Source organism: Leptonema illini DSM 21528, assembly GCF_000243335.1.
GTDB classification, from domain to species: Bacteria; Spirochaetota; Leptospiria; order Leptospirales; family Leptonemataceae; genus Leptonema; species Leptonema illini.
In genome coordinates, this window is the sequence record NZ_JH597773.1 from 2,013,578 (window position 1) to 2,128,920 (window position 115,343).

Sequence of the window (115,343 nt, forward strand, 5' to 3'; positions counted from 1 at the left end):
CTCTTATAAATGACTGTAGCGCCATTGATTTTCGTTTCAACGTTACTTTTTCCCATTGGATTTTTCCTTTTTCATTTTTTGCAAATACACATCGAGCCGGTCCAGCCGTCTTTGCCAGAGTTTACGGATCTCAAGCAGCCAGTCTTCGACTTCATGCATACCGGCCTCGTCCAGATAGTAGATGCGCTTCTGCGCCTCTTTCTTCATCTGAAGCACCTTCGCCTCTTTCAGCACCTTCAGATGCTGCGAGATAGCCGGAGCGCTCATGTCAAAGTTCTCGCCGATCTGCGTCGCAGTAAGCTCTCCGTTCCGGGCGACGAGCCTGACGATCTCGCGTCGCGTATCGTCGGCCAGTGCGGCAAAGGCGTTCATGATGTTAATTTAATCATCCACTTAATTAAGTCAATCATTAAATAATCAGGATAGACCAATTTCTGTCGGTAGTAAAGTCGGTTCTCATTTCCTTCCTGGTTCTCCACAATACCTGTTCCCGAGCACGCGGATGGCCTTTGAATATCAAACCGGAATCTGCGCTTGACACACGTAATCTGCCGCGTTATTCTATACGTATGCAAACCAAACTGACGCTCTCTATCGAGAAAGAAGTCATCCAGAAGGCTAAGCGCTATGCGCAAAAGCGTCAGGAAAGCATATCGTCTCTTGTTGAGGCCTACTTCCGGGCATTGACTTCTGAAGACGCAGAAAAGTCCGACGAAATTCCCCCCATCACGAGGGAGCTGGCCGGCACACTGGAGGGGGTTCAGATTGATACATGGAAAAACGAACGCATGGATAGGTTGACGAGGAAGCATCTACGATGAACGAAAAGACGCCCGCCATCTTTTTAGATACGGACGTTATCCTTGATCTGCTCTTGAAAAGAGAGCCTCACTTTATATCGGCAAGGACTCTATTTGCCAGAATTGAAACAGGCCAGATTCAAGGCTTCACTTCAGCACTCGTTCTCTGGAATATCTACTACCTTGTGGAGAAGTATGCTTCTCGAAAAATTGCGCGAGCGAGAGTGGCGAAGCTGCGCATTTTGCTGTCGATTCTCCCCGTTGATGATCGGATCATTGAACAGGCCCTTCAATCGGACATCAAAGATTTCGAGGATGCGGTTCAACTTTTCGCGGCCCGATCACAGGGCATCCAGACTTTAATCACACGCAATAAGAAAGACTACCCTAAAGCTGAGATTCAAGTCATGACACCCCGCGAATTTCTGGAAACGCTCTACTCCGCCGGGTAGCCTGAATAGGTCATCTTCCCGGTTAGATAGATCGGACTTTTCTTCTCGACCAGTATGCGCTGATTGAGCTTGCTCTGCAGCTGTTGCAGATCGCCATCGCTGAACGAGCTGCCTGCACCATCAACGACGATTGCATAGTGAAGCGATTCGTCGTTTTCATCGTTATCGATATCATCCCACAGAACGACAACGCTTCCCGATCCAGCCTCGCGGCTTCGATCGGCGATAAAAACGGCCTCGTTTATGCCCTGCGTCACAGCGCCGAAAAGCGTGCGGTTATAGAGGCGCTTCTCGGTAATGACGACGGCCTGCAGCGGATCGATATGCGGCGGAAGATAGATCTCAGTCGGCGCTTCGGAGCTGCGGCCTTTCCAGATCAGAACAAAGAAACGGCGACCGGCAAAGTGCTGCGGCTCCGCCGCTCCGGGTCTGATCGAGGCCCAGGAAAACACCGTATTCCAGGTGTCATAGCCGACGGCGTTATAATGCGAACTGATGATACGTCCCTGGGAACGACGCACGTAGGCCCGCTGAATCACGTGCTGGTTAACGTTAAAGCGAGTTCCGTAGTTCCCGACGACCGAGAAATCCTCACCGTTCCAGGCATCCTTTTCGGTCATCAGCTTCGACGGATTGCCGTTCATGTATTCGTGATGGTTATCGTAGTAATAATCCCAGTGCCACTGCGTGCCCGAAACAAGCGGATTATAGAAGTCGGCGAATCGGGATTTGCTGCTCTGTGCGCCATCCGAGATTTCCATGGCCTGATAGACGGCGTTGATCATGCGCGGAGTATCCTTTGCGCCCGTTCCATTCAACCACATGCCGAACTCGCTCAGGAATACGGGCGTCTGCAGGAAGCGTCCCTCCCGACGGATCTCATCCAGATACTTGAAGTAGGTAGCGTTATCAATGCCCGTCAGATCCGTTCCCATACGAGCGGCATCATAGAAATGCGTGTTAAAGACGAAGCCCGGCCCGGGCGGCGCAAGCAGATGCCCTCCTCCCGTAGCCGGAGCGACGAACCCGATATTCGTATTCCAGAACACAAGCGGCTCGGCAAAGACCCACTTTGATTGCCATCCGGTTTGATTCAGAACCGTACGGATTCTCTGATAGAGCGGCCAGAGCTTCTGATTATCCCACTGCGCCGGAGTCAGGCCCTCCATGCCGCCGTCGACGGGCTCGTTGACGGGATCAAGGCCCAGTATATACGAAAACTCTTCATCGGTTAACTGTTGTCTGATGTAAGCCGTCGCCTGCTCGATCTGCCAGACGAACTCATCCTGCATGCGACGCGTTCCCGCCGACGTCGACAGCGGGGCGTTATTCCAGAAATTGCGAAAGGCCCGTCGCACGGCCTCGTTCGTCAGATTGTTCTGACTCCAGGAGGCGCAGACGAAGCCGCAATATTCTTTCGGATAACTCCCGCCCTGCGTAATCCATGCCGGAGCTCCGTTCCCCGTATGCCACGAGTTCTTATTGAAGAGGTGACGAGAAAACAGATCCTGATGGTAGTCAAGCAGCACATACATACGCCGCTGTGTCGCCTTACGTATCTGAGCGATGACGGCATCAAGATAGGCATAGTCGATCGTATTCACGGCCGGATGCACGCCCTCCCAGGCGATCGTGAACCGGATGATGTTCGCACCGGTGGTGACACCAAGCCGGTCAAAGGCCAGTCCGGCATCGGTATCGTTCGCAAAGGGCTTGAAGCCGTGCTCGGCCAGCTTCACGTTCCCCGAGATATTGAAGCCGCGAAACGACACCTCGCGACCGAGTCCGTCGACGAAGATGCGGTCCGTTACGCCGCCGTAGCTCTTATCGCCGACGACGATCTGACGCTCGGCCTCCGTGTTCGCATAGTCGAGGCTATGCGGACCGGGTACAGCGAGCAGCTGACTATCCAGCGATGCGGTCCGAAATTCCTCGCTATTACCGGTAAGCGGCACGATTGAGGGTAGTGAAATGGAGCCATCCTGCTCGGTGCAGGATAACAGAAGGCACAGCAGTGCCGCAGCAAACGGCAGCCCGCTTGCTCTCTTAAGTTTTCGCATGAGTGTCTCCTCAGAGCCGACCGCAAGCCCGTTTGAACGAGGCTGATTCCGGCCGTGCCCTGTGATTTATTTGTTTGAGACACCTGAAGCATGAGGATCGACATTTGTCGACTATTTTTCCCGAAGTCCCACACCCCTTTGTTGACACACACTGCATTGTGTGGTTCTCTGTGTATATGGCCACAAATCTCTCCATTGACGAAAAGCTACTCGATGAAGCAAAGGAGCTCGGTCGGTTCAAAACGAAGCGTGAGACCGTGAATATGGCGCTTCAGGAATTTATTCAGCGCAGGAGGCAGTTGGAAGTCCTGTCTCTTTACGACTCAATCGACTACAACGCCGATTACAATTACAAGGCAGAGCGAAAGAAAAGGTAATGCAGGTACTGGTCGACACAAGCGTCTGGTCTGAATTCCTCAGACGAAAGGCGATGCATTCAAGCGAAATCCGCAACACGCTGAAGGCCCTGATCGAGCACAAGCGCCTGCTTTTGATCGGGCCGGTTCGACAGGAGTTACTTTCAGGAGTCAGAACAGCGGATCAGTTCCTTGAACTCCGCCATAAGCTGAGGGCATTTCCCGATCTTCCTATCTCAACAGAAGACTATGAGACGGCAGCAGAATACTTCAATCGATGCCGATCAGACGGCATCCAGGGCTCTTTTACCGATTTCTTGATCTGTGCCGTCGCTAATAACCATCGGGCCTTGATATACACAACTGACGGAGACTTCCAGCACTTCAGCAGGGTTCTGCCTGTATCGCTTTTCAGGCCTGAAGAATAGTACGTGATGCGCTTCTTTTTTCCCGTCCGGGCCTTTCCGTTTTGCCCGTCCATGATTTTTATTATTCTCAATCCCTCTAAGTCATCCATTCAAAGGACGTTATGCGCATAAAAAGAAAGGCATCGACCTTCCTCATTATTACGACATTGCTCACCGTTATCGGCATCGTCATCGGCGGATGTGCTTCGTTCGGAACCCTGCCCTCCGAATCGGACGTCGACGGTTTCAAGCAATCGTCGCATTACGATGCGGAGCGACAGATCTTCGTCAATCGGCGACCCGGCATCATCGAAGAGATGCGCGCCCGCACGACGACCTTCTCGCTGCTCATGCAGTTTCTTTTTGGAGGCAGCTCCGAACGCTCTCCATCGACGAAGCTGCCCGAGGTGAAGCCCGATCTTGCGGAATTCCAGAGGCCCGCCGACGATATCAAGCTCATCTGGTTCGGCCATTCCAGCGTGCTTCTGAATCTTGAAGGTCGGATGGTTCTCGTCGATCCGGTGTTATCCACGTCGACGGGTCCGATGGGCTTCATGATGACGCGCTTTCAGGATCCTGTCGTCAAACTCTCGGAGCTTCCGCCCATCGACGTTATCCTCATCTCGCATGATCATTACGATCATCTCGATACCGACTCGATCCGATTCTTTAAAGAGAGCAAGACTCGCTTTATCGTTCCGCTTGGCGTCGGTTCGCATCTTGTCGGATGGGGGATTTCGCCCGACCGCATTACCGAGCTGGACTGGTGGCAGAACGTCGAGCATGACGGACTTCGTATCACGCTCACACCGGCGCAGCATTTCTCGGGTCGGGACTTCTCGAATCAGAACAAAACCCTGTGGGGATCTTTTGTCGTTCAAAGCGCGAAGCATAAGATATTCTTCAGCGGCGATACGGGCTACGATACGCATTTCAAAGAGATCGGCGACAGGCTCGGTCCGTTTGATCTCGCCTTCATCGAAAGCGGACAGTATAACGAAAAATGGCGGGAGGTGCATATGCTGCCCGACGAATCGCTTCAAGCCTTTAAAGATCTGAAGGCGAAGCGTTACTTTCCGATTCACTGGGGGATGTTTAACCTCTCGCTGCATGCCTGGCATGAACCTGTCGAACGCATCACCGCCGGAGCGCGACGAGACGGCATCCCTCTCGTCACTCCTCGCATCGGCGAGGCCGTGCAGTTGAACGACCGTTATGTTGCCGAGTCCTGGTGGAGGCCGCTACTTCTTGCGGCGAAATCGACAGAGGCGCCGACCGGCTCCGAAGCGACGATAGAATAATCGCGAGAGCCATCACCAAAACCCGGCGCCTGAACGAAGCGGAGATCGATTCTCCGCTTGCACTTTCTTACATTTCCGCACAGATCCGTCATACTTTTCTCGTTTTCGCCGGAGCCTGTTTTTGATTTCTTAGCTTATCGTGCGTACAATCATCTTCTTTTCCATTTTCGTAACCATCTTCGCTCTGATGAACGCCTACGTTCATTTTCGCTTTGTGCAGCGGCTTGCCATACCCGACATCTACCGACACATTGGAACAGGCCTTGTCGTATTCCTGTTCGTCTGTCAGCTGATGTATGCGGCCTCCTTTCGCTTTGACGTGTTTCCGGGAACGGTCTTCCTCGTGCTTGGCACGGCCATCGGTTTTTCTTTCATGCTCTTTGTCGTCGCCCTCGGATACGATTTCTTACGCACGGCAACCGATCTCATCCTGCGACCGAACGGCGGACGACTGCGCCTCGCCCTTGATGGCGTCGCCCTGCTCGTGATGAGCGTGTATCTTGTGTCGGGCCTCGTGGGCGGGATGCGCGATCCGGCCTGGGTGCACGTGCGCGTGCCGGTTTCTGTTCCGGAGCATAAGGCCTTTCATATCGTTCAGCTCAGCGACGTGCACGTCGGTCATGTGATCAAGAAGCCCTTTGTCGAACGTCTTGTGGCTCGAATCAACGAAAGCGTGCCCGATATCGTCGTGATCACCGGAGACCTGGTCGATCGCGATCCCGATAGCATCGCCGACGATCTCGCCCCACTTGCCGGCCTGAAAACGCGCTACGGCGTCTATTTTGCCGCCGGCAATCACGAATACTTTCATCGTCCACTGCGTTCTCTTGAGATCCTGCGCGGACTTGGCGTCAAAGTACTCGATGACGAGTCCACCGTCCTTCGCGACGAGTCTGGCAGGGCCATCCTCAACATCGTAGGGCTTCGCGATCCCGTCGGTCGCAGCATGCAAATCCTGCTGCCCGATCCCGATAAGGCATTCGCCTCTGTTAACAGGGATCTGCCGACGATCGTTCTTGCCCATCAGCCCGTCTGGATCAACGAAATCGAACGCTTCCAGCCCGACCTCGTTCTCTCGGGCCACACACACGGCGGCCAGATCTTCCCGTTCTCGTATCTTGTGTACTTGAATCAGCCCTATTTGAACGGCCTGCACTCTTATCAGGACGGTCGCTATATCTATATCAGCAGAGGAACGGGCTTCTGGGGCCCACCGATCCGCGTTCTTGCGCAGAGCGAGATCACGGAGCTTGTTTTGAGTGAGGAATAAGAGCCAGATGTGGTTAACCTCAGAGGGCACGGAGGACGCGGAGGGAAGAAAAGGGACCTGAGGAGTTAGTCCTTGGATTGGCAGCGGATCTTCGTGGATTTTAATAGAAAGGCGAAAACCGTTAAACCACGGAGGCACGGAGGAGGAAGAGAGGTGGAAGGAGAAGATTTTTTGGTCCACGAAAAACGCGAAAAGCGCGAAAGAAAATCAGGACAGGGACAGGAAAGCAACGCAATTTAGCGGTCTACTGATTGCCAGTCATAAAGGACATCGGAATTCCCGTTTTTCAGGTTTGCGCCCTCCGTGGTCATCCCTCCTCTCCGGATCTATTCCGCGCCTTTCATGCTCACCCTTTCTTCCCCGACTTTCTCCGTGCCTCCGTGGTCACCCATCTTCCCCGGATTTCCTCCGCTCTCTCAGCGTCCTCCGCGGTTACCTTCTCCCCCGGATTTCCTCCGCGCTCTCAGCGCCCTCCGCGGTTAACCACTCCCCCTCTCACACAATCGGATCAGGGCAGGTCTTACGATGCCCGCATTTCTCGCAGTGTGCTCCCATCCAGACACGATCAAACTGATTCATGATCGCCTGAACGAACTGCCGATCGGTTGTGATAAAGCCCGATTCAAAGTTACGCCGGTTCGGGCTTTTCATGCCCAGGCCGGCGCCGGTGAGGTTCGCCGATCCTGAGTAGGCGAAAGTTCCGTCGATAATCACATGCTTGAAATGGATGCGCGGACAGAGCACGCGCTCCATCTGCTCCCAGAGTCGTGGATATTTATCAAAGCTTGCGCGAAAGCGCGGGCCCGGCTCTTTTGCATGGGCAAGGCGGATGGCCACACCCTTTGCGACGATGGCATCAAGGATGGCCAGGAACGATCGGCTGCCGCGCGCCGTTTTCACGTGCAGATCCTTGATGTCGGCGGTGCCGATCCAGACGAACTTGCTGGCCTTCGCTACGGGCCCGATAACGCGCTCATAGAGCTCGGCATCGGTGATGAATTCGGTCGAGCCGGTCATCCGATAGACGTCAGGATAGGTGCGAGATTCCAGCTCACACGTTATCCTCTTTGATCAGAATAAAATTGGCCACCCACTGAAACACGAAGAATCCGACAAGAAACGCAGCCGTCATTATATTGAAGATCTCCCCCTTTATAAAAACAAGAGAGATACCGGCGACCCCGATAGCGGCAAGCACCGCCGTATACACCGGAAGCACGTACTTTGACTTCGCCGGAGAAAGCATCGAGCCGCACGGAACCATCATAAGGAAACCGAAGACGGCCAGCGTCAGGTAACGCTGATCTGAGAGGGCGAAGAAAAGGGCGATGCCTGCCAGAAAAAGAAGAAGCGAGAGTCCGACGAAATTGGCGCTCCAGCGTTCCTTCTTATCAAGAAGCAGGCGACCGTATTTGTTCAGGCGAAGAAAGAGGTTGCCGATGGGATTGATCACCCACGTAGAGAAGGCCAGGAGCGTCAGACCGACGATTACGGGAATGAGGTACGGCTGCCATGCTTCGTTACGCTGTGCGATCGCTCGCAGACCGCGAACCCCCAGGAAGAAGCCGATCAATACGGCCCACTGCCCTTTTGCCGAGAGCTTTCCCATAAAGAAGCTGTATTTCAGATAGAGCCGATAGAACAGGCTTCGAGCCTTCAGCGCCTCAAGAAGCCCGGACTGGGCAAGCGAGAAATCCGGATCTTTCTGCAAGGCCTCTTTAAAATGTTCGAGCGCCTTTCTGTGATCCCCTTTTTCAAGAAGCCCCCAGCCATAGTTCGTATGCGTGAAGGCGTTTTCGGGATCTTCGCGAAGCGCCCCTTCGATCGTGGCAAACGATTCCTGTTTGCGGTTCAGCTTCAAAAGGGCGCTGCTTCGCGTATTCAACGCCAGCAGATTCTCGGCGTCGATGGCCAGCGCCTCTTCGGCCAGTTGCAGCGCCTGTTCGAACTGTTTTCGCGCAAGCTTCACCTGCCCGAGCAGAGCGAAGAAATCTGCGTCATAGGGATCGAGCTCTATGGCCTGTTTCAGATCTCGCTCGGCGTCGTCAAAGCGATCGAGCTGTATCTCTGCACGAGCCCTGATGTAAAACAGAAGGGCGTTATCGGGCTCGTATCCGATCGCGTTATTCACGACAAGCAGAGCGGCCTGATGTTTATCCTGCTGGATATTGATCTCGGCCAGCATGGCCAGGTAATCGGCGTTTGTATGATCGCCGGCAAGCAAGTCCCGCAGCAACTGCTCGGCCTGTACGTACTTCTTCTGCTGAACGAGGATCTGTATCTTTGAGATATGATTCTGTGTTTCCATTCCGTGCTCCGCCGTGTTTTATTGCCGTCCGATTATTTTTTGATCTTCAGATACGCGAGGATGTCGTCGTACAGACCGCCGTCGTTGGCGAACAGGGCGAAATTCTTCGCCGTCATAAACCAGTCCTGCGTGCTCGGCTTATGCTTTTTCAGCGCCTGCTGAAGATCCTTTGTTCCGATGGGCTTCGGGATGCCGTCGACAAAGGCCGATTCAAGCTTTGCCTCAATGGCGATGTCGATGACGGCGTCGATATCGGCGCCTGAATACTTCTCCATCTTCGCGGCCAGAGAGCGAAAGTCGATCGTATCGACGGGTCGGTTCTTCAGCTTCAGACGCAATATGGATTCGCGCGTCTCTTCGTCGGGCGGTGGAATGAAGATGATGCGATCAAAGCGTCCGGGACGACGAAACGCCGGATCCAGATTCCACGGCGTATTCGTCGCTCCGAGCACAAGCACGCCTTCGTTCGTGCTGTCGACTCCGTCAAGCTCCTGTAAGAACTGATTGATGAGGTGCCGGCCAGCCGATTGCTTCATATCGCTCCGGCTCGCTCCAAGGGCGTCGATCTCGTCGATAAAAAGAACGCAGGGAGTATTGCGTCTGGCAAGCTCGAAGATCTCATGCAGATTCTTCTCGCTGTTGCCGATCCACATATCGAGGATGTCGTTAAGCGTAACGCTAATAAAGCGGGCGTTAACCTCGCCGGCCGTCGCCCTTGCGATATGCGTCTTGCCGCATCCGGGCGGTCCGTATAAAAGAATGCCGCCGCCGGCCTTCTTGCCGTAGGCCTTATACAGCTCCGGATGCAGAAGCGGTCGGATGATCTTCATCTCGATCTCTTTTTTCACCGACTGCATGCCGCCGACATCGGCGAAGCGTATGTCGGGGCGTTCGAGAAAACGCTCGCTATCATCGCCGCTCGATGTGGCGTCGCTCATGCTTCCGCTTGAACGAAAACGCAGCTCGGAATCCAGCTCTTCGTCGGCAAAGGACGGATCAATGGCAAGGATGTGCCGGTAAACCTCGACGGCTCGGCCGATTGCGTTCTCTTTAAGAAGGCCGCGCGCATAGAGCGTCAGCGTATCAAGCGTCGCCTCCCCCGAAGATTCGGCAAGGGCCTCTTCAAGAATAAGATTACAGGCCGAGTAGTTCCCCCTGCTGAAAAAGATCTTCGCCAGTCCCGGTTTAGCCTTCGGATGTCGCCCCTGATCGAGAATGACATACTGCCGTTCGGCCTCGTCCAGCCTGCCAAGCATCAGCAGGGTGTCGGCCAGGAGCAATCTGAGAGGCAGATTATCGGGAGAATGCTTGAGAGCCTCTTCAAGGGAGTTGATTGTTTCTTCGTTCATAGATCGATACCCGCCGCAATCCGAAAAGCACATGCATGCAGTTTCTGGACGGACTGTAGATTTTTCATCCTATAAGGGGTTGTCTCGCCCGGCATCTGGCCGGTCAAACAAAAAAGCCCTCCGGATTCCGGACGCCTGCTCGTACGCTGACGCACGGGCTCCAGACAGGAAAAAAAGACGAGACGCTTGTCGAGCCCAGGATTAGATTGTATACAATCTAATTTAACAGGAGTCACTATGTCACTGCATGAATTAACAGCGACCCGCAACGACGGAAAAGAAGAAGGCCTGGATTCTTATAAAGGCAAGGTGCTGCTCGTGGTGAACACGGCGTCGCAGTGCGGATTCACACCGCAATACAAAGGATTGCAGGAGCTTTATACGAAGCACAGAGAAAAAGGCTTTGAGGTTCTCGGCTTTCCCTGCGACCAGTTCGGCCATCAGGAGCCGGGATCTGACGAAGAGATTCACAGCTTCTGCGAGCGCAATTTCGGCGTTACGTTCCCGCTTTTCAAGAAGATCGAGGTAAACGGCGACAACACACATCCGGTATTTGAATACTTAAAGAAAAACGCTCCGGGCCTTCTCGGGCAGCGCATCAAATGGAACTTCACGAAGTTCCTGGTCGATGGTCAAGGCAAGGTGATCAAACGATATGCGCCGACGACGACGCCTGAAAAGATCGAGTCCGACATTAAAGAACTTCTTGAAGCGAAGTAAGGGCAACGTAAGACAGATGGCCGATTCGCTCGCCCTCGAGAATCAGATCTGCTTTCCCGTATATGCAAGCTCGCGGCTGATGACGGCGCTTTACCAGCCGCTGCTAACCGAGATCGGGCTGACGTATCCGCGTTACCTCGTCATGCTTGTTCTGTGGGAGCAGGACGGCATCGCGTTGAAAGAGATCGGACGTCGGCTGCTTCTTGATTCGGGTACGCTTACGCCGCTTCTGCGGGCACTCGAAAAACAGGGGCTGCTGAAACGTCGTAAAGACCCTGATGATGAGCGTAGCCTGATCGTGCTTCTTACGGCAAAAGGCAGGGCCCTTCGCGAAAAGGCTGCCTGTATTCCCGAGCAGCTTCTGAAAAAAACCGGTGCATCTCCATCGGATGTTGTTCGCTTGAAGAAAGAGCTGGATCGCCTGCTTTTCACTCTGCAAGAAGCGGTTTCTGTTTGACGCCTGAAGCCGTTAGCGGCCTCTTAATAAGGTGCAGCCGGAATCCATCTTTCCCTTTCTTGCAGAGGCGCCGGCCGACTTCCGTCGCAGCTTCACGGCGTCTTTGATCCCGAAGCGTATTGCAAAAGGCGAATCGCTGGCCATGCAGGCCGATCTATGTTCTTACCTGCCTTTTGTGGCGCAGGGATCGGTGCGCGTCTTTCGCGTCGGCGAATCGGGCCGCGAGATCAACCTCTATCGCATTGAAGAAGGCGAAAGCTGCGTCATCACCGCCTTCTGCATTCTGAATCAGGAGGCCTTCCCTGCCTTTGCGACAGCCGAGCTTGATACCGATCTCTTTCTGCTGCCGGCCTCTTCTTTTCACGGCTGGATGAACCGCCACGAGTTCTTTCGATCCTACGTCTTCTCGCTCTTTTCGCGCAGATTCGCCTCCATCCTCACGTCTATCGAAGAGATCGCCTTCGGTCGCATGGACGAGCGCCTGGCGACGTTACTCCTGCGCTTCGACGAAGACGAGATCCAGCGCACGCATCAGGAGCTGGCTCATGAGTTAAGCACGGCCCGCGAAGTGGTCAGCCGTCTCTTGAAAGACTTTGAACGCGACGGCCTGCTTACGCTTTCACGGGGGCGCATCCGCATCGTCGACCGCGCCGGGCTGAAAAAAAGATGCGATTTTTTACCCGATCGGTGATCTGATCACAGACAGATTCTAAAGTCCGTGTTACTATAATCTTATGAACCCGCCACCGGCCTGAAAGGCGTGGAGCGAGAATCAAAGGGAGGAATGCTATGTCACAGAATGTAGGTGGAGTGGATCGTATCGTTCGTATCGTCGCCGGATTGGCCATCATCGCCGCCGGTATCTATTTCCAGAACTGGTGGGGTGTCGTCGGCGTCGTTCCGCTTCTTACGGGCTCGCTGGGATGGTGCCCGGCCTATCTGCCGTTCAAGATCAGCACGAAGTGAGATTCCACACTCGCCTGCTCGATGCCTTTCGCGGCGCGGGCGGGCGAAATGTTTTCTTGCTCGGGCTCGTCAGCTTTTTCACAGACGTTTCGAGCGAGATGATCTATCCGCTATTGCCCGTCTTCCTGGCCGCCCTTGCACCGGCGCAGACGGCGCTTTTTATCGGCCTGATGGACGGCCTGGCGGAAAGCACGTCCGCCCTGCTTAAAATCATCGCCGGAAGCCTGAGCGACCGTATGCAGAATCGCAGGCTGCCCGCCATCATCGGTTACGCCATTTCAACGTTTTCAAGGCCGGCGATGGCCCTTGCAGGCGGCCCTCTTGCCGTCGTCACTCTCAGGTTTGCCGACCGTATCGGTAAGGGAATCCGCACACCGGGACGCGACGCCCTGATTCGCGAATCGGCACCGCCCGAATACCGCGGCCTTGCCTTCAGCTTTCACCGAGCGATGGACCATGCCGGAGCCGTTCTCGGCCCGATCCTTGCCCTGCTTATTCTGATGCTTCTTACGGTTCTCTCGCCTCACGGCAATTCGGCTAACGATCAAGAAGCCGGATCTCTCAACAGCGCATTGCTTTTCTCAACAGGCGAAGGGGCGGTGCCCGTAGAGCACCTGCGCACGGTATTTCTGATCGCACTTCTTCCGGGATTGTTTGCCCTGCTTGCTCTTTTTTTTGTTCGAGAACCACGACATGAAAAAGCGTCACGACATGATCGGAACGGTTCGCTGCCGCGATCGTTCTATGGCTTTGCCTTCTCCGTTTTCATTTTTACGTTAAGCAACAGCTCCGACCTGTTTCTCGTTTACCTGGCAGCCACGCGCTTTCAGGCGTCCTCCGCCGCACTGCTTCTGCTCTGGGTCGGGCTTCATATTACAAAGATCGTCTTTTCGCTGCCCGGAGGATCGTTATCCGACCGGCTCGGCCGCCGTCCCGTTATCATCGCCGGATGGCTTGTGTATGCGGCCGTATATGCGGGCTTCGCCTTCGCAACGGAGTTCCGATTTTACCTGCTATTTCTGTTTCTGTACGGCGCCTATTACGGACTCACCGAAGGCGCCGAGAAGGCCGCCGTCGCCGACTATGTCAGCGCAGCTCGCAGCGGAAGGGCCTTTGGAATCTATCATGCTGCCGTCGGGTTCGCTGCTCTGCCGGCCAGCCTGCTCTTCGGCTGGATCTGGACGGCCTTCAACGCAGAGACAGCCTTCTTAACAGGGGCCCTGATCGCCGTCGGAGCCGCCGTTCTTCTTGTGTTTGTGCCTCGCCCGGAAGTCGCGCACAGTCACGAAGGACCTTAAAGCCCGAAAGCGATGCGAATTCGTGTCGTCACCTTCGCTACAGGGATAACCCTTGCTATCAATAAGCGATTCCGGGGTTTTATTCAGACTTTGCGAGGCTATTAACGGCTTTTAGCCTTCTTTTTCGCGCTTGCCGTTTTTTTAGCGGCCCCGCCCACCGACTTCTTCTGACCGGCCTTCAACGAAGCCATGCGAGCCTCTCGCTGTCGGTCAAGCGTCGCCTCAAGTTCGCGCGTCTTCCAGATCTTCGAACGAATGAGGCGAGCTCCACGGCGGAAGTTAAAATACGACCATCCCCACTGGAAGAGGACCATGACGCGATTGCGAAAGCTGATCAGGTAGGCGATATGAACGACGATCCACATCAGCCAGGCGAGAAAGCCCGTTAACCGCATACTGCCCGATTGCACAACGGCATCGGTGCGACCGATCGTCGCCATGATACCTTTATCAAAATAAACGAAGGGTTTGCGCTCTTTGCCTTTTACCTCGGCGATGATGTTCTTCGCTACATGCTTGCCCTGTTGGATGGCGACCGGAGCGAGCCCCGGAAGCGCCTTCCCGTCAGCCGTGTGACTGAAAGAGGCTTGATCGCCGACGACAAAGACGTCGGGCGATCCGGGGATGCTCATGTCGGCCTCGACGATGACGCGACTCTGGCGGTCGAGCTCGACGCCAAGCGTGCGGTTCATGCCGTTGCCGAGAACGCCGGCCGCCCACAGAATCGTGCGCGCCCTGATATTCTCGCCGCCGGCGATGACGCCATCGGAGCGCACCTCAGTCACAGATGTATTCGTCCAGATCGTTACGCCCAGTCGTTCGAGCTCGCGTGCCGCATGCTCCGAAAGATCGGCGTCAAAGGCAGGCAAAATGCGCGGACCGGCCTCAATAAGTATGATACGCGTTCGCTTCGGATTGATATTGCGAAAGTTAGATTCAAGCGTATAACGACTGATCTCGCCCAGCGCCCCGGCAAGCTCCACGCCCGTCGGACCGCCGCCAACGACGATAAACGTAAGATACTCTTTCTGCCGGTCGACGTTCTCTTCGCGCTCGGCGAGTTCATAAGAGAGAAATACGCGACGCCGGATCTCCGTCGCCTCTTCGATGGACTTCAGGCCGGGAGCGTTATCCTCCCAGTCGTCGCGACCGAAGTAGCTGTGCGTCGCTCCACAGGCGAGAATCAGATAATCATACGAGATCTCGCGATAATCACAGACGACTTTTTTATTCTGACGATCGATGCTGAGAACGGGAGCGAGTATAACCTCGATATTCTCAAACTCAGAAACGATGGAACGGATGGGAACGGCAATATCGGCGGGGCTGATCGCCGCCATCGCCACCTGATAGAGAAGCGGCTGAAACAGATGGTGATTCCGGCGATCGATGACGGTAACGCGAATGCCAGGTCGGTCTCCCAGCTCTTTCGCCGCATTCAGGCCGGCGAATCCGCCGCCTACTATCACAACGTGGACAATATTATTTTCAGTGCTCATACGCCTACCTGTGCCGCTTTCTGTTAACCGTTCTGGCCCGATTTGATATAGTTTCTTTTTCTAAGATAAATCAGAAGAACCAACAATGCAAAGACAAAAATGGTGAAGGCGAAGCCGACGATCCGGCCCCAGATCGAATCACCCCACATAACGCGCTGATAGGCGACCTGGTCGGTATAGAAACCGACGATATTCATGCCCTCGCCCTCTTTCTGTTCGATAAACTTAACCTTCCAGCCCGACATGGCCGCCCTTCCCGTCGCCTTGAAGACGAAGGGCTCCGTATCGGGCACGAGGAAGATCGGAATCTCGCGGTCATAGAAGCCGGCGATCTCAAGGCGATGCTCGGAGTTCAATCGCACACGCACGTCGCCCATAAAGGCGAAGTTCTCGCGCTTGCGCGGAAGGATGCCCTCGGGCCGGTAGGTTCCTTCGATTTTATGCAGATAAGCCTCAAGCCTCGTAGCATCGCCGCCAAACCAGGAGAGTAGCGTAGTATTCCATTCGCCGTTTGCCTGTAGCCTGTCATTCTCGGGCGGAGAGCATTCGGTGAAAAGATCGAGTAGAATACGCTCTGACAGCCGATGAAGCAGGGCCATATCATCGGCGTTAGCCAGAAGCGCCATGCCCCTTCCATCGGGGGAGAAAAGCACGAATGAAGCGAAGCCCGGGAACCGCGAAGATTGTTCATAGACTACGAGAGCCTCACCCTTTGCGCTGCAAAGTCGACGGGCATGAAACGGACCGCTCACACCACCGAGCGACGGATCATACGTGAAATACGATCCGAAGGGAAGGTCTTCGCGGCCTTCTTCTGAGGTCGTGGCCGCTCGTCCTGCAAGCTCTTTCAAAAGCGTGGCCACATCGCGGGCATTGCTGACCATGCCATAGATACCGGGATACACAATATGCGGATGACGTATCTTAACGGGTCTTTCTTCTGACGTATAACCATCGCTTGCCTTTTCAAGAAGCTTTTCATAACTCTCGGGCGCTCCCGAAACGATCAGGCTGTGTTTCATGCCCTGATTGCGCATCGTCTGCGATAGCATCTCTTCGATCGTCTGCCCGCGAACGCTGGCCAGATAATCGAGAAGCAGCTGCATGCCCTCTGACGAAAAGGCGATGCGCGAATACGGGGTTTCGTCGGCGGCAAGGGACTTCGACAGTACGGCCGGATCAATCGCCGACGACGCGATACCCGAGCGCGAAGGCGGAAGCCCCGAGACCGAATGATAGAGATTTAAGAGAAATGCGCGATCGACGTTCAATCCTTCGAAGATCTCTTTTCCTCGCAGCGGACCTCTGCGCGTATCGACCGGCATCTGCATCAGATTGCCGGGCCGATGAATGGATTCCTGAAATCGAGCATAGATCAAGAGAGCCTGGTCGTGAGACGTAAAGCCTTCGCGTATCGAGAGCGTCTCTTTGCGCATCTCTTCTTCAAGCAGAAGAGGAAGCAGAGCCGTGCTCAGCTCTCCCGTAAAAAAAAGCGTATCATCCGTGACATCGGCCTCGCCGGTCGTTCCAAACGAGAGTGCAAGCTCGCGACCCGGCCTGAAAACGACGATCTGCAATCCCGGAACGTGCCGCGACGTCATGAGCGAGGGAGCGAGCGATTTGAGCGTCTCAGAAAGGTCTCTTGCCTCGGCAGACTGCAAAGAGAGCCCGGCCAGCATGGCGAAAAGCAGAACTCGTTTCTTCATTATTCAAACTCCCTCAATGTATCTTTCAATAAGAGTCGCGTCCGTTTGATTTCTATGGAAATCAAACGCGGGTGCTCATATGCCGGGGCTAATCCGTCGATCGTCAGTCCACAAAATCGGGCGCCTTCTCTTCGGCAAAGCGGATTAAATCAGGCAGTAGCGAAAGGTCGACGCCCTTCCAGTATATATTCCATACTGATCTGCGCTGAAAACCGTCGGCGATCTTTTCATACCAGCGATGGATGGAATTCGTGCGTCTCGATCTCCAGAAAAGCGCTCCGGTCTCGGCAAGCACGCGCTGCCATAGATCCTGCGCCACGCCCGATCCGCGCGCATCGACGCCGACGGCGAACTTAGATAGATAGAGGCCGTACTGTGTAGCCTCGAGAAGAACCGCTCCGGTGAACTGCTCTTCTATATAGAAGTCAGAGACGCGATCAAACAGATTCACATCGGCAAGCGCGCGCCCGAAGCTCTGTTCGATCAGCATATGAAGCCTTTCTTTTTGGTCGGATGTGAGCTTTCGGTAATGGACGATCACCGTCGGACGCCTGAAAAGCGTTCCTGCTCCTTTCACCGTAAAGATCTCTTTCAACAGATTGGCCGGAGTACAGACGGAAAGATGCAGATCACGCTGACGTTCAAGCATCTGAAAGGCCAGAGCGGTTAACATCCTATCTTCGGCATCGACAGGCTCATCGGGAGCACATACGGCAAGAGCTGAGCCCTCGTTTGCGATCATGCCGCGACGACGCAAGAAGTGAATGCGCCGCACGCCCTGCGCCACAAGGTCGTGAAGAGCATTGATGAGCGAAGTCTCTTCACTGATCACAGGCACATCCGATCCGCTCTGCGCAAGCTCATGCTGAAAGGCCTGTGAGAATTGCACAGCCGTTCCTGTAAGTAAAAGCGCCGGACGCAGTCCGAGTCTTGAGAGCGATTTCAGCTGAAAGAGCAGAAGCTCGAATTCAAGGCGACAGCTTACCGCATCTGGCACGATCAACGCGAAGAAGGCTCCCCCCTCGGATCGAAAGCGGCGAAGGTAATGCTCCACCTCCTGGCTGCGGCCGATGCTTTCGAGAAAGAGCTTTGCTGTGTCAGAGAAGAACATTAACGACTCAAATAATCCGGATCAAAAAGCGACGGGTCGGGGCGAAACTTCGGATCATAGATGCGCGTTTCAAACCGAGCGACAGAGGCGCGCCGCAAATCCATCATCTCATACAGCGCGGGAAAATCAGACACAAACTGGCGGTTCGTCTTCCATTCAAGAAGCGGCCTGCCCTGCCCGAACTCCAGCACGCGAAGCAAGATGCCCCGTTCCTTCACCTCCACACGTGCCGGTCGGCCTGCGGAGTCAATCCCGATGCTCAATTGCGGCTCTTCGGTCTCAAGAAGCGTGCAATCGATCATCGTCCAATCCGGCCGAAGCGAATCCACTCGCCAGGAATGAGGCTTCAGGTTTGCAGCAAACCAGGGATAAAAGAAATCGACGGGCGAGAATCCCATCGCCGATAGAGGATCAAAGCGCTGCGACGCCTCGGGCCGTGTAAGCTGGCGGCGCGGAACGTCGAATATCCATACCTGCATGCCCCGGCCCGTCCAGAGCAGACGCAACTCCTCGGCCCGGCGAGCGGAGCGAATCGTCATATAGGCCTGCGGCGAACGCACAATGAGCTCGAAATCCTGCACGACGGTCGGCTCGTCGCGGCGCAGAAGCGTCAGAGTTCCGCGATAGAGGCCGTCGGGACGTGTGAGAGAACGGTCGAGGCCTTCCAGAACCTGCTGCAACGTGCGCCCGTCTGGAAAGGGCTTCGAAATCCGCTGCTCTTGCTCGCCGTCGACGGGGATGCCATCGGGCCATGCCTGCGCCGAAACCCTGGACACAATAAAAAATACTGAAAAAAAGAGCAGCAAAAAAGACATAATCCGACGACTTGCGGACGCGAAAAAGATTGCACGCCTCGCTTGCATGGGATGAGAATACTTCGGTCGTTGCATGCTGTCTTGTATTTCGTCGAAAAGCATGCAGCTCTGAACCACAGGAGGAACCACAGATATGAAAAAGACCTCATTGAGAGTTATTCTCTCCAGAGCCTTTGTTGCCCTCGCGGCCATGATGCTCTCTGCGCCGATTTTCGCCGACAAGATCCGCCTCAACGTAGGATACTGGCCCGGCGAGATGGAACCCGAACTTGAAGACCGCTTCTTGCTTGATGATCTCATCGGCCAGGGCGATCTCAACCTCGGCTGGACCGGCAAACAAACAAACACGATATGGCCTCTTGGGTTTCAGTACCATAAGGCGATGGGCAGCGGCACGCTAATTCTCAGCGCAAACTATACGCGCTACATGCCCGAATACAAATACAACTCGCTTCCGCTCAATTTCAACAGCGTTAAGCTTGTTGAGCTGAAAAACTACGTAAGCACGGACTGGGACGGTGAGGCCGGCTACCAGATCGAGGTCGGCAAATCGGGCCTTTTCCTGACTCCTAAACTCGGCTTCCGCTGGCATAACACAAGCTATGAATACAGCGCCGTTCAGATCGGCGGCACCGTCGGCACGACGATCGGCGATAACAATTTCGAAGCAAGCGCTCGCGGAACGTACGCAGGTTTAGGCGTGCAGTTCTATTTACAGAAGAATATGTCGATCATCGGCGAGTTTGCGACCACGTCGATCTTCCCGAACTTCGGCGGCTCGATGACCTACCAGACGACCTTTGTTTCACTGGGCGGCTCGAACCAGATCGACATCACCGATCAGGAAGCGAGCTATGAAATACAGATCAACCGCTGGATGCTGGGATTCCAGTATGACCATACGGCCGATCTGCACTTTCAGGTGGGACTGCGTCAGGAAGAGCAGATCCACTCCTACCCGGGATTCTTCGGCATGAACTTCTCGATCATTAACAACAACGCCGGCTTTAACGGCGTCGATGCCACAGAGATCATCACCGACATGATCTTCTGGGAATCCGAAAAGACGCAGAAGAAAGGCCTGTTCTTCTTCGCCGTCAGCTACGACATCAACATCTGATCGGTTAAAGATGACGGTCGATACCGGAGGGCCCTGCGGGGCCCTTTTTATTTCTGCTCTCCGTCTGAACGGGTGGATGGACCTTCTCCATCATCAGCGGCGTTAACTGACTGCGCCTTCTCGCGTTCGGCGCGCTCCTTTGCGATCAGATCGGCGAACTCCGCCGGCATGAGATACTTCTTTCGGTTATTGCATTCTTTGCAGCAGGGTACGATGTTCTCTTTGGTCGAAGAGCCGCCTCTCGATAGCGGGATCAGATGATCCATCGTCAGCTCATTGGGCTTGAACTTGCGCCGGCAGTAATAGCAGATGCCGTCGGATCGTTTGCGATTCCACCAGCCCGAATCACGCAGCTTCTTCGCCTTCTCTTTCTCACGCTGCACATGCTTTGCATCGGGCGCAAAAAAGGGATCAAATCCTGGCTCGGCATTCATCAAACGTCAGAATCCCGCCGGAATTCGCAGAAACAAGCGCGAATCAGGAGTGGTGGCGGGCCGTCCTTCCCCGTATTCAAGCAACTCTCAGCGGAATCTCATCTGCCAGCATCGGGCACAATGTGACATAACGTTCGTCCTGTAGTCTTGGCTTTGTTGTATTGAAACGGTCAGTAGAGTGCGAACTTCCATGCTCAGTCGTTTTAACATTGAGTCTTCAGGTTTTTATCGGAACAGAAACGGGCTTGCCGAGCTGATTGAGCTTGTTCAACAACCGGCTTCTCAAGAGAACTTCGGCTTGCTGGTTTGGGAAATTACGAGCGGCCATCCTTTCTCCGAATACTGTTTTGTAACGAAAGAAAGTCATTTCTACGAGTGATCGCTTATGATAGTCGCTTTCCTTCTTCCATGCTGCTCGGGTCTTCTCTCTCACAGCCCTGATAGTATCATCCCTCTGCCAGGATATCTTGAACCTTTCCGCATTTGAATACTTTTCATCGAGCGTCACTGCATGTTCGCGGGGTGGAACGATCACATTGATTCCGTTGATGCGGGCGGTATTGTAAACAGCATGAGTATCATAGGCTCCGTCGCCCCTGAACGACTTTATTTTCACGCCTGACGAAATCAAATCTCGCATCGCCTTTACCGCTTCTTTGCTGTCGCCGCTATCCTCATTATTGCTTGTTAACTCGGCATAAACTATCTCGCCGGAATTAACGTCGATTCCGATATGCAGTTTTCGCCACGTACGACGTTTTGAGGGACCATGCTTTCTGGTCATCCATTCACCGTCGCCATAGACTTTCAGCCCCGTCGAATCCATAACCAGATCCACGCCTTTTTTCATAGCCTTTGAGGCATTGATCGGCTTCATCTTGATCCCCGCCTGTCTTCTGCAAACCTGTGAATAATCGGGCACTTGCAGATCCAGCTTTAGCATCGTGAATAGCGACCTTACAAAACCGGTGGTCTGGCGAAGAGGGAATTTGAACAGGCCCCGGAGAGTCAGCATGAACTCAATTGCCTGGTCCGAATAAACAGGCTGATGGCCGCGTCCTCTATGACGGTATTCCGCTGCCCAGGTCGTGCTGATATCATCTGAGATCCATACGGTCAGGCTTCCCCGGTTCACGAGGGCCTGGTTATATTCCCGCCAGTTCTTTACACGATAACGTGTTTTCTCTTTTGCTTCGGTCTGTGTTTCAGCTTTTTTCCGGGCCATGCGTTCAGTTTATACGACTCATTGCAGGGTACAAGCATTTTCAGTACAACAAAGCCGTAGTCTTTGGCTTTGTTGCGCAAAAAAGGCTTGTACTGTGCGGCCCTAGCGACATAACGATATTATGAGCGCATTGCGGATAAAGGGAAAGCAAGATCCAAAGGTTCCCTATCGAGTTCTGAACTGGAGAGATTACAACAGAGGGCTCGTTAAGCGAGGGGATCTCTGTCTCTGGATAGAGGATGGAATTGAGGATCGCTGGTATTCCGTGGAAACACCGAATCGCCGGGGAAGAAGAGATAAATACTCTGATGCTGCTATTGAATGCGTTCTCGTTTTGAAGAGTCTCTTCGGGCTGCCTCTACGGCAAACAACGGGGCTGCTGGCATCGCTTTTCAAGCTCTCCGGATTGGATCTGGAAGTACCGGATTACAGTCGAATCTCACGCAGACAGGGTCGGCTCTCCCCTTCTATCAAATTGCCGAAGGGAATCCGATCAAAACCAATTCATCTTGTACTCGACGGAACGGGGCTCAAGGTTTTCGGCGAAGGCGAATGGAAAGTTCGCGAGCACGGTGCGGGGAAACGAAGGACATGGCGCAAGCTTCATCTTGCCATTGATGCAGGTAGCGGACAGATACTGACTGCGTTACTAACCCAGCGTGATACTCACGATGCGGAGCCCGCACCCGATATCATTCGATCACTCGTAAAGCAAGGCTATGACATAAAGGATTTTCGCGGGGATGGAGCGTACGATGCTCATAGAGTGTTTCTGACATGCTTGCAGCATGGAATCAAAGCCATTATTCCAAGCAGGGAAGGAGCCATTCTATCAAGCGAAAAATACGAGAATGCCATGGATAATACCTGGCCACGCGATGAAATCGTGAAAAGAATTCGGGAAATCGGAAAAGGAGGTTGGAAGACAGAGAGCGGATATTTCAAACGATCACTTGTAGAAATGGCAATCTATCGCTACAAGCGAACGTTCGGTGACCGCCTGAGCGCTCGTAACCTTGAGAATCAGCGAGTAGAGGTCACATTGCGGGCCTCTATGCTTAATAAAATGATCAAGACGGCTAAACCGAAGTCAGAGAAGCGGATCAGGTAATAAACGTTCTGGAATTGAAATCCGGGAGGCTATTGGCTCGGATAATCTTTGCGCAACAAAGTCGTAGTCTTTTCGCGTTAGTCAATGTCTCCTGCGCATCTCCCTTACAACCCTGACCATTCGGTCCCGCTCGAACCAGGCCTGGTGCTCAACCAGACTACAAAGCGTCACCCGCCACGCGCATTGCCGAGAGCGAGTGCGAACAGAATTTATTTTCGATTGACGAAAGCCTGCTGTGGCGCCTTACAGTCTGTCCACGCCATGCGATACCTTCTACTATTTCTCTTTCTGCCCTCCGCCTTGCTTGCAGCCCCGACGGCCGTGCAGGGCAAGCTGGATCTGCATGCATGGGATCTGAATGACCCGGTTCAGCTTTTCGGCCAGTGGGATTTTTACGCGAACGAATTCCTCTCTCCCGATTCCCTGAAAGAGGCGCCGCCGGCCGCACATTATATCGACGTGCCGTCGTTCTGGAACGGCTACGACTATGACGGGCGTATCCTCGACGGTCATGGATACGCCACCTACAGGCTTCAGGTGAGCGGGGATTTCGCAGGAAAGCCGATGGGTCTTCATATCGCCGATATGCAAAGCGCCTATGAGCTCTATGTCGACGGACAGCTGATCGCTTCAGCGGGAAAGCCGGGCACGTCGGCTGAGACGGCCATTGCTCGATGGGCGCCGCAGGTCGCCTACTTTCAGCCGGCGACGAATACGATCGACCTTGTTCTGCATATCTCAAACTACGAACACAGACAGGGCGGAACCTGGGCCTATTTTACTTTCGGCAGCGCGAAGGCCATCGCCTACGAACGAGACCTGTCCGTTGCCTTCGATCTCTTTCTTGCCGGAAGCCTGCTTATCATGGCTTTCTATCACCTGGGCCTGTTTGCTCTGCGCAACGAGGATCGCTCGGCCCTCTACTTCGGTCTTTTCTGTCTTATCACGACTCTTCGCATTCTGGTCAGCGGAGAACGCGTTCTAACGACTTTTCTGCCTGAGATGTCGTTTGCCATCCAGCTGAGAATTGAGTATCTGTCGATGGCCCTCGGACTTCCGCTTTTCACCGCATACATTAGAAATCTATATCCCGATACGGCGAAGTGGCAGTATTTCATCGTAACGGACGTGATCGCCGGCGTCGCCGCGGCGATCATACTCTTTCTGCCGACAGACATTTTCAACCACACGTCCGTTCCGCTGCAGCTGACGATCATGGCAGTTTCCATCATCATATTCACAGTGATGATTCAGACGATTCGCAAGGGCAGAGACGGCGCCATACCGGCCGTTGCCGGCATGGTCTTCCTGCTGTTCTGCCTGATCAACGATATTGCTTATGTGCACGGCTACATTCAGAGCATCAACCTTTATCCTTTCGGGCTCTTTGTATTCATCTTTTCACAATCCTTCAATCTCTCTTTGATCTTCTCGCGGGCCTTTCGTTCCGTGGAGCGTCTGTCGACCGATCTCGCGTTAACAAACGACTCTTACAGCCGTTTTGTGCCGCGCGAATTCCTGAGGCATCTCAATAAACAGGACATCCGCGAGATCGAACTCGGCGATCAGGTCGAAGGCGATATGACGGTGCTTTTCAGCGACATCCGTTCGTTTACAAGCAGATCCGAAAAGATGACGCCGCAGGAATGCTTTCAGTTCTTGAACGATTATCTCGGTCGCGTTAGCCCCGTCGTGCGATCCTACGGCGGATTCATCGATAAGTTTATAGGCGACGCCATCATGCCCATCTTTCCCGATTCGCCGAATAACGCCGTGCGCGCCGCCATCGAGATGCAGAAAGAGGTCGCACGTATGAACGAACGCGGCACGGAGCCGCTTCAGATCGGCATCGGCATTCACACAGGCAGGCTTGCGCTCGGAACAATCGGCGAGCGAGATCGCATGGAAGGCACCGTCATCTCCGATGCTGTCAATCTCGCCTCACGGCTGCAGGATCTCACGAAAAAACTGCAGAGCCCTATCATTCTTTCAGAGACGACGTATAACCAGATCTCGCATCGCGAAGGCATGCGCTATCTGGGAAGTGTGCGCGTCAAAGGCAAGTCAGAGCTGACGCGCATCTATGCCGTCGACCTGGATCTGCCGGTCACGGCTGCCGATCAAAACGCACGTCTTTAACGCCGACGACGGCGCCACAGATGCGTACGACTCTGCCATCCTCGACGATGAGCGGCACGACGGAGCGCAGTGGTAGCGGAATCGCCTCCCGCAGAAAGATCTCTTTCAGCTTTGTGCCCGTCGTCGTTCGCATGCCCGGCTCAAAAAAAGCGACCGTCTGCCGTTCGCCTTTCGCGTAACGGAATATTCGCCGACCGTGAATTATAAACTCCCGCTCATCCTCCGTGTATGCCGGACGTTTCAACATTGCAGCGTCGGATCGAAAGATCCAGATCGCATCGCCTGCCGAACAGAGAATCCAGTCTTTCGTCTGCACATTCAGCCGGCCGCTCAGGGATTGCTTCATGATCTCGCCCAATACGCCCGAGTCGGCGCTGCCCTGCACGGGCTTCAGCGCAAGCCGCAGCAATGCGCGATCAAGTAGGTGCTTCACCTCTCCCGCCGAAGCCCCCTCAAACAGGGCAAAGGGCAACACAAGATGCTCTATAGTCGGGGCGGCGGCTAACGTAGTGCGACCGAAACGCTCACCGGCATGCAACCGACGCCAGAGAGCGCCCGGCTCCCATCCCTCGTCTTTCAGCGCGGGCACGACGGTGTGGCGTAGACGATTGCGTCGATACTCATCTGACCGATTCGTCGGATCTTCCCGATACGCGATTCCGTGCTCTTTCGCATAACTCTCCAGATCGGCCCGCGTCGTTTTAAGCAGAGGGCGAAAAAGGGAGATAGTCTCTTTGCGCGAAAGCGGCAGCTCGATAAACGACGGCATTAGAAAAGCCCTGTCCGTCGCCCCGCGCATCATCTTCAGCAAAACGGATTCGGCGTAATCATCGGCATGATGCGCCGTCACTCCGACATACGGCAGGCCGATCTGTCGACCGATGCGCGACATGCGACGGTAACGCGCAAGGCGACCGGCCTCTTCAAGATTGAATCCGCCGCGATGCGCAAGCACTCGCAGACGAATGCGATCGCTGTATAACGGCAGGCCAAGCGTCGCGGCCAGACGCTCCACAAAGCGGGCGTCGCGGGCCGACGAGAGGCGCAGTCCATGATCGAGATGAAACAGAACGGGCGACTCGTCCAGCTCGCCGGCATGAAAAAGCTCGCTGTAAAGATGCGCAAGCACGACGGAATCCAGCCCGCCTGAACATCCGACGATATACACAAGCGTGCGATCGGGTAAAAGATCGGTCGCTGTCAGCCCCGGAAGCATGAACGTTCAAGCTCTGTAAGTCTTCAGGCGAAGCAAGCCTTTCTCAATCATGCGCTCCCCTCTGCATTTTCGACGGGCAATTTCTTCTGGCATTTTCCTATTGAAATCTATTGCCCTTTGATTTCCCTGGATCTGTGGGACTCATCGAGCGCATCCGAAATCTCATACAGGGCGATCTGACCTCTCTCTTTACAGATCCGTCGGCCGGACTGTGGAAGGCCTTTCTCTATTTAAGCTTTCTTGCTTTTGTCGTCTTGCTCTTTACCGCGCAGCTGCTGCCGGATTGGTCTTTTCCCTTTCGCAGATTCGCCCCCGAAAGCCCCGCCCCGACCGTGCCGGGCCCCGTCCATAACATCTGATCATGAATCCGCAAGATAAGCGTCCCGTTTTTTATCGATTGCTGCCCGCCGTTCAGGGCTACGAATGGGGAAACTCCGACGGCCTCATACATCGACTGATCGAGAAGCGCACCGGCGAGAAGGTCGAGCCGCGTCCGATTGCCGAGATGTGGAAGGGAGCGCATCCCTCCGCCCCGTCGCGTATCGTCGGCCATCACTTCAGCATCAAGCCCGGGCAGCTGTACGCCGAAGAGATGGCGCTGAACGACGCGATAAAACAGGACCCCGGCCACTTCCTCGGTCGATTGCATGAAAAGGGTTATACGACCCTGCCCTTTCTCTTTAAAGTGCTCGATGCGGCCAAACCGCTCTCGATTCAGGCGCACCCCGATAAACAGAGGGCCGAGCAGCTGCATCGCGATGATCCCGCGCATTATCCTGACGACAATCACAAGCCCGAGCTTGCCATATCGCTCGGCCATTTCGAGGCAATGGCCGGCTTTCGCCCGATCGCAGAACTGCACCATGAGGCCGACCGGCTGCCGCCGCTTGCCGCCGTATGCGGACTTACGCGCAACACGCCCGATGCATCTGAAGATATCAGCCGCCTGCCCGCCAGCGAGCAGCTGCGAAGCATCTACGGCCGTATCATGCAGGCCGATGCGGCGACGATACGCCGGCATGCCACCGATCTGCTTCATATGCTGGGACAGCTTCGCGCATCGGAACGCGATAACTGGTTCGTACGTCTTGTCGAATTCTACGGCCCTGAAGATCCGGGCATCTTCGCCATCTATCTGCTTAACTATTTGAAGCTTGAAGCGGGCGAGGCGATCTATCTCGGTCCAAACGAGCCGCATGCCTATTTAAAAGGTCAGATCCTCGAATGCATGGCCTCGTCGGATAACGTCGTCCGCGGCGGCCTCACGCCGAAATTCAAGGATCTGCCTACGCTTCTTTCGATGCTCACCTACGACGACAGTCCGGGTCGCATTCTGCTTCCCGCTCCGGAAGGTCCGCTGCCCTACCCCGCCACGTATCCCGTGCCTGTGAAGGATTTTCGCGTCAGCCTGCTTCACCGCCCCGAACAGCCCGTCGCTTATGTTCCCCTCCGTCCGTTATCCATCGTTCTGCTTCTTGAAGGCAGGGCCGTTCTGCGTGCGCGCCAGGGAGATCAGGAACGCACGGAACAGATCGCCGAAGCGGAGGCGCTCTTTATTCCCGGCGACCTCGAAAGCCGCGGCGTTCAGCTCTTTTTAGAGCCCGAAGCCGATTCGCGCATCTACGAAGCAAGTACGGCACTCTAAGCTCCGGTTGCACCTCACGCCTCACACCGCAGGTGCTGCTTTGTTGAATGGTTGAGCACCAGGCCTGGTTCGAGCCGGTGCGGGTGGAGCGGAACTCGTGATATGGCACTCCTGGCATCGATTGGTGCAGCCGGTTGGGGTTAGACGGGAGGAATGACGGCAATGCGGGTGTTCCAGGAGCCCGCCCATCCCAGCGTTCCGCTCAAACATCGGCATGAAAACGTATAACGACAGTGCCGGCCAGGAAATCATGAAGGGCCTGCCCCTTCTTATTAAACAGAATCGGCAGACAGTCTGCCACAAGCCAGGATGTGTGCATAAGAATCGTCCACGATACGGCCACCTCCAGATCTCCATCCAGCCCCCAGGTCAGCGCCACAATCAGGGCAAGCAGAACCGGTACGATCCCGCGAATGAAGGATTGTTTCCACGTGACGGGCTCGTCCTCTTCAGTTGAGACGACCTTCACATGCAAGAAGAATTTGCCGATCGTCTGGCCATAGACGGCGATCAGGACAATGGCATAGAGTGCAGGCGAAAAAGTGAGCAGCATCTGAATTCTCATGGGCTCCATTTCTATCAAGGAGCTCAGCCAGAGGCCTGCTATCCAGTTAAGGCCGAACACGACAAGCATATCAACGACGGCGGCAGCAAATCGCCTCAGTGCTGTTTGATACCTTTGAGGCTCTGCAGACGCCCGTTCGTTCCCCTTCAGTACTTTCAGGGCCTCGTATCTTTCTATTACAAGCAGGTACCGCTCGGATTGACTGTCTCTGTCTATCGTGCGAAGTATTTGAGTCAGCTCTGATAACGATAGGGTCTCGAGATAGGTTCGATACTTTTCTTCAGACATTTTCCGCTTCCGGAAGTATGCAGGCATCGAGTATACAATTGCGTCAAGCGATACGCAATGGCGCACAGATTTAATGCGAACATAACAAGATTATGTCGCGCCCGGATACATTGGCCTCAACGCCTTCCCCTGTCGTGCCCGGATACATTGGCCTCAACGCTTTCCCCTGTCGCGCCCGTTCACATCGCCTCACCGCTTTCGCCTGTCGCACCCGGCCATCGGCCTCAACGCTTTCTCCTCCCACGCCCTGTCCCCTTCAACGCCTTCTCCCGTCGCACCCGTCCGCCTCACCGGTATTCCAGGGTTCTCCGTCCAACCTGCCGCCCCCTCTTTTTCCCGCTTGACAGGAAATACGACATAATACGATTATTTGCGCACAGGCAGAATGCCTGTCGACTTTCTGGCGGGAAAATGCTTCCCGAATTCAGGCGGTCGGTCTTACTATTATATAAAGAGGGATGCCGATGAGCAGCTCCATTTCGGGAATATACAAATCCGGTTCACGGGCACGGGCTATCGAACCGGCACGGTCCAAATCGATTGAGGCCAGCCGCCCTGCTCTGTCAAGAGAAGAGCTGGAGGCCGTTTTACAGTGCCTGATCGAAGATCAGATCGGATCAGGCTCCGTCACAGAGCGCCTTGAGAAGGCGCTTGCCGAGGCCGTCGGTCATAAAAAGGCCCTTGCGGTGAACTCGCCTGCGGCCGCCTATCATCTCGCTTTTCTCGCACTGGAAGCCGGTCCGACAACGACGGTCTGGATGAACGCCCTGACCTCTGTGGCCGCCCTTGATGCGGCTCGCTATACGGGCGCCTCCGTGCGATTGCTCGATGCGGGTCGGGATAGCTTTCATCCGGCGCCAGAGGCCATTCAGGCGATGCTGGAAGAGCTTAACCAGGGCGATGTCTTTATTCTCGATCATGTCTATGGAAGCCCCTGCGAGTTCGGCCTTGATGATCTGCGCGCAAAGGGAGTGCGTATCATCGAAGATATTACCGGAGTGCTGGGCTCGACGATGGCGACGGGCGAATCCTTCGGTCAGGCAGGCGATATCATGCTCTGCGGCCTTGCCGAAGACGATATGATCACGACCGGCAACGGAGCCTTCCTCTGTGCCGCGCAGAATGCGATTTTCAAGAAGATGGCCGCCCTGCGTTACGGCGAGAGCCGCGATCCGCATGGCATCGCCTACGATTATCGCCTTGAGGATTTTCAGGCGGCGATGGGCCTTCACCAGCTTTCGAGGCTCGGACAGATGGTCAGTCGTCGCAAGAAGATCGGCGTGAAATACCTCGAAACGCTGCGTCTCACGAAGCATCAGTCCTGCTTCAAGAATCCGGGCCCTGATTCCTATCATCGGATGCCTGTGGTCGTAGCCCGGCCTCAGGAAGAGGTGATGCGCTACTTCAAGGCGCTTCAAATCGGCGTGCAGCGCATCCCCACTCCGCTGCATCATTTTCTGTCCATGCCGCCCATGGAGTTCCCGAATGCCGAGCGCCTGTTCCGTCGGGCGATCTGTATTCCGGTGTATCCGGCGCTGACGGCAAACAACGTGGAGCGCATCGCCGGATCGGTGAGAAATCTGATCTGAAATTCTGGTTGACGTTTCGATCAATTGTCCTCATCTACGAGGAAAGACGAACCGGTGTTGAATCCGGCCGTCAAACAGAGGCTCAGATGCTTTCTGTGAACAAGAAGATACGGAGGAGTTTCATGATGAAACTGACAATGAAAAAGATCACCGTTATTGGTGCGATGCTGTTCGCCTCTTCGCTCTTTGCGCAGACTCCTGTGGGAGTATGGAAGACCATCGACGACGAAACGGGCCAGGCTAAATCCTATGTGAAGATCTACGAGATGAATGGAGTTCTTTACGGTCAGATTGAAAAGCTGCTCAGCCCTGAAGATCAGGGAAAGAAATGCGATAAGTGTCCCGGTCAGGCAAAAGACAAGCCGCTTGAAGGCCTTACCATCATCTGGGGCATGAAGAAAGACGGAGACGAATGGACCGGCGGCTCCATCATGGATCCGAAAAACGGAAAGATCTATTCTTGCAAGATCAAAGTCGAAGGCAGCAAGCTGATTGTACGCGGCTTCCTCGGCGTTTCTCTGCTCGGTCGGTCGCAGACCTGGCATAAACTATAACACGTCCGGGCGAAAGGCTTCTGCCTTTCGCCTTGAACTTTCAAGGCAGGTTATTCTTCGAATGAGGCGATTGAGTTTTCTCGCAATCCGGCATGGCAGAACAATTACCAGAGTAATATCGCCTGTACTGTTAGCGTTCCTGTTCACTGCAATTATTCCTTCCTTCTCGCCTCTAACCGCTCGCGAAGAGCCGCGAAACGAACGGCCCGATAAGACCGAGAACGATTCTGACGATAAAAACGCTCCTCGACTGAGTCGTCGCGACCTTCAGGCCGACGTAGCGTTATGCGATGGACGTACGCTGAAAGGCCGCATCCAGCTTGAGATGCCCGACTCCATGCTCTTCACACATACCGTCGACGGATTGGAGTTTGTAAAAAAAGTTCGCCTTGCCGATATCAAGAGCATTGAGTACGAGCGCTGGACTCCGGCTGAACAGGGAAAGGGAAAGGACGGTCGCGTCTTTCGCTTCGACGTCAGCCGTTTTCGCGTCGAGCTCGCCGACTCTACTCTGATCGTTCAGAAGCCGATTCCCTCTTATATGAATAAGGTGAAGTTCTCGAATCGCAACGGCGATGTTCTGCTGTATTCGTTCTGGATGGACCTTCTTAAAGCCGATAACTCCTGGTATACGGGCATCCAGGGCCCTCCTTCTGGAGAGCGGGCCTTCTGCCATAAAGATGTGATTAAGAAGATCATCTTCGTGAAATAATCCTTCCTTCGTGCAGATTCTTTATTATATTGCCGGGAACTATGGCCTATCGCTCCACCTTCGACGCCGTTCAGGATCTTGAGAAAAACGGACATCTCGTCCGCATTCAGGATGAGGTCGATCCCGATCTTGAGATGGCGGCCATCCATCGACGCGTATTCGAGCGCGGTGGACCGGCGCTGCTGTTCGAAAACGTTAAAGGCTCTTCTTTTCCCGCTGCGTCCAATCTATTTGGCACGCTCGATCGCGCACGCTTCCTTTTTCGTCGAAGCCTTGAAGACGTGAAGTCGCTCATCGCCGTACGCGCTCATCCGCCGACGCTTTTCAAGCAGCCCTCTCTTTTATTCAGGCTGCCCTTTGCAGCGATGAAAGCCCTTCCTCAACGAAGCATTTTTGGTAACTCTTTTGCGCCCGTAATGGCGAATCAAACGACGATCGATCGTCTTCCGGCGCCGCGCTCCTGGCCTCTGGACGGGGGGCCGTTCATCACGCTGCCTCAGGTTTATACAGAGGATCCCGATCGTCCCGGCGTTCTCTCGTCGAACATGGGTATGTATCGGGTACAGCTTTCGGGCAACCAATACGAAGCGAACAACCAGATCGGACTTCACTATCAGATTCATCGCGGCATCGGCGTTCATCATCAGAAGGCGATCGCCGCGGGAAAGCCGCTTCGTGTGAGCATCTTCGTCGGCGGACCGCCGGCGCATTCCGTGGCCGCCGTCATGCCTCTTCCCGAAGGGTTACCCGAAACGGCCTTCGCCGGCGCTCTTGCCGGCCGGCGATTTCGTCATACGTCGTATCAGGGTTACCGTATCGCCTCGGATGCCGATTTCTGCATCGTCGGTACGGTTGAAGACTTCACGCTGCCTGAAGGCCCGTTCGGAGACCATCTTGGCTATTACAGCCTGCAGCATGAGTTTCCCGCTCTCAGGGTAGAGGCCGTCTTTCACAGAAAAAACGCCATCTGGCCTTTTACCGTCGTCAGCCGCCCTCCGGCCGAAGACACGATTTTCGGCGCCTTGATTCACGAGTTAACAGGGCCGATGGTGCCGGTCAGTCTGCCCGGTCTGCGTGCGATGCATGCGGTCGACGCTGCAGGCGTGCATCCGCTTTTGCTTGCCCTGGGCAGCGAGCGTTATACGCCCTTTGATAAAGACGAGAAGCCGCGAGAGATACTCACGATTGCCAATGCCGTGCTCGGTTTCGGGCAGGCCTCGCTTGCAAAATACCTGATGATCGCCGCCGGCGATGCGCCCGATCCTCATCATGCCGAGCAGTTCTTTGATTACTGCCTTGAACGACTCGATTTCAGCCGCGATCTGCATTTCCAGACGGGCACAACGATCGATACGCTCGACTATTCGGGTACGGGGCTGAACGAAGGATCAAAGCTCGTGCTGGCCTGTTATGGCAGGCCTCTGCGTACGCTTGCTACGGAGCTGCCGACGCAGCTGCGCGAGAATGTGGCAGGCACCGGATGGCGATGGGCCTTTGTGCGTCCCGGCGTCGTTGCCCTGGCCACCGAACCGTCGCTTCGCGCGCGCGAAGAGGATGATCCGACGTTGATACCGCTTACTGGCAGGCTTGAGGCTCTTGAAAGAGAGCACCCTGCCGCCTTTGCCGGCGTGGCGATGATCGTGCTCTGCGATGATCCGACGTTTACGGCCGCTTCGTTTAACAATTTCGTCTGGGTAACGTTTACGCGGTCGAATCCGGCGCAGGATGTGCACGGACTTCATGCCTTCTCAAAGGCCCGTCACTGGGGCTGCCGCGGACCTCTGCTGATCGATGCGCGCATAAAAAGACACATGGCTCCGCCTCTTGAAGAGGATGCAAGGACCATCGAACGTGCGGAGCGACACTTCAGGAAAGGCGCAGCTCTCGAACGCTGGGGCTGAGAAGGCGGAGTGTTTCTTTTAACGGAGAACGATGCATCAGCCCTCCTGCATCGTCTCCAGTCGTTTGCGGAACTTCTCTTCGCGCACCTTGTTGTTCAGGCGTGCATAGACCTCCATGAGCTCCTTTGTGACGCGACGATCATCAGGATGACGAAGGTGATAGATCTCGCCGTATTCGGCGGCTCGGGCAAGCAGGTTGCGCTTCTTCATAAGCAAGAAGAGCCGGTATAGCATCTCGTCGTCTTCGGGCCTGAAGCGCAGATACTTCTCCATGTGGATGATGGCTCGACCGTACTGCCCGGTTTTCAGATAGAGCGAGGCCAGCTGCTTGTGCAGCTGTAGATTCTCGGGATACTCCGACAGGCCTTTTAACAGCAGCTGAATACCTTCATGCGGCTCAATCGAACCGCTACGCACGGCTTCAATATTCTCTTTCAGCTGACGCGAAACGGCGCGACGACGACGGTGCTCATCGGAATCGGGCTGATATCGAATCGATAGAAGAGAGAGGTCATCCATCAACTCATACTGCTCAGAGAGAATCTGAGCCATCTGAGAAGGGTTGCCCTGCGTCCTGGCAGCGATGCTCAAGAAGAGGCTTTCATCTTCGTTGATGATGCGCACTCCGTCTTTCTCGCCCATGACAAGGTCGTCTTTGCCATCCGATCCGAATATCAGCGTATCTCCTATCTGCAGCGAGATCGTCTGTATAGAAATGAATCCGCTCATGCCCGTCATTCCCAGCTTGCGAAGCGGTTCGGCCTGCTCTATAAACGAGGCCTGTCCGTCGCGCACAAGCACAGGAAGAGGATGTTCGGCGTTGATGAAATAGACGAATCCCGTCTCTTCATCGACGAGACTCATGATGAGCGAGACCAGCATCGATCCGTCAAAGCTCTCGAAGACGCGATGCAATTCCACAAAGGCCAGCTTTAACCACTTCTCAGGCAGAAGCTCGCGGTCCAGCTCGGAGTACTTTGTCCGTTCGACAAGGGATTCGATGACGGCTCCAAGAACAAGGGCCCCGCCTGCTCCCTGAATGGATTTTCCCATGGCATCGGCGTTGACGGCGAAGATGTAAGGGCGACCGCGCAGAACGATTCGGTGCGCCGTACACAGGTCGCCGCCGATCTCTTCTTTCCAGCGCCGAAACGTAAACTGCTTCTTCTGCTTCACGACAAAGTCGACGATGCATGGGCTATCTTCGGGCACATGGTTCGCAGAAAGCGGACGCAGAAGAAGCGAGGTAAGAAAATAGTCGCCGTCCTGAACCTCTTTCAGGCTGCGAACCTCGACAAGCGTGTTCTGTAGCTCCTCTGTGCGCTCGATCACGCGCTGTTCAAGCTGATCGGCATACTCACGCAATTCCTCTCTTGCCGTTCGGATGCTGTCGACCATGCTATTAAAGTTTCGCGTCAGGAATCCGATCTCATCTTCGATTTTAACGGGCACCTGAACGTTCAGATCGCCCCGGTTGACGGTCTCCACGCCGCCAAGAAGCGAACGCAGCGGTTGCAGCAGAGCTCCAAGAAAAAAGATCGGATACCCCAGCATGATAAGAACGGTCACCCCTAATTGTAGATTGTTCATCACGAAAGATCCTTCGTTCAAGAAGGTTCGATAAGCCTCATAACGAAAATCCACCTGATAAAGCTGCTGGCCCGAGGAAAGGAAGTACGTGATGTATTTTCCGTCGAGAGGATCCTCATGTGCGGCGGCCTGTCGATCAAGACCGTAGCCTCGATCACCGGGCGATAAAGGCTCCGGGAAAAGAGCAAGCAATGAGCTGCGATCTTTGAAGAAATCATCAGGCCCCGTCAGGGCTGCCTCCAGGCGAGCAGCAAGAAACGGATCGGATTTCAGAGTCTCGGCCGCCTTCTGAAACTCAGCGCGCAGATCAGCGCCAGGCAAGCGTTCGATGATTCCACGAACACGACGAATACGATTTCGTCCTTTTTTCAGATCTTTAAGGATCTGCTGACGATGAGCGGATTCATCCATTCCGGCCTCTGAATGCCTCTGCTTCTCGCTCTGCAGCCAGTTCAGAGTGCCCGACAGTGCCGGAAGCAGCGCTTCGGCGGTCGTTGCCTTTATCGCGGCCACGGAATCGCCGTTCAGGTACCTCTGTAAAACTCTCTGTGCTGCTTGCTGCACGGACGACTGTCTGCACAGCCCCGGAAGCGCTTCGGCCTCGCCTTCATAAACGACGGAGGAAGTGCCGTCGGCATTCACCCTCGCTATGCAGCTGAGGTCTTCTGATCTATACGTCTGATCAACGATGGCGCGATACCCCTTTTGAACTTGAAGAGAGTCGTACATGCCTTCGCGATCCCGCAGAAGATGAAAGTTCACGGCTTGTAGAATCAAGAGCACGGTTACAAGCGATATGGCATAGAGCTTCATCAGAAGCGTCGTACGCTCCGTCATGTGATTCACATATATTACGAGAAAGACAAAGGCCCCGGCCACGCCCGAGATATTCCAGATCGTTTGAAAGACCTCTCTATCGAGAAGGTTCAACCGGTTCAGCAGATTGAAGATGCCCGGTACAAAGACGATGAAGAGGAAGGCTAAGAGCATCACAACAAGCGGAAATCGCTTCTTCGCACGCACGATACGAATGACGCCTGTTATGACAAAGAACAGAACATAAAGCAGGATGACAGCGCCGACAATACGCCCGAGAACGGGCAGATCGACATCATAGTAATGTCCATCAAACTCATAGACCTTGGGGGCCGATAGCGATTGATATACAAAGGCCAGCGTTACGATACTCGATATTACAAACGTGCTCCAGAAGTAGATCTTGCGAAAGCGCGGCCAGATGGGCTCGGGATAATTCAAAAGGAAAAGCGAGACATGCGAAGTTCCGTAAAGAGAAACGGCGACACTGATCCATCGATGATAGGCGAATATGGGCCTCGGTATCAGATAGGCCAGGAAGTAAGCAAGCGCCATCGACGAGATGATTGTGAACAGAAAGATCAGATCACGAGTAGCCGCCGTGCGATCGCGCAGCGTCAGCAGGTACCCGGCGAAGAACAGAGTAAAGATTACATAGTTCAAACCGGATACGGTGAAGAAATTATGAAAGAAGAGATGATCCATAAGCCCGCCAGTGCCCGTATTTTTATCCTTTCATAGCATGGCGACCCGGAGACCTCCCTGCTTCGACAAGGAGAGCCGCTAAGAAACATGCTGTGAGGCACATGTCTTCATTTCTATACCGGTCGCTCTTTGCGGCAACTGCTTTTTTTTGAGAAGTCGTTTTAAAACCGGCAATACAGCCTCTGCCTTAATAGCGTTCGTATCTAAAGAACGGGTCTTGAGATACGAACGCTTACGGACTGGGCGGTCTTCTTTGAAAAGCCTGTTGCGGTCTCAAATGCGAAAACGACTGACGATCTGTCCGAGTCTCGACGAAAGTGTATCGAGTTGCGTGGCAAGTCCCGAAAGGCTCTGCGCGTTCTTAGCGCCGTCCTGCGTTGCCGTCGAAATGCCCGTGATGTTCTGTACAACGTCACTCGAGGCCTGCGCCGACTGGTTCACGTTACCGGCGATTTCCTTTGCCGTAATCGATTGCTCTTCAACGGACGATGCAATGGAGGTACTGAATTCGTTGATCTTTGAGATCACTGACGTAATCATCGAGATAGACTCAACGGCCATCTCGGTGGAATTCTGAATCGCCTCAATGCGGGTTTTAATCTCGTCAGAGGCCTCGGCCGCCTGCCGGGCAAGTTCTTTAACCTCAGAAGCGACGACAGCAAAGCCCTTCCCTGCATCCCCCGCTCCGGCCGCTTCAATGGCGGCGTTCAGGGCAAGCAGATTGGTCTGGCTGGCGATGCCCTGAATGGCCTCGACGACCTTGCCGATCTCCTGAGCATCGACACCCAGCTGCTTGATCTTTTGGTTCGTCTCGTTCGCCGTCTTATCCGCCTCACGCGCGATCTTAGAAGCATCCGAAGCGTTACGAGCGACTTCACCGACAGATGTCGACAGTTCTTCGACCGAAGACGATATGACCTGAAAATTCTGATTCATCTGTGTGGCTGCAGCCGAGATATTGCGCGACTGCACCGACATCTCTTCCATGCCCGCCGAGAGGTTCTGGCTGGCGCCTGTAAGCGACCCGGCCGAGGCCTTTACGTCGTTTGTATTCGAGGACATCTCTTTTACGATATCATGGATGTTGCCAATGAACTGGTTGATCCACTTTGCCATATCGCCTACCTCGTCGGTGCTGTTCACCTCAAGACGTTTGGTCAGATCACCCTCGCCTTCTGCAAGGTCTCGTACACGGTCGACGGCATTCTGAAGGGGCGTCGAGATATAGCGACGCATCAACGTAAGGATCGTCAGAGCGGCCACCACTGACAGAGCGATAATGACGGTAAAGACGACAATCGTTATTCTGAAACGCGTTACTTCCTCGTCATACAGCTGCTGTGCTACCTCAGACTGAATATCAACGAGGCGATTTATGTGATCTCGCATCTGTCGGTAGTTGTCGCGCCATTGCACCGATAATCGGCTGGCCTCTTCCTCCTGACCTCGTAGAATGGCGTCTCTAAAACGCCCACGTATCTCTGCCCCGGCCTTTTCGGTCGACCGATAATCTGCGTAACGGCGGGCCTCTTCTTCTGTGAGAACGGTTTTCTCAAAAGCGGCCAGCTGCTCTTCCATCTCCTTCTTGAGACGATCGGTGTCGTCAATGCGCCTGCGGATCTCGGCCTTATCGCCTTCCTGCAGGGCAATCATTTCCGTGAGCATATTTACACGAATCTGCATCAGATCTCGCGAAACGATATTCATCTGTTTTAACGGTATGATCCGGTTCTCATAGATGTCCTGGAGAGCATTTATAGAAGCATTCAGTTGATAGAAGCCGTAACCTGCGACAAGCAGCAGAAAGGCCATAGAAATCAGGTTGCTGACGAGGATCTTGGCGTTGATCTTCAGGTTCTTAAACGATGTCATATGATGTAGATACTCCCGAGTAAAAGACGTGCAATAGGTGAAAAAAACCTGACCTTTAGGTATTATCGGTCCCGGCGTCTTGATTTTTTACCTGAAAGCGTCTAATAGAGAATGCAAAAAGAGAACGACGGCAGAGGCGGCCTTGCAACTCTTTTTTCAACCCGGTTCTTCCGATACTGTACAGGACGTTATGGCAAACTTTTTTAAACGCGGCAAAAAGATCATCATCTCGATTGAAAAAGACGAGCTTCGCGAATCGGGCAGTTCTCTGCGTACAGTGCTCGGCGAATCGCTGCCTCTTGAAGCGGGAAATGAAATTCTGTTGAATATCGGAGCCTGTGACGAGCTCAGCATTGAATCGGCGGCCGTTCTTGCAACCTTTGCGAAAGAATGCCGCAAGGTCGGTTGCGCCCTGAAGATTACGGCCTCCTCAGCCATCAAAGATCAGTTCAGCATCATCGGCCTGGACCGCCATTTTCAGATCCCTGGCGTCGCCTCTTAATCGTCTTATTTCTAATGTAAAGGTTGCAAGCATGGATGAACAGAGCTCAAAATTCCTGAAAAGCTTCATCGTAGAATCGACCGACCTGCTCGATAAAGCCGAGGAGGCCATCCTCAGCCTGGAGCAGGGCTTTGACCAGGAAAAGGTCGATCAACTCTTTCGCGCCATTCATACGATTAAGGGGAATTCCGGGCTCTTTGATCTGAATCGCATCAAAGAACTCTCGCATATCTTTGAAAACGTGCTGAGCGCCGTACGTTCTCGCGAGATAGAGCCCGACGTCGATATGGTCGACATCTTTCTGCTCAGCGTCGACCGACTGCGTCAGATGATCGATCGCATTGAGGATTCAGAGAAGACGGTCGTTGAGGATCTCGTCAGTCGCCTGTCGTCGCTTCGCGGATCGGCGAAATCAGAGGAACGGAAGACACCAGCGGATGTTCAGCCCGATGTTCGCAGCGTCTTTGAGAATTTCTGTAAGAAGCTGCGGACAAAGATTCCGCCGGCAGCCATGCAAACAGAGGATTATCTTGCCTGCGCCGTGATGGACCTTGCCGCTCAGAATACCGGGAAGCTATCTGAGATCTCGGCTCGTCTTCAAACGTTTCGAAAAGGCAAGACGATCATTCTGCACGGTATCAGTCCCTCTCTCGTTTCGGAATTTAACGATAAAGCCGGCAAAACACTGCCCTACTTCATCGTATTCCAGAGCAAAGAAGAGCCGAACCAGGCGCTCACAGCCGCCGGTCTGCAAACCATCGCTCTCGACCTTATCCATGCTCCTGTTAAAACAGGCGAGGCAGAAGTGAACCCCCTGGAGCCCGACAAGCCCGCCGCCGTCGAGACGCCGGCACTAAAAGCGAAGGCCATACAGCCGGCTCAGGTCGAAAAGCGCGAAGAGGATGCGACCGGCGTCGAAAAAGAGTCACATCTGAAAGTGCCTCTTCCATTGATCGAGAATCTGATCAATCTGGCAAGCGAAACGGTCATCGCCCGCAACGAACTGATGCAGAAGGTCGAAACATCAAGCGACCCTACGCTGGCCGTCAGCGCTAAAAAAATAAGTTACCTCGTCTCGCGCATTCAAGAAGGCATCATGCGCACGCGGCTTCAGGAACTCGAAACGCTCTTTCAACGAGTGCCGCGCCTGGTGCGCGACGTCTGCTCACAGACGGGCAAACAGGTACAGCTCGTTACCGACGGCGGCAATGTCGAACTCGATAAAACGCTCATCGATTCGATACGCGATCCGCTCACTCATATCGTACGCAATGCCATCGATCACGGAATCGAAGCTCCCGACGAGCGCATCCGCCTGGGCAAACCGCGTGAGGGCAAGCTGCGCGTCGACGCCTTCTTTCGCGGCGGCAACGTCATCATCACCGTGCAGGACGACGGGCGCGGGCTTAACTACGATCGTATTCGCGAAAAAGCGCAACAGCGCGGCCTGCTTTCCGCCGAGGCGGCGAAGGCGGCCACCGATGCCGAGCTCGCCGATCTGATCTTTCTGCCAGGATTCAGCACAAGCGAAACCGTCACGACGACGTCGGGTCGAGGCGTCGGCATGGACGTCGTTCGCACCAGTTTAAAGAAGGCCGGCGGTTCCGCTGAGATCAATTCAGTGACCGGCGTAGGAACGACGATTCAGTTAACGATTCCGCAAACGCTTTCTATCGTCACATGTATCCTGATTAAAAGCGGCGGTACGCGACTTGCCATTCCGCAGGCGAACGTCAAAGAACTGTTGCAGCTCGATCCGACGAAGCTCGATCAGATTCAGGACAGTCTTGCTTACGAGATTCGCGGACACCTGCTGCCTCTCATCCATCTACAATCGCTTCTGCGAACCGTGAAAGGCGAAGACGTTCGCGAAACGCGCGATTCGCTGACGACGGGCTTTATCATCGTCGTCGAAACCGAACAGCATAGATTCGGACTTCTTGTCGACGAGATCCTCAACCCCGAAGAGATCGTCGTAAAATCGCTCGGTCAGGAATTTGCCGAGGTGAAGATCTTCTCGGGAGCGGCCATCATGGGCGACGGAGAGGCGGTGCTCATTCTTGATACGGCCGGTATCGCCCGACATCGAAATATGCAGGGCAACCTCAGCGAGGACGAAGAAGAAGAGCAGCGAGGCTCGACCGTGCTTGAGGGGATGGAAGAATCGGGTTATCTCGTCTTCGAATCGTCGTCTTACTATTTCGGAGTTCCCGTATCATCGGTTCCAAGAATCGAACAGATCGAGTATAACCGAATCGAGACGCTGCTTGACTTCGAGATTCTCAATCATCAGAATCATATCGTTCCTCTGCTGCGGCTCGAGAAGGTCTTCGCTCTTGACAAGAAAGTGGAAATGTTTAACCAGAAAGAAACCTACGTTATTCTTTTCACGATCAACGGCTTCCGAATCGGCCTTATTGCCGACGAGGTACACAATGTCGTGACTGATTTTGAAGGAGTTGACAGGAATACCTTCACATCTGAGTCTGTTACCGCCTACGCCCTGACCGGAGGCAAGACCACCATGTTGCTCGACATCGAAGATCTGGCAGAGCGCTTCAAGAACGGACGTTACAGAGCTCTTAAAGAACATCTGAGCGAAAGCCTTGAAGGGAAGACCACGTCGGGAGTGCGCAAATGAATCGCGAATTCCTGACATGGTATGTAGGCGAGCAGATCTACGGGCTTGAGCTTCATCGCTGCAAAGAGGTGGAGAAAAATCTGCGTCTGACCCCCGTTCCGAACGCCAAGACCTATATTGCCGGTATCGTCAACCTGCGAGGCGACGTCGTCACCGTCATCGATCTGCGTCAGCTTCTGCGCAAACAAACGATAGAAAGGCCCGAACGCTTGCAGATTATACGCCTGAAATCTACGGGAACTCAGGTAGCCGTTATTGCCGAAAAGATCGACGACATCCTGAGCATAGCCGACGAAAGCCTGGAACCGGCCGGCGCTCACATGGAAGAACAGGAAGGCTACTATATTCAGTATGTGGCCATTACAAAGAAGGGCCCGATTCTCATTCTGAACAGCGAACGATTGCTGGCCGGACGTAATTGATTTCTGACCTTTCTATGAATCAAACGAAAAAGATCACCGTTCTTATCGTCGATGATTCGTCGACATACAGGCAGTTTTTGCGAGACGCCCTGTCCACCGACGAACGCGTCGAGGTCGTATCTATCGCCTCGAATGGTCGCCTTGCTCTGCCGCGAGTGCGTCACTACCGGCCCGATTTCGTTATACTCGATCATGAAATGCCCGAGATGACGGGCATTGAAGCGCTGCGCGAAATCCGTCACCTTCATCCTGCCGGTAAGGTCATCATGTTCAGCTCCCATACGACGGAGGGAGCGCGTATAACGATTGAAGCCCTGAAAGAAGGCGCCGTCGACTTCGTAACCAAGCCCGATACGGGCGGCAGAGAAACGCCGGTCGAGTATATTCGGCGAAAGCTGCTATCACGTATTATCGAACTTGCGGAGGCCGTTGAGACGGTTGCACCTGCGCGGCCGGCAGCGGTCAAGCCGCATGAGCTGGCCCGAACCGATGCACTGCCGGCCTCGTTTGATGTTGCCGCCATCGGCATCTCCACAGGCGGGCCCGTCGCACTGCGCAAGCTCTTTCAGAACTTCGTACGCCCTCCGCGTGGAGCCCTGCTTATCGTACAGCATATGCCTCCGGTCTTTACGCGACAGCTCGCAGAAAGCCTGCAAGCCGAATCGAACATCCCCACGGTCGAGGCCGTCGATGGTATGAAAATCGAACCTGGAACGGCCTATATCGCGCCCGGCGGCTTTCACCTTGCCCTGGAACGAAAGGCCGACGGCGTCTACGCACGAATCCTGGATACGGAACCGGAAAACAGCTGCAAGCCCTCGGTGGACGTCCTTTTCAGGCATGTGGCCGAAGTCTATCGGGGTCGGGCCGTCGGCATCATCATGACGGGCATGGGCCACGACGGCCACAAAGGCATGATCGAAATGAAGAAAGTCGGATGTTACCTTATTGCGCAATCGCGGGAAACCTGTCTTGTCTATGGCATGCCTTCTCGTCCGACCGAAGAAAAGCTCGTTCAGGAAAGTCTGTCCATCGAAGATATCGCCGCGCGCATCCGCTTTCTGCTCGGTGATTAAAACCGTATCGCACATAGAGAATACCAATGGATCATAAACAGCTTGTAAGCATCATACAGAACATGACGGGAGTATATCTCACCGACGATAAGATATACCTGCTCGACAGCCGCCTTCGCGATTTGATGAAGGAACACTCGTTACAGAACTACGACGAGGTCGCCGCCCGTCTGATCGGCGGGACCGACGAGAACTTCACGCATCGTCTCATCGATCAGATCACGACGCATGAAACGAAATTCTTTCGAGACGAAAGTATCTTCAACGCCCTCGTCGACCAGATGATTCCAGAATGGATGGATCGTCGGGGGATTTCGGCTTCGTCTCCGCGAAGCGAAACGCTGAGTATCTGGTCGGCCGCCTGCTCGACCGGCCAGGAGCCCTACTCTATTGCGATGATCATTCGCGATCGTTTTCCGTTGATTTATCCGAATCTGCGGATCACCGCAACCGACATAAGCCGGGATTCCGTTGAACGGGCGAAGGCCGGCTATTATACGAATTTCGAAATCCAGAGAGGCATGCCGCCTCATATGCTGACGAAATATTTCACGCAGGAAAAGGACGGCTACAGGATCACCAATGAGCTGAAAACGGGCATCGACTTTAAAACGCATAATCTTGTTTCTGATCCCTTTCCAGGACGATTCGATTTCATCTTCTGTCGCAACGTGCTCATCTATTTCGATGAAGCGACGCGAAAGACGATTCTCGTAAAGTTGAGGGATTCTCTCAAAGACGACGGCGCCCTCGTTCTCGGTTCATCCGAAAACCTGATCGGCTCCCTGCCCAACTATATCGTCCGCGAGGCCGGATTGGCCCGCTACTACGAATTCTCGACGCAGGTTACTTTTTTTAAGTAGAGGGCGTCCAATAAGGAAATATAGGCGACTGTATTCTGATTGCTCGGAGCAGATCGGCTTTTTTATTATCCAGTTCACAGGTACGGAGGAAATTGCATGGCAGCTCATATTCTGGCAGTCGATGATTCGGCGACAATGCGCGACATGGTGCGCGATACCCTGGAAACAGGCGGCTACGAGGTTACGCTGGCCGAACATGGTCAGGAAGGCGTCGATAAGTTCGCAGCGGGTAAATTCGATCTCATCATCGCCGATATCAACATGCCCGTTATGGACGGCATCACGATGATTCGCGAGATTCGCAAGTTAAACAGCGACGTTCCCATCATCACGTTGACGACCGAAGCCGAAGAGAGCATGAAGCAGAAAGGCCGCGAAGCCGGCGCCGATGGCTGGATCGTAAAGCCGTTCCGTCCCGCTCAGTTTCTCGACATCATCAAGCAGATCCTGGAAGATATGTAATTCATGTCGGCATCGAGCAAAAAGATCCTTCTGATTCACCCCGACATTCAGTGGCTGAAGCAGACCCGCGATTTTCTGCGAACAGAAGGTTTTATGACCTTCGCCACGCGCAGCCTCGGTATCGCTCTCGAGCTTCAGGCCCACCACCGGCCCGAGGTCATTCTTTTTGCTCTGAACCTCGGTCGTACAAACGGACAGGAGGTCATCAGCGCCCTGCATCATCAGGATGCTCATGCCGTTCTTGTCGTCCTTGTCGATGAAAAAGAAAAATCACGCCTTTCAGAACTTGCGCCCGGATCCTTCTTCGACGGCATCGTAACCCCCTGTGAGGGAAAGATTCTGCTCTCGCATCTGCGCGAGGCTCAGGTCTTCTATAAAGAGAAGAACTCCCTCTTTCAATACATGCAGGAATATCAGGATCGGGTGCAGGATCAGCTCGAATGGCTGATCTGGAAAGAGCAGAACAAACACGCCTATAAGGTTAAATACTCGAGGGCTCTGATCTCAAACATCCGCAATACGATCTTGCAGGGCATGGGCCTCGGCTCGCTCATCACGCGCATGGAATTGCTCGAGATGAAGATGAAAAAAGAAGACGGCTTTTACATCGTTCCACGCAAGGATTTCGACGGCATTCTCACCTCGGTGCATAACGTGCATCGCTGGCTTGAGAACATGGAAAAGATCAACAAGGCTCTTGATCTGAACTACTCCGTCGAAACGATCGAGCCCTCCGCCTTTCCCGATATCGTCGTTAAGGCCGTTCATGCCGTCGAAAAATTCAGGGCTATCAAGAACCACAAAATTGAGATGGGTGATTTAACGATCGAGCGCGCGATCAGCGGCAATGCCGACGCCCTGGGCCTGTGTATACGCGAGCTTTTGATCAACGCCTTCAAGTTTTCGCCCGAGGGCTCGACGATCGACATCGTACGATTCGAATCGCCGCGCGTCGTGCTTGTCGGTCTATTGAACGACATCCTCTCTATGGGTGGGGGCGTGACGGGCATTCCTGAAGGCTATGAGAATCAGATCTACGAGCCGTTTTACAAGCTCAACAACGTCTATGACGAACGCTTCTTTGACGAAGATTTCAGCATGGGAACGGGCCTGACGATCGTGCAGGGCGCCATGCAGCAGATGGGCGGTCGGGTTTTCTTGCATGAGATATCGGACCATTCCGGAGAAGAAGGGCGGCGACGGCGCATCATGGCCGAGCTTGTGATCAAGAAAAGCGCTCCCGAAGAATAGCGATGCAGGAAATCTTCACCTTTGAAAGCGCCGATCTCTTTCACAACCTCTGCGGTATCCAGGACCGACGCGTCACCGAACTTGAAGAGATGCTTGATGTGGAGTTGATTCCACGAGGACAGTCTTTTCTTGTACGTAGCCCTGCACGATTGCGCATCGATCGAGCGGTGCGGTTCTTCGAGCGACTGGTGGAATTTCACGACCGGCGCTCTCTCGACAGCTTCGATACGCGCTATCTGCACCGGCTATACCAGAGCTCCGACGCCGATCAAACGCTGATGTTCGAAGCTCAGGATCAGAGCGCAGACCCTTCCGATGAAGCGCAGGCAGATCGAACCGGCGACGAATCCGACGCCATGCAGCAGCTGATGAGCCGGGCGAAGGTATTCACGACCTACAGAGGCAAGCCGCTTCACGCGAAGACGATCAATCAGGCGAACTATATCGATTCCCTGATGCGCAATCCGGTCACGATCGGGTTAGGCCCTGCGGGAACGGGCAAGACGTTCCTCTCGGTCGTCGTCGCCTGTCAGCTTCTGACGTCGGGCGAGATCGAGAAGATCATCCTCACCCGCCCCGCCGTCGAAGCGGGCGAATCGCTGGGCTTTCTACCGGGCGATATGATTCAAAAGGTCGATCCGTATCTGCGGCCGATCTATGACGCTCTCTATGAATGTCTCGGTATGGAAAAGGTAACATCGTTTATCCAGGCCGGCCGCATCGAGATCGCCCCGCTTGCCTTCATGCGCGGTCGCACTCTGAACGACGCCTTCATTGTGCTCGACGAGGCTCAGAACTGTACGCTGCCACAGTTGAAGATGTTCCTGACTCGCATCGGACGCAACGCCCGCATGGCCGTCGGAGGCGACGTAACGCAGATCGACCTGAAGCCCGGAATCTCGGGCCTGGTCAGACTCGTGCATATTTTAAAGCATACGCAGGGGGTTCAGATCATACGCTTCGGGAACGAAGATATAATCAGGAACCCCATCGTCGAACGCATCCTGCGCGCCTTCGAATCATATGAATCCAGTAAACCCAATTCCCCCAATTCCAATGAAGCCTCTGACGCATCGCATCCTGCTTGACGACTCCGGCCTGCTGCATACCGAGCAGCTCGATCGACTGAAGTCCAACCTGATGCTCTGCCTCGACTTCATTGCCGAATCGGAAGAAGCGGGCGATCTGTTTGAGCTTTCAGTCTCTTTTGTGACCGACGAAGAGATCCGCCAGATCAACCGGGAGTTTCGCGAAAAAGATAAGGCGACGGACGTGCTCAGCTTCTCGCAGTTTGAAGGAGAGCCCATGCCGACGCCCGATGGCGTGCAGCCCCTTGGCGATCTGATCGTTTCTGTCGAGACGGCACGAAAGCAGAGCGCAGAGATCGGCCATTCCGAAGAATATGAACTGAACCGACTGCTCGTTCATGGCCTGTTTCATCTGCTGGGTTACGACCACGAAGTATCGGCCGAAGAAGAACGCATCATGCAGGGGCGCGAAGATGCTCTATTGAAGCTGCTTGAAGAGCGAGGACAGATACCATGAGAATCCACCCGTTTCGACCTTTCGCCTTCGCTCTCTTGTCGGTTATCATATCGGTTTCGCTGGCCTCTTCGCTCTCTGCCCGTCAGGGACTTGTGGAGCGTCGCAATCAGGAAAAGATCCGCACGGCGGGCTTTGCCGACGTGGAGCTGGATCGCCTGCATGCAGAAATCGGACAGACTCTCTTTGATTTACAGGCCCTTGCCGTGCCCGAAGAAGGCCCGATCAAAGATCCGACGGCACGGCCGACCGACCCGCGTGAAGGCCAGGTGGACGCCGACACGCTGAAACAGGATACGATCGAGCTTGTACCTTCGCGGCGCCGTGCCTTTGTGCGAGGCACCGATAGCAAAGGACGCACGTATTTTCGCCTGCGCATTACTGAAGGCCTGAACTATACGACCGAGCCCACTCCCGACCGATTTCTGTTCAAGGCGCATGCCTATCTCTATCTCGATGAACAGGGAAAGCTCGGCGAGGTTCTGTTACAGTTTTACCGCATGCGCTTCAGCGGCATGGAATATACGCGCGAGATCCGGCGCATCCGACATCCGGGCCCGTTCGGCGCCGGAGCGGCGCAATCGCCGATACAGATCGAGTTCCGCAGCTATCCGACAAGCCTGCCGCATAACGAACTTGCCATAGATGACGTGCCGCTGCCCGTTCTCTCAGGGGAACCGCAGCTTCTGACCGTGCTGCATTCGGCCGATGATCCGATGCCGTTTGACAAACAGGCCCGCATCGTCGAGACCTATCGTTCGCTGCTGCGTAAGCTGAACCGGCAGCTCAGCCGCCAGAGGCAGATACTCGAGCTCGACCGCAATTCTTCTATTGAAAGAGCGCTCGATTTCACCGGTACATCGTTTTGACATTGACAGTAGTCGACCTGCCCGGTTTCTGGTAATCTCATTCTTTTTTTCCGGAGACGGCTATGTCCGCAGGCGTTAGAAACTACGAGATCACCGTGATCACCCGCCCCGATCTGCAACAGGAAGAGGCGAACGGCGAGATCAAGAAGATCCTCGAAGAGCATCAGGCAAAGATCACGGGCGAAACAGCCATGGGTCGTCGTCATCTGAACTATGAGCGCAACCATCATCAGGCCGGCCTGTATTTCTATTACAAGTTCCAGATGGAGCCCAATCAGACGCATGCTCTGCAGAAAGAGCTCAATCTGAAAACCAACATCTTGCAGTATATGATTAAGAACCCGGCTCGCTGAGCCGGCCACTTACAATGAACGATATCAATCGAGTATATCTGATCGGTCGCCTGACGGCAGACCCGGAATTGAAAACGATTTCGGGCGGGTCGCAGGTATGTTCGTTCTCTATAGCGAACAATCGATCGTATACTCGGCAGAACGGCGAATCGGTTGAAGAGGTTTCTTACTTCAACTGTACCGTCTGGGGCAAACTGGGTGAAATCCTGCATCGTTATGCCGGAAAGGGCAAGCAGATCGCCGTCGAAGGACGCCTTCGCCAGCGACGCTGGCAGGGACCGGACGGTAAGAATCAGAGCGCAGTCGACATCGTCGTCGAGAACTTTCAGTTCCTCGGCAGCCGAACAGAGGGTGGGGCTCCGGAATCCCGCCCGCAGCAGCAACCCGCTCGTTCTTCTTCGTATCAGCCCGACCCGGCAGAGGCCCAGTATGGCGGTTACGATGCAGGGTACGATGGAACAGAAGAGGATATTCCCTTCTGAGGCTACAGACTGTTTCTTTAGCCTGTATTGAAAGCACTGGATATTCAGAGTAAAAGGATAGAACGATGAAAGTTATTCTTCAAAAAGACATTCCGAATCTCGGCGACGCCGGCGAGATCAAAGAGGTAGCCGACGGCTATGCGCGTAACTTCCTCATCCCTCGCAAGCTCGTGCTGCCGGCAACGGCGGGAACGGCTAAAGCGGCCCAGCATCAGAAGCGACTGATCAATCTCAAGACTGAGAAGCGTCGCAAAGAGATGGCCATCCTCTCTGAAAAGCTGAAGTCCATCGCTGAAATCGAGATGCAGATCCGTGTTGGCGCTAAAAACCGCGTATTCGGCTCGATCACGCCTGCGATGATTGCAAAGGCCATCGAAGAGAAAAGCGCCGGCGCCATCGTCGTTGATCGTCGCAAGATCGAGCCCGGCGATCCGATCAAGGCCCTGGGCGAGCACAAGCTGCGTATCAACCTTGCTTCCGACATCCGTGTTCCCATTCTGGTGAAGGTGGTTGCACATCCCGATAGCGAGCCACAGGCAAAAGCCGAAGCGGCTCCTGTTGCCGAAGTTACAGAAGCTCCGGAAGAGGCCACGGCCGAATAAGGGTGCACCTCATAGCTACAAGCTGTAAAAAGAGCCCGGCCCATGCCGGGCTTTTTTCGTCTGCGCCGAAAAAACCATAAAGCCGTTAAACCACGGAGGCACGGAGGAGAAGATTTTTTGTCCACGAAAAACGCTAAAAGCGCGAAATAAAACCATAACATAGGGCAGGAAAGCGCCGAAACTTCACGGTCCAGTTCATTCGATGTCATGAATGATGCGGTCCTTTCAATCAGACGTCTCTGAGGACTTCTCCGTGCCCTTCATGGTTCCCCTTCCTCCCTGGATTTCCTCCGTGTCTCCGTGGTTCCCCTTCCTCCCTGGATTTCCTCCGTGTCTCCGTGGTTCCCCTCTTCGGCCTTTTGATGACGCAGCGGATCTGCTCAGTGCCTCCGTGTCTCCCCTTCTTCGGCTGTTCGCTCTCTGCTCTGAGCCTGCTTTTTTTTATCTCTCGATGATCCTTCTACTTTACGAGTCGAAGCCATTGAAATTGATGAAACCGGATGAACGCTCAGCTTCCAGCCGATGTCGACGCCGAACAGCAGATCCTGGGCTCTCTCATGGTGCGGCCCGATCTCATCGTGCCCATCTCGAATATCATCCATAAAGAAGATTTCTTTCTTCAGCATCATCGCATCCTTTTCGAAACGATAGAGATGCTTTCGCGAACCGAGTCGACTGAGATCGAGCCGCTTCGTCTTGTTCAGTATTTCTCAGACCGCAAGCAGCTCGAATCGGCCGGCGGCGCCGCCTACATCATGCGGCTGGTCGACCAGGCCATCGCCCCTTCGAACGCCACCTACCATGCGCAGCGCGTGCATAACCTTGCCATCCGACGCAGCCTCATCGAGAAGCTGAACGAGCTCGGCAAAGAGGCGCAGGAGCCGCAGGAGAACGAAGGCACCTTTCTCAAGCATGTAGAAGAAGAGCTGCTTCGTATCACGAACCGAGCGTCGACACACGGCATCCAGTCCATCGATCATTACAAGCAGGATTTCGTAGATTATATTGCAAAGCTCGTCGACGCCAAAGGCGGAATGACGGGCACGCCTACCCGCTTCGAACAGTTCGATACGTTAACGTCGGGTCTTCGCGGCGGCGAACTTCTGATTCTCGCCGCACGTCCGGGTATGGGAAAGTCAACCTTTGCGATGAATATGGCGACGAACATCGCCGTGCATCAGAACCGCCCCGTAATGATCTATTCGCTTGAGATGAGCAAGCTCGAACTCATCCTGCGTATCCTTTCGGCAGAAGCGCAGATCAATCACTCCGATCTGAAGCGCGGGCATATACCGGCGAATAAACAGGGGCCGATCAAAGAAGCCATCGCACGCATCTTTGCCGCTCCGATCTATATCGACGACTCCGGAACGCTCGACATCTGGGATTGCATCTCGCGCACACGCAAACTCGACATCGAACTGAAGAAAAAAGGTTATCCGCCAGGCCTCGTCGTCATCGACTACCTGCAGCTGATGAGCGACACCGAAAGCCGCAAGTTCGGACGTCAGAACGAGGTCGCGGCCGTCTCGCGAAGCCTGAAGCAGCTTGCGATGAAAACCGAGCTGCCCATCCTCGCCCTCTCGCAGATGAACCGGTCGGTCGAGCAGCGTCGCGGCGACTCCGCCAGGCCGCAGCTTTCGGATCTTCGCGAATCGGGCGCCATCGAACAGGATGCCGACATGGTTCTCTTCATACACAGGGAACAGTTCGCCGATCCCGACAGCCCCGAGGCGCTTGAGAACCGCGGACGCGCCGAGATTATCGTCGCCAAACACCGTAACGGTCCGCAGGGCAGTTTCAAGGTCGCCTATCGCCCTGAGATCTTTCGGTTTGACAACCTCGAAGTCGGCGATGGATACTGATACGTGTTCATTGGTGGATACTGAAGACGTGAACGTATTCTTATACCAGAAAGGGAGCATGGCGTAGATGGCGAAGAAGTCCCGCACCGTTTACGAATGCTCGGCCTGTAACGAGCGATTCTCGCGCTGGGCGGGTAAGTGTCCGGCCTGCGGCGAGTGGAATACGATCGTCGAAAAAGAAGAGACGACCGTGACGGCCACACGCAGTCGCATGAGCGCCGACATGCAACCTCTGCCCACGCTCAGCCAGGTTAACGAAGAAGACAGCAGACGCATTCGCAGCGGCATCGACGACTTTGATCTTGTTCTCGGCGGCGGCCTTGTGCCCGGTTCGTTTCTTTTAATCGGCGGGGAACCCGGCGTCGGTAAATCGACGCTGCTTCTTGAAATCGCCCGCACTTTCGCCGGGCGCATCCTGTATTTCTCGGGAGAGGAATCTCCCGGACAGATCAAGATTCGCGCCAATCGCATGCAGATCGACGGCACGCGCATCCTTGTGTCGCGCGAATCGGTACTTGATGCCGTTTGCGGGCGCATCATGAAAGAGCGCCCCGACCTTGCCGTCATCGATTCGATTCAAACGCTTCAGGCCGGCGAGCCCGGCGGCCTGCCCGGCTCGGTTTCACAGCTGCGTGCGGCGGCCTTCGGGCTGATGGAAACGGCGAAGGTGTCGCACATCCCCATTCTTGTTACGGGCCATATCACGAAAGAAGGTTCGATCGCCGGACCGATGCTTCTTGAACATATGGTCGACGCCGTTCTTTATTTCGAAAGTGACCGTCTCAATCATTACCGTATCCTCAGAGCCGTTAAGAATCGTTTCGGCAACATCGGTGAAGTGGCGCTTTTCGAGATGACGGGCACGGGTCTGCGCGCCCTATCCTCCCTGCCGCGCGAAACAACAGGCCGCGGAGCGCCGGGCTGCGTCTTCTCGGCCATCATCGAAGGATCGCGTTCCATCGGAGTCGAGGTACAGGCCCTTGTCTCCCGCACCGCCTACGGTCCGGCTCGGCGTATGGCCGAGGGTCTTGATAACCGTCGCCTGATGCTGCTCTCCGCCGTGCTTGAAAAATACATGAAGCTGAACCTTGCCGATCAGGATATCTTCGCCAACCTTGCCGGAGGGTTAACGGCCCATGAGCCCGCCCTTGATCTTGCGATCGGCGCCGCCATTCTCTCTTCTTATACCGAAAAGCCTGCTCCCGACGGCATGGCCTTCGTCGGCGAGATCGGCCTTTCCGGCGAGATCAGACCGGCGCCCGGTATCCTTGCCCGCATCCGTGAACTGAAAAACCTCGGATTCCGCCGCTTCTGCCTCTGCGAAACGCAGCAGGAAGAGGCGAAAATCGAAGAGGCCGATATCCTTCCCGTTCGCCATATTAAAGACATTGCCGAGGTTATACGTGAACATTAGACTTCTTCTCATCAGCCTGCTGAGCCTGCTCAGTATTCTTCTCATCGGATGTAAGGCCCGCCCCGAAGAATCCGACCTGGTCAGAGTAAAGGAACACTTTTTACAGATGCGCTTTCAGGCCGCCTTCAGGCCCGAGTTACAGTCGAAAAGCGATTTGGAGCTGTTCCTTCTCAGCTGCGAACAGAATCGCGTCAGATGTGATCCATTGCTTGAGATGCTCAAAGAGAAAGACCGTCCCTTCTATGATGCTCTGAAAGGCGTCCCCGCCGCGAAGAAATGATCGGCATCGGCATCGAAAGCTCCTGCGATGAAACGTCCGTTGCCATCGTAGAAGACGGCACCATCCTCTCGAATCAGATCTACTCGCAGATCAAAGAACATACGCCCTATCTCGGCGTAGTGCCCGAGATCGCCAGTCGTTCGCATCTCTTGAAGATCAACGAACTCTACGATCGAGCCATCGCCGAATCGGGCCGCGACATCGCCTCTTTTGATTATGTGGCGGTAACGACTCGGCCCGGCCTTGTCGGCTCACTCATGATCGGCGCGCAACTTGCTCGCTGCCTGCATCTCGTGCACGGATTGCCCATCGTCACCGTCGATCATGTGGAGGCCCATTTTTACGCCGGCTTTCTCGAACGACGTGAAAGGCCTTCGTATCCGTTTCTTGGCCTGCTGCTCTCGGGTGGCAACTCAGCGGTCTTTCGAGTCGAAGGACCGGGTCGGTTGATCAAGCTTGCCGACACGCGCGACGACGCACTTGGCGAGGCCTTTGATAAAGCCTCAAATGTACTCGGTCTGGGTTATCCAGGAGGGCCGCATATCGAGCGCGCTGCGTCGCAGTACGCTCCGGCCGGCAAAGAGCGTTTCTTTCCCGCAATACTGAAAGACCTGCCGCCTGACGAGATCTCGTTCTCCTTTTCGGGCATTAAGACGGCCGTACTGCTTGCCGCAAAGAGAGGGGAGCAAAAAGAAAAGATCGCCTATCACTTTCAGGAAACGGCATTCGACCTTGTCGAACGCATGCTTTTACGAGCGCTGCGACGCGAGAACGTACAGCACATCGAGGCCTCGGGTGGCGTGCTGGCCAATCAGACGCTGCGTCACCGCCTGGATCGTTTTGCCGAGAAGCATGCGATCAGCCTGAAATATCCCGTATCGAAAGCTCTGTGTACCGACAATGCAGCCATGGTAGCCTCGCTGGGTCAGTATCTTTTCGAGGCCGGAATACGGGATCCTGCCGACTTTCCCGTCAGCTCCGTCCGCATGGCTTATGCCGAACATGCGAATGCCACGAAACCGTAATCCCCTGCACGGGCAAAATAGGGATGAAGGATGCGTCGCCCCGGAAAAATTTGACACGAATTCTCAAAAAATAAAAAACACGGTGACCTGTGGCTCGCCAGGATGGCCGTCGCAGCGTATCAGGTATTCTACAGGTAGATCATGGGTATAAATATCAAAAAACGTCTTGCATGGGTTCCGAATCTCTTCACACTCGGCAACCTCTGGCTTGGATTCTTTTCCTGCATCATCTCTCTTCAGGTGCCTGGTGATCCGCGTTATCTTGCCATATCGGGGACGATGATCATGCTCGCCGCGCTGCTGGACGGCCTCGACGGCTTCATGGCCCGGCTGCTTGACGCCCAGTCCGAAGTCGGGGCGCAGCTCGACAGCCTCGCCGATCTGACGACGTTTGGAATCGCCCCGGGCATCCTCGTCTATTCGCTGCTTCTTGCCGACTTCAACGTGGCGCTGAACGATTCAATCACGCTTCCTCTGGGTATGTTGATTGCCGGCCTGTATCCGGCTGCCGTTGCCTTCCGTCTGGCGCGATTCAACGTATCCCATGAGCCGGGTGTCTTTCAGGGCGTTCCCTCTCCCGTCGGAGGCATGATCGTCGCCCTGATGCCGCTTGCCTTTCAGGATGCCATCGTTCTGCCCGATGCCGTTCTTCTTGTGATCTATATCGTCACCGCCTATCTGATGGTCAGCACGATCCGTTATTCAAAAGTGCAGGTGGCGCTCTTTCGCAAGTTTTCGCTGTTTCGCGGCTCGCTGCTTCTTGCCTTTGCGATCGGTCTGGTTGCATTTCTTTTGTTTCGCTTCGGAACGCAGTATGCCGCCGCCGCCGTCTTTGCGATGATCATCATGTACATCGTTTCAGGATTGATCTCGTTCCTGATTCATCTGATACAGGAATATCGCATATAAAGAATACCTGCCGGTATCGGCCACTGCCTCAGAATCGCTTCTGATATTCGAGTCTCAGGTAGCCCCACTCTTTTATGGAGCCTTTTTCGGTGCGCCGGCCTGTGAAAAGCAGAACGGTGCGTACGCTATCAGACTTGAGTCGCAAACCGAATGCATAACGCGCTCGCTCGATAAAGCGAGACTGCCTCTCTGCCTCGCTGACGCCAGAGAGATATTCGAAGGTGTCAACGCGTTCGCTGCTGCTTAAAATAAGTACGGGTTGCATCGTCACCGCTTCAGAACGAAAGCTTCCACGTAGCTCCAATCCGATAGAAGGGGAGTCACCGGCTCTGACGATGCTCTCGAAAAGCGACAGACGACTTCTTCGCGCAAGACCGATGCCGAGGCGACGCTCGACGTACATGAGATCCTCTCTGTAGAGCTGCATCTGCAACGTCGACGCTTCCACGAGTCCATACCATCCCGGCTCAGCTGGAACGTTACGCCCGAGCGTGACGATTCGAAAGGCGACGTCGCCGCGATCCATTCCACCGGCCAGCATGAATAGAGGACCGACGGCACCACTTGCTACTGACGAAAAGGATCTGTATCGGCGATCGTTTACGATACTGCGATCAGAGACATCAAGGCTACGATCGGTTTCATCACGTTCGAGTGAACTGTTCTCGGGTTCATCATAACGCTCTTCCCGGTACCGAAAGCGATCCCAGTACGGTCGACGCTCCGCTTCGAGCTTGAAGAATGTCCTCCCATCGTCGCTCACATCTTCCCGTTCAGATCGCTGCGTCATGCCCTCTGCCGTCCAGCGAAACGACGCGTATCCCTGGAATTCTTTCTTCTCTCCTTCGAAATCAAAAATGCAGGCTGTACGCTGAGATGTCGAACGAACGGTGATGCCCCAGACTTTCACGGATGGATGATAGGCGAAGAAAAACGCATTCTGAAAACTGACATAGAATCCAGGTCCGGATAAATGTTTAGCCGAGAAGAGGCCGGGTAGCAGCCAATGCGGCAACGGCCTGACAAAAAGCAGATCGTCACGTCTGCGCGGCGGTAAAAATCCGGGCGGATGTTCACTGTCTGCATAAAACGATGTTTTTCCCGGCAACTCACGTCGCCCGCCATACACCTCGAAGACATCGTTTTTAAAGACTCCGGAGAGGTGAACGTTTCGCTCCTGCCACTCCAGAATCGCACCACTTCTTTCGGATTGCTCGTCCTTTCCTATCTGGATCCAGAGCGGCCCCGAAAAGCCGCCTTCTGCCCAGCCGCTTCCCTGAACGCCAACGCGTCTATCGACTGGATCGCCATGCAACGGACAGAAGACCGCTATAGAAAAAAAAGCAATAAAGAAAAGTCCACACTGAAAAGGATGGATTTTCTGGCTGGACATACAATTCTATGTCCGTCACCGATCGAATTGATAGCGCGGCCTGGAGTTTTTTTGCTCAATTCATAGGTTACCCTAACAGATATGCATATTTCGCATGCTGAAAGGAAAGATCTGCATGGAGGGTGTCCCATTTTGAAACAACTCCCGCAGCAACCGATTTACGCCAGAATGGAAGCTGTCGCGCGATCTCTGTAGAAACCCGAATGAACGCTGATAAAAGAGAATCCTTCCAGCGAATCTACGACGAAAACGCTCGCGATCTGCTTGCTTATCTGATGCGGTCCTTGCGTCAGGAATCGGTGGCGCGTGATCTGCTTCAAGACGCCTTTCTCAACTTCATTCGCATCTTTCGGGAAAAAGAGCTGCCCGAAACGACTGCCTGTCGCATGTATCTTTTTCGCACGGCCCGCAATCTGCTCATCAATTACACTCGGTCGAGTCGCGTGAGGCTTGAGGTAAGCTCACCGGATGCCGGCGAATTTGTTCCTTCTTCTCCCCTTTCAACGGAAGAAAGCGTCTTGCATCAGCTGGATGCCGAGCTGCGCGAAGAGGTCTTACAGGAGGTGCTCGCCGAGCTCGACGAGCAGGATCGCTCCATTCTACAGATGCGTCATGCTCACGGCATGAAGCTCGAAGAGATTGCCGGTGCGATGGATATGTCTATCTCAACGGTAAGCAGACGTCTGGATCGCAGCGCCTCTAAACTCATGTCTCTCCTCAAAAAAAGGGAGGGGCGATGAAAAACTCTGCAAAGAAATGCCGTCTGCTTGTGGTCCAATTGAACAGTCGGAGCCATCATACATGAGCCGTGATTCGACAGAACATTTGGACGAACGGACGCTTCGGGCGATGAAACGCCTGCCGCTTGATCCGGGTCCGTTTCAGGACGAGTGGCTTACGGCCGAACCGACTCGTGTTGTGCCTGTACTTCCCGGGCAGCGTCTGTTACCGACTCTTTCACTGTTCGCTTTTTCGAAGAAGTCTCTTTCTGTTTCCATTCTGTCCACCGCCGCCCTTCTGCTTGTTGCTCTGTCGGCCTTCTTCTTGATTCCCAGGGAAGATCCGGCCGGACCCGACAGCCCTGCCATCGTTCTCTTTAAGAAGGGTGATGTTGCCCTGAACCGGCAGGATCAAGCCCTGCAGCTGACGCCGGGGTTTCAGCTACTGCGAAACGATCGAATCACTGTTATGACCGGGGCTCGACTCGATCTACGCATGCCCGACGGTAGCCTCATGCAGATCCAGGGCGAGGCCGAGATCCGCCTGCTCTCCCTGAACAGAAGAATCGCACTCGAACAGAAAAAAGGATCAACCTACCACAGTGTTGTTCCGTCAACTAACAGGCAGGAATACAGCATTCAGACGCCGACGGCCATTGCAAGCGTGCGTGGAACTCGATTTGCCGTAGAGAATGGGGAAACGGGCACCGTCGTCCGGGTGACCGAAGGAAGCGTTGAAGCGACCGATATCAGGACCGATGAGCCCCTGAGCGTCATTCTGAGCACCGGTGAGGAAACCGAAATCACAGCCGACATAAAAAATATTGAAAAAAAACGCGCAAACACTACGGTTGACCTTGTCATCTATAATGAGCTGGATCGCCAGCGAGATCTATGGAACCCCGAGGTCCTGAAGCAGGTCGAGGGGATGCATGCAACGGCCGATGAAGGGCAGATCGAAAAGATCTACAGTCGGCCACTTGAGATACTTTATATGACTGACGGTCGCGTCCTGAAAGGCGTAGTGGCCGCACAGGTAGATCGAACCCTGATCCTGCATACGACGGAAGGTGTGATCGCCGTTCCGATCGAAGAGCTTCAGGAAGTTCGATTCCAGCGAGAATAGAGACTGGACCTGTTTTCGAGATGATTCGATGGTACTTATAGCCGGCGCTGCCGGAAGATATGTAAGAAAGGAGATGAATATGAGAAGGAACGAGAACAAAAAAGCTTTTCTCGCATATGCCGGCTCAATCGCGGCTCTGACGCTCATTCTCGCCATGACGGCGTGCAAGGAGAAGTCGAATGCAGAACAGCCTCTTTCCATGGTGATCACCTTCACCAGTGGAGATGTGAAAATCGTCCGTGACGGCAAGGAAGTAGCGGCCGCCATCGGAATGATCGTATATGAAAAGGATCTGATCCGTACCGAAAATGGCACGGTCGACCTGCAAACCCGCACCGGTAGCGCCGTACGCGTTCGTGAGATGACATCACTGACCGTTTCGAAAATCGCCGGCAAAGACGGCGGCGAAACGCGCATCGATATGGAGCATGGCGGCATGCTTGCCAACGTGAAGAAGGCTTCGGCGAACGAAGGCTTCAACGTAGCCACTCCGACGGCGATCGCCGGTGTGCGCGGAACGTCCTTCTCCGTTGAGGTGGATCCGTTCGAGCGCACATCAAGCGTGAAGGTCATCGACGGTAAAGTGGCTATGGCTCCTCGCATCGAGGTTCTTGAATCGGCGACTCCCGAGCAGATTGAGAAAGATCCGGCTCTGAAGAAGATGGCAGAACTGCAGAGCAGAGAGGTCATCATCGAAGAGAAAAGCGAAGGTCGCCTGAATCCTGACGTCGAGAAAAAGGTTCTGGCCGTCAACGAGCTGACATCGAAAGCTCCCGAGGGTCAGATCGAGCCCGTTCGCAAAGAGGTTGAAAAAGTCGTAGCTGAAATCCAGGCTGCCCCCGCCGAGAAAACGGTCATCACCTCTGAGGCTCGCATCACTGACCAGGATATCGTCGAGAAGGAAACCCTTGTCGTCGTCGACTCCGACGTCCTTGAGAAACTGGAAGGCGATAAAGGCAACGAGTCTGTTGTTCGTGAGCTGAAAGAAACCCGTCAGCAGAAGCAGGATGAGATTCTGAAGAAGATCGAAGAATCTGCATCGAAGGCCGATCTGAAAGACGAGAAAGAAATCCAGCGCCACTACAACAAGCTTGAAGTGATCACACTGCTTGATGGAAGCCAGATCACCGGAGCCGTCATCGCACAAACCGGCGACGTTCTTGTGATCCACAGCCCGCAGGGTGTTCGTCGAGTGAACAAGTCCGACGTGATGAGCCAGGAATTCCGTTGATTCGCTGAGCTCCAGAAAAAGAGAAAGGCGCGTGTCTGCAAAGGCATGCGCCTTTTTATTGTACAAGGCGCTTCCAGCGGCGAAGGCAAAGAGCCAGGCATAGCTGCATTGAACCGGAACATGAGATGAATGAAATCGATCCGAAAGTCTTTCAATGGATGAGACCGCCGATGGTCTGTCTGTGCCGGCATGTTTCGGCCGAGCGGCTCCGATCTGAAATCCGGCACGGAGCGACGACCTTCGAGCAGCTTCAGGAGAAAACATCCTGCTCCACCGTCTGTGGCACCTGTGAAGGCAGGGTTCGCGAGATTCTCAGAACGGAGATCGAGGCGATGCGCCGATCGTAACCGTCGAGGCAGATATAAACGATTCTGGTTCAACCGAGCCGATCCATTCCCCTGTTACACTTTTTAAATATACGCGACAGCGATTGTACTTGATCTCCATCTCGACGGATTTGATCGTTGATCCATGAATGCCTTCTCGCCCGCCATGTTCCTTCAAGCGGGAGGTCCTCTTGTCATCTTTCTTCTGCTCTGCTTCGTCGTCGCCCTCGCCATGATCGCCGAACGACTGCGCTTCTTTCAATCGTTGAAATCCGACTCAGAACAGGTATGGGCCGAGATACAGAGCGATCTGCTGGCGAAGAAATACGACTGGATTCTACAGAAGTATGCACAGCCGACAAGCCCCGCGCGGTTTGTCGTGCAGCAGATTCTCCTTTTTCATACGGACTGGCAGAAAAGCGGAAGCGGGAACGACTTCGGCGCCTGGAAGGAGTTTTTCGATGAAACGGGGGCTCGCTCGATACAGCAGCAGCTTCCGCAACTGGAACGTTTCTTGAATTATCTGGCAACGATGGGAGCGGTCGCCCCATTCTTAGGCCTTCTTGGAACGGTCTTTGGCATCATCCGCTCATTTTTGAATCTCGGCGAGGCGAGCATGTCTGATCTGAACGCCGGCATCGCCGAGGCGCTTGTAGCCACCGCCGCCGGCCTGATCGTCGCCATCCCATCAAGCGCCGCCTACAACTACTTTCGCAAGCGCATCGACTCCACACAATCCGAGCTTGAGATTCTTGCCGTCCGCCTGAAAGAACAGCTGTGGAAGCAGAGGTAATATGATCATCGGATCACAGAAAGGATCACGACGCTCCGAGCTTCAGGGGAATATTAACATTACTCCGTTCACCGACGTCATCCTCGTTTTGCTCATCGTCTTTATGATCTCGGCGCCGGGCATGATCCTTTCGTCTTTCAAGATTCAGCTGCCTGGAGCGCCGGGACAGACGGGCCGCGGCCAGTTCGATATGACGGTCGGTCTCGATCAGGACGGCGTGATCTACGTAAACGGCAAAGAAACCGAGCGCGCTGATCTTCAGAAGCAGCTCTCGGCTCTACCCGAGCCGGCGCGAAAGCGTATTCTTTTGAATGCCGATAGCAGGGCGCCCTACGGCAGCGTTGTCGAAATCATCGATCTCATGAAGAAAGCGGGCGCCGAAGCCGTGTATGCCGGAACGGTGCCGGCCGGCAAACGGCCGTGATCCTATGCGCATAGAAGACCGGCTTCAGCTGACGACGACCGTATCTTTACTTGTTCCGCTGAGCTATATGGGCGTGCGGTGGTGGCTGGGTCAGATGCCCTTTTCCTTTCCGCTCGCCGCCTGGTTTCTGGTCGATGCCACAGTCCAGTACGCCCTGATTCTTCTTCTGCGAGGCGAGCAGCTCAGCCGCTCAAGGTTTTCTCAGCTCTCGTATGCTACGGCCCTTGCCGTCGGACTGCCTGCTACCGTTCTATCGGTGTTCAGCGGGCTGGCCGCCGAATTCCGGCTGATCCCCCTGCTATTTCATCTGACGCTGAGCCGACATCGCGGCCGGGCCGTCTATGCGCTCTTACTCTTTGTGGCGGGCATTCTACTCCTTTATCCTTTCTTTTCAGGGCAGATGGAATTCCTGATAGGAGAGCTCTTTCGGCCCACAGCACTGGCCTTGATTCTGTTGCTGTGGCTTCCCCGGCAACGATCAGAGAGGCGTCGCTTGCGAGAGCGAGCCCGCAAACGACGACAGCAGACGGCGACCGGCAGAAGTGGGAATGACATCCCCGGAAAAAGAAGCGAAAAGTGATTGCTTTTAATTCATATATTTTTGATATGGATACAGGTATTTGATCGGACTGAACGATTCCCGTCGATTGCATTCGACGGCTTCACACTGAATAGAACGATGATTTGACAGATAGAGATGAGGAAGGACAGCTATGAGTGAAAAAAACTACCGCTTTGAGACTCTTGCATTGCATGCCGGACAGGCACTGGATGCCACACTTTCGCGAGGAGTTCCCGTATACAGAACAAGCTCCTATGTATTCAAAAACACAGAACATGCGGCGAACCTGTTCGCCCTGAAAGAACTCGGTAACATCTACACCCGTCTGATGAACCCGACGACGGACGTGCTTGAGCAGCGCGTATCACAGCTTGAAGGCGGAGCGGCCTCGGTAGCCGTGGCTTCGGGCACGTCGGCGATCTTCTATGCCATCATTACTCTGGCCGAAGCGGGAGATGAGATCGTATCGGCAAACAACCTTTACGGAGGCACCTATACGCAGTTTGAGGCCATCCTCCCGAAGCTTGGTATCAATACGAAGTTCGTCGATGCGAAAGATCCGAAAAATTTCGAGAAGGCCATCACTGAAAAGACACGGGCTTTTTTCGTGGAAACGATCGGTAACCCCGCCCTTGATTATGTAGACATCAAGGCCATCGCCGAGATCGCCCATAAAAACGGCATCCCGCTGATCGTCGACGGTACGTTCACCACGCCCTATCTTTTGCGCACGATCGATCTTGGCGCCGACATCGTCGTAAACTCGCTGACGAAATGGCTTGGCGGTCACGGCAACGCCATCGGCGGCATCATCACCGACTCCGGCCGCTTTAACTGGAAAGGCGGACGCCATCCGCTTTTCACCGAGCCCGACGAGAACTATCACGGACTGCGCTGGGCGATTGACCTGCCTGCGCCTCTTGCACCGATTGCCTTTGCCCTTCGCGTGCGCACCGTGCCGCTTCGTAACCTCGGCGCCGCCATCTCGCCCGACAACTCCTGGCTCTTTCTTCAGGGCATCGAAACGCTTCCGCTGCGTATCGTTCGTCACAGCGAGAATGCGCTGAAGGTGGCGCAGTATCTGAAGAACCATGCGAAGGTTTCCTGGGTGCGTTACCCCGGATTAAAAGACGATCCTTCGTATGCCCTGGCCTCGCGTGATCTGAAGAACGGTTTCGGCGGCATGGTCGTATTCGGCATCAAAGGCGGATACGATGCAGCGGTTAAGGTCATCGACAACATCAAGCTGTTCTCTCACCTGGCGAACGTCGGCGATGCGAAAAGCCTGATCCTGCATCCGGCCTCCACTTCGCATTCGCAGCTCACCGAAGCGCAGCAGCGCGAAGGCGGTCTGACGCCCGATCTGATCCGCCTTTCTATCGGTCTTGAGCATATCGACGACCTGATCGAGGCGCTTGATGATGCCCTGGCTCTTGCCTGATTATCGCTGATGAGACAGAGACTGCCTTGAAAAGGCAGTGAAAAGGCCGCCTTCGGGCGGTCTTTTTTTGGCCTCGATTTGCAAATCAACGTCTTCCTTTTAGCTGACATGCAGGGAAGCTCCGGAAATAATACCAAAAAGGGCTTCGGCCGAGGCCCTGTCGGCCGACGATCGAAAAAGATGAGCGAACCGCAAGAATCGATGGCGACGGATCTCCAGGATGGAGCCGCTGAAGGCTACAGGTCAGATGTGGGCGAGATACGCACGCAGACGGCGCGTCTGCCCGGTATGACGACTCGCTCGGGCTACAACTTTCCTTATATCGATATCAACTATATGACGCTGGGCGAGCTTTCGCCGGCGAAAGATAACGCCATCCTCATCACACATGCGCTGTCGGGAAACGCCCATGTGGCCGGTATCAATGAAACGGGCAAACCGGGCTGGTGGGATCATTACGTCGGACCTGGCAAGCCCATCGATACCGATCGTTTCTTCGTGATCTGTTCGAACGTTCTCGGCGGATGCAACGGCTCGACAGGCCCGACGTCGATAAACCCCGACACAGGTAAGCCCTACAATATGCAGTTCCCGCCTGTTACCATACAGGATATGGTGAAGGCTCAGTCCCTGCTCATCGATTCGCTTGGCATCGAACGCCTTTTTGCCGTCGTCGGCGGTTCCATGGGAGGAATGCAGGCGTTATCCTGGGCCATTGATTTTCCCGAACGACTGCACCTCTGTGTTCCGATCGCCGCAGCGATGACGCATTCAGCCATTCAGATCGCCTTCAACGAGGTCGGACGTCAGGCCATTCTCACCGACCCGAACTGGAAGCGCGGAGAATACGACGCCGATAACAGGCCCGAGCACGGCCTGGCCGTAGCGCGCATGATCGGGCATGTCACGTATTTAAGCGAAGCGGTCATGGAGAACAAATTCGGCCGGCGACATCAACGTCCGCCTCGCCCCGAAGACGTCTTTCCCGTTTTCTTCGCCATCGAGAGCTATCTTCAATATCAGGGCTTGAGCTTCGTTAACCGATTTGATCCGAACACGTATCTGTATATTACGAAGGCGCTCGACATGTACGATCTGCTCGACGGACGTAACGCCGACGAAGCGCTTGCCGGCGTAAAATGCCGCTTCCTTATAGTAAGCTTTGAATCCGACTGGCTGTACCCTCCGAAACAGTCACGCGAGATGGCGCGCATTCTGCGAAGAGCCGGAAAGGCGGTCACCTATCTGAACCTCGATACCGAATACGGGCATGATTCTTTTCTGATTCAGAATCCGCCGCTGCAGAAGGTGCTCGATAGCTTCCTTGATCTCGAATATAAGAACCTGCAGACCAGGGCAAGCGGAGCCGGTCGATGATTCTAACTGGCGTCTATTCGACCGTTATCGATTGGATTCAGGAAGGATCGAGAGTACTCGACCTCGGCACAGGCGACGGAACCTTTCTTGCCAGACTGATCGAAGAGAAGAACGTTCAGGGCGAAGGAGTCGAGATCGATATGGATCTCGTCGCCAGCTGCATCGAAAAAGGGTTAACCGTTCACCAGGGAGATATTCTCGACGGCCTCGACCAGTACAGCTCGGGTTCGTTCGATTACATTATTCTGCTCGGAACGTTTCAGGAGCTCGTTGATCCGAACTATGTACTCGAAGAGGTCTTTCGAGTCGGCAAGCGGCTCATCATCGGCTACAGCAACTTCGCCTACTGGAAAAGCCGGCTGCAGATCGTATTCAAGGGTAAGACGCCGATCACCGATTCGATGCCGCATCCCTGGTATAAAAGCCCGAACATTCAGTATTTCTCGATCAGGGATTTTCACGACTTCTGCGCCTATCAGAAGTTCTTCATCGTCGAAGAGGCCTGCTTCAGCAAAGAACGCTCGGTAAGCATGTGGCCTAACCTTTTCGCCGATCAGGCCGTGGCCATGCTTGAAAGAGCTTGAGCTTCAGGCCTGTATAGCGACGGCTTTGATCTGCGCCCAGAGCGACATGCCCGGAACGATATTAAGACGTCGAAGGGATCGCTCCGTTACTCGTGCGAATAAAGTGGTGCTTTCGTCGGCCAGCAGGACACATACGATCACATGAGCGGGCACGGAAGACCGGCGGATTTCGCTGACCCGGCAGCGCATAACATTCAGAATACTCGTATCTTCGCTTCGCGATAGGGCGAGACTGACATCGCCGGCTGAAATCCGGCAGCGCAGGCTTTTACCCGGCCGCTTCACAGAAGAATAAACGTAGAAATCAGCGCCGGCAACACACAGCCGAGCCAGGCCGTCCGGCTCGACCTGTACGAGAGCAGCGTCAAACTCAGAATACACATCGTCGTACACCGGCGCTATATGCCGGAGTATATCGGCCGGATCGCCTTGCGTGACGATGCGACCGTCTTCAAGCATAAGGATTCTATCGCCGAGACGAATTGCCTCTTCAGCGGAATGCGTCACATAGAGAATCGGAATGGATAACGCCCGGTGAAGTCCTTCGATGAAAGGAAGTATCTCCTGCTTGCGGCGCAAATCAAGCGAAGCAAGAGGTTCATCCAACAAAAGCATCTCTGGCCTGCGCAGAATAGCGCGAGCGATTGCAACTCTCTGTTTTTCGCCGCCTGAAAGCGCATCGCCACGCCGATTCAGCAGATGCTCGATTCCAAGCAAAGCTGCAACATTTCTCAGTTCTTCAGACTCGGTCTCGCCGCCTTGCAAACAACCTCTCAATCCAGAGGCCGCTGATGCCAGCACCCTTGAAATAAGAGGCGCTGCCGCCAGGCTTCCGTAGCTCAGATTCTGCCGCACCGTCAGATGATCGAATAGAGAGGGCTCTTGAAAAACCATGCCTATGGAGCGCCGATAGGTCGGTTTAACAAAATTTGAAGCGGTATCATGCCACAATTCATCCCTGACCTTGAGATATGCGGAGGCCGGCCTTTCCAGGCCTGCAAGGCAGCGCAAGAAGGTGCTCTTCCCCGATCCCGATGGTCCGAAGAGTACGGTTATACCTGAACCGGTGATCTCGAACGAAACCTTCAGGGTGAAGCGACCAAGACGGTGATGAAACATCCCCTCGATCCCCTGCTCAGTCTGTTCGCGCGGAGCGACCGATGGGTCGTCACTCTTTCGTGACTCTGGGGCTAACCCGGCAGGGTGGAAGGTATCGTGTTTGTTCATTCCACCTCCGTACGCTCAGGCATTTGCTCGCCTCGCTTCTCAACTCTTGCATTAATGAAGAGCAGTACGGCGAAGCTGAAAAGGATCATGCCTGCTGAGAGCCAGTGAGCGGCTCCGTACTGCATCGCCTCAACATGATTATAGATCTGAACGGAGGCGACTTTCGTCTGGCCGGTTATTCCTCCTCCGAGCATAAGGATAACTCCGAATTCGCCGACAGTATGGGCGAAGGTGAGTATGCCCGCCGTAGCGATGCCCTTTCTTGCCAGCGGCATCGCTACCGTAAAGAATGCAAAAAGCGGCCGTGCACCAAGCGTGGCCGCCACTTCCATCGGACGACGCCCCATCGACTGAAAAGCGTGGTATACTGGCTGAACGGCAAATGGCAGAGAGTAAAAAAGTGATCCAATCACAATGCCTTTGAAACTGAAAGGCAGAAGCCCGATACCGAGAGATTCTGTTAACCATCCCACCGGGCCGGACGGGCCCATGAGAATGAGAAGGTAAAAGCCAAGCACTGTCGGCGGTAGCACCAGAGGAAGGGCCACCAGCGTCTGAATCAGGCGACGAAAGGCGGTGGCCTTACGGGAAAGCCACCACGCAAGAGGAATGGTGATGATAAGAAGGATGAGCGTGACGGTCGATGCAAGGCGTACCGTCACCCAGATAGCGGAATAGTCTTCAGAAGTAAGAGGAATCATTTTACCCCATAGTCCGTAAATGGTCAGGGAAGACCGGAAGGCACGGTATCATAGCCATGTCGTCGTATAACCTCGCGCGCTTCGCCGGTCTTCATGAATTCAAGCAGAGCTGAGGCAGCCCTATTCCGCTCCCCCTTCGTCAGAAGAACGGCTTCCTGCCTGAGAGGCGGCATCATATCTGCTGGAACAATCCAGCATGATCCTGACTTCAACCGTCCATCGGAGCCGATTATCTGCGACAGGGCGACAAAACCGAGCTCTGCGTTACCCGCCGCTACAAACTGGTAGGTCTGCGTGATGCTTTCTCCCCGTACGATCTTTGACTGCAATGTTTCGAGCAATCCTTTTCCGGTCAGAACGGTTTCTGCTGCTCTGCCGTAAGGGGCAACGCCAGCGTTGGCGATTGCCAGGAAGCGAAAATTACCCTCGCTCAACACTCTGCCCTCAGAATCGACAAAGCCTTCTCGGGCACTCCAGAGAACGAGGCGCCCGATGGCATAGGTAAAGCGACTGCCTGGAGTGGCCAGACCTTCGTCGATGAGCTTCTCGGGAATGACATCATCAGCGGCAAGCAATATCTCAAACGGAGCACCGTTCTTAATCTGAGCGTAAAACGCCCCCGTTGCTCCAGACGACATCTGAATTCGATAGCCGGTCTTTTTCTGGAAGAGAGGAGCCAGCTCTTTCATCGTCGAAGTAAAATTGGCCGAGACGGCCACCATCACCGACTCTGCTTCAAGCGAAGCGAACGACAGCAGCATACTTACCACAGAAACAGCCCGGACACCTTTAAGAATCATACTTTCCTCTTTGATCCCTGAGCTTTACGCATCTACCCACCGGTTAAATACAGAAACTGCTTCTCTGCATACCGATCGGTCATGCCCGATATATAATCCGATACGACGCGTTCGAGTCCATCACGATCAATGCGTCGCTGAACATGCCGCGGCATCATATCGGGTCGCGACGTGAATTCACGAAAAAGCAGCTCGATCATACGTTCTCCACGCCTGGACATACGGATGACATCGGGGTGACGGTAGAGTTTTTTATGCAGATACTCATAGATGCTTCGAATCGATGACGCCATGGCCGGCGAGTTTCCGATCGGATTCTGCTCGGGATTGAGCGAGCGCACCGCCTCAACAGATAGAAGCTGTAGTTCCTGCAAACTCTGCGTCGAAGTCACGATAAGATCTGTAATGCATACGTTCAGCAGATGCCGGATGATCGTTCTGATCTGTAAAGGTCTGCGCAGCGCACGGAATCCCTCGCCGTATTGATCGTTACAGGATCGCATCGCCTCGCTCCAGTAGGGATGCGCTTTTAAATCCTCAAACTCCAGATACCCCGAATCAAGCCCGTCTTCGAGGTCATGGTGCACATAGGCGATGCGATCACAGCAATCGACAAGTAGCATCTCCATTGCGGGGAATCCTGACAGACGCTCTTTGCAAAGATCAAGCAGATGCGTGTCGCAGGAATAGACCTCTCCGTGCTTCATCATGCCTTTCAGAGTCGCTCTTGTCAGATTCAGTCCTTCCCAGAATGGATACCTTTCTTCAAGGACAGAGACGATGCGCATGGACTGTCGGTTATGCTCGAATCCACCGGCGTCCTGCATCAGAGCATGCAGACGATCCTGGCCGGCATGGCCGAACGGCGTATGACCGAGGTCGTGCGCAAGGGCGAGCGTTTCGGCAAGATCGCCATTCAGGCGAAGCGTGGATGCGACTGACCTGGCGATCTGACTCACTTCAAGAGAATGCGTTAGACGAGTACGATAGTTATCTCCTTCTGAATTCACAAAGACCTGAGTTTTGTAGCCCAGGCGACGAAAGGCCTTAGAGTGAATAATGCGATCACGATCGCGCTGAAAAGGGGTGCGAAAGATCTGATCGGGTTCGTCGTGCAGACGGCCGCCAGAATCGGATGTCGCATAGGCGGCAAGATTGTCATTCAGTTCAGGCTTTCGTAGTTGTTCCATATATTCGCTGCAATGAGAGTCAGATACTGTTTATTTCGGTGGACAGTGATACTGTGACATGGCTCCGGGACATATGTATATTCGATTTTTTTCCATTTCAAGGATTCTGCCCCTTTTCGCAGGCATTGCCATTTTCTCAGCTCTGTTGCAGTGCGGCATGATTCGTCCGTCAGAGGGGCGATCGGGCGTCGTGCAGTTTACGAAAGAGATCCCCGCCGAATGCAATACGACGACCGGTTTGAAACAGAAGGTCGTGCGAGCCGTCTACTCGGAGCGAGAACTGGTTCAGCATTACGGTTTGTCCTTTCAGGTGCACTTCAACGATAAGAAAAGCCCCGATCTGTATGGCGCCCTCTACTATCAGAACCGCGATACGAATCTCTACTGCATGGCCCTGCCCGACGGACGCTTTGCCGTATTCCAGGATTCGCAGATCGACGAGCATAAACGCAACGTCATTCACGAGGTTTGCTATCCTCTGAAAGATTGCTCACAGCCATAATAATAAAAAAGGCTGCGAATACGCAGCCTTTTTGCAGTGTTTTCTACTGATTCTCGATTAGCAGGCTGCTGAAAAAGCAGCCTGCTAAGGCAAAATAGGATGTTTTGCCAAAATGGCCTTTTTCCCAAAAGGCCATTTTGCAAGGATTTTTGGGCTTAGCTCAAAAATCCGTCAGCTGAAAAAGTCCACGGATGGACTTTTTCAGCAACCTGTTAGGGAGGATCTCATTTCAGCAGGTCACCTTTTACTCACTGCTCTTCTTCGATACGCTGCTTCTCTTTCTTAAAGAGAGCATACGTAGTTCGCTTTGAGCCATCCATGAATTTAGGACCGCCAGCCTGAAAGGCACGCTGAAAAAGCTGGTCGGCTTCCTGAACTTCTCCAGCGGCAAATTTTGCGATGGCAAGATTCCAGAATGCAGCGCTTGAAGAACCGCCAGATTCATCTACGGCCATCTCCCAGGATTTAACGGCCTGCTCCATATCGCCGGCTTCAACCCAGCTGATGCCGTCGGCCAGATACTGCTGCACAAGCTTCTTATCGCCGCCTTTTACGTCGTCAACGCCATCTTCGATGGGCAGTTTGAACGTCATCACCTTCGGGGACAGCTTATCGGCGATCTTCTTTGCAGCCTGCTTCAAGGCTCCATCGAAGGCCTGAAGCTCAGAAGGGCACTCCGGATTGCCTGCCTGGTTCTGAAGCTTGAAGGGCTCTGTCGTTGATGTCGAAACCGAACGCCCGGTTTCAACGTTAACGAGTTTGCCTTCAACAAATACGGTAAGATAGAGAACTCCCGTCGGGCGCGTAGTCGATTGATTGCTCATCTTCACGTCTCTTCCGTTTGCCGCCATAGCCAGCTGCAATGCAGCCGAAGCGGCGGCGACGGAATCGGTGACCATCTCAGTCTTACATTCCACACGAGGAAGGGCGGTCATATTGACGAAGAACAGATGATCGACCTGGAGCTCCTGCCCGATGGAAAGCTGATAGTTCGTAAGGCCGGTCTGCGATCGAGCAAGCTCATTGTATCGAGCATTGCGGCTGTCGACGTCAAGGATGGTGTAATAGCCGTAGTCTTCAAGGGCGGATTTCATCGATGCGCGAATGGTGTCGGACCATTCTTCGGCAAGGCCGGCTCGCATACTCCGTTGAATCGCTGGAGGAATCTCCTTGGCGACGACGGCCACACGCTTCTTGCCATCAAGGGTTTGCTTGAGGCGTGTTCCGGCCGTTCCATCGGGGAACTGCGGGAATTTGATCGGAATTCCCGGCCCGCAGGCCGCCGTCAGAAATAATGCGGAAACTGCGAGGGTGGTGGCCAGTCGGCCAGAACTCTTGATCAAATACGCTGACATTGATTCCTCCATTCATACTGCTCGAAAGCACACGGCTCAAAAGCTAAAAAAACGCTATACTACGCAAGAAAAAGTGAACTCTCATTAAGAGACGACGTTCTCGGTCTTCAGTTCACGATAAATGTTTGTATTGCCGATCAGTGCGCCTTTTCAATAAATTTTTGTGCGGCGCTGTCAAAAAGTTTCATTCCCAGAAAGAGCGGGTCTTTTTTCAATACAGAGGTTTTTGGAATCAGGTAGTCGATGCCGATTCCCGAAAGCATAATGCGACTCAAAGTCGTCGCACCGGGAAAGTCAAAGCCGGTGCTGGCAACGACAACGGTGCCCCGGTAGCCATCTTTATGGATCTTTTTCAGCATGTGGATGCCGGCCATCTGCGATTCCATCGTAATGTCGGTAACGATGACGGCGTAGTGCCCTTTGCCGCGCTCCTGAAACAGTCTGTAGCCCTCCGCTCCGTCGCGGGCGCGTTCACTTGTATAGCCCAGCCCTTGAAAATACTCATCAAGAATCGCCGCATAGCGATCATTATCATCTACAAGAAGAAGCGGTTTCATACCCTCAGTCCTATCAATTTTCGGCTTATTTTTTCGGTGTGGCAGATCTGTCTGCCCGGTTTTTATCCCGTGCTCGGGTTTCAGCGATCCTGCATGGCCTCACGGCTGATCTGCTGTAGCCTTGCATACAGGCCCTCACGCTGCATCAGATCGGCATGCGTTCCGCGATCGACGATCGAACCGCCCGAAACGACGAGTATAAGATCGGCTTTTTCAATAGTGGAGAGCCGGTGAGCGATCACAAACGTGGTTCGATTCCTGAAAAGGCGGTCAAGCGCCTTCTGCACAAGCTGCTCGCTTTCCGTATCAAGGGCCGATGTGGCCTCATCGAGAATGAGGATCTCGGGATTATAAAGCAGAGCCCGCGCAATAGAGATGCGCTGACGTTGTCCGCCCGAAAGCATCACGCCGCGCTCGCCGACCACGGTTTCATAGCCTTCGGGAAACCGCTCAATGAAGTCGTGAGCGCTGGCAAGGCGTGCGGCACGCTCCGCATCCTTTACCGTATAGCCGGGTCGACCGTAGGTGATATTCTCACGGATGGTCCCATGAAAGAGAAAGACCTCCTGCTGCACGATGCCGATGCGACTGCGGTGATCGTGTATGCGAGACTCACGAATATCAACTCCGTCGATCAGGATCTGCCCGGCCGTCGGATCAAAGAAGCGCGCCATCAGGTCCATCATCGTTGACTTACCCGAGCCGCTTTCGCCGACAAGAGCAACCGTCTGCCCGGCCTTTACCGAAAACGAAACTCCGTTTAACACCTTTTTATCGGTACCGGGATAGGCAAATTCGACGTCGCGAAACTCGATTCCCTGCGTCATCTTTTGAAGGGGCCGGGGCGCAGGCGGATCGACGACGTCGGGCTTCGAATCGAGCAGCTCGAAGATGCGCTCTCCGGCCGCCTCGGCCTGCGCAATCTTACCGAACATGCCCGAAAGCTGGATGATCGGACGTATAATAAAAAGCAAGGTTAACAGGAAGGCGAAAAATTCGCCGCCCGTAAAGTTTACGCCGTCGATAAAGTAGGCTCCGAGGGCGATGATGCCGATCGTCACAAGCGACGACATCAACTCCACGAGATTCGGTCCCATGCGAATATAGAAGAGCTCTTTAAACGATCTCCACGTATAACGCTCGTTCTTAGCGCGAAACTTCGACGTCATCCAGTCTTCGACGGCGAACGAACGAACCGTACGCACTCCAGAGATGTCTTCCTGTAACACGCCAGAAAGCTCGGCCAGCAGATCCTGACTGCGTCTTGTCGACTTATTGATTTTACGCGAGAAGAGCGAAACAGGCGAAAGGATGATCGGTACCGTGAGCATCGAGATGAAAAGCAGCTTATAGTTCAGATAGACGAGAAGAAGCACATGCGTGAGAATAAAAAAGATATTCGTAATCGCATCGCGCATATTGCTCGATATGACGGCGGCGACAAGCTCCACATCGTGGATAATGCGGCTCATCAGGTATCCGGTTTTTTCTTTGTAGAAATTGTTCAGCGGTAGCTCATGCAACCGACTGTAAAGATCGCGACGCAGGTCACGTATGGCCATGTACCCCGTTCCGGCAATCAGGCGAACGCTCACCAGATGAAAGACAAGACGCAGCAGATAGATAGGAAAGACGACAGTCAGAGCGGTAAAGATCACCATACGCGGGCTGTAGCCCGATTCGTTGATCTTCAGCTTCCACTTAACGATGGTGATCAGATGAAAACGATCGATGGCCGAAAAACGAGAGGCCGGCGGATCTTTAAGAGCGTCAAGCACGGCCTTCGACTGCTCTTCGCGGATCTTCTCGGGAACTTCGGGAATGAGATACAGCTTCCAGTCTCGGTCTGAGAGCTGTTGCCCCGTAAGTTGTTCGGGTAACTCGACCTTATAGAAATGGATGAGAACGGCCTTCTGCAAGAGCTTTCGCTCATGTTTTGAAAGCTGAATATAAAAACGCTCCCCCTGATCGCCAAGGGCGTCAAACAGAGGATAAAAGGCGGTTAGAGAAACGCCGTTTAAGAGAGCGACAAGGAATGCAATACCGAGCCCCGTAAAGAAACGGGACCGGTACTGCATCGAATAAGAAAGTAGCCGAAAAAAGTGTTTCAATGTGACCTCAGCTGATGCCGAGTCCTTCTTTCGGAGCGCCGACGAGAATGGCCATATTGCCGGGCGGATGCTGGTTCTTCATCATCACCTGATGGCATGTTCCCGTCTCTTCGAACTTGTAGGTTCTTGACAGGCAGGGATCGACCTTCTTTGCAATCACAAGGTCGTTCAGGCCTTTTGAGTTCTCATCATTGGCAAAATGCGAACCCTGCAAACGCTTCTGGCGCATCCACAGATAACGCAGGTCGACCGTGGCGTTGAAGCCCGTCGTTCCGGCGCAGATGACGACCATACCGCCCGTCTCGCAGACAAAGGTGGACGTCGGCAGCGTGCTCTCACCCGGATGCTCGAAAACGATCGTCGGGTTACGTTTGCCTGTGATCTCCCAGATGGCCGAGCCGAATTTACGAGCTCGCTTCGTCCAATCCACGAATACTTCGGGTTTGTTGATCTCGCTTGTGAGCGGACCCCAGTGATCGAAGTCCTTTCGATTCAGGACGCCGTCAGCGCCGAGTTTTTTGCAGAATTCCGCCTTGTCTTTTTCAGAAACGACGGCAACGACGGTCGCGCCGGCGGCTTTTGCGATCTGAATGGCCATGCTTCCAAGGCCGCCCGATCCGCCCCATACAAGGACGACGTCATCGGATTTCACGTCGTTCGGTTTCCAGTGATGAAGCATTCGATACGCCGTCGCTCCCACGAGCATGTAAGAGGCCGCGGACTCCCAGCTCAGATGCTTCGGCTTGGGCAGACACTGATGGTCCTGCACCTTTGTAAACTGGGCGAACGATCCCCAGTTGCTTTCGTAGCCCCAGATGATCTGCGAAGGGGCGAACATGGGGTCTTTTCCGGCTTTTACATGCGGATCTTCGGCATCCCACATTCCGCAGTGAACGACGACCTCGTCGCCGATCTTTACATTCTTAACATCGGCGCCGACGGCATAGACGATACCGGACGCATCGGATCCCCCGATGTGAAAGTCCTCGGGTTCCCCCTTCTTGTTGCGAGCAGCGATGACGTTGACGGGATAGCCAAGAGCAGCCCATACGTTGTTGTAGTTTACTCCTGCAGCCATAACGCCGACAAGCACGTCTCTGGGCCCGAGCTCCGGAACGGGAATCTGTTCAATCTGGAACGCCTTCTCAGGTTCGCCGAATCGTTCCGCACGAATCACCTGTGCATACATCTTCTGAGGCACAACGCCTACCGGTGGTAGTGTGCCAACAGGCACAATTTCTGGTCTGTCTGACATGAGGGTCACGTTTGTTTTTTTTTCCCTGATTTCCACCCTTTTTCCGTCCCAATAGGGCAGAGATGAGGAGGGTACCCGTCAATTCCCGCAGTCATCTCAAAAAAGAAACGATTGACCGGCCCTTTTCGCAAAGCAGTCTCGCAGTAAGCGCCGGCAGCGTGCAATCCAGAACTGAACTATGAGCGATAAAAAGTACATCCCGTTTGATTTCACTCCTGAGATCATGCAGCAGATCGTCGAGAGCCGCGAGATTCCGGTTCACTTCTACAACAGAGAAGGTCAGATTCTCATCTACAAAAAGGTAGACGCCACCGAACAGGAAATCGACCGCCTGTTACGCTTCGTTCAGCTCGGCATCTATTACGACCAGGATGACGGCGAAAAGCTCGGCATTAAAGAACCGGCCCGCGACGTTCCCGAAGGGCTGACAGATACGAAGCTGCTCACTCAAGAAGTAGCCCGTGATCTTGCCAACGAAACGAAGGATCTGTTCTCGACTCTGAAACGCACGGCGATCACCTCCGTACAGGCAAGGCGCACAAGCGAACGCCTTTCAAAGGTGTTCCAGGACTTTGAAACGCAGCCCGATTCCATGACCGGCCTGGTTAACATCATCGAACTCATGAAAGAAGGCGATAACGCCTATGAAGTCGAACTGGCAACGAAGCGCACTGTCGTTGCAATGGCCATGAAGACAAGAGGAATGCTGGCGCAGAACTTTCGCGAACAGGCCCGTCATACCGACTCCGTAAACGTGCTCATGATGAGCGCTCTTATGTGCGATATCGGTTATGCTAAGATGAAGATGCCTCTTGAATCGAACATTGCGACGAAAGAGATGAACTACATCAAGAATCATCCGATCATGTCGTATCTGCTTCTTGCACATGAAGGCGCCATCGATCCGCGCATCAAGCGAAACATTCTCGTTCATCACCGCCCCATGCGTGACGGAAACGGAAAAACGAACAACTACCCCGATCTGCAGTTTATACGGACGAAGCTCACCGAAATCCTCGAACAGTATTCTCGCTTTCCCGAGAAAAAGTCCGTCTGCGACGACATCCGTATGCAGCTCAAGCTTTTACAGCAGGACATTCCGTACGACGAGGACGCCGCCATCCTCTGCCTGGCGAGCGAATTCGCATCGTTAACCAGTCAGGTTCCCTGGAGAAAGCCTTTCTCGCCGAGACGCGCGGTGCAGATGATCATCAACAACTCCTTCTTCACGTATCCCGATCGGATCGTGCGGGAGTTCCTTGATTACGTAGCCATCAGCCTCTGCGATAACCAGAAGATTCTGCGCGAAGGCGATTTCATCGTCATGGCGTCGAGATCGCAAACCGGCCGAACGTTCTTCGAGGTCGGTCAGATCACACACAGCACGCGTTATCAGAGTCGCCCGGGCATCGACCGCATCGCCACCGTCGATCCCGTCATCGAGACGAGCCCGAAGATTCGCTTCGCTCGCTTCGACCTGAAAACGCTCAAGCCCGACCCGCGTTTCGCTCACTTCGAACTTTCGCAGGACGACAGCCGGCATATCGTGTATGCCATTGATCCGAACTACGATGAAGAGCTTTTTAACGAGCTGATGAAGCTTGTAAAGAACCGCTACAGGGTCCGTTGAGCCGATTCCAGCTCCGCTTCCTGCTTGATTTCAGGGTAGTGCTGAGGCATACTGTCTCGGTCGATGGATTCTATTCTTCAGAGCCTTCTTGACGATCGCCGGGCCGGACTGCATACGGACGCAGACGGGCGGCGTTTCTTTCGCCAGAGGCGAGTCCGCTTTGAGACGATCGAGTTTTCGGCCTCAGACCTCTTGCGCTCCGGCTGGGACCGTTTTCCTGACCCGCTCCAGCCTCCTCCACGTTCAGGCAAAGAGCCCGACCCGGCCGAGCTGCGACGCTACGCCGAGGCGGCCTCAAAACGGTTTCTTGCACTCTGGTATCGCTGTATCGACGTTCTTGTTGCGCGAAGTCTGTTCGGCAGAGACCGCCGCATCTTTCGCATTCCTTTCTTTCGCGGAAGTATGTTTATGGACACGGGCATCGCCGAAGACGTCGAGTTATCCGCCGTCGATACGGAACTGCATAAACGAATAGTGGCGGATTACCGAGAAGGCAACGTCCCGGCCGTTTACCGGATCTTCACGCTCAGCTCTTATCTTGAAGGACTGACCGACGATCTGCGCGAGGCGCTCTCTCCGCTGCACGGATTCTGGCAGAAAGAAGAAGAAAGGGAAGAGCTTCTATCTCAAATCGATCGACTCGCTTCTGTAATAGAAGAAAAGCTGCAGAGCGAACCGATGTTACGCCTCAGAGAATCTCTCGACGACCGATGCAGAACGTTACTCGCAGAAATGAAAACTCGCATTCGGCAGGTCGAATCGCCGACGATCCGGCAGGCCATTCATCAGCTACAAACGGGAATTCAGTTAAACATGAGCCTGCGACGGGAGATCCTCTCCCTTACGATGAATACAACTCCAACCGCCGACATAGATCTACTGGATCTTCTCGATTTAATAGAGCTGCCCTCTCGTATGGAGCGCATCGTGCGCAGAGTCTGCTTCTATGAAAGCCGCCGATTACACGAAGCCCTTCGTCTTCTGCGCTTGAAAAGCCGTTCGACAGAGCGACTGAAGGCGGCGATCGAGCGATACAACGCGGCGAGAAGAGAACTTGACGGTTACGTCCGATCGATAGAAGAACGACGTCTCCTGCCCCGACTTGACGCCTTCAGCAGAGAAAGCGGTGATGCCAGTGCCGATGAAGAATCATCAAGGATTCTACGCCGCCTCTATGCCATTCCCGAAAGGCTGGTAGCTCTGAATGATGAATTGATCGATCTTTACAGACACTGGTCGGGCGACGTCAGTCCTCTGCCCTTCGAAGCCGACGAGCGTTATCCGCCATCTGAGCTGCCGCCGCAATGGAATCCTATTCGCGATGAAGCTACCGTACTTACGGCGGCAAGAGATATTCTCGTCGATCGATTACGCCCTGTGCGCCAGACGGCAAACGACTATTCGCTTCGGCCCGAACACCGTCACGGCATTCTCACCTTGAATCCCGTTCTGCGTCTCTGGAAAGAACGTAGCTCCTTTTTTATCGAGCGATCCTCTGACAGTCCCTCCGATCGGACGCCCACTCTGCCGTCGCTCTGCTTGCGCCAGATCAACACGGCCGACGTCGTAGAGTTGCTCATCGACCTCGCCTCCCTTGTAGACGTTGAGATAGCATCACGCGAGCTTACCGGAGGTCGCATTCTTAAAGAGAAATATGGCAGACGTGACCTCACAAGTTTACGCTTCTTTCTCATTCCGGGCTCCTGCTTTCCCATTCGCGAGATCGCCCGCGAAGATTTCCCGGAATATCGCAATCGTGTGATCGGCGATCGGCGACGTCCTGACGAGCTGGGCGTACAGACCGACGAAGAAAACGGAGTGCTTACCGGCGCCTGGTACCGCAAACAGACGCATTCCCTCTACTATCCTGTTGGTGCGGATAACGCCGCCCTCTTGCGTCTGATCTATACGGCAGGACGAACCGATACGGTACCGGCCTTCTTCTTCGCTCTCGGTCAGTTCGTTCACGATTGTATGCCCGACTCCCTGATCTACTATCGAACCGGCGAGCGAACGTTCCGGGAGGTCGTCGAAGATTTCTACGTTTTTGAAGACCGCATTCGTAAAAACAGAGATGAAAAAACCGGGCGCCGACGCAAAGACAACTCGAGGCCTGCCGTACGATTCCTGTTTGCCGTTCAATATGCGAGATACATAACCGAAGCCCTGACCGCTTCAAGCCAGGGTGCCTCTCGCCACCAACCGACAGAGGATTGGTTCGCAAAGCATACGCGCATTCCTCTGCTTAACCGATCGGATCGTTCCGACATCCGCTCCCTGCGCGAAAAGGCCCGCCGGCTCATCGAAGAGCGATCGGCGGGCCATACGCGTAGATAACCCGCTCGTCGGATCGGGAGATCATTAACAGTCCCCGAAACCGCGGATTAGCTTAACAGAACTACAGATCTTTCGTAGCCCACTTAGATTCTTTGCGCAGCTCCGCCCTGAAATCCGGATGCGAGATACCGATCAGGAGATCGGCTCGCTGCCGTAAATTTTTGCCGAAGAGATTCACGGCGCCGAATTCGCTGACGACCCAGTGAACGTCTCCGCGGCTTGTTACGACTCCCGCTCCTTTCGTAAGAGTCGGCACGATACGCGAAAGCTTACCCGACTTTGCCGTCGACGGCAATGCGACGATAGGAACGCCTGTCGGGCAGCGCGAAGCCCCGCGAATAAAGTCCACCTGGCCGCCGATACCGCTGAAGATGTACTCTCCCATTGAATCGGCGCAGACCTGTCCCGTCAGGTCGATCTCGATAGCCGAGTTAATCGCCGTCATACGATAGTTCTGCGCGATAATGGCCGGATCATTCGTATAATGATTCGGATGAAAATCATAGAACGGATTGTTGTCGATGGCCTGATAGAGTTCTTTCGAGCCCATACAGAATCCCGATACGACTTTGCCTCTATGCAGGCCCTTCTTCTGATTGTTAATAACGCCCGCCTCAACAAGCGGAAGAATGCCGTCGACAAACATCTCAGTGTGAATGCCGAGGTTATGCCTGTTACCAAGACAGGCCAGAACGGCGTTTGGAATACCGCCGATGCCGAGCTGAAGTGTAGCATCGTCCTGAACGAGCTTTGCTACGTTCTCGCCGATCTGTTTTTCCTGCTCGGAGCATTCTTTCGCCGGAATCTCGATGATATCTTCTTCGTGTTCGACGATGTAGTCGACATCAGATACGTGAATGAAGCAGTCGCCGAGCGCCCGCGGCATACGCGGATTCACCTGCGCGATCACAAGCTTCGCCATTTCGGTGCATGGCTTCGTAATCGACGTTTCGACGCCGTAGCTCATATAACCATAGCGATCGGGCGGCGACACATGGATCAGCGCCACATCGATAGGCCATTCGCCCGAGCGTACAAGCGTGGCGATTTCTGAAAGAAAGATGGGAATATAGTCCGAACGATTTTCGTTCACCGCCTGCCTTATGGACGGGCCGAGAAACCATGCATTATCACGGATGCCGGGAATCTCGCGAAAGTGGTCTTCGCCGAAGGTGAGCAGGTGATTGAGTTCCACGCTATCGAGCTCATGCCCGCATTTCGCAAGGGAACGAATCAGTTCCATAGGCATCGCCGCGTTGCCGTCAAGAAAGACGCGGTGGCCGCTTTTCACAAAAGCGATCGCCTCGTCGGCAGAAAGCCTCTTCGAGTTATACTGATCAATGATATTCATTGAGGCTTATTTTGCCGAACGAAACAGGCTGGCAATAACGATCCGGCCTCTGACGGGCAGGCACGCAAAAAAAAGAAGGCCTCTCAAGAGTGTCGTCTCGAAAACCGAAACGTGCACCCGAAAGGCCTTCTTGATCGGAATTGACCGGAACTCAAGATTTTCGTGAGTTCCGGAATTCAAAGATCAGCGCGTAAAAGAGACCGTCTGCCCGGCAAGAATCGGCAGGCCATCCGATCTGCGCAGGATCAAGACGTCAAGATTCTCACGATAGTCAAGCGTCACACCTTTCAGCTGTACGCTGTCGGCCATCGACGGATAAACACCCTTTACCGTAGCCTTTGCTCCGCGGTCATCTGAGATATGCAGAGTGATCTGATTCCCGTCGCCTTCAATCTTCAACTTGAAGATGCGCGGCGCGGATTTACCGTCCCAGTAGCGGCCGTTCCATTCGCCCGTCATGCGTTCGAGGCCCTGGCCGGGCATGAAACGATGCGAGACAACCTCGATCTCTGCGTTTACGAATACGGCGGCCGGTCGGCCATCAGGCGATTCCGATCCCATCATGGGCTTGCTGCGTACCGTATAGAGATACAGTTCGCCCGGCTTGCCGGGAAACTTTTCAGTGAAACGAAGCGTTTTCGCGTCGGTGTTGCCGGCAAACGTATAGTCGGCGGCATCCTTCTTTTTACGCAGCACATAGTACTCGTCGGCGCCTTTTACGCCCTTCCAGGTAATCGTTACCTGTCCCGAAGGTGCAAGCGTGGCGACGATATCGGTCGGAGCCTCGACCTTCTCGCCGTCGCGCTGCACGTTCGGATTCGCACGACCGACGGCCGGATCGGCATAGCTGCTCGCACCCGATCCGTTCACGGCGGCGACGGTGTAGGCATAGAAGCTGCCGTCCTTAACGCGGGCTGAGTTATCCACATAGCTGGCAGAGGCGCTTTCGTCGATGGGCCCTTCCCACTTCTTTGTCGCATAGCTGTAGCGGAAGATCGCATACTTCTCGGCGCCAGGAGCGGCATTCCATCGCAAAGCGATGCGATCTTTATAGATACCGTTCGAAACGACAAGGCCGGTCGGCGCATTTGGAGGCGTCGCCTCACCGGGCACAGAGACGGCGGCTACATCGCTCCACGGACCGAAGCCCGAGGCATTGCCGGCCCGGACCGAATACCGGTTCTCGGCGTTTTTCACGGGGCCCGCATCGGTGAACTGCGTCGTTGTGATCTTCTGATTCCATACCTGCCAGCGATTACCGCCTGCATTCCAGCGACGGATCTGATAATGAGAGGCGCCGGGAGCCGCAGTCCAGCTAACGTTTACCCTGTAAGAGCCGTTCCCGCCCTGCAGTTCGATCTCGATTCCCGGAACGGTAGCGGGGCTCTGCTCTGTCGTCGAAGCCGATGCATAACCCGACGCTACGGGTGAGCTTCCTGCATCAGAGGTCTTCTCTTCGCCGATGGCGATGATACGATAACGGTAGTTTGTTCCGACCTGGATCTTTGTATCGGCATGCATCGTTTTGCTTGCATAGCCGACGAAACGAAAGGAATCCTGGCCGGGCTCGGCACGGGTAACTCCATACGCAAGAGCGCCTGTAACGGGAGTCCAGCTGATTTCAATACGATCGGAATAGGTTCCCTGTGAGGCCTCGACCTTTGCCGGCGGCTGGATGTCGCCCTGAACGACTTCAGTTACCTCTTCCTGGGCATCGGGCGTCGTAGTCGTACCCGCAGCCGGATACAGCACATACGCATACGGGCGCATGGCGATCCACTGCTTGTAAGAGATCCAGCCGTAGCCTTTATCGCCCCACTGCGTTCCCCAGGAATTGATCAGCTTGAAGGCGCCGCGGTCACCCTTCGGAGAGGTCTTCGAATCGTCGTAGCCGACAAGCGTCATCGCATGCCCGCCATACGTGCGGCCTCCGGTTTGATCATAGACCTGAGTGCCGAGCTTGTAGAAGGCGTCGTCGATCGTGATGCCGAAGATGATCGGACGCCCGCCGGCGAGCTCGGCCTTCACCGCCTCGACGTTATCAAACGGAAGTCGTTTGTAAGAGGCGGCCTTGTACTGCATGGCCGCATTCTTTATGGCCTGTGAAGGCTGCGTACGATAATCGTTTGCGTTATACGGCATCACCTTCCAGGGAGCGGCCCCTTTCTGTGTAACAAGATCGAGCGCATGATGAAAATACGACCCGCTGTCCTGTCCGCCGTTGATCTGATTATAGATGAAGGCCGGCGAAAAAACTCGCTCACCGGCTCCCCCATATGGAGGGGAATCATAGCTCCAACCGCGAGCCTTCTTTTCAAGATAGGATCGCGTATAATAGCCGACCGAGAAGGCGACGCAGCTATTCTGCTGCCCCTGATTGACGACAGGCGGCATATCGGCGCTGAGATCGACGCGCGACGGAAGGCCGCGATGTGAGATCATCGCCGAATCGGCAAGAGGAACGGACTCATCAAGCTCGGCGCTCGGCGGCGCAAATCCGCACTGGAACTGTCCTGCCTGGCATTCCCGCGACTGCACGGACTTCGGATCAAAAGGCTGCTCTGTAAAGGCCGGAGAGGCCACGATCAGAAGCAGAAGAGGCAGGTGCCAGAGCCGATTTCGGAATCGCTCTCGTTTAATTTGTTTCATGATATTCCTCCTGTTCACCCGTACGCCGCTTTTCATATATTATTCAGAGACCGGCGAAGCTCTGCCTCTCCCTCCGCGCTCCACAGATCGAAGGCAAAGGGGTTCGGTTCATAAAGACGAAAAAGGATGAGATTTCCTCCGTCCTTCTTCTCGGTTTTTTCAGTATTCAGAAAGACAAAATAGCGCCCCGGTTCAGGCGGCGTGCGCATACGCGATTCAAAAGAGCCTGGATACAGCACAAACTGCAGGGCAAGGCGTTCGGGGATGTCGACATCCGTCGGCTTCTTTAAAACGCTGACAACGTTCAAAACGACGACGGCTGAATCGATGGTTTGATTGAGATTTCGGCTACTGCTGGCAACGACGTCGGCGACAAGCACGACCTGTGAAACCGCTGCGCGCTCCTGAACAGGAATCCAGGGCGGTAACGCATATGGCGCCCCGGGCGTCGTGCACTGAAAGGCAAAAAAGGCGGAAAGCAGTAACAGAAATCGCATCGGCATCAGGAGCCTGAAATGGATCGCAGAAAGACGTTCAGATCGCTGAGCAACCGCTCGCTCCCTGGAATAAGCAACTCGATCTCGTCCTTCTCGATATCGTAGACGACCGGTGTGCGCAGGGCATTCCGGAATTGTTCTTCGTCGAGCGTAGCGGACTTTTCTCTTAAATAGCTGTACCATGTGGCAAGGACCAGTTTTAACTGGTGAAGATCGCGCACCTTAACGGAGAGGATCTTCTCCTCCGGAGCATTAGAGAGTTGGGTGTCGCTTGAGTTCATCTTTCCTCCCGGGCGATTCTGACGCCACCTTGCAAAAAAGCCACAAAATTCTTTTCCCTGCGGGGATTTCCGCAGAGCGGCGCAGGGCTTCAGGCGGCGAAACCTCGATACGGATCATCTGCTTTAAAAGCGCACACCAACGGAGGCAAAAAGCCCGGTCGTTCCCCAGGTCATTTCGGTCTCGCCTCTGACAAGTCCCTCGAAGCGAAGTGACGGATCAAGATACTGGTTCTGCGCCGCCTGCTGTAGCTCCACAAGGTCAAGCAGATCGGGTGTCAGCGCATGCGTTCCATCGGTGAGCGTAAACGGCCGGACTTCAGAGCCTCCGGCAAGGCCTGTGAAATCGCCGGCCAGCCTGTAGTCGATGCGAGCTCCGAAGCGGAAAACGGCCGCCCTCCACTTTTTTACAAGTACAAGCTCCATGCGATACTGAAAGCCCGAATTGCTTTCCAGCAAGGCCTCATAGCTGCGATTGAAACTGCCGAGATCGGTCTGATAGCCCTTAATGTGCCAGCGCGTCAGAGGAAGCAGACCGAGCCCGCCGCCGACCTCAAGACTGATATTGCGAAAGTAGCTGCGTATCGGGATGGCATAATGATATGTGAATAGAAGATAACGGAAATCAAAGGTATGTTTCACGTTTGTAAAATAGCTTGTACGAATCTCGGTCGTGCTTGCTCCGCCGGCCTCTTCCTGCCCGTAGGCGATTCCAAAGCTATGATTGTCGCCGATGGGCCCGCTGAATCGAAAAAAGACCTCTCCCGTGCCATAGACCGGGAACGGATCATAGACGATGCCGCGCTGGAAGGCGTTGTACAGGCCCGGACGAAAGCGATAGACCCCGCCGCTGAAAGAGTCTTCGTTATGAGATAGCAATCCGTATGTAAAACCGAACTCAAACTCATCGGCATGTAGCCTTCCCGTAACAGGAGCGGCAAGAATAAGAAGCAGCTTTAAGACCAAATAAGTTCTTTTCATCGCAGGTTGCGTGCAATATTGTGTTCCCTCATCTGACGGCAACTATGAAAACCGATATCGTTCTTTCAAGCTCCTCTTACCCCATCTTCCTCATCCTGCTGCTTGGCGGATTATTCCTTACGGTTCGCACCGGATGGATTCAGCTGCGCTATCCCTTCCTCAGTTTGAAAATCCTGGCCGGCGCCCTCGACTGGAAAGGCTCACGAGGCAAGATCACTCCAGGACAGGCCTACTTCGCCGGTTCTCTGGGCAGCCTCATTCCCGGAACCTTTGCCGGTACGGCCTTTGCCCTTCTTTTCTCGGGCCCTGCGATCTTTCCGCTGCTCTGGCTCATCCATTTTTTTCAGGCGGCCACCGAGTATATTCTCTCGACGGCGACGCTTCGCACGCGCAACCGCGGGCGGAAAGGCTTTATGGAATCATCGCTTCTGCTCGCCGCCACCAAGCTGACACGCGTCCGCTGGGCCGGTTTGTTGCATGCGATCTTCTTTATCGGCGCCGCTCTTCTGGCCGGTTCGATTCTTAACGTCTATCTGCTGCATACGGTGACGCGCGGTGTGCGCTCGGCGCTGCCGTCTCCGGGTGCTATGGGCCTTGCCGTCGCCTTTCTCTTCGCCGTGATCCTCATCATCGCCGGCGGCATTCGCCGTATCGGTCTCTTCGGGAAGTTTACGGCCTATGCCGGTATTCTGCTCATCGTCGCCGCCCTTTTTTCGATTTCGTTCAGCCCGCTCACGCATACGGCTCGATTTATCGAAGCCCTGCTGGCCGATCCGCTTCTGCCTTACAGGCCCGAGCAGCTTCCGATGACGATGCTCAGCGTCGCCGTCTACTTTGCGTTAGCCGAATTCGCAGGCGGCCGACTGGCCGTCATCTCAGGCCTTGTACGCACCGATCATCCGGCGAAACAGGGCCTTGTGGCGCAGCTTTTCCCGGCGGCGCAGATTCTTCTGTCGTTTGTCGTCGGCGCCCTACTTTTCGAGCGGTTCTCGGTGCAATCGATCGTGAAGCCCGATGGAGCGCGTGCCGTCGTCGACGGAGCGGCCGGCGCTCTTGACCAGGTCTTCTCCACCGTGCTTTTGATTCATAGCGACGACATTCTCGCTCCGTTCACCTATCTGCTCGTCGCCGTCTTTGCTCTCTTCGTTATCCTTTCTACTGTTACATGGCTTTATACGGGCAGCATGACCTTCAGGCATCTGACGGGAAGCCGCATCCCGAACGTATTTCCCGCTCTTGGCGTGCTTCTTGCTCTCTATACGGGTTATGCGACTGAGTCAGGATCGTTCCAGGCCTCGGTCTTTTTCACATCATATGTGGGATTCGCCCTTTTCAGCGCCGTCTTCGGTATCTTGCTCGCCTTCCTGTTCGCGAAACATTCGCGGCAGGAGCTTGTGCGTTATCAGAACTCTCGAGAGGGTAAGCAGGACGTTTCAAGAGATCTCTATTTAATGCTACTCTCTCTTCTGCCCGCCAATCTCATCTCGCGTTTTTTCGGAGCGCTCTCGCTGTTACGCCTTCCGCGACCGATCCAGACGATGGCGCTCAAGGCCTTCGCCCGCGCCTACGACATTAATCTTGAAGAAGCCGAGAAGCCGATCGAACAGTACCCGAGTCTGAACGCCTTTTTCACGCGAGCGTTGAAGCCCGGCGTGCGTCCGATCGATAAAGGCAAGAAAACCATCGTATCACCCGTCGACGCAAAGCTCTCCCGAATGGGAGTGATCCAGGAAGGGCTCCTGATTCAGGCTAAAGGCATCTATTATACTCTCAAAGACCTGCTCGGAGATCCGCAGTTCGTTTCGTATTTCGAAGACGGCCACTACTGCGTTCTGTATCTCTCGCCACAGGATTACCACCGCATGCATACGCCCTTTGAATGCGATGTTGTCGGCTACACGTATTCGCCTGGCCGTCTCTTTCCAGTTAATAAGATCGCCGTCGAAGGACTGACAGGCCTGTTCCCGAAAAACGAACGCCTGACGAGCATTCTGCGTACAAAACACGGGCATATCGCCATGATCAAGGTCGGTGCGACGAACGTCGGCCGTATTCGCGTCACCTACGACAGCATCAAAACGAATACGTGGTTTCGCAAACGTCGAGCTCATCTGTATGAGAATCCGCCGAAGATGCAACGAGCCGAAGAGATCGGCCGTTTTGAGATGGGCTCGACCGTCATCCTTCTTTTCGAGAAGGGAACGATGGAATTCGATGCCGATCGTAGCGAAGGCGATAAGGTACGGCTCGGTCAGCCGATCGGTCACTTTCGTTAACCAAACGCCGACCGCCTGTACATTCGGAACGTGTCCCGGAACCGGCTCCGAATGACGGACCTCAGCCGTTTCCGTGTTCTTTTTTATAAAGCCAGAAGTACAATCCGGCCAGTAGTACGACGCCGAGAGCGGCCATCGCGGCCGCATATTGCAGATGCGGCAGATATGTCGGCACAAGATGAGCCGTAGCCCTGACCCATGTCGCCATATAGATCAGAAAGAAGGCTGCGGCGGCGACCTTTGATTTCACCTCGGTATCAAGAGGAAGTCGCTCATGCGCCAGGCTGACGCGGCCCATCACAAGCAGCGTGCCCATCATGAAGCCGCCCGTAAACACGAGATGATACAGATGCACGCGCTGCTCGGGAAAGAAGGGAAAAACGAAATGAGCGAGAAGCGTCGTCCAGAGGCCCGCCTTCAAGAAGAATGTAAACACGCCTTTACGCGGGCTTTTGATAAAAAGAAGCCATCCTTCTTTCGCCATGAAAAAGAGGGCTAAGGCTCGCACCCACATCGCCGTCTTTACAAAGCCCGCTCCTTCGATGATAAATGAACCAAGAAGTATAACGGCAATCGCCGTCCACAGCGCATGCGACGAAGAAACGAACTTTTCATAAGGCGTCAGATCGCGAAGCCCGCGCGTTGTCAGCGTGATCATGGGAAAGAACTTCACGCCTACTCCGAAAAAGAGAATCCAGAACATGCCATGAAAGTAAAGCGAGCGGCTCCATTCATAGAAGATGCTCTGCGAACTGAAAAGCGAGATCAGGGCGGCGATGCTACCGAGCAGGCCGGCCAGCGGGCCGAGAAATACAAACGAAGAGAATACAGGATTCCCCGATCTGCGTTTGATAAAACGGATGGCCAGAAAGTTAAGCAGAAGAAGCAGCAGTGTGATCTTTGCGATATGAAAAGGAAGGCGCAGATCCAGAAGACTGAAAACGAACATGCTCAGGAAAAGAGCAAAGCCGCCTACAAGCTCCACGGCATGTGGCAGAAAAGAAGCGAAGAACTTTGGACCTGCCGTAAAAAGAAAGCCGACGGCCACAGGCAGCAAGAACAGGCCGATCATCGCCTCTCTATGCCAGTAAACGCCTTCTCCCGAAAAAGGCAGAATCATACGGGTCAGAGCATATAATAACCCCACAATACCGATGGGAAAAAACATGCGATACGGACTTACGCTTAAATCGCTCAGCAGATGCATACAGACTCCATTAAATACTTAAAAGTAATAAATCTGCACCGGGCCGCAGCGGCAAGAAATTTTGATAAGAACAGGTAGATGCTCCCGATTGACACAGATGTCAGTTCAAAAAAACAGAGATATGATCGAGCGGCGAACCCTGAACGCCCCTTTTTACCTGCGTCATCCCTTTTTACAGACGGCCTTTGCCTCTTTGAAGTTTCGCGTCAGCGGAGCCTATCTGAGAGAGAAATCCACTTTCAAGCTTATCACCACCTCATCCGGCACGCGTCTTCTTGGTTCTTATGCCGAACAGGCCGGGGCGAAAGGACTGGTGCTACTCTTGCACGGCTGGGAAGGCGGCATCGAATCGACCTACATTCTGAGGTCGGGCGAGCATCTTTTCAGACAGGGCTACAACATCTTCAGACTGAATCTTCGCGACCACGGAGATACGCATCATCTGAACGAAGAGGCTTTCAATGGAACGATGATCGACGAGGTCTACGAGGCGATGTGTCAGATCTCAGAGCTTGCCGACAACATGCCTCTCTTCCTGATGGGATTTTCGCTCGGCGGCAATTTCGTCCTGCGCGCCGCTATCGCACATTCGACGCGAAAGGCGAAGCTGAAAAACGTGCGTCATATACTTGCCGTATCGCCTGCCGTCGATCCCGAGATGGCCACCATCCGCATCGATGAGGATCGTATTCTCGGCCCTTACTTCCTGAACAAATGGTCGCAGTCTCTGATGAAGAAGCAGCAGCTCTTTCCCTATCTGCATGACTTCCGCTACGCTACGTCTTCGCGAAGCGTCATGGAGCTGACATCGATAGGAATTCCGCTGTTCACACCCTACAGGCATGTGAAGGACTATTTCGCGCGTTATACAACGACGGGCCCTTTTTTCAAGAATCTTCAGGTACCGACGACGATTTATACGTCGGCCGACGATCCGATCATCACCGAAGAGGATTTTCTGAAAATTGATCCGCATCCTCTATTACGGATCATCATTTCGGATCGCGGCGGGCATAACGGCTTTCTGACGCGGGGATTCCATCCGGCCTACCTCGATCTATTTCATGAAATAGCGGCAGGAGCGGCGACGAATGTCGACGTCGCAGAGCAGAACGGCCGGGCCGGTTCACGAAAAAGCTCGAAACGAGCGAAGACGGCGAGTCGATCTCGAAAATCCTGACCAGGAAAAGGATCGCCCGATTTCACAGGGCCGGTTTTCTTGCCAGCAATGTCTGACGTTTCCTCGCTTCTGCGTCATCGCCTGCAGATCTTTGATCTCGGTTTCGTTCGACTCGCCTATCTGAAAAATGACAGCTACCTGACGACGGCACAGATCTTCACACGTGTGGGCTCGTCGGTGGAAAAGACGGGCGAATACGGCATCGCACATATTCTCGAACACATGTTCTTCAAGGGGTCGAGCAAGCGCCCCGGCGGAACAAGCATTCCCCGCGCTGCCAACGACATCGGCGCGAATATGAACGCCTACACGACCTACGATCATACGGCCTATTATATTACGGTTCTGAACGACTCGTTTGAAGAAGGCTTCGACATTCTCAGTGATATGTTTCGCAATCCTCTCTTTCCCGAGGAGGAGTTTCGCAAAGAGCTCAATCCCATTCTCAGCGAGTTTCGCGAGCGCGACGACGATCCCGACGATTTCATCAACGAACGGGCGATGGAACGCTATTACGGAGCGGGCTATCACCCCATCATCGGAACAGAGCAGTCCATTCTCGCCGCGACTACGGTCGATATGCATGCGTTCAAGAAACGCTATTATGGAGCCGGCAATGTGCTGATCGTGATCGTCGGCGGCGTCGAAGAAGACCGCATGATGAAGGCCGTCCAGCAGCATTTCTCTGACCTGCCGAAGGCGCTGGCCCCCGAGTTTCAGCGGCTTCAGGCGACGTCCGCCGATATGGAGCTGACGCGAAGCGGCATTCAGGAAGCATACTTCAATCTTTATTATCCGGCGCTTCCGCAAGAGCATCCGAAGCGACATCATGAAGATCTCATGAACTTCATTCTCGGCGGCAGCGATTCGTCCCTTCTTTTCGAACGGATTCGCGAAGAGCTGGGGCTGTCGTGCTACGGCATCTACTCGATGATCTCGCGCAACGAGCCTTTCAATAATCTGAATATCAGCTGCGGTATCGATCCGCTTGAGATCGGTATCCTCGAAACCGAGATCCAGCGCATCATAATGAAGATCTGCGATGAACGCATCGAAGAGCATCACCTGAAACGGGCCAGAGCCTCCATTCGCACGGCGCTTGCTTCGCGCAGCGAAACGAGCAAGGGCATGGCCTCTATGATCGCCCTTCCCGTTCTTCGCGGCGAGACCGAAGATCCGCTACAGAAGGCGCTTCGCGAACTCGAAGAGGTAACGATCGAAGACATTCGCGAAGCTGCGCAGCGCACCTTTTCGGGGCCGCGCCTGCGCGCCGTTCTTCTTCCCGACGCGATCGATTCCGACGACGAAGAAGAAGACTGATGAAACGCCTGACGATGGACGAGGCGGTGACGCTTCTTCGCTCGGGCGAGATCGTCGCCTTACCGACCGAGACGGTTTACGGCCTTGCAGGCCGGGCCGATTCCGAAGAAAGCGTGCGCAAGATCTTCGAGGCCAAAGGCCGGCCGGCCGAGAATCCGCTTATCTGCCACATCGGTTCCGTTGAGATGCTGGAGCGCTACGCCGTCGTCGCTGAAGACGATCGTGCTCTGCTCTCTCTATGGCCCGGTCCGTTTACGATTCTTCTGCCGAAGCGTGACCTCCCCGATGTCGTCACGGCGGGGTCGCATCTCTGCGCCTTTCGTATGCCGGCGCATGCGCTCTTTCTTGATGCCATTCAGAAAACCGGAGTGCCGCTGGCCGCCCCTTCGGCCAATCGCTCCGGCGAAACAAGCCCCGTTACGGCAGAGATGGTCGAGACATCTCTCGAAGGGCGCATCCCGGGCGTCGTCGACGGCGGTCCGTGCAGCGTCGGCATCGAATCGACGGTCGTTTTACGAGAGGGCGACCGAAGCGTGCGCATCCTCAGACCGGGAGCGATCACCGAGGCTCAGTTCGAAGCTCTGGGTTATACAGTTGCGCGAAATGGCGCGCCCGAGATCGACGGCCGGGGACTTCTCTCACCCGGACGCCTTCCCGTACACTATGCGCCGTCCGTGCCCTTAATCCTTGTCGATCGAGGTTATACGCCCGAATTGCTCGATCGCCTGCACCGCTATCTGAACGGAGAGTCAGGTCTGTTTCACATAGCGGAGCAGCGCATCGACATAGGGCGTATCGATTGCAGCCATCCGGCTGTGCTGCGCTCCGATGCTGACTCCGGCGAGGACCGGGCTCAGCACCCGGATCAGGAGCGGGGCCAGACAACCGAACGGAGTTCGTATCAATTCCAGAAGGAAGATCTCGCCGCTTTTGCAGCGAGGCTCTATCGCACGCTGGATGAGATGAGCCGCACGGCGTCGGTGATCCTGACGTTCTCTGTCGCCGACGAAGACATCGGCCGTGCGATCAACGACCGACTGCGCCGCGCCGCAAGCCTGTGCCTCATCCCATCGGATACAGAATCCGCCCCGTAATCTCGTCGATCCGTTTCAGCGTCTCGTCTGTAAGCACGACATCGGCGGCCTTCAGGCTGTCTTCAAGCTGATCGGCCGACGAGGCGCCTATGATCGTTGAGGCGACGAAATCATGCTGTTTCGACCAGGCGACGGCAAGCGTGGTCACACTCATATTCAGCTCGGCGGCTAACGTCATCAATTCGGCGGTCGTATCAAGCGTCTTCTCGTTAAGAAAACGATTGCGCTGCTTCTGCTGTCGCACGCCTTCTTTCGCATAACGAGAGAAGCGGGCATTCTCCGGAGGCGGCTCGACGTTATACTTTCCCGTCGCCACGCCTCCGGCCAGAGGCGAATAAGGAAGCAGACTTACGTTCTCTTTGCGACACACTTCTGCAAGGCTGTCTTCAAAGCGGCGATTTAAAATCGAAAAGTTGTTCTGAATCGTTTCATAGCGGATCAGGCCGTTCATCTCACTCTGATGCAACGCCTTCATCAATCCCCAGGGCGTTTCATTCGAACATCCGGCCACTCTGATCTTGCCTTCGCGCTTCAGATCGTCAAGCGCCTCCATGACCTCCTGATGCGTGGAGGCGTTCGCTCCCGGATCGGGCCAGTGCGTTTGATAAAGATCGATATAATCCGTTTGCAGGCGACGCAGCGATCCTTCGATGGCGGTACGAATCTGATGAGCGTCCAGGGCTGTCATGCCGCTTCGAAGCGGCGGTACAAACCATCCATGTGCCGGCCCGGCCACCTTAGAGGCGACGATGACGCTATCGCGGCGACGCTGCTTCAACCAGCGACCGACGATCTCTTCGGTACGGTGCACCCACTTCTCTTCGGGCGGAACGGGATAGATCTCAGCCGTATCGAGGAAGTTCACGCCTCTCTCAAAGGCTGCGTCGAGTATGCGAAGGCTTTCTTTTTCATCGGCAAAGGATCCGAACGTCATCGTTCCCATGCAGATATCGGTGACAACAAGCGGCGATGCGCCCAGTCGATTCTTCTTCATGATCATCCATTGAAATGCAGATGGACTGCAACGTCAAGCCGGGGCGGTTTTCTTCTCGATTTCGCTGCGGTAGGCGATGCGCTTACCTCTTAGAACCGTGCGATACAGATCCATAAAGCGATCGTTGGGCAGATGTCCCATGCCCTGCATCGACAGCTTCGGATGTATGCGGTTCAGGAAGTACATCTCCATCTCGCCGTGATTCTTAACAGGGCGGAATCCGCGATACTCGCATTCAAAGAAGTATTTCACCAGATTGTATGTGGCGGCCGAGATGTTGATGCGGCCGGGTTCGCCGTCAGACTCCATTCGCGAAGAGACGTTTACGGTGTCGCCCCAGACGTCGTAAGTGAACCGGTCTTTGCCGATGACACCGGCGGCGACGGGACCGGTGTTGATGCCGATGCGCAGTTCCCAGAATGGAATACCGAGACTTGCCTTTACGTTGCGCTGTTGATGCATGAAGGCCTGGATCTCAAGAGCGGCCAGGCAGGCATCAATGGCATGCGAGCGACGGGCCTCGGGCAGGCCGCCGGCGAACATATAGGAATCGCCGATCGTCTTCAGTTTGGTTAGCCGGTTATGTCGGATGATTTCGTCGAACTGATAGAAGTAGCCGTCCAGCTCGCGAATGAGATCCTCGGCCGACATGCCTCTTGCGACGGCCGTGAAACCCGCAAAGTCGGCGAAGACGATCGTCGTATCGTCATGAACACGCGTGATGACCTGACCCGTATCCTGTAACTCGTCGGCGACAGAGACGGGCAGGATGTTTCGAAGAAGTTCGTCGGCGCGCGTCTTCTCCTGTTGCACCTGATTATGCAGAAAGGCGTTGTTCAGCGCCCCGGCGATTTGATCGGCAAAGGATTGAATACGATGCACGTCTCTACTTTTCAGGTGAAGCATTCGATCCAGATTCGTGAAGGCAAGAATTCCGGCCGTCTCGCCGCGGATCACAAGCGGCACATGCAGGAACCATTTGAGATTCAACGAATTCTTGATCGCCTCGTCGACGGGACTTCCCTGAAAGCCTTCGGGGATTCGCGGAAGATAGTAAGGCTTCCTTTTAAAGGCGGTTCGATAAAGAGTTCCTGAGGCCTTCTCCAGAGAAATCTCAAAGGAATCGAGAAACGAAAGCATCGCCGGCGTTAACCCGAGAGGACGCGAATACATCGAGGTGAAAAGCGTCTGTTTCTCTCGATTCACAAGCATCAACCACGAAAATTCAAGCCCGAAATTCTCTTCAAGATAGCGAAAAATCTCGCTGGCGATAAACTTGAAATCCGTCTGCTCATTCATCTTTCGCGTAAATTCGTTCAGTTGCTCGATCTGATTTCGCGTCGTCTCGATCTCATACACCGATTTTTCAAGGGCCAGCTGCTGCCTTTCCAGCTCCTCGATGAGCAGGGAGTTATTCAGAACGACGGCAAACTGCTCGCTGAAGATTGAAAGCCGTGCAAGGTCGGCGCGCGAAAGACGCATGCGATCGTGCATCATCGAAAAATCAAGAACGCCGATAATCCTGTTGCCCGTAATAAGCGGAAAGATGAGAAGAGACTTCATGCCGGTCAGTTCGAGGTTGGCATTCTCGAATTCGGAATCCGACCGGCCGCGAATCATCGGCAGATAGATGTAGCGCTTTCGTTCGCATGCCAGGGCGTGCATTCCGTTCACGGGAAAGAGAGGCAGCTTGCGATCGGTGAATTCCTGCATGGACTGACCGGGTAAAAAGCTTTCGATATTAGAGCGATGGTAGGTTAACACTCCGTTCACCTGATCTATCAGATAGACGACATAGTAGTGAATATCGAAAGAGCTTTTCACATATTCGAGCATGAGGTTCAGAACAAGATCGAGATCGAGCGCCTCGTTCATGTTTCGCAGCAGCTGATTCAAAGAGGCGATCTGCATGCCTTCGGTTTCCAGGCGCTGATTGATGGCAAGAAGCTGCAATCCCTGATCTTCAAGAGCGCCGACCAGAAGACTGTTTCGCAGCGTCACGGCCAGATGTTCGACGAAAACTTCGAGGTCGGTCAGGTCTTCGGGGGTCAGGTCGATCGTCTCGCTTGGGTGCGACAGATCGAGCGTGCCCATGACCTGATCGGCCGACACAAGAGGAAAGACCAGCAGCGTTCGGATCGGAATGGATTGCTGCACATCATGCTCCGCCGAAGAAAGGGACTTTCGCGGAACGTCGCGCCAGTAAAGACGCTTTCGCCGGCGGCATACAGCTTCATGCAGGCTGGTTTCACCGGCAGGGATCGACGTCTGCTTCAGCACCGAAAGATACGGCTCTTCGGCATTCGAATGAAAAAAAGTAAAGCCTCCTTCCAACTCGCGACGAAAGAGAACATAGTACCTGATGCCGAATTGTTCGACAAGGAATTCCGCCATCTCGCCGGCAATGCGCTCAATATTGAGATCCTCGTTGAATTTGCGAAGCAGACGGTTCAGGGCGATCGTTCGCCTTATAGAACGCTGCAGCTGCGCCCTTGCCTGTTCGGAATGTTCGAGTCGATCTTCGAGATTGGCCTCTTCGCCTGCCCGGGCCGTTTGCCGTTCGCTGTTCGGCGAATGGACCTCGGTCTTCAAAAGACGCGACAGAATCAGGGCACCTGCGGCTCCGACAGAAAACGAAAGAAAACCTGTGATCAAAAACGCTTCCATAAGAACAGTTAAAGAAGGAACAACGATAAGCTAACCTACTTCCGTGTTGGTTTTTGAGCCGCCACTTCTGAAGCTACGCCTGAAATTTTGAGTCTTTAAGAATGCGTCTCATCCCCATACATTGACTCCTCAGCCCTCGCTTCAATGTGACAGTCTCTCTTCCTGTAAGGTTGGCCAGTACTTTTCAGAACGTCGATGCAAAACGTATCTTCAAATATTCAGACAGCACGGAAAGGTTCAACCCCTTTCGGGTGGCCGTTACAATGCCGGCCCGCGGCCCGGCAATGAAGCGCAGGCGACGCTCCTTTTCTTTCAGGTAATGAAAGGTGGCCAGCTGCTGCGCTCCAGCCCGATCGGCGCTCAGGTCGGGAATATCGGGCAACGGAAAAAGATTGTTACGCCGACTGAGCCGTCGAATCTCTTCGAGAGGACTCTCTTTTAGAATCTCCAGGGTTTCATCGTTTTCCAGAAGAACGAGAAGGGGTCTGTGCGAACCCGAAAGCCTTTTTGAAAATCTCACCCAGTCTTCTATGCCTTCTTCATGCGGAACGGAGGTAAAAAGCACAAGGATGGTTTCATTTCGCAGGACTCCTCCCAGAAAGGATGCCAGGCCATCCAGATGAAGCGATCTGTCTTCTGGCGTCAGAGAGCAAACGGCCGCAGAAAGAGCCGCCGTTTCGCGGCGCGCCGGTGGATAAAAGAGGTGCGGCTCGGAGCCATAGGCAAGCAGTCCGACGGAATCCCCCCGCGAAGAGGCGACGCCCGCAAGCATCAGAGCCGCCGATAACGCTTCATCAAGTAAAGAACGCTGGCCGCTGCGCAGCGCCATCCATCGACTCATGTCGACTACGAGAAAGAGCGTTTGCTTCTGCTCTTTTTCGTATTCGCGTGTGATGAGCTTACCAGACCGCGCCGACGCCTTCCAGTCAATGCGACGCGGCTCATCACCGGGCTGATAGTCGCGCATACGATAAAATTCACGCTCCCCGCCAGGAGCTGCGCGTCTCTGCCATCCAGAGACCGAATGGATGCGTTTCTGTGCGGCGATAAATTCGCCGTTCACCGGCGGAAGCTCGGAATGTACGGCAATATCATCTTCACAGGACAGGCGGAATCGACGCAGCGCAAGACCCAGAACGGACCGCACCGTCACATAGACCTCTGCAAAACGGAAGACGCCGCGGCGAAGCCCCGTAGCCGAGTAAGAGACGGCAAAGGGAGCACGCCCCGCGCAATAAAGCGGGAAGGCATCGACCCGAAAATACGGCCCGGTATCGTCGTAGATCGTATAACGCAGCCGGCGTTTGCCGCGCGCATCGATCGGCTCAAGCTGCAATTCTATGGAAAGGGTCCGGTTCTCCTGAAAGCGTCCCTGAAGACTTCGTCTCACCGCTAGCGACTTCGGGCCGGGAAGGAACAACCCATCAAGCAGGATCAGAGCTATCAGTATACTCTCTGCGATCACAGCGCCCAGAACGACCGCTGTAAAGAACGGCGTTCCAAACGTAAGCGGAGCAGCCGCCATGCCTGACAGCGCAAGAACCGATTGAATCCAGATGCTGCGTTTTGAGGGGATGATCATGCGCCGAAATCCTTCTCAGGAACCTCCGTCACCGAGAGCAGATCGGCGATGATGTCGTCGGGGCGGATGCCTTCAAGGTACGCCTCGGGCTGCAAACGTAACCGGTGGCGGAAGGCGGCCGGCGCCATCTCCTTGATATCGTCAGGTAGAACGTAGCCGCGGCCTTTCATCAAGGCCCGCACCCGCGAGGCTCGCAACACGGCAAGTGCGGCCCGGGGCGAACAGGCGACGGCAAGATCCCGGCGCTTTCGCGTGCCATCGATCAAGCGATGCACATAGTGCAGTATGCTATCAGAAACAAATACTCGATCGGCCACCTGGCGTAAAGACAGGATGCCGGCTGCATCGAGAACGGGTCGCAGCTTCTGCGGATCGGGCTCTCCTCCCGAAAGGTGCATGCGATATACGCCGATCTCTTCTTCTTTCTGCGGATACTCGACGTTCAACTTGAGCATGAAACGGTCCAGCTGCGCTTCGGGTAACCCGTACGTTCCCTCGGACTCAATAGGATTCTGCGTGGCGATTACGAAAAACGGTTCGTCGACGCCGTATTGTTTGCCGTCAAGGGTAACCGATCGCTCCTGCATGATTTCGAGCAGTGCCGAGTGTGTTTTTGCCGGAGCGCGGTTGATCTCGTCGGCAAGAAGCATATTCGTGAAAACAGGTCCTTTATAAAAGAGGAACTTCTGCTTTTCGGTATGATAGATATGAGTTCCCGTTATATCGGCGGGCATGAGATCGGGCGTAAACTGAATTCGGTTAAACTGACAGCCAAGAGCCGTTGCAAGGCTTTTTGCAAGCAGGGTCTTTCCAAGACCGGGAACGCCTTCGATAAGCACGTGGCCGCCCGAAAGAATACCGCAGATGACTCCGGTTACAAGCTCCTGCTGCCCGATGAACAGCTTCGCCGTCTCGGATCGCAAATCCTGCAGCCTCTGAAGCGCAGATTCGATCTCCTGTCCCTGTAGCATCTGATTCATAGATTCCATCCTGTTTTCTCCCTGTGTAGCACACTATAACTTGCCTCTGCCGCTCCAGAAGCTCCGCTCATTTCTTTAACTCGCGCTTACGATTTCGATAAGAGACGGCGGCTATGCGTCGGCCGACGCCATCAAAATGCCTCATCAGATCTCCTTCTCTGCTTTCGGGCTCGATCTCGGTCACCGGTCGATCCCGCAGCAGCCGCGACCAGACGAACAGAATAAAAAGCAGAAGCAGAAGCGCCGCCGGAAGACTCCAGGGCGGCTGCAGGAAAACAGAAAAGAGAGATCGCTCCTCCTGCATGCGTTCTTCGCGAGTCAGCAGACGATCCAGAATCAGGATCTTCGGCTTTCCCTCGCTGTCGCGTGGACGATATTTCATCGATCGGGCGACGACAAAATCCAGGAGCGCAACGTTGCCTTCGCGCATCATATGATAATTCAGAAAAGGAGCGGAGTCCGAGACGAGAAAAAGATACGCTCCCGGTATTGTGGCTTCGACAAAGTATGAGCCTGTGGAAAAGGCGGCAAGAGAGCGGCGGTAAACAACTGGAATGTGCTCAGGTTCATCCGGCAAAATGGCCAGGCCCGCCGGGATGCGCGCCGGTAGCGGCCTCCCCTGATAGGCAGCCTGCTCCGCTCCATTATAATAGATGCGCTTCTCAAACGGTTTCTTATCAAGCAATCGTCTTTCGAAGAAAAAAGACGATTCGGGTAACCACTCCGGCATACCGTCCGCACGAATGCGATCGGCGACAAAATCGCGGGCACGTTCTTTCTCGGGAGAAAGGCCCGTCCATTGTAGCGACCAGAAGGGGGTCGACGCCGTCGTGCCTCGTTGAAGAATCAGAAGCGCAACAGGACGTTCTCCGCTGTTAAAGGATCCGCTCGCGTCGCCCTGCGTATCGAGTTCCTGAATGTCTTCATCGGAATCGTCCGCCGCCGTTTCTGACGCAGTCTCTTGTCCTTCTGCCTCTTCTTCGGAATCTTCTTCTGACTCCTCTTCGGGTTCTTCTGAAGAGGAGTTAGATGTCGGTTCCAATGGAAGGACGCCTTCGGGCCGCACCATCTCGGCAATCTGCCGATCCAGCTCGATCATATAGTCATACGGAGCCAGCTCCGTGTGAAAGTAGATAATCAGATCGTACTGCGACATCTTCTTAGCATCGAGAAAGGATGAGTTCTGAACATCGTACTCAGATGCAAGATGCTCTCGCATCAGATCAAAGCCGTTGATGCTCTCATAGTTTATGCTTCCATAGCTCTCGTTTACGAGCGGCTCCTGGCACCCGAGTAGTAGAATAAAGACGCCTATGATCGCTTTGTTCATTCTCTGACTCCCGCTTTCAGGAATCGCATGATGGTATCACGAGCCGAAGCGGGATCAGAATCGGCATAGAAGACCTCTTCATATTTCAGAAGCAATTCATCCACGCCGGCCCCGTCGTGATCGGTACGCATGGAGCGCAGTTTCAATAGCAGTTCTTCGGGAGTGAGCGCTACCATTTTCGAGCCGGCAGTCTCGTTCTTCTCCATGATGAGAAGGTAGCAGTGGCCTAACGCGGTTTTATATGCCTCACGTTGAAGGGCGTCCCGTATTAGAGCCATTCGGTCCTCTTTCTTCAGAACTTCAAACTCCCGCACATCGGCCTTTCGCTCAGGGGCTTCAGGCGGAGCATCGGGTAACCTGCTTCTGTAGCGATTCCACAGAAAAAAAAGCAGAGCTGCGAGAGCGGCGATGACGACGCCGTAGGCGATCATCTCAAGCAGTGCCGGACTGATCACCCCTGAGTTCCTGTCTCGCTTCTCGCGCTCTTTCGGAATCGTTTTCTCGATCTCTTCTGCGGTATAAACTCTATACTGCGCCGGATCGCATTTCACGTAGGGCTGATCTTCCATCGCATCGGAACAGGGGCGATCTGCCGGCGCCGTAATATACGGATCGGGCTCATCGGCGCGCAGTGGAACGGATACCACCAGTGCAAGCAGTAGCAGAGAAGCGATTCGCGAAGAAAGCGTTCTGCGTATGCCTTCGCGAAGCATCAATCCGATATCCCAGGCCTCGGTATCAATGCGGGTTTGAATATATAGCAGGAAGCGGCTGATCAGGAAAAACGGCTCATACATAAGAAGCAGCGTCATCACAAGCTCAATCGACAGACCCTGTTCGCGCGGCATCCTCGTCGCCGATTCGAGAAGCATTCTTACGCCGAAAGACGCCAGATAGACGTAAAGGATCTGGACGCAGGCATGCAGAACACGGAAGGCAAATACACGGCCCGAATGAAAGTTGCGCAGGCGGCGACGCAGATCGCGTCCGCTGATACGTTCCAGCAGCCAGTGTTCGTAGTCAAAGAATCGATGAACGAGCACAAGCCAGAGCGGCACAAGCAGAGCGAAACCGCTGGCCCATTTAATAAAACGGACCAGCCCGCGGCCGAGCATACGCGCAACACCTACCTGCCTGATATCGGCAAAGATGGAACGCAGGGTAACCTGCTCCGAAAAGATCCAGCGCCCGCAGAACACAACGATGACCATCTGCAAAAAGAATCTGAGGAAAAGGGCCAGCGGTCCCAGGATCGCGAGAACTATCAACCATCGATCCGGATCTTCGGGGATCTGCGCAACTCCAGCAAGGGTGGCGGCCCAGATCAGGCCGATCAAGACATAAACCGGCCAGAGATTCACGAAGCCGCGTCGAAAGACGACTAACGCAAGATCCAGGATCTCGAATATGGTCCGGGGACGCAGAGACAGACGGATTTCAGCGTAGTTCAAGCTCTCCCCCTGTTCGCAAGGACGGCACGATAAAATAAAGAACCATAAAGAGCGCGCAGAGCGCTCCGACTGCGATCTTGAAGACGACGGGAATTCCAAGCGGAGCGATAAAGCCTTCGATAAACGCGGCAAGAAAGGTCAGCATAAGAGCGGCAAGAAGAGCGGGCAGAGCGCGACGCCCTTCTCGACTCATCGCATGCAGGCGGCTTCGATTGCCCGGCCGCAGAAAGGCCAGGCCCGTCTGTAATCCGGCGCCGGCGCTCATGCCGATAGCCGTAAGCTCAAACGGAGCATGACCGAAAATCCAGCTCAATATGCCGTCCCGTGCGCCGCTCTGTAGCAGATAGCCGATCGTCGTACCAAGAAAGACTCCGTTATAGATCGCAAAAAATACCGATCCTATGCCTGCAAGGAGTCCCGTGCCATAAGCGAGAAGATCAAGCGTGACGTTGTTTACGATATAGTAGCCTGTTCCCGTAAACCCCATCGCTGTGGTGAAGTTCCTTTCGGTGCTGCTGTGCATCTCTTCGTATTCAGACAGAGTGGCCTCGCCGAGGACGGAAGCGGCATAGGGGCGCGAATAATAACCGCCTAACGATGCCGCGAAAAAGGAGATGTAGAAAAGCGCCGTGCAGAATCTCACATAAGGAGACCGAAAGACAGAGACGGGCAACACGCGAAAGAGATAGTCGACGGCGCGCGATGTCTGTGAGTTGCGTGCGCTGAGATAGCGATGGGCCTCAAGAACCGGCCGTTCTATCTCATTACGCAACGCCTCGGACCGGAGGTCAGGAAGAACGGCGCTGAGGTTTCGGTACAGAGAGGCGACTTGAAGCAGGTCGTTCTCTGTTCTTTGATCTGGCGGCTTCTTTAACAGGAGTTGCAGCTGCCGCGCCTGCTCGATTCGTTTCTCGTCGCTCATCGGTTCGTGACCTTTTTTTTCTCTGTGGCAGGAGAAGGAAAGCTGTAAAAGATCGGATGTCCTCCCCTGAACGTGCCTTTTCTTACTGAAATAAAGGCAACCTCTGACAGGCTGAAGGCCATGCCTCGAATCCCACGTGATAGCCTCTGCCCCCGGTCAAAAGGCGCTGAAGGCAGCCCGATAACGGTCTGCGCTCCTCCCAGAAAAAGATTCACGACACCGAAAAGAGGTCTTGCAAGAGGTCGATCTTCGCTAAAAAAAAGAAACCAGGAATCGCGCTCATTCCATACATAGTATCGTGAACTGATCGTCGACGTCTCCGCCACAGGATCATGTTCGATGAGCAACAGCTCGTTTCGATACGAACGATAGAGAATTCGCTCGCCGTTACCGAGCGCATCGGCCACATAACGCTCCGAGACAAAAGGAATAAAGAGTCCGGACAGCGTCGGACTCTCAACCGGCAGGTCGGCTCCGCTGATTTGCTGTAGCTCTGCAAGCAACTCGGTGACGCAGTTTTTCGTAAAGAGCGCATAGCTCAGTTCGTCGCGCATCTCGGATTCCAGAGCCGCATAGAGCATTTCGGCTCGACTCAGCTCGCTTGCAAGACGGTCGCGATCATCGTAGGCTCGTTCTTCAATAAGAGACAGCGACGGAGTCGTCATCACCGCCCCGGCTGAGAGAACGACCGAGGCTCCTCTGCGTCGCGCAAGATCAAGTATCGATGCCGATTGAAGCGTTCGATTAAAGGAAGTCAGCAATCGGGAAGGAGCGTCGCCGGCCCGTAGCGAGGCGATCAGAGCGTCGCTACGGCTGCGAAACATCGACGCAAAAATCTGCACCTCGGGGTTATCCACAGAAAGGATCGGTCCGTCGTCGATATCGGGTTCGGTCGTCAGCGCCATACGCGGCACGACCCAGACGCCCAATTCCTGCGAACGTCGCAGAGCTTCCATGAGAACGAGGATCTCAAGAGCAGTGCGGGCGCGATCGGGCCTGACATCGGTTTCGGATTGCACTGCGGATCGCAGACTTTCGGCAAGCACACTCTCCAGCGGATTCAGCGAAACCGCGGGTAACGGAATATCGGTGACGATGAACGTCTCGTCGTAAAAATCGAAACCATCTTTCAGAAAGAGATGTAGAGCGTTCTCAAGGCGGCTTTCAATCTCGCTTTCATCTCCCGGCATCGTCGATACGTTTCCGATTTCAGAGGCCTGAAAACGCAGATGGCGATGCATGCTCCAGAGCTTCGATCGGCCTGGACGAAAATAACCGAGCACTGGATACGAAACGGTAACTCGCCCCTGTTCGAGCAGCTCCTGCAAACGTTCGATGCGATCGAGCAATGCAGATCTGCGCTGTAGCAACCAGCGATGTCTGATTTGCAGATCCGTTAACCGGGACACTATTTTCTGTCTGTCCTCTGCGCTTATATTCAGAGGCGTCTCATGGATATTTCGGTTTTGCAGGCGACTGTATGAAAAGAGAAAACCGTCCCACGGCGTCCGCTCGACGATAAAAAAGCCCTCGGGAACTCGTTGAAAGTGATAAACGGAATCGCCTGCCCTGATAGCGGTATGCCCGCCCGCCGCACCGGCCTCATTTCCGTCTACATAGATGTATGAGACATCGTTACGATCAGGGGCCCCGACATATATGCGGCTCTCTATCGTCTGTTCTGGAGTGGAAGCCGAGAGCCTGCCGGCAGTTAACATAGCGAGAGCTACCGGTGCCAGGCACAGGTAGCTCCATCGAAAGGACGAAATCACATTCCAGAATAGCCGCTGTCCAGCGCGGCGACAGTACGGGACTTCCCGCCTGATACAAGAGACTGTCGGATCGCTGCATAGTCGCCAGAAGAAACTCCGGCCTCTTTCAGGCCCTCGCCGATCGCCTGCACGGTAACGGGCGTTCCAGCCCAGTCAACGATGCCATGACTGCGGGCGATGCGGCCCACTTCGCGAAGAAAGGTCGGCGAATCCATCTTCTCTTTCACGGCAAGAACGGTCAGAGAACGCACTTCGCGATGATAGATTCCGCTCGCTTTCTCATCATCGCCGCTTGAAGATTCAAGTGAACTGGAGATAGATTTAAGCGAATCAGATACGCTTTCGAGAAGATCGGATGCCGAGTCGACGGAACTCGATACGGAGCCCAGGGCCTCAAAAACCACACACTGGCTGAGAGACAGACTGAGCATTAATACAGATACGGTAATCAGACGCATGGCGTGAATGTGCGACATCGCCCCTGAAATGACAAGCGTTTTTTTAAGCCCGGGAAGGCAGAAGAATGGCTACCACAGAGAACACAGAGGACACGGAGGAAGACAGAGAGAAGAGGGATAAACCACGGAGAGCACTGAGGACACGGAGGAAGAAATTTATGGATTGTTAGCCGGGTTTCACTCTTGCGCGAACCGAGCTGACCTTTCTCTTACGGGAGTTTACAGCACAGGCAAAGCGTTAGAGCCCGAGAAAGACGCGAAATTCGAATCCCCACCTCCAACCCGTCGCGAACCGGATGGCTCATAAAGGCATTGAGAATGGTACGGACCAACTCCTCTCCGCCCGGGATTGCTTTCGCGCTTTTCGCTATTTAGCGATCAAACAACTCTTCCTTTTTTCTCTGTCTTCCTGTAGAGTAGAGAGGGTGCCGGAAGCCCCCGACAGCCCTCCCCCTCGTCAAACCGGACGTGCAGATTTCCCGCATCCGGCTTTCACGAATACCTGTTTCACTGCGTTAAGCATAGGATAGGAATTGCAGCCCCTGTTTCCTCAAATAGGAATTCCAGGTGTCACCCTCCGGGAGCTTCGTCTTACGCTGGCTTTTCCTCGTGAGGAATTTCCAGAATTTCAGATGGAGATAGTAGTTTACTTCGCTGTAGGCTTTCTTGCGATACCCCACTGCGAAGTAGTTATCCCATCCTCTGAGAGTGCGATTCAGCTCTGCGATGGCCTGTTCCACCGGTTTATAGGAGTTCCTGTAGGAGAGGAATTCGTGTATTTTCCCTTTCAGGTTCTTGACGGATTTCTTTGACGGATAAACATTCAGGCACAGATAGTTCCTGTGATGGATTCCTTTTTCGTACCGGAAGGAGAAGCCGAGGAAATCAAGAATCGGGCCTGTCGTTCGCAGATCGACCCACCTTGTTTTCTCTCTGTTTATCGTCAGACGGAATCGTGTTTCAAGTAGATCCTCAAGATGATGGATCATCTCTTTCATCGGTTCCTTCATCAAGATCACGAAGTCATCCGCATAGCGTACAATGGATGCCTGAATCTTCCTGCTCGTAGTCATGGCATGGAAGTATTTCTCGAAGTGATGGAGGTAGATGTTGGCGAGAAGCGGCGAGATGACGCCTCCCTGAGGCGTGCCTATCGTGCTTTTGTGCCATTTCTTCTTTCCATTCTCATCGACATCCACTATCGTCGCTTTCAACCACATACGAAGCAGCTTCAAAACGGATCGATCAACGATTCTTCTCTCGACTGCCTTCATGAGATTGTCATGCGGGATGGTATCGAAATAACCCTTCAGATCCGCGTCATAGACAACACGCTTGCCTCCTTTCAGTTCAGACCGTATCGCTTCAACGGCATCATGTGCCGAACGACCCGGTCGGAAACCGTAAGAGGTGTCCAGAAAATCCGCCTCGAAGATCGGTTCGATGATCAGGAGGACGGCCATCTGGATAACGCGGTCTTTGATGGTGGGGATTCCAAGGGGTCTTTTCCGACCATCCTTCTTCGGAATGTACACGCGTTTAACAGGGTCCGGACGATACGTTGATTCTTTCAGGCTGATTAACAGTCCCTCAAGAAATCCATCCACACCGTCTTTTCTCTTTTCAATGTCCTCAAAGCTGATTCCGTCGATGCCCGGCGCACCCTTATTGGCCCTTACTCGTTTCCACGCAGATTCAAGGGTGTCCTTCCTGAGCACATGGCCGTACAGCGAGTAGAATCGAAACTTTGCTTCCGCTTTTGCTTTGTGAAAGAGCTTCGTTCTCAAAAGAGAGAGGTCCGCAGAGAGTCCCCACTGGTTTAGCGGGCAGTAGTCTGCATTTTCCGTAGTAGTTTCCAATCGGTCTTTCTCCTCATCTGAATCAGCTTGTATTCGTCAAGCCTCCTTCGCTCCATCGGAGTTACCCGACTTCGACGCTACTATGAAGCTCTCCGACTTCCCTTCCTGACCGCCCGACGGTTATTCATTCCCGCCGGACGTTTGCTGGCGCATCAGGAGGGATCTCCCAGGTTCCTCGCGTTCGCCTTACATGCGCGCTGTCCTCCAAGACCCCGGATAGCTCCGTGGCGGTGTGCGATTGTTGACCGCTCACGGATGGCAGGCTTCACCATCACGGACAGGTTGGCCGCTATCAGTTGAGTAACGAGGCTGAATAGGTTCGCTTTCGCTACGGCTCGCATGTTCATTTCCCGTGGCTTCGGCCTTTCGGTTGCCCTATGACCGCACGGTTCCTTAACCGCCGAACAATCAATTAGCGGTCCAGGGACGTTTCACCCTGGTGGCTCACACAGGCTTATCCTGGCGCACCCTTGCCTCCGTGGTTTCAACTCGTCTGGTTTTCCTCTGAGGCCTCGGCGCCCTCTGTGGTTAACCCATTCCTCTCCTATCCGCCCTGCATGCGGAAATGATGAATCCGCTCTATCAGCTCTTCGGGAGTCGGATCAGGGCCCGTCCACGCGAAAATCCGTTTGAGATCATCGTAACAGCTACCGGCAATCTCTTCGCGACGGGCCTGCGAGATGGAATCACGGCGGGCCATAAACCGCGCAACGGCTTCGTATAACGTCGGGTCCACACGGCGAAGCGAATAGATCTTCGTCGCGCTGGCCGGAACGATGGCGGCCGTACGACGACGAAGGTTTAATAAAGGCGAGCGATCATAAACGACGACCGTGCCGGCAGCTAAATCGCCGAGCCGTCTGAAGTGCGGCACAACGACCGACGTTACGCCGGCAAGCAGATACGTGGGAACATAGAACACCCAGGCTCCGGCCAGATACGGAAACATATCGCCCGGTCGCAATAGATTACGAATGAGTAAAGCCCAGATGTCGGCTTCAGAACCGTCAAGCTGGAGTACGCGCAAGCCGCAGACCATCTTGCCCGGAGTCTGTCCTTTCATCAACCATTCTGACAGAAAGAAATATCCGTTGTATATAATGAATATAGCAACGAGATAAAGAAACACGATGAAGCCCTTTGCCGTCTCAACGTCGAGCGGGATGCTTGCAAAAACGGCGACAAGCGACAGAACAATAAAAGCGAAGAACATTACGACATGATCGATCAACAAAGCAAAGAATCTCAGGAACGGCCCGGCGGGAATGATCTGCAAATCACTCGGCCATGGCAACTGTAATCGCAGAGCCGTATCAATGGAACCGTTCTTCATAGATCGAGATTCCCATAGCCGAATTTGCGAAGCAGCGCTCTGTTCACGGCATCGGGCGCATATTCAGGAAAGGTCTTTCCATAACGGGCGACCTCTTTGATAATCGTGCTCGATAGAAAGGAGTAATCCCGACTGGCCAGAAGAAAGACCGTATCGATCTCGGGTTCGAGATCGCGGTTCACCTGATAGATCGCATATTCATAATCGAAGTCCGTAACGGCGCGGATGCCGCGCACGATGGCCGTGGCGCCGACGGTTCGCGCATACGTCGTCGTTAATCCTTCGAATTCGGCCACGCGTACGCGAGGACGATCCGACATCACCTCTTCAAGGATCTCTCTGCGCTCTTCAAGCGAGAAAAGCGTCGTCTTCTTTGAATTGTGGGCGATGGCCAGAACAAGTTCGTCAAAGATCTCACAGGCGCGATCTACGATGTCAAGATGCCCATTCGTAAACGGATCGAATGATCCCGGATACAGTGCGATCTTTTTCACCTTTTTTTCTTCTCTTCTTTCTTCTTTCATGAACGCTCTTCAGTTGCTCTTAGAACACGTCGGTGTTTAACAAGTCGGATCGCCGCTCTCCGTAAAGTAAAAAAGGCTTGAAGCGGCCTCTTTCCATAATTCCATGTAAATGTGAAGTATTCTTCGAGCACGCCGCCGGCCCCGCCGGAATGGATGAAAGTCCGCCTCAAATTCGCCACCGAAGCGCCTACAACGGCGGCCGACGTTCGGGAAAAGGTGACCGGCTCGGGACTGCACACGGTATGCGAAGAGGCAAGCTGCCCCAACCTCGGCCACTGCTGGAGCCGCGGAACGGCGACCTTCCTCGTCATGGGCGATCGATGTACGCGACGCTGCGGATTCTGCGATATTTCGACGGCCCGTCCCCTGCCGCTTGATCCGACAGAGCCGCTGCGCCTTGCTGAAACGGTGCGCAGTATGAAGCTGCGTCATGTCGTCATCACCTCAGTCGATCGCGACGAGCTGCCCGATTGCGGCTCGACTCACTTCGCCGCCTGCATCACCGAAACAAAGCGCCTGAACCCTGAAACCTCCGTCGAGGTCCTGATGCCCGATTTCAAGGCAAAGCCCGAATCCTTACAGCGGATCTTTGACGCCGCTCCGCATATCATCAACCATAACATCGAAACCGTCCCTTCCCTCTATAGAGAAATCTGCCCGCAATCGAACTACGCCCATTCGCTTGAAGTGCTCCGGCGCTCGGCCGAGGCGGGTTTTATGGCAAAGACCGGGCTCATCCTCGGCCTCGGTGAAACGATCGACGAGGTAAAAGAGGTGATCGCCGATGCGCGCACGGCCGGAGTAAAGCTGCTCACCATCGGCCAGTACCTGCAGCCGACATCCGACCATGCCCCTTTAAAGGCCTACATCGCCCCGGAAACCTTCGAAGAGCTTAAATCCTTCGCCCTGAAACAGGGATTTGTCTATGTGGAGGCCGGTCCGCTTGTTCGGTCGTCGTACCATGCCGGCGATGCCCTGGATTTCCTGCTGCAAGCCGACGGAAAACCTGCCGATCTTACAGAAAAGACATAGGCATTTTTTTGCTGCATGCTAAAAAAGCAGTGCAAAATGGGCAGAACCGTTGTCTTATCATCAGGCAGGTGCGTCATGATTCGAAGTATATCTCTCCTCACAATCCTGGTCGCGGTCTTTTCTGTTTTCAGCTGTCTGAATCCCAAAGATAAAGAAAAAAAGCTGGATTCGGCCTCATCGGCCTTCGTGATCATGAGCTATCACGATAACGGAAACGGCACGGTCACAGCTCCGGACGGCCTCTTATGGATGAAATGCGCCTACGGTCAGGTCTGGGATCCGGCGTGGAACGCCTGCACGGGTACAGGCGGTGGAACAACGTTTGGAGCCCGAAGCGTGAAATACTGCGAAGTAGAGGGCCTGTGCACTAACGCCGTCACTCTTCTCGCCGACTCCGGACCGGCCTTCGACGCCTGTAACACGATCACCGTCGGCGGTCTGACGGGATGGCGCCTTCCGACAAAATATGAGCTCGGCAATATCGGTCAGGGCATGGACCGCCCGACGATGCTCTGGATCTTTCCGCAAACGCCCGACGACAAAGAGTTCTGGTCCTCCTCGCAGGATGAAAGCGACGCGAACCTTGCTCGCGCCATGTCCTTTGCCGGCCTTTCTTTCGGGCAGGAATACGGAAGGCAGAAGACCGACGTAAAATACGTGAAATGCGTGCGGTAAACGAACAGAAGCTACAGCTGTTGCTCTTTCATGAACTCAGGCGACGCCTGGCCGCCCTCACCCTCGAAGACGAAAGGCTGACTGAGAAAATGGCCGTCGAGTTGCTCGCAGATACACTGCATCAGATTCCCGAACTCCAGGCCTCCGTCGACGGCAAGATGCAGCTTCACATCCGGACGCCGTCGGGTATTCAGACCATCCCGGTTCAGAATATCATCGACGGCCTCTGCCTTGTCTGGAATGAGTTCAGAGAACGACAGAATACGACGCCTTAGCAGGCTGCTGAAAAAGCAGCCTGCTAAGGCAAAATAGGATGTTTTGCCAAAATGGCCTTTTACCCAAAAGGCCATTTTGTGAGGATTTTTGGGCTTAGCTCAAAAATCCGTCAGCTGAAAAATAGCGTCTGCGGATGAGGCAGCCTCGCCGCCCTGACTCGTTCTGAAACAGGAAGTATTTCAATGATAGAGTGGATAGTCTGGATCATTCTTTTCTTCACGATGGCGGGTTGCGTTCTCGTGGTGCGTTACTGGATCAGCCTGATGCGTGAAAAGGATTCATACCACAGAGATGAGCTCATTGACTTCCCGTCTATTCTGCTTCGCGAGGCGAATGCCCTCTCACCCGACGGCATCTCAGGCTTCCTTGCCGCGGCCGGCGGCGTGGGCCTTGCCATGCTTCTGACCTTGCTTGGCGGACTGCTCAGCCCTGACACAGGCCCGGAACCCGACTGGACGGCCTCTCAGATGCCGAACTACTTCTTTCAATCGGCGCTTTCCGTTCTGATCTTTCATCTTGCCTGGCCGTCCTTTCGTACCATCGCCGAGGACTCTTTTGCGCCGTCCTTTCTGCGCACCTTCCTCGAACAGGAAGATGCCTTTTTCTGGGGGATGTCGGTCGCTCTTGCCGCCTTCAACCTGACCGCATGGGGAGTTGAGCACCGTATCAGCTTTTTCTTTGTTCTGATCAACGGCCTGCTCTTGCTTGTGTATGCCGGCTACCGTCTTAACCTGAGCCGGGAGCGAGAGCCTGAATCCGGTCCGTACCGTGATTTCGACGATGATGACCCGAGAGAGGATGACTTTTCTTCGTCTGAAAGCCGCTCCTCGAAGGATGAGGTCGAATTCTGACGATACGGTCGCATTCTGCCGATCAGGGTTTCTGGAAAACCGACCGATGATAAAAGCAATGAAACGATTGAACGTGTTCTTCTCTGTACGCTCTGCGAGCCTGTTAACTGTCATCGCTGCCCTGATTGTCGTTTCTCATCTGGCTGCCCAGGCTCCAGAAACGAAGCCGGCCGATATGAATCAGCCAGCGCAGGATCCCGGTGGCCGCCGCCTTGCCGGCTTTGCCGAAACGCCGTGGATGAGCGAATACACGCAGGTGAAGGATCGCTTCAGCGCGCTTTCAGAATCGGCCGCGTCAGTCGATCGTATCGAGATCCTGATGGCCGTGCGCAATCAATACATCCTGATCAAACGCAACGACGTACTGTATCGCTACAATTTCTACAAAACACCCTACGAGGTGCTGAAGCTCACGAACCACGATCTTCAGAAAGAACAGTGGGAAGAGGCCGAAGCCGTCCTCTATCAGGTGAAGATCATCCAGCCCTTTATCGCCTCGGACTCCATTTCAAAAAAACTCGAAGTCGCCTACGGACCGAGAACGCGCTCGACGGTGAAGCCCGAGACGAAGCGCGGCGCCGATATCTGGGAGCTCGAAGGCGGATTCATCTTTCAGTGGTATGAGCCCTACAACGGAAGGCCCTACACGCGCACCATCGACTACATCAGTGACGAGCTGGCGAGGCGAATCCTCAAAGAGCGCGAAGAGTTTTTTTCCGCCGAAGAACTCGATCTGCTGCGCAAGATGATCGTGCGCTGAATCCATAACCGGCTGCGAACAAAACGGCTACGGGCAGAATATCTCCAGCCGGAAGCGCTCCGAATTGAACGGCTCAGAGCGAGCTGCGTTTCTTTTTTGCGCTTTTTCGCCACTGCCTGAATTTCTCCTTGCATTTTTATTGCCTCAGCGCGAAGATACGGGCATAGGGTATCTGATCAACGTTCAGTTATTCCAGCATGAATCGCCGAACAGGCCCTGCCCGAACTCAGCTCAAAACAAGAGAAGAGCCGGTCAGAAAGCTCGCTTGAATCAGAATCGAAAAAAACATGATTTAAAGAAGGCAGACTACCATGAAACGTGCCTCGCTTGCTCTACTGGCCTTTGCCCTGATCCTCGGAACAATCCTCATTGCTTCGACGATTACGCGCAAGAGCCGCGAAACTCCTGCACTGGCGGTGCTCAGAGCGAAATACTCCGAACCGCATAAAAAATCCGTCGACCATTCGAAGTTCCCGCAGCTGCAGCGCGCCTTTGCCGCTCCACAGGAGATTACGGCCGCCTGCATCGGCTGTCATAACGAGCGCCATAAAGAGGTGATGGCCTCCTCTCACTGGAACTGGGGGCGTGAAGAATACGTCGCCGGTAAGGGAATCCGATTTGTCGGTAAAAAGAACATACTGAACAACTTCTGTATCGGCATTCAAACGAACGAAGAGAGCTGCAACAAATGCCATACCGGTTACGGATGGCGCGACGATAAGTTCAACTTCAACGATCCGCGCAACGTCGACTGTCTGGCCTGCCACGACAACAGCAATACCTATGTGAAGGCCTCGGGCGGAGCCGGTATGCCCGATCCCTCCGTAAACCTGAACGTCGTCGCTCAGAGCGTCGGCCGACCGGAGCGCGCGAACTGCGGCACCTGCCATTTCTTTGGTGGCGGCGGTAATAACGTGAAGCACGGCGACCTCGACTCCTCGCTCTTTGATCCCACCCGCGCCGTCGACGTGCACATGGCGTCAGAGGGAGCGAATCTACAATGCGTCGACTGCCATGTAACGGAAAATCATAAGATGAAGGGCAAGGTGTACTCCCTTTCTTCTATGAATAGAGACCGCTCGACCTGTGAATCCTGCCACACAGAGACACCGCATGAAAGCGACGTGATCAACGAACATACGCTGAAGGTGGCCTGCCAGAGCTGCCATATTCCCGTGTATGCGAAGGTTAACCCGACGAAGCTTTCGTGGGATTGGTCGACGGCCGGCAAATTGAAAGACGGTAAGCCTTACACGGAGCATGCCGAAGACGGCACCGATTCTTATATGTCGATTAAAGGATCGTTCACCTGGGGCAAAGAGATCGAACCTGAATACGTCTGGTTCAACGGCACGGCGTCGCATTATCTGGTCGGCGATAAGATCGACCCGGATTCCGTCGTTAAAGTGAACGAACTGCACGGCAGCTACGATGATCCCGACGCCAAGATCATTCCCGTCAAAATCCACCGCGGAAATCAGATCTACGATAAAGAGCATCTGTATCTGATACAGCCGAAGACCTATTCCGGGCATTCCGGTGACGGCGGTTTCTGGAAGGAATTCAACTGGAATCGAGCCGCCGAGCTGGGTATGAAAGATATCGGCCTGCCCTACAGCGGACAGTACGGCTTCGTAAAAACCGAGATGTACTGGCCGATCAACCACATGGTTTCGACGAAAGAGAAGACGGTGAACTGCACCGAGTGTCATACTCGCGACAACAGCCGGCTGCAACATTTAACCGACTTTTATCTACCGGGCCGGGATCGCAGCACGCCCGTCGAATTTCTTGGCAAGCTGATGGTATTCCTCACGTTAGCCGGAGTGCTTCTGCACGGAGCGCTGCGCATCGTCGTCGCAAAAAGGCATGAACGCGAAAAAGGAGACAGATCATGAGCGGCAAAACGAAATCAAGGCTCGTTCTTGTCTACGGTCGGTTTGAAAGATTCTGGCACTGGACACAGGCCGCTCTCATCATCTTTCTTACCCTGACCGGATTCGAGATCCACGGATCGTTCACCTTCTTCGGCTACGAAAACGCGGTGAATTATCACAGCGTCGCCGCCATCCTGTTCCTGGTGCTCATTTCGTTTGCCATATTCTGGCATTTCAGCACCGGAGAATGGAAGCAGTATGTGCCGACGCTGAGCATGCTGAAGGCGCAGGCCGAATACTACGTCGTCGGCATCTTCCGGGAGGCCCCGCATCCGACGAAGAAGACGGTGCTTTCCAAGCTCAATCCGCTGCAGAAGATGGTCTATGCCGGCCTGAAGCTGCTCGTTATTCCTGGCATGGTCACGACGGGACTTCTGTATATGTTCTATCGTTATCCGCAGAAAAACGAGGTGATGCTTCTGAACGTCGACGGGCTGCGCACGATCGCCGTGCTGCATACGCTCGGCGCCTTCGCCCTCATCGCCTTCATCATTGCCCATATCTACCTGATCACGACGGGCGATACGATTACGTCGAATCTCAAGGCGATGATCACCGGATACGAAGAGCTTGAAGAAGAAACGGAATCCGACTCGAAACGAGAAGAGAGCCCCAAAAAAAACAAAAAGGGTCGCAGCTAACAGGAGAACATTCAGGAGAATCGTATGGGAACTCAATCGAAATACATGAATCCGTATCTGGCCGGATTCTTTCTCGGCCTGGTCGTTCTGGCGACGGTCTTCTTGACCGGCCGCGGCCTCGGAGCCAGCGGCGCGATTAAAAGCGCCGTCGTCGCCAGCGTCGATATCGTATCGCCCGAGCATGTGCAGAACCGACCGTTCTTTCAGCATGCCGTGGAATCAAGCGACGGTCATCCGATGAAGACATGGCTTGTCTTTGAGGTGCTCGGCGTCATCGCCGGCGGCTTCATCTCAGGCCTGATCTCGAATCGCCTGAAATTCACGACAGAAAAAGGGCCCGGCATCAGCGACCGTAAGCGATGGGTCTTTGCCGTCATCGGCGGCGCTCTTTTCGGCATCGGCGCCCAGCTCGCCCGCGGATGTACGTCCGGCGCCGCGTTAACAGGCATGGCCGTGCTCTCGACGGCGGGATTCCTAACGACGATGGCGATCTTCGGCGGCGGATATATATTCGCCTACTTCGCCCGCCGTCTGTGGATTTAGAACCGACTCTTTAGGAGGATTGTATGGGTCCCTTTGTTCCTGAATTCATATCAAACGAACTGAATCTGATCGTCGCCTTCGTCGTCGGTATCGCCTTCGGATTCGTGCTCGAACAGGCCGGCTTCTCGTCTTCGCGTCGACTTGCCGGACAATTCTACGGTTACGACTTCACCGTGCTTCGCGTCTTCTTCACGGCCGGCGTTACGGCCATGACAGGCGTCCTGATCCTTGGCTGGGCCGGATTGCTCGATCTCGATCTGATCTATGTGAACCCGACCTGGCTCTGGCCGGCCGTCGTCGGCGGATTGATCATGGGCCTGGGCTTCGTGCTTGGCGGCTACTGTCCGGGCACAAGCGTCTGCGCCGTCGCCATCGGTAAGATCGATGCCATGTGGTTCGTGGGTGGAGGCTTTCTTGGAATCCTTCTGTATGGGGAGTTCTTCTCGTTATACAGCGAGTTTCATGAATCAAGCGCTCTCGGGCCGCTTAAGATCTACGAAACGCTTGGCATGCCTGCCGGCGTCTTCGCCCTGCTTCTGATCGTCGTTGCCGTCGCCGCCTTCATTGGAACAAGCTATCTTGAAAAACGCATCAGCAAAGAGGCTCCGGCCTTCCGTTTTCCGGTTAAAGAGCATCGCTATGCGATGGCCGCTCTGCTTGTAGCCGGCGTCTTGCTGCTCTTCCTGCCCGATCGCAAGACAGGCACGATGGAGATGGTGCAGAAGACCGAATATAAAGCGAAGCATCCGGTGCAGACGATGGACGTCGATGAATTCGCCTTTCGACTGCTTGATAGAGATCCGAAGCTGGCCATCATCGACCTGCGCTCCTCTGACGCCTTTAAAGAATCACCGCTGCCGGGCTCCGTATCGGCGACGCTGCGCGATCTATTCGGCAAAGAGCTCCTTCCTCTTCTGTCACGGCGCCATGTCGTTAAGGTCTTCCTTGCCGACGATATCGAAAAGGCCGAGGCCGCCTATCGCATCGCCGATCGACTGGGATTCGAAAACATACGCGTCCTCGACGGCGGCATGAAAGGGTTCGAAGCGGTGATACTGAAACACGAAGGCATCGAAAAGGCAAACGCCGACACAAAACGCTTTCGCGAAAGGGCCGGCACGCAGCTGCCCGTCATGATGACGGAATACAAGGCGAAGGCCAATCGCAAGCCCAAGGTTCAGAAGAAGATCCAGGGGGGCTGCTAAATCAGATGCGCACCTCAGCCCTCACCCCGCGGGTGGTGCTCTGTTGAATGGTTGAGCACCAGGCGGGGATTCGGGTGGGTGCGCATCTGACGGGATTGGTTAGACGGGAGATCGGTTGACTTGATCTCCTGTCTGATTCAAATTTCCGGAAGAAAAGACCGA

The 115,343-nt window shown here is 54.4% G+C and carries 107 protein-coding genes (1 of these 107 cut by a window edge); 64 read left to right on the forward strand and 43 right to left on the reverse strand.

The window, feature by feature from the left end:
- On the reverse strand, positions 1-56 hold the beginning of the coding sequence (locus LEPIL_RS09240; RefSeq protein WP_002772101.1) for an SRPBCC family protein. The gene continues 427 nt to the left of window position 1, outside the view; only the first 56 of its 483 coding nucleotides appear in the window; the start codon lies at positions 54-56; its stop codon lies beyond the left edge, outside the window.
- Entirely contained in the window at positions 43-372 is a 330-nt protein-coding gene (locus tag LEPIL_RS09245; protein ID WP_002772103.1) for an ArsR/SmtB family transcription factor, read from the reverse strand. Before LEPIL_RS09245 ends, LEPIL_RS09240 begins: the two co-directional genes overlap by 14 nt.
- Before the next feature lie 197 nt (positions 373-569).
- On the opposite strand from LEPIL_RS09245, the gene LEPIL_RS09250 reads away from it, so the two are divergent.
- Entirely contained in the window at positions 570-821 is a 252-nt protein-coding gene (locus LEPIL_RS09250; RefSeq protein ID WP_002772105.1) for a DUF6364 family protein, read from the forward strand.
- A complete protein-coding gene (locus LEPIL_RS09255; protein WP_002772107.1) occupies positions 818-1,252 on the forward strand; it encodes a type II toxin-antitoxin system VapC family toxin in 435 nt (144 codons plus the stop codon). The genes LEPIL_RS09250 and LEPIL_RS09255 overlap by 4 nt, the downstream gene beginning before the upstream one ends.
- Here LEPIL_RS09255 and LEPIL_RS09260 read toward each other — a convergent pair.
- The gene (locus LEPIL_RS09260) at positions 1,237-3,312 is read right to left on the reverse strand and encodes a cellulase family glycosylhydrolase (RefSeq protein WP_002772109.1); all 2,076 of its coding nucleotides are present in this window, start codon (positions 3,310-3,312) and stop codon (positions 1,237-1,239) included. The two genes, LEPIL_RS09255 and LEPIL_RS09260, sit on opposite strands and share 16 nt — an antisense overlap.
- 176 nt (positions 3,313-3,488) lie before the next feature.
- On the opposite strand from LEPIL_RS09260, the gene LEPIL_RS09265 reads away from it, so the two are divergent.
- The 4 genes from LEPIL_RS09265 (at position 3,489) to LEPIL_RS09280 (ending at position 6,646) form a co-directional block, all read left to right on the forward strand.
- The gene (locus LEPIL_RS09265; protein WP_040920004.1) at positions 3,489-3,689 is read left to right on the forward strand and encodes a type II toxin-antitoxin system VapB family antitoxin; all 201 of its coding nucleotides are present in this window, start codon (positions 3,489-3,491) and stop codon (positions 3,687-3,689) included.
- Positions 3,689-4,096 carry a type II toxin-antitoxin system VapC family toxin gene (gene vapC / locus LEPIL_RS09270; protein ID WP_002772112.1) on the forward strand — a complete coding sequence of 136 codons (408 nt, stop codon included), beginning with the start codon at positions 3,689-3,691 and terminating at the stop codon, positions 4,094-4,096. The genes LEPIL_RS09265 and vapC overlap by 1 nt, the downstream gene beginning before the upstream one ends.
- A 101-nt stretch (positions 4,097-4,197) precedes the next feature.
- Positions 4,198-5,376 carry an MBL fold metallo-hydrolase gene (locus LEPIL_RS09275; RefSeq protein WP_002772114.1) on the forward strand — a complete coding sequence of 393 codons (1,179 nt, stop codon included), beginning with the start codon at positions 4,198-4,200 and terminating at the stop codon, positions 5,374-5,376.
- A 139-nt stretch (positions 5,377-5,515) separates the two neighbouring features.
- A complete protein-coding gene (locus LEPIL_RS09280) occupies positions 5,516-6,646 on the forward strand; it encodes a metallophosphoesterase (RefSeq protein ID WP_002772116.1) in 1,131 nt (376 codons plus the stop codon).
- A gap of 495 nt (positions 6,647-7,141) precedes the next feature.
- Here LEPIL_RS09280 and LEPIL_RS09285 read toward each other — a convergent pair whose 3' ends face one another.
- The 3 genes from LEPIL_RS09285 to LEPIL_RS09295 are packed head-to-tail and all read right to left on the reverse strand — an operon-like array spanning position 7,142 to position 10,303.
- Entirely contained in the window at positions 7,142-7,663 is a 522-nt protein-coding gene (locus tag LEPIL_RS09285; protein ID WP_002772117.1) for a phospholipase D family protein, read from the reverse strand.
- A 34-nt stretch (positions 7,664-7,697) separates the two neighbouring features.
- Complete coding sequence (locus LEPIL_RS09290; RefSeq protein WP_002772119.1) at positions 7,698-8,954, reverse strand: tetratricopeptide repeat protein; 1,257 nt, start codon at positions 8,952-8,954, stop codon at positions 7,698-7,700.
- 32 nt (positions 8,955-8,986) lie between these two features.
- Complete coding sequence (locus LEPIL_RS09295) at positions 8,987-10,303, reverse strand: ATP-binding protein (protein WP_002772125.1); 1,317 nt, start codon at positions 10,301-10,303, stop codon at positions 8,987-8,989.
- A gap of 237 nt (positions 10,304-10,540) precedes the next feature.
- On the opposite strand from LEPIL_RS09295, the gene LEPIL_RS09300 reads away from it, so the two are divergent.
- From LEPIL_RS09300 to LEPIL_RS21935, 5 genes are all read left to right on the forward strand, one after another.
- Positions 10,541-11,023 carry a glutathione peroxidase gene (locus LEPIL_RS09300; RefSeq protein ID WP_002772127.1) on the forward strand — a complete coding sequence of 161 codons (483 nt, stop codon included), beginning with the start codon at positions 10,541-10,543 and terminating at the stop codon, positions 11,021-11,023.
- Between the two features lie 16 nt (positions 11,024-11,039).
- Positions 11,040-11,480 carry a MarR family winged helix-turn-helix transcriptional regulator gene (locus LEPIL_RS09305; protein ID WP_002772140.1) on the forward strand — a complete coding sequence of 147 codons (441 nt, stop codon included), beginning with the start codon at positions 11,040-11,042 and terminating at the stop codon, positions 11,478-11,480.
- Positions 11,481-11,511: 31 nt separating this feature from the next.
- Complete coding sequence (locus tag LEPIL_RS09310; RefSeq protein ID WP_002772141.1) at positions 11,512-12,171, forward strand: Crp/Fnr family transcriptional regulator; 660 nt, start codon at positions 11,512-11,514, stop codon at positions 12,169-12,171.
- A 98-nt stretch (positions 12,172-12,269) separates the two neighbouring features.
- Positions 12,270-12,446: a YgaP family membrane protein gene (locus LEPIL_RS22935; RefSeq protein ID WP_002772143.1), complete on the forward strand. Its 177-nt coding sequence runs from the start codon at positions 12,270-12,272 to the stop codon at positions 12,444-12,446.
- Positions 12,443-13,744, forward strand: coding sequence for an MFS transporter (locus LEPIL_RS21935; protein ID WP_052608262.1), 1,302 nt, complete (start codon positions 12,443-12,445; stop codon positions 13,742-13,744). The genes LEPIL_RS22935 and LEPIL_RS21935 overlap by 4 nt, the downstream gene beginning before the upstream one ends.
- 101 nt (positions 13,745-13,845) lie before the next feature.
- Here LEPIL_RS21935 and LEPIL_RS09320 read toward each other — a convergent pair whose 3' ends face one another.
- The 4 genes from LEPIL_RS09320 to LEPIL_RS09335 form a co-directional block, all read right to left on the reverse strand.
- Positions 13,846-15,243: an NAD(P)/FAD-dependent oxidoreductase gene (locus LEPIL_RS09320; protein WP_002772147.1), complete on the reverse strand. Its 1,398-nt coding sequence runs from the start codon at positions 15,241-15,243 to the stop codon at positions 13,846-13,848.
- A 23-nt stretch (positions 15,244-15,266) separates the two neighbouring features.
- A complete protein-coding gene (locus LEPIL_RS09325) occupies positions 15,267-16,949 on the reverse strand; it encodes a serine hydrolase family protein (RefSeq protein ID WP_002772149.1) in 1,683 nt (560 codons plus the stop codon).
- Positions 16,950-17,052: 103 nt separating this feature from the next.
- Positions 17,053-18,060: a hypothetical protein gene (locus tag LEPIL_RS09330; protein WP_002772150.1), complete on the reverse strand. Its 1,008-nt coding sequence runs from the start codon at positions 18,058-18,060 to the stop codon at positions 17,053-17,055.
- Positions 18,060-18,836: a hypothetical protein gene (locus tag LEPIL_RS09335; RefSeq protein WP_143464754.1), complete on the reverse strand. Its 777-nt coding sequence runs from the start codon at positions 18,834-18,836 to the stop codon at positions 18,060-18,062. Before LEPIL_RS09335 ends, LEPIL_RS09330 begins: the two co-directional genes overlap by 1 nt.
- A gap of 172 nt (positions 18,837-19,008) precedes the next feature.
- Here LEPIL_RS09335 and LEPIL_RS09340 point away from each other — a divergent pair, with 172 nt between their 5' ends.
- Positions 19,009-19,995: a hypothetical protein gene (locus LEPIL_RS09340; protein ID WP_002772152.1), complete on the forward strand. Its 987-nt coding sequence runs from the start codon at positions 19,009-19,011 to the stop codon at positions 19,993-19,995.
- Positions 19,996-20,042: 47 nt separating this feature from the next.
- Here the strand turns inward: LEPIL_RS09340 and LEPIL_RS09345 are convergent, their stop codons facing one another.
- Both LEPIL_RS09345 and LEPIL_RS09350 read right to left on the reverse strand, forming a co-directional pair.
- Entirely contained in the window at positions 20,043-20,429 is a 387-nt protein-coding gene (locus LEPIL_RS09345) for an HNH endonuclease (RefSeq protein WP_002772153.1), read from the reverse strand.
- A gap of 217 nt (positions 20,430-20,646) precedes the next feature.
- On the reverse strand, positions 20,647-21,654 hold the full coding sequence (locus LEPIL_RS09350) for an IS5-like element ISLil2 family transposase (RefSeq protein WP_002769088.1): 1,008 nt from the start codon (positions 21,652-21,654) through the stop codon (positions 20,647-20,649).
- A gap of 121 nt (positions 21,655-21,775) precedes the next feature.
- Here LEPIL_RS09350 and LEPIL_RS09355 point away from each other — a divergent pair, with 121 nt between their 5' ends.
- Positions 21,776-22,765: an IS5-like element ISLil3 family transposase gene (locus tag LEPIL_RS09355; RefSeq protein WP_002772154.1), complete on the forward strand. Its 990-nt coding sequence runs from the start codon at positions 21,776-21,778 to the stop codon at positions 22,763-22,765.
- Between the two features lie 261 nt (positions 22,766-23,026).
- Positions 23,027-24,904 carry an adenylate/guanylate cyclase domain-containing protein gene (locus tag LEPIL_RS09360; RefSeq protein WP_002772155.1) on the forward strand — a complete coding sequence of 626 codons (1,878 nt, stop codon included), beginning with the start codon at positions 23,027-23,029 and terminating at the stop codon, positions 24,902-24,904.
- On the opposite strand, the gene tilS is transcribed toward LEPIL_RS09360, so the two are convergent.
- Positions 24,873-26,120, reverse strand: a complete 1,248-nt coding sequence (gene tilS, locus LEPIL_RS21940) for a tRNA lysidine(34) synthetase TilS (RefSeq protein WP_002772156.1) — start codon at positions 26,118-26,120, stop codon at positions 24,873-24,875. The genes LEPIL_RS09360 and tilS overlap by 32 nt on opposite strands.
- A 134-nt stretch (positions 26,121-26,254) precedes the next feature.
- On the opposite strand from tilS, the gene LEPIL_RS09370 reads away from it, so the two are divergent.
- Both LEPIL_RS09370 and manA read left to right on the forward strand, forming a co-directional pair.
- Positions 26,255-26,479: a hypothetical protein gene (locus LEPIL_RS09370; RefSeq protein ID WP_002772157.1), complete on the forward strand. Its 225-nt coding sequence runs from the start codon at positions 26,255-26,257 to the stop codon at positions 26,477-26,479.
- Between the two features lie 2 nt (positions 26,480-26,481).
- Complete coding sequence (gene manA, locus LEPIL_RS09375) at positions 26,482-27,765, forward strand: mannose-6-phosphate isomerase, class I (RefSeq protein WP_002772158.1); 1,284 nt, start codon at positions 26,482-26,484, stop codon at positions 27,763-27,765.
- A 202-nt stretch (positions 27,766-27,967) separates the two neighbouring features.
- On the opposite strand, the gene LEPIL_RS09380 is transcribed toward manA, so the two are convergent.
- Positions 27,968-28,618 carry an RDD family protein gene (locus LEPIL_RS09380; RefSeq protein WP_002772166.1) on the reverse strand — a complete coding sequence of 217 codons (651 nt, stop codon included), beginning with the start codon at positions 28,616-28,618 and terminating at the stop codon, positions 27,968-27,970.
- Positions 28,619-29,082: 464 nt separating this feature from the next.
- Here LEPIL_RS09380 and LEPIL_RS09385 point away from each other — a divergent pair, with 464 nt between their 5' ends.
- The 4 genes from LEPIL_RS09385 (at position 29,083) to LEPIL_RS09400 (ending at position 33,374) form a co-directional block, all read left to right on the forward strand.
- On the forward strand, positions 29,083-30,207 hold the full coding sequence (locus tag LEPIL_RS09385) for a DegT/DnrJ/EryC1/StrS family aminotransferase (RefSeq protein ID WP_002772168.1): 1,125 nt from the start codon (positions 29,083-29,085) through the stop codon (positions 30,205-30,207).
- A 122-nt stretch (positions 30,208-30,329) separates the two neighbouring features.
- Complete coding sequence (locus tag LEPIL_RS09390; RefSeq protein ID WP_002772169.1) at positions 30,330-30,761, forward strand: DUF2147 domain-containing protein; 432 nt, start codon at positions 30,330-30,332, stop codon at positions 30,759-30,761.
- Positions 30,762-30,822: 61 nt separating this feature from the next.
- Entirely contained in the window at positions 30,823-31,473 is a 651-nt protein-coding gene (locus LEPIL_RS09395; RefSeq protein WP_002772171.1) for a hypothetical protein, read from the forward strand.
- 41 nt (positions 31,474-31,514) lie between these two features.
- Positions 31,515-33,374, forward strand: a complete 1,860-nt coding sequence (locus tag LEPIL_RS09400) for a UbiD family decarboxylase (protein ID WP_002772173.1) — start codon at positions 31,515-31,517, stop codon at positions 33,372-33,374.
- A 36-nt stretch (positions 33,375-33,410) separates the two neighbouring features.
- On the opposite strand, the gene LEPIL_RS09405 is transcribed toward LEPIL_RS09400, so the two are convergent.
- The gene (locus LEPIL_RS09405; protein ID WP_002772175.1) at positions 33,411-36,485 is read right to left on the reverse strand and encodes a PP2C family protein-serine/threonine phosphatase; all 3,075 of its coding nucleotides are present in this window, start codon (positions 36,483-36,485) and stop codon (positions 33,411-33,413) included.
- Positions 36,486-36,758: 273 nt separating this feature from the next.
- Positions 36,759-38,357 (reverse strand): methyl-accepting chemotaxis protein, encoded by a 1,599-nt coding sequence (locus LEPIL_RS21945; RefSeq protein WP_002772177.1) that lies wholly within the window; start codon positions 38,355-38,357, stop codon positions 36,759-36,761.
- A 190-nt stretch (positions 38,358-38,547) separates the two neighbouring features.
- Here LEPIL_RS21945 and LEPIL_RS09415 point away from each other — a divergent pair, with 190 nt between their 5' ends.
- From LEPIL_RS09415 to LEPIL_RS09500, 18 genes are all read left to right on the forward strand, one after another.
- A complete protein-coding gene (locus LEPIL_RS09415; RefSeq protein ID WP_002772179.1) occupies positions 38,548-38,859 on the forward strand; it encodes an STAS domain-containing protein in 312 nt (103 codons plus the stop codon).
- Between the two features lie 31 nt (positions 38,860-38,890).
- Positions 38,891-41,500, forward strand: coding sequence for a chemotaxis protein CheW (locus LEPIL_RS09420; RefSeq protein WP_002772181.1), 2,610 nt, complete (start codon positions 38,891-38,893; stop codon positions 41,498-41,500).
- A complete protein-coding gene (locus tag LEPIL_RS09425; protein WP_002772187.1) occupies positions 41,497-41,922 on the forward strand; it encodes a chemotaxis protein CheW in 426 nt (141 codons plus the stop codon). The genes LEPIL_RS09420 and LEPIL_RS09425 overlap by 4 nt, the downstream gene beginning before the upstream one ends.
- Positions 41,923-41,936: 14 nt before the next feature.
- Positions 41,937-42,998, forward strand: a complete 1,062-nt coding sequence (gene cheB / locus LEPIL_RS09430; protein WP_002772188.1) for a chemotaxis-specific protein-glutamate methyltransferase CheB — start codon at positions 41,937-41,939, stop codon at positions 42,996-42,998.
- Positions 42,999-43,024: 26 nt separating this feature from the next.
- Positions 43,025-43,861, forward strand: coding sequence for a CheR family methyltransferase (locus tag LEPIL_RS09435; RefSeq protein WP_002772189.1), 837 nt, complete (start codon positions 43,025-43,027; stop codon positions 43,859-43,861).
- A gap of 96 nt (positions 43,862-43,957) precedes the next feature.
- Positions 43,958-44,323, forward strand: coding sequence for a response regulator (locus tag LEPIL_RS09440; protein WP_002772190.1), 366 nt, complete (start codon positions 43,958-43,960; stop codon positions 44,321-44,323).
- Positions 44,324-44,326: 3 nt separating this feature from the next.
- The gene (locus LEPIL_RS09445; RefSeq protein WP_002772191.1) at positions 44,327-45,574 is read left to right on the forward strand and encodes an ATP-binding protein; all 1,248 of its coding nucleotides are present in this window, start codon (positions 44,327-44,329) and stop codon (positions 45,572-45,574) included.
- 2 nt (positions 45,575-45,576) lie between these two features.
- Positions 45,577-46,662, forward strand: a complete 1,086-nt coding sequence (locus LEPIL_RS09450) for a PhoH family protein (protein ID WP_002772192.1) — start codon at positions 45,577-45,579, stop codon at positions 46,660-46,662.
- A complete protein-coding gene (gene ybeY / locus LEPIL_RS09455) occupies positions 46,631-47,119 on the forward strand; it encodes an rRNA maturation RNase YbeY (protein WP_002772193.1) in 489 nt (162 codons plus the stop codon). Before LEPIL_RS09450 ends, ybeY begins: the two co-directional genes overlap by 32 nt.
- Before the next feature lie 35 nt (positions 47,120-47,154).
- Positions 47,155-47,985 (forward strand): hypothetical protein, encoded by an 831-nt coding sequence (locus LEPIL_RS09460; protein ID WP_211208638.1) that lies wholly within the window; start codon positions 47,155-47,157, stop codon positions 47,983-47,985.
- 62 nt (positions 47,986-48,047) lie between these two features.
- The gene (gene rpsF, locus LEPIL_RS09465; protein ID WP_002772197.1) at positions 48,048-48,338 is read left to right on the forward strand and encodes a 30S ribosomal protein S6; all 291 of its coding nucleotides are present in this window, start codon (positions 48,048-48,050) and stop codon (positions 48,336-48,338) included.
- A gap of 14 nt (positions 48,339-48,352) precedes the next feature.
- On the forward strand, positions 48,353-48,820 hold the full coding sequence (locus LEPIL_RS09470; protein ID WP_002772198.1) for a single-stranded DNA-binding protein: 468 nt from the start codon (positions 48,353-48,355) through the stop codon (positions 48,818-48,820).
- Between the two features lie 65 nt (positions 48,821-48,885).
- The gene (rplI, locus tag LEPIL_RS09475) at positions 48,886-49,422 is read left to right on the forward strand and encodes a 50S ribosomal protein L9 (RefSeq protein ID WP_002772200.1); all 537 of its coding nucleotides are present in this window, start codon (positions 48,886-48,888) and stop codon (positions 49,420-49,422) included.
- Between the two features lie 500 nt (positions 49,423-49,922).
- Positions 49,923-51,287, forward strand: a complete 1,365-nt coding sequence (gene dnaB, locus LEPIL_RS09480) for a replicative DNA helicase (protein WP_002772202.1) — start codon at positions 49,923-49,925, stop codon at positions 51,285-51,287.
- Between the two features lie 67 nt (positions 51,288-51,354).
- On the forward strand, positions 51,355-52,701 hold the full coding sequence (gene radA, locus LEPIL_RS09485) for a DNA repair protein RadA (protein WP_002772204.1): 1,347 nt from the start codon (positions 51,355-51,357) through the stop codon (positions 52,699-52,701).
- The gene (locus tag LEPIL_RS09490; protein WP_002772206.1) at positions 52,691-52,981 is read left to right on the forward strand and encodes a hypothetical protein; all 291 of its coding nucleotides are present in this window, start codon (positions 52,691-52,693) and stop codon (positions 52,979-52,981) included. Before radA ends, LEPIL_RS09490 begins: the two co-directional genes overlap by 11 nt.
- A complete protein-coding gene (gene tsaD / locus LEPIL_RS09495; protein ID WP_002772208.1) occupies positions 52,978-54,006 on the forward strand; it encodes a tRNA (adenosine(37)-N6)-threonylcarbamoyltransferase complex transferase subunit TsaD in 1,029 nt (342 codons plus the stop codon). Before LEPIL_RS09490 ends, tsaD begins: the two co-directional genes overlap by 4 nt.
- Positions 54,007-54,147: 141 nt before the next feature.
- Positions 54,148-54,915 (forward strand): CDP-alcohol phosphatidyltransferase family protein, encoded by a 768-nt coding sequence (locus LEPIL_RS09500; RefSeq protein ID WP_002772209.1) that lies wholly within the window; start codon positions 54,148-54,150, stop codon positions 54,913-54,915.
- Between the two features lie 28 nt (positions 54,916-54,943).
- On the opposite strand, the gene LEPIL_RS09505 is transcribed toward LEPIL_RS09500, so the two are convergent.
- The gene (locus tag LEPIL_RS09505) at positions 54,944-56,308 is read right to left on the reverse strand and encodes a hypothetical protein (RefSeq protein ID WP_002772210.1); all 1,365 of its coding nucleotides are present in this window, start codon (positions 56,306-56,308) and stop codon (positions 54,944-54,946) included.
- Positions 56,309-56,511: 203 nt separating this feature from the next.
- Between LEPIL_RS09505 and LEPIL_RS09510 the strand changes: the two genes are divergently transcribed.
- The 10 genes from LEPIL_RS09510 to metW all read left to right on the forward strand — a co-directional run bounded on the left by LEPIL_RS09510 (position 56,512) and on the right by metW (position 64,891).
- Positions 56,512-57,048 (forward strand): RNA polymerase sigma factor, encoded by a 537-nt coding sequence (locus LEPIL_RS09510; protein ID WP_002772211.1) that lies wholly within the window; start codon positions 56,512-56,514, stop codon positions 57,046-57,048.
- Positions 57,049-57,157: 109 nt separating this feature from the next.
- On the forward strand, positions 57,158-58,153 hold the full coding sequence (locus LEPIL_RS09515; RefSeq protein WP_040918581.1) for a FecR family protein: 996 nt from the start codon (positions 57,158-57,160) through the stop codon (positions 58,151-58,153).
- A gap of 79 nt (positions 58,154-58,232) precedes the next feature.
- Positions 58,233-59,384 carry a FecR family protein gene (locus LEPIL_RS09520; protein ID WP_002772213.1) on the forward strand — a complete coding sequence of 384 codons (1,152 nt, stop codon included), beginning with the start codon at positions 58,233-58,235 and terminating at the stop codon, positions 59,382-59,384.
- A 125-nt stretch (positions 59,385-59,509) separates the two neighbouring features.
- Entirely contained in the window at positions 59,510-59,731 is a 222-nt protein-coding gene (locus LEPIL_RS09525; RefSeq protein WP_002772214.1) for a (2Fe-2S)-binding protein, read from the forward strand.
- A 124-nt stretch (positions 59,732-59,855) separates the two neighbouring features.
- Positions 59,856-60,503 carry a MotA/TolQ/ExbB proton channel family protein gene (locus LEPIL_RS09530; protein WP_002772215.1) on the forward strand — a complete coding sequence of 216 codons (648 nt, stop codon included), beginning with the start codon at positions 59,856-59,858 and terminating at the stop codon, positions 60,501-60,503.
- A 1-nt stretch (position 60,504) separates the two neighbouring features.
- The gene (locus LEPIL_RS09535) at positions 60,505-60,927 is read left to right on the forward strand and encodes an ExbD/TolR family protein (protein WP_002772216.1); all 423 of its coding nucleotides are present in this window, start codon (positions 60,505-60,507) and stop codon (positions 60,925-60,927) included.
- A gap of 4 nt (positions 60,928-60,931) precedes the next feature.
- Entirely contained in the window at positions 60,932-61,507 is a 576-nt protein-coding gene (locus tag LEPIL_RS09540) for a hypothetical protein (RefSeq protein WP_002772217.1), read from the forward strand.
- Between the two features lie 133 nt (positions 61,508-61,640).
- Positions 61,641-62,930 carry an O-acetylhomoserine aminocarboxypropyltransferase/cysteine synthase family protein gene (locus LEPIL_RS09545; RefSeq protein WP_002772218.1) on the forward strand — a complete coding sequence of 430 codons (1,290 nt, stop codon included), beginning with the start codon at positions 61,641-61,643 and terminating at the stop codon, positions 62,928-62,930.
- A gap of 201 nt (positions 62,931-63,131) precedes the next feature.
- A complete protein-coding gene (gene metX, locus LEPIL_RS09550) occupies positions 63,132-64,307 on the forward strand; it encodes a homoserine O-acetyltransferase MetX (protein WP_425435259.1) in 1,176 nt (391 codons plus the stop codon).
- Complete coding sequence (gene metW / locus LEPIL_RS09555; protein ID WP_002772220.1) at positions 64,304-64,891, forward strand: methionine biosynthesis protein MetW; 588 nt, start codon at positions 64,304-64,306, stop codon at positions 64,889-64,891. The genes metX and metW overlap by 4 nt, the downstream gene beginning before the upstream one ends.
- 3 nt (positions 64,892-64,894) lie before the next feature.
- Here metW and LEPIL_RS09560 read toward each other — a convergent pair whose 3' ends face one another.
- Genes LEPIL_RS09560 through LEPIL_RS09575 form a run of 4 tightly spaced genes read right to left on the reverse strand, consistent with a single transcriptional unit; the run spans position 64,895 to position 68,809 of the window.
- The gene (locus tag LEPIL_RS09560) at positions 64,895-66,118 is read right to left on the reverse strand and encodes a molybdenum ABC transporter ATP-binding protein (RefSeq protein WP_002772221.1); all 1,224 of its coding nucleotides are present in this window, start codon (positions 66,116-66,118) and stop codon (positions 64,895-64,897) included.
- Positions 66,115-66,819, reverse strand: coding sequence for a molybdate ABC transporter permease subunit (gene modB, locus LEPIL_RS09565; protein ID WP_002772222.1), 705 nt, complete (start codon positions 66,817-66,819; stop codon positions 66,115-66,117). Before modB ends, LEPIL_RS09560 begins: the two co-directional genes overlap by 4 nt.
- A gap of 23 nt (positions 66,820-66,842) precedes the next feature.
- Entirely contained in the window at positions 66,843-67,619 is a 777-nt protein-coding gene (gene modA / locus LEPIL_RS09570; protein ID WP_002772223.1) for a molybdate ABC transporter substrate-binding protein, read from the reverse strand.
- Positions 67,620-67,651: 32 nt separating this feature from the next.
- Entirely contained in the window at positions 67,652-68,809 is a 1,158-nt protein-coding gene (locus LEPIL_RS09575) for a deoxyguanosinetriphosphate triphosphohydrolase (protein WP_002772226.1), read from the reverse strand.
- 73 nt (positions 68,810-68,882) lie between these two features.
- Between LEPIL_RS09575 and LEPIL_RS09580 the strand changes: the two genes are divergently transcribed.
- The gene (locus LEPIL_RS09580) at positions 68,883-69,311 is read left to right on the forward strand and encodes a hypothetical protein (protein ID WP_040918586.1); all 429 of its coding nucleotides are present in this window, start codon (positions 68,883-68,885) and stop codon (positions 69,309-69,311) included.
- A 248-nt stretch (positions 69,312-69,559) separates the two neighbouring features.
- Here the strand turns inward: LEPIL_RS09580 and LEPIL_RS09585 are convergent, their stop codons facing one another.
- The 4 genes from LEPIL_RS09585 to ccrA all read right to left on the reverse strand — a co-directional run bounded on the left by LEPIL_RS09585 (position 69,560) and on the right by ccrA (position 74,589).
- Complete coding sequence (locus tag LEPIL_RS09585; protein WP_002772230.1) at positions 69,560-70,666, reverse strand: tetratricopeptide repeat protein; 1,107 nt, start codon at positions 70,664-70,666, stop codon at positions 69,560-69,562.
- Positions 70,667-70,803: 137 nt separating this feature from the next.
- The gene (locus LEPIL_RS09590; RefSeq protein WP_002772232.1) at positions 70,804-71,223 is read right to left on the reverse strand and encodes a response regulator; all 420 of its coding nucleotides are present in this window, start codon (positions 71,221-71,223) and stop codon (positions 70,804-70,806) included.
- Positions 71,224-71,303: 80 nt separating this feature from the next.
- Positions 71,304-73,334, reverse strand: a complete 2,031-nt coding sequence (locus tag LEPIL_RS09595) for an ABC transporter ATP-binding protein (protein ID WP_040918590.1) — start codon at positions 73,332-73,334, stop codon at positions 71,304-71,306.
- A gap of 7 nt (positions 73,335-73,341) precedes the next feature.
- Entirely contained in the window at positions 73,342-74,589 is a 1,248-nt protein-coding gene (ccrA, locus tag LEPIL_RS09600; protein WP_002772237.1) for a crotonyl-CoA carboxylase/reductase, read from the reverse strand.
- Positions 74,590-74,767: 178 nt separating this feature from the next.
- Here ccrA and LEPIL_RS09605 point away from each other — a divergent pair, with 178 nt between their 5' ends.
- Positions 74,768-76,219, forward strand: coding sequence for an HD-GYP domain-containing protein (locus LEPIL_RS09605; RefSeq protein ID WP_002772238.1), 1,452 nt, complete (start codon positions 74,768-74,770; stop codon positions 76,217-76,219).
- A gap of 63 nt (positions 76,220-76,282) precedes the next feature.
- Entirely contained in the window at positions 76,283-78,556 is a 2,274-nt protein-coding gene (locus tag LEPIL_RS09610; RefSeq protein ID WP_002772243.1) for a hypothetical protein, read from the forward strand.
- Positions 78,557-78,617: 61 nt separating this feature from the next.
- On the opposite strand, the gene LEPIL_RS09615 is transcribed toward LEPIL_RS09610, so the two are convergent.
- The 5 genes from LEPIL_RS09615 to LEPIL_RS09635 form a co-directional block, all read right to left on the reverse strand.
- On the reverse strand, positions 78,618-79,907 hold the full coding sequence (locus LEPIL_RS09615; RefSeq protein WP_002772244.1) for an acetyl-CoA hydrolase/transferase family protein: 1,290 nt from the start codon (positions 79,905-79,907) through the stop codon (positions 78,618-78,620).
- 183 nt (positions 79,908-80,090) lie between these two features.
- Positions 80,091-82,556: a C1 family peptidase gene (locus LEPIL_RS09620; protein ID WP_002772246.1), complete on the reverse strand. Its 2,466-nt coding sequence runs from the start codon at positions 82,554-82,556 to the stop codon at positions 80,091-80,093.
- Positions 82,557-82,588: 32 nt separating this feature from the next.
- Positions 82,589-83,059 (reverse strand): hypothetical protein, encoded by a 471-nt coding sequence (locus tag LEPIL_RS09625; protein WP_002772248.1) that lies wholly within the window; start codon positions 83,057-83,059, stop codon positions 82,589-82,591.
- Entirely contained in the window at positions 83,059-83,334 is a 276-nt protein-coding gene (locus LEPIL_RS09630; RefSeq protein ID WP_002772249.1) for a hypothetical protein, read from the reverse strand. The genes LEPIL_RS09625 and LEPIL_RS09630 overlap by 1 nt, the downstream gene beginning before the upstream one ends.
- Positions 83,335-83,457: 123 nt before the next feature.
- Complete coding sequence (locus tag LEPIL_RS09635) at positions 83,458-84,312, reverse strand: hypothetical protein (RefSeq protein WP_002772251.1); 855 nt, start codon at positions 84,310-84,312, stop codon at positions 83,458-83,460.
- Positions 84,313-84,356: 44 nt separating this feature from the next.
- Here LEPIL_RS09635 and asd point away from each other — a divergent pair, with 44 nt between their 5' ends.
- Entirely contained in the window at positions 84,357-86,588 is a 2,232-nt protein-coding gene (gene asd / locus LEPIL_RS09640; RefSeq protein ID WP_002772253.1) for an archaetidylserine decarboxylase, read from the forward strand.
- A gap of 61 nt (positions 86,589-86,649) precedes the next feature.
- Here asd and LEPIL_RS09645 read toward each other — a convergent pair whose 3' ends face one another.
- On the reverse strand, positions 86,650-87,795 hold the full coding sequence (locus LEPIL_RS09645; protein WP_002772254.1) for an NnrS family protein: 1,146 nt from the start codon (positions 87,793-87,795) through the stop codon (positions 86,650-86,652).
- 97 nt (positions 87,796-87,892) lie between these two features.
- Between LEPIL_RS09645 and LEPIL_RS09650 the strand changes: the two genes are divergently transcribed.
- The 3 genes from LEPIL_RS09650 to LEPIL_RS09660 are packed head-to-tail and all read left to right on the forward strand — an operon-like array spanning position 87,893 to position 91,389.
- Complete coding sequence (locus tag LEPIL_RS09650; protein ID WP_052608268.1) at positions 87,893-88,975, forward strand: YheT family hydrolase; 1,083 nt, start codon at positions 87,893-87,895, stop codon at positions 88,973-88,975.
- 48 nt (positions 88,976-89,023) lie between these two features.
- Positions 89,024-90,295, forward strand: a complete 1,272-nt coding sequence (locus LEPIL_RS09655) for a M16 family metallopeptidase (RefSeq protein WP_002772258.1) — start codon at positions 89,024-89,026, stop codon at positions 90,293-90,295.
- On the forward strand, positions 90,295-91,389 hold the full coding sequence (locus LEPIL_RS09660) for an L-threonylcarbamoyladenylate synthase (RefSeq protein ID WP_002772259.1): 1,095 nt from the start codon (positions 90,295-90,297) through the stop codon (positions 91,387-91,389). The genes LEPIL_RS09655 and LEPIL_RS09660 overlap by 1 nt, the downstream gene beginning before the upstream one ends.
- Here LEPIL_RS09660 and LEPIL_RS09665 read toward each other — a convergent pair.
- The 12 genes from LEPIL_RS09665 to coaD form a co-directional block, all read right to left on the reverse strand.
- Complete coding sequence (locus LEPIL_RS09665; protein ID WP_002772261.1) at positions 91,358-92,383, reverse strand: aldo/keto reductase; 1,026 nt, start codon at positions 92,381-92,383, stop codon at positions 91,358-91,360. The two genes, LEPIL_RS09660 and LEPIL_RS09665, sit on opposite strands and share 32 nt — an antisense overlap.
- Before the next feature lie 33 nt (positions 92,384-92,416).
- Positions 92,417-95,038, reverse strand: coding sequence for an adenylate/guanylate cyclase domain-containing protein (locus tag LEPIL_RS09670; protein ID WP_169314806.1), 2,622 nt, complete (start codon positions 95,036-95,038; stop codon positions 92,417-92,419).
- A gap of 196 nt (positions 95,039-95,234) precedes the next feature.
- A complete protein-coding gene (locus LEPIL_RS21950) occupies positions 95,235-96,632 on the reverse strand; it encodes a DUF58 domain-containing protein (protein WP_002772263.1) in 1,398 nt (465 codons plus the stop codon).
- A complete protein-coding gene (locus LEPIL_RS09680; RefSeq protein WP_002772264.1) occupies positions 96,629-97,621 on the reverse strand; it encodes an AAA family ATPase in 993 nt (330 codons plus the stop codon). Before LEPIL_RS09680 ends, LEPIL_RS21950 begins: the two co-directional genes overlap by 4 nt.
- A gap of 58 nt (positions 97,622-97,679) precedes the next feature.
- Complete coding sequence (locus LEPIL_RS09685; RefSeq protein ID WP_002772265.1) at positions 97,680-98,942, reverse strand: hypothetical protein; 1,263 nt, start codon at positions 98,940-98,942, stop codon at positions 97,680-97,682.
- A complete protein-coding gene (locus LEPIL_RS09690) occupies positions 98,939-100,393 on the reverse strand; it encodes a hypothetical protein (RefSeq protein WP_002772266.1) in 1,455 nt (484 codons plus the stop codon). Before LEPIL_RS09690 ends, LEPIL_RS09685 begins: the two co-directional genes overlap by 4 nt.
- Positions 100,380-101,315 carry a stage II sporulation protein M gene (locus LEPIL_RS21955; RefSeq protein ID WP_002772267.1) on the reverse strand — a complete coding sequence of 312 codons (936 nt, stop codon included), beginning with the start codon at positions 101,313-101,315 and terminating at the stop codon, positions 100,380-100,382. Before LEPIL_RS21955 ends, LEPIL_RS09690 begins: the two co-directional genes overlap by 14 nt.
- Complete coding sequence (locus tag LEPIL_RS09700) at positions 101,312-103,087, reverse strand: DUF4105 domain-containing protein (RefSeq protein WP_157135050.1); 1,776 nt, start codon at positions 103,085-103,087, stop codon at positions 101,312-101,314. The genes LEPIL_RS21955 and LEPIL_RS09700 overlap by 4 nt, the downstream gene beginning before the upstream one ends.
- The gene (locus LEPIL_RS09705) at positions 103,084-103,545 is read right to left on the reverse strand and encodes a putative lipoprotein (protein ID WP_002772270.1); all 462 of its coding nucleotides are present in this window, start codon (positions 103,543-103,545) and stop codon (positions 103,084-103,086) included. The genes LEPIL_RS09700 and LEPIL_RS09705 overlap by 4 nt, the downstream gene beginning before the upstream one ends.
- A gap of 515 nt (positions 103,546-104,060) precedes the next feature.
- The gene (gene ltrA / locus LEPIL_RS09710; protein ID WP_002772271.1) at positions 104,061-105,404 is read right to left on the reverse strand and encodes a group II intron reverse transcriptase/maturase; all 1,344 of its coding nucleotides are present in this window, start codon (positions 105,402-105,404) and stop codon (positions 104,061-104,063) included.
- 544 nt (positions 105,405-105,948) lie between these two features.
- The gene (locus tag LEPIL_RS21960; RefSeq protein WP_002772272.1) at positions 105,949-106,737 is read right to left on the reverse strand and encodes an RDD family protein; all 789 of its coding nucleotides are present in this window, start codon (positions 106,735-106,737) and stop codon (positions 105,949-105,951) included.
- Positions 106,734-107,231: a pantetheine-phosphate adenylyltransferase gene (gene coaD, locus LEPIL_RS09725; protein ID WP_040920055.1), complete on the reverse strand. Its 498-nt coding sequence runs from the start codon at positions 107,229-107,231 to the stop codon at positions 106,734-106,736. Before coaD ends, LEPIL_RS21960 begins: the two co-directional genes overlap by 4 nt.
- 141 nt (positions 107,232-107,372) lie before the next feature.
- Here coaD and lipA point away from each other — a divergent pair, with 141 nt between their 5' ends.
- The 9 genes from lipA to LEPIL_RS22940 all read left to right on the forward strand — a co-directional run bounded on the left by lipA (position 107,373) and on the right by LEPIL_RS22940 (position 115,181).
- Positions 107,373-108,293 carry a lipoyl synthase gene (gene lipA / locus LEPIL_RS09730; RefSeq protein WP_002772274.1) on the forward strand — a complete coding sequence of 307 codons (921 nt, stop codon included), beginning with the start codon at positions 107,373-107,375 and terminating at the stop codon, positions 108,291-108,293.
- Positions 108,294-108,368: 75 nt separating this feature from the next.
- Positions 108,369-108,968 carry an Lcl C-terminal domain-containing protein gene (locus LEPIL_RS09735; protein ID WP_002772276.1) on the forward strand — a complete coding sequence of 200 codons (600 nt, stop codon included), beginning with the start codon at positions 108,369-108,371 and terminating at the stop codon, positions 108,966-108,968.
- Entirely contained in the window at positions 108,956-109,243 is a 288-nt protein-coding gene (locus LEPIL_RS09740) for a hypothetical protein (protein WP_002772277.1), read from the forward strand. Before LEPIL_RS09735 ends, LEPIL_RS09740 begins: the two co-directional genes overlap by 13 nt.
- 183 nt (positions 109,244-109,426) lie before the next feature.
- Positions 109,427-110,095, forward strand: a complete 669-nt coding sequence (locus LEPIL_RS09745; RefSeq protein ID WP_002772278.1) for a hypothetical protein — start codon at positions 109,427-109,429, stop codon at positions 110,093-110,095.
- A gap of 58 nt (positions 110,096-110,153) precedes the next feature.
- Complete coding sequence (locus LEPIL_RS09750) at positions 110,154-110,855, forward strand: hypothetical protein (protein ID WP_143464859.1); 702 nt, start codon at positions 110,154-110,156, stop codon at positions 110,853-110,855.
- A 311-nt stretch (positions 110,856-111,166) separates the two neighbouring features.
- Positions 111,167-112,753, forward strand: a complete 1,587-nt coding sequence (locus tag LEPIL_RS09755; protein WP_002772280.1) for a tetrathionate reductase family octaheme c-type cytochrome — start codon at positions 111,167-111,169, stop codon at positions 112,751-112,753.
- Positions 112,750-113,433, forward strand: coding sequence for a cytochrome b/b6 domain-containing protein (locus LEPIL_RS09760; protein ID WP_002772281.1), 684 nt, complete (start codon positions 112,750-112,752; stop codon positions 113,431-113,433). Before LEPIL_RS09755 ends, LEPIL_RS09760 begins: the two co-directional genes overlap by 4 nt.
- A gap of 24 nt (positions 113,434-113,457) precedes the next feature.
- Positions 113,458-113,976 carry a YeeE/YedE thiosulfate transporter family protein gene (locus LEPIL_RS09765; protein WP_002772283.1) on the forward strand — a complete coding sequence of 173 codons (519 nt, stop codon included), beginning with the start codon at positions 113,458-113,460 and terminating at the stop codon, positions 113,974-113,976.
- A gap of 23 nt (positions 113,977-113,999) precedes the next feature.
- Positions 114,000-115,181, forward strand: coding sequence for a YeeE/YedE thiosulfate transporter family protein (locus LEPIL_RS22940; protein ID WP_002772285.1), 1,182 nt, complete (start codon positions 114,000-114,002; stop codon positions 115,179-115,181).
- Positions 115,182-115,343 lie beyond the last annotated feature (162 nt).

Excerpts from the sequence above, each read along its gene's own strand:
- LEPIL_RS09245 (WP_002772103.1), bottom strand. The coding sequence starts at position 372 with ATGAACGCCTTTGCCGCACTGGCCGACGATACGCGACGCGAGATCGTC.
- LEPIL_RS09250 (WP_002772105.1), top strand. The coding sequence starts at position 570 with ATGCAAACCAAACTGACGCTCTCTATCGAGAAAGAAGTCATCCAGAAG.
- LEPIL_RS09255 (WP_002772107.1), top strand. The coding sequence starts at position 818 with ATGAACGAAAAGACGCCCGCCATCTTTTTAGATACGGACGTTATCCTT.
- LEPIL_RS09260 (WP_002772109.1), bottom strand. The coding sequence starts at position 3,312 with ATGCGAAAACTTAAGAGAGCAAGCGGGCTGCCGTTTGCTGCGGCACTG.
- LEPIL_RS09265 (WP_040920004.1), top strand. The coding sequence starts at position 3,489 with ATGGCCACAAATCTCTCCATTGACGAAAAGCTACTCGATGAAGCAAAG.
- vapC (WP_002772112.1), top strand. The coding sequence starts at position 3,689 with ATGCAGGTACTGGTCGACACAAGCGTCTGGTCTGAATTCCTCAGACGA.
- LEPIL_RS09275 (WP_002772114.1), top strand. The coding sequence starts at position 4,198 with ATGCGCATAAAAAGAAAGGCATCGACCTTCCTCATTATTACGACATTG.
- LEPIL_RS09285 (WP_002772117.1), bottom strand. The coding sequence starts at position 7,663 with ATGACCGGCTCGACCGAATTCATCACCGATGCCGAGCTCTATGAGCGC.
- LEPIL_RS09290 (WP_002772119.1), bottom strand. The coding sequence starts at position 8,954 with ATGGAAACACAGAATCATATCTCAAAGATACAGATCCTCGTTCAGCAG.
- LEPIL_RS09295 (WP_002772125.1), bottom strand. The coding sequence starts at position 10,303 with ATGAACGAAGAAACAATCAACTCCCTTGAAGAGGCTCTCAAGCATTCT.
- LEPIL_RS09300 (WP_002772127.1), top strand. The coding sequence starts at position 10,541 with ATGTCACTGCATGAATTAACAGCGACCCGCAACGACGGAAAAGAAGAA.
- LEPIL_RS09305 (WP_002772140.1), top strand. The coding sequence starts at position 11,040 with ATGGCCGATTCGCTCGCCCTCGAGAATCAGATCTGCTTTCCCGTATAT.
- LEPIL_RS22935 (WP_002772143.1), top strand. The coding sequence starts at position 12,270 with ATGTCACAGAATGTAGGTGGAGTGGATCGTATCGTTCGTATCGTCGCC.
- LEPIL_RS09320 (WP_002772147.1), bottom strand. The coding sequence starts at position 15,243 with ATGAGCACTGAAAATAATATTGTCCACGTTGTGATAGTAGGCGGCGGA.
- LEPIL_RS09325 (WP_002772149.1), bottom strand. The coding sequence starts at position 16,949 with ATGAAGAAACGAGTTCTGCTTTTCGCCATGCTGGCCGGGCTCTCTTTG.
- LEPIL_RS09330 (WP_002772150.1), bottom strand. The coding sequence starts at position 18,060 with ATGTTCTTCTCTGACACAGCAAAGCTCTTTCTCGAAAGCATCGGCCGC.
- LEPIL_RS09340 (WP_002772152.1), top strand. The coding sequence starts at position 19,009 with ATGAAAAAGACCTCATTGAGAGTTATTCTCTCCAGAGCCTTTGTTGCC.
- LEPIL_RS09345 (WP_002772153.1), bottom strand. The coding sequence starts at position 20,429 with ATGAATGCCGAGCCAGGATTTGATCCCTTTTTTGCGCCCGATGCAAAG.
- LEPIL_RS09350 (WP_002769088.1), bottom strand. The coding sequence starts at position 21,654 with ATGGCCCGGAAAAAAGCTGAAACACAGACCGAAGCAAAAGAGAAAACA.
- LEPIL_RS09355 (WP_002772154.1), top strand. The coding sequence starts at position 21,776 with ATGAGCGCATTGCGGATAAAGGGAAAGCAAGATCCAAAGGTTCCCTAT.
- LEPIL_RS09360 (WP_002772155.1), top strand. The coding sequence starts at position 23,027 with ATGCGATACCTTCTACTATTTCTCTTTCTGCCCTCCGCCTTGCTTGCA.
- tilS (WP_002772156.1), bottom strand. The coding sequence starts at position 26,120 with ATGCTTCCGGGGCTGACAGCGACCGATCTTTTACCCGATCGCACGCTT.
- manA (WP_002772158.1), top strand. The coding sequence starts at position 26,482 with ATGAATCCGCAAGATAAGCGTCCCGTTTTTTATCGATTGCTGCCCGCC.
- LEPIL_RS09380 (WP_002772166.1), bottom strand. The coding sequence starts at position 28,618 with ATGTCTGAAGAAAAGTATCGAACCTATCTCGAGACCCTATCGTTATCA.
- LEPIL_RS09385 (WP_002772168.1), top strand. The coding sequence starts at position 29,083 with ATGAGCAGCTCCATTTCGGGAATATACAAATCCGGTTCACGGGCACGG.
- LEPIL_RS09390 (WP_002772169.1), top strand. The coding sequence starts at position 30,330 with ATGATGAAACTGACAATGAAAAAGATCACCGTTATTGGTGCGATGCTG.
- LEPIL_RS09395 (WP_002772171.1), top strand. The coding sequence starts at position 30,823 with ATGAGGCGATTGAGTTTTCTCGCAATCCGGCATGGCAGAACAATTACC.
- LEPIL_RS09400 (WP_002772173.1), top strand. The coding sequence starts at position 31,515 with ATGGCCTATCGCTCCACCTTCGACGCCGTTCAGGATCTTGAGAAAAAC.
- LEPIL_RS09405 (WP_002772175.1), bottom strand. The coding sequence starts at position 36,485 with ATGGATCATCTCTTCTTTCATAATTTCTTCACCGTATCCGGTTTGAAC.
- LEPIL_RS21945 (WP_002772177.1), bottom strand. The coding sequence starts at position 38,357 with ATGACATCGTTTAAGAACCTGAAGATCAACGCCAAGATCCTCGTCAGC.
- LEPIL_RS09415 (WP_002772179.1), top strand. The coding sequence starts at position 38,548 with ATGGCAAACTTTTTTAAACGCGGCAAAAAGATCATCATCTCGATTGAA.
- LEPIL_RS09420 (WP_002772181.1), top strand. The coding sequence starts at position 38,891 with ATGGATGAACAGAGCTCAAAATTCCTGAAAAGCTTCATCGTAGAATCG.
- LEPIL_RS09425 (WP_002772187.1), top strand. The coding sequence starts at position 41,497 with ATGAATCGCGAATTCCTGACATGGTATGTAGGCGAGCAGATCTACGGG.
- cheB (WP_002772188.1), top strand. The coding sequence starts at position 41,937 with ATGAATCAAACGAAAAAGATCACCGTTCTTATCGTCGATGATTCGTCG.
- LEPIL_RS09435 (WP_002772189.1), top strand. The coding sequence starts at position 43,025 with ATGGATCATAAACAGCTTGTAAGCATCATACAGAACATGACGGGAGTA.
- LEPIL_RS09440 (WP_002772190.1), top strand. The coding sequence starts at position 43,958 with ATGGCAGCTCATATTCTGGCAGTCGATGATTCGGCGACAATGCGCGAC.
- LEPIL_RS09445 (WP_002772191.1), top strand. The coding sequence starts at position 44,327 with ATGTCGGCATCGAGCAAAAAGATCCTTCTGATTCACCCCGACATTCAG.
- LEPIL_RS09450 (WP_002772192.1), top strand. The coding sequence starts at position 45,577 with ATGCAGGAAATCTTCACCTTTGAAAGCGCCGATCTCTTTCACAACCTC.
- ybeY (WP_002772193.1), top strand. The coding sequence starts at position 46,631 with ATGAAGCCTCTGACGCATCGCATCCTGCTTGACGACTCCGGCCTGCTG.
- rpsF (WP_002772197.1), top strand. The coding sequence starts at position 48,048 with ATGTCCGCAGGCGTTAGAAACTACGAGATCACCGTGATCACCCGCCCC.
- LEPIL_RS09470 (WP_002772198.1), top strand. The coding sequence starts at position 48,353 with ATGAACGATATCAATCGAGTATATCTGATCGGTCGCCTGACGGCAGAC.
- rplI (WP_002772200.1), top strand. The coding sequence starts at position 48,886 with ATGAAAGTTATTCTTCAAAAAGACATTCCGAATCTCGGCGACGCCGGC.
- dnaB (WP_002772202.1), top strand. The coding sequence starts at position 49,923 with ATGAACGCTCAGCTTCCAGCCGATGTCGACGCCGAACAGCAGATCCTG.
- radA (WP_002772204.1), top strand. The coding sequence starts at position 51,355 with ATGGCGAAGAAGTCCCGCACCGTTTACGAATGCTCGGCCTGTAACGAG.
- tsaD (WP_002772208.1), top strand. The coding sequence starts at position 52,978 with ATGATCGGCATCGGCATCGAAAGCTCCTGCGATGAAACGTCCGTTGCC.
- LEPIL_RS09500 (WP_002772209.1), top strand. The coding sequence starts at position 54,148 with ATGGGTATAAATATCAAAAAACGTCTTGCATGGGTTCCGAATCTCTTC.
- LEPIL_RS09505 (WP_002772210.1), bottom strand. The coding sequence starts at position 56,308 with ATGTCCAGCCAGAAAATCCATCCTTTTCAGTGTGGACTTTTCTTTATT.
- LEPIL_RS09510 (WP_002772211.1), top strand. The coding sequence starts at position 56,512 with ATGAACGCTGATAAAAGAGAATCCTTCCAGCGAATCTACGACGAAAAC.
- LEPIL_RS09515 (WP_040918581.1), top strand. The coding sequence starts at position 57,158 with ATGAAACGCCTGCCGCTTGATCCGGGTCCGTTTCAGGACGAGTGGCTT.
- LEPIL_RS09520 (WP_002772213.1), top strand. The coding sequence starts at position 58,233 with ATGAGAAGGAACGAGAACAAAAAAGCTTTTCTCGCATATGCCGGCTCA.
- LEPIL_RS09525 (WP_002772214.1), top strand. The coding sequence starts at position 59,510 with ATGAATGAAATCGATCCGAAAGTCTTTCAATGGATGAGACCGCCGATG.
- LEPIL_RS09530 (WP_002772215.1), top strand. The coding sequence starts at position 59,856 with ATGAATGCCTTCTCGCCCGCCATGTTCCTTCAAGCGGGAGGTCCTCTT.
- LEPIL_RS09535 (WP_002772216.1), top strand. The coding sequence starts at position 60,505 with ATGATCATCGGATCACAGAAAGGATCACGACGCTCCGAGCTTCAGGGG.
- LEPIL_RS09540 (WP_002772217.1), top strand. The coding sequence starts at position 60,932 with ATGCGCATAGAAGACCGGCTTCAGCTGACGACGACCGTATCTTTACTT.
- LEPIL_RS09545 (WP_002772218.1), top strand. The coding sequence starts at position 61,641 with ATGAGTGAAAAAAACTACCGCTTTGAGACTCTTGCATTGCATGCCGGA.
- metX (WP_425435259.1), top strand. The coding sequence starts at position 63,132 with ATGGCGACGGATCTCCAGGATGGAGCCGCTGAAGGCTACAGGTCAGAT.
- metW (WP_002772220.1), top strand. The coding sequence starts at position 64,304 with ATGATTCTAACTGGCGTCTATTCGACCGTTATCGATTGGATTCAGGAA.
- LEPIL_RS09560 (WP_002772221.1), bottom strand. The coding sequence starts at position 66,118 with ATGAACAAACACGATACCTTCCACCCTGCCGGGTTAGCCCCAGAGTCA.
- modB (WP_002772222.1), bottom strand. The coding sequence starts at position 66,819 with ATGATTCCTCTTACTTCTGAAGACTATTCCGCTATCTGGGTGACGGTA.
- modA (WP_002772223.1), bottom strand. The coding sequence starts at position 67,619 with ATGATTCTTAAAGGTGTCCGGGCTGTTTCTGTGGTAAGTATGCTGCTG.
- LEPIL_RS09575 (WP_002772226.1), bottom strand. The coding sequence starts at position 68,809 with ATGGAACAACTACGAAAGCCTGAACTGAATGACAATCTTGCCGCCTAT.
- LEPIL_RS09580 (WP_040918586.1), top strand. The coding sequence starts at position 68,883 with ATGTATATTCGATTTTTTTCCATTTCAAGGATTCTGCCCCTTTTCGCA.
- LEPIL_RS09585 (WP_002772230.1), bottom strand. The coding sequence starts at position 70,666 with ATGTCAGCGTATTTGATCAAGAGTTCTGGCCGACTGGCCACCACCCTC.
- LEPIL_RS09590 (WP_002772232.1), bottom strand. The coding sequence starts at position 71,223 with ATGAAACCGCTTCTTCTTGTAGATGATAATGATCGCTATGCGGCGATT.
- ccrA (WP_002772237.1), bottom strand. The coding sequence starts at position 74,589 with ATGTCAGACAGACCAGAAATTGTGCCTGTTGGCACACTACCACCGGTA.
- LEPIL_RS09605 (WP_002772238.1), top strand. The coding sequence starts at position 74,768 with ATGAGCGATAAAAAGTACATCCCGTTTGATTTCACTCCTGAGATCATG.
- LEPIL_RS09610 (WP_002772243.1), top strand. The coding sequence starts at position 76,283 with ATGGATTCTATTCTTCAGAGCCTTCTTGACGATCGCCGGGCCGGACTG.
- LEPIL_RS09615 (WP_002772244.1), bottom strand. The coding sequence starts at position 79,907 with ATGAATATCATTGATCAGTATAACTCGAAGAGGCTTTCTGCCGACGAG.
- LEPIL_RS09620 (WP_002772246.1), bottom strand. The coding sequence starts at position 82,556 with ATGAAACAAATTAAACGAGAGCGATTCCGAAATCGGCTCTGGCACCTG.
- LEPIL_RS09625 (WP_002772248.1), bottom strand. The coding sequence starts at position 83,059 with ATGCCGATGCGATTTCTGTTACTGCTTTCCGCCTTTTTTGCCTTTCAG.
- LEPIL_RS09630 (WP_002772249.1), bottom strand. The coding sequence starts at position 83,334 with ATGAACTCAAGCGACACCCAACTCTCTAATGCTCCGGAGGAGAAGATC.
- LEPIL_RS09635 (WP_002772251.1), bottom strand. The coding sequence starts at position 84,312 with ATGAAAAGAACTTATTTGGTCTTAAAGCTGCTTCTTATTCTTGCCGCT.
- asd (WP_002772253.1), top strand. The coding sequence starts at position 84,357 with ATGAAAACCGATATCGTTCTTTCAAGCTCCTCTTACCCCATCTTCCTC.
- LEPIL_RS09645 (WP_002772254.1), bottom strand. The coding sequence starts at position 87,795 with ATGCATCTGCTGAGCGATTTAAGCGTAAGTCCGTATCGCATGTTTTTT.
- LEPIL_RS09650 (WP_052608268.1), top strand. The coding sequence starts at position 87,893 with ATGTCAGTTCAAAAAAACAGAGATATGATCGAGCGGCGAACCCTGAAC.
- LEPIL_RS09655 (WP_002772258.1), top strand. The coding sequence starts at position 89,024 with ATGTCTGACGTTTCCTCGCTTCTGCGTCATCGCCTGCAGATCTTTGAT.
- LEPIL_RS09660 (WP_002772259.1), top strand. The coding sequence starts at position 90,295 with ATGAAACGCCTGACGATGGACGAGGCGGTGACGCTTCTTCGCTCGGGC.
- LEPIL_RS09665 (WP_002772261.1), bottom strand. The coding sequence starts at position 92,383 with ATGAAGAAGAATCGACTGGGCGCATCGCCGCTTGTTGTCACCGATATC.
- LEPIL_RS21950 (WP_002772263.1), bottom strand. The coding sequence starts at position 96,632 with ATGATCATCCCCTCAAAACGCAGCATCTGGATTCAATCGGTTCTTGCG.
- LEPIL_RS09680 (WP_002772264.1), bottom strand. The coding sequence starts at position 97,621 with ATGGAATCTATGAATCAGATGCTACAGGGACAGGAGATCGAATCTGCG.
- LEPIL_RS09685 (WP_002772265.1), bottom strand. The coding sequence starts at position 98,942 with ATGAACAAAGCGATCATAGGCGTCTTTATTCTACTACTCGGGTGCCAG.
- LEPIL_RS21955 (WP_002772267.1), bottom strand. The coding sequence starts at position 101,315 with ATGAGCGACGAGAAACGAATCGAGCAGGCGCGGCAGCTGCAACTCCTG.
- LEPIL_RS09705 (WP_002772270.1), bottom strand. The coding sequence starts at position 103,545 with ATGCGTCTGATTACCGTATCTGTATTAATGCTCAGTCTGTCTCTCAGC.
- LEPIL_RS21960 (WP_002772272.1), bottom strand. The coding sequence starts at position 106,737 with ATGAAGAACGGTTCCATTGATACGGCTCTGCGATTACAGTTGCCATGG.
- LEPIL_RS09735 (WP_002772276.1), top strand. The coding sequence starts at position 108,369 with ATGATTCGAAGTATATCTCTCCTCACAATCCTGGTCGCGGTCTTTTCT.
- LEPIL_RS09740 (WP_002772277.1), top strand. The coding sequence starts at position 108,956 with ATGCGTGCGGTAAACGAACAGAAGCTACAGCTGTTGCTCTTTCATGAA.
- LEPIL_RS09745 (WP_002772278.1), top strand. The coding sequence starts at position 109,427 with ATGATAGAGTGGATAGTCTGGATCATTCTTTTCTTCACGATGGCGGGT.
- LEPIL_RS09750 (WP_143464859.1), top strand. The coding sequence starts at position 110,154 with ATGAAACGATTGAACGTGTTCTTCTCTGTACGCTCTGCGAGCCTGTTA.
- LEPIL_RS09755 (WP_002772280.1), top strand. The coding sequence starts at position 111,167 with ATGAAACGTGCCTCGCTTGCTCTACTGGCCTTTGCCCTGATCCTCGGA.
- LEPIL_RS09760 (WP_002772281.1), top strand. The coding sequence starts at position 112,750 with ATGAGCGGCAAAACGAAATCAAGGCTCGTTCTTGTCTACGGTCGGTTT.
- LEPIL_RS09765 (WP_002772283.1), top strand. The coding sequence starts at position 113,458 with ATGGGAACTCAATCGAAATACATGAATCCGTATCTGGCCGGATTCTTT.
- LEPIL_RS22940 (WP_002772285.1), top strand. The coding sequence starts at position 114,000 with ATGGGTCCCTTTGTTCCTGAATTCATATCAAACGAACTGAATCTGATC.